The sequence below is a fragment of the Pantoea cypripedii genome (assembly GCF_011395035.1).
GTDB lineage: Bacteria > Pseudomonadota > Gammaproteobacteria > Enterobacterales > Enterobacteriaceae > Pantoea > Pantoea cypripedii_A.
Window position 1 is genome coordinate 230687 of record NZ_CP024770.1, and the last position, 115343, is coordinate 346029.

93 protein-coding genes and 1 pseudogene (2 of these 94 running past the window's edge) are annotated in these 115343 nt (G+C 45.7%); 33 read left to right on the forward strand and 61 right to left on the reverse strand.

Annotated features, from left to right (window positions below; translation table 11 throughout):
* The 17 genes from CUN67_RS24350 to sctR all read right to left on the reverse strand — a co-directional run.
* Positions 1–440: the beginning of a hypothetical protein gene (locus CUN67_RS24350; RefSeq protein WP_208718058.1), read on the reverse strand. The gene continues 8035 nt to the left of window position 1, outside the view; the window shows 440 of its 8475 coding nt (coding positions 1–440); its start codon is at positions 438–440; its stop codon lies off the left edge, out of view.
* A 272-nt stretch (positions 441–712) separates the two neighbouring features.
* The gene (locus CUN67_RS24355; protein WP_208718059.1) at positions 713–1084 is read right to left on the reverse strand and encodes a hypothetical protein; all 372 of its coding nucleotides are present in this window, start codon (positions 1082–1084) and stop codon (positions 713–715) included.
* A gap of 198 nt (positions 1085–1282) precedes the next feature.
* On the reverse strand, positions 1283–1894 hold the full coding sequence (locus CUN67_RS24360) for a hypothetical protein (protein ID WP_208718060.1): 612 nt from the start codon (positions 1892–1894) through the stop codon (positions 1283–1285).
* 349 nt (positions 1895–2243) lie between these two features.
* On the reverse strand, positions 2244–2960 hold the full coding sequence (locus tag CUN67_RS24365; RefSeq protein WP_208718061.1) for a hypothetical protein: 717 nt from the start codon (positions 2958–2960) through the stop codon (positions 2244–2246).
* A gap of 258 nt (positions 2961–3218) precedes the next feature.
* A complete protein-coding gene (locus CUN67_RS24370; protein ID WP_208718062.1) occupies positions 3219–3935 on the reverse strand; it encodes a hypothetical protein in 717 nt (238 codons plus the stop codon).
* A gap of 373 nt (positions 3936–4308) precedes the next feature.
* Complete coding sequence (locus CUN67_RS24375; RefSeq protein WP_208718063.1) at positions 4309–4908, reverse strand: hypothetical protein; 600 nt, start codon at positions 4906–4908, stop codon at positions 4309–4311.
* Between the two features lie 60 nt (positions 4909–4968).
* Positions 4969–6117, reverse strand: coding sequence for a hypothetical protein (locus CUN67_RS24380; RefSeq protein WP_208718064.1), 1149 nt, complete (start codon positions 6115–6117; stop codon positions 4969–4971).
* A gap of 27 nt (positions 6118–6144) precedes the next feature.
* On the reverse strand, positions 6145–7251 hold the full coding sequence (gene sctE / locus CUN67_RS24385; RefSeq protein WP_208718065.1) for a type III secretion system translocon subunit SctE: 1107 nt from the start codon (positions 7249–7251) through the stop codon (positions 6145–6147).
* Positions 7235–7729 carry a CesD/SycD/LcrH family type III secretion system chaperone gene (locus CUN67_RS24390; protein ID WP_208718066.1) on the reverse strand — a complete coding sequence of 165 codons (495 nt, stop codon included), beginning with the start codon at positions 7727–7729 and terminating at the stop codon, positions 7235–7237. The genes sctE and CUN67_RS24390 overlap by 17 nt, the downstream gene beginning before the upstream one ends.
* Before the next feature lie 28 nt (positions 7730–7757).
* Positions 7758–8141, reverse strand: a complete 384-nt coding sequence (locus CUN67_RS24395) for a hypothetical protein (protein WP_208718067.1) — start codon at positions 8139–8141, stop codon at positions 7758–7760.
* 128 nt (positions 8142–8269) lie between these two features.
* On the reverse strand, positions 8270–8839 hold the full coding sequence (locus CUN67_RS24400) for a hypothetical protein (protein ID WP_208718068.1): 570 nt from the start codon (positions 8837–8839) through the stop codon (positions 8270–8272).
* A gap of 354 nt (positions 8840–9193) precedes the next feature.
* Positions 9194–9595: a secretion protein gene (locus CUN67_RS24405; protein ID WP_208718069.1), complete on the reverse strand. Its 402-nt coding sequence runs from the start codon at positions 9593–9595 to the stop codon at positions 9194–9196.
* A 24-nt stretch (positions 9596–9619) separates the two neighbouring features.
* Entirely contained in the window at positions 9620–10549 is a 930-nt protein-coding gene (locus CUN67_RS24410) for a lytic transglycosylase domain-containing protein (protein WP_254711477.1), read from the reverse strand.
* The gene (locus CUN67_RS24415; RefSeq protein WP_208718070.1) at positions 10539–11603 is read right to left on the reverse strand and encodes an EscU/YscU/HrcU family type III secretion system export apparatus switch protein; all 1065 of its coding nucleotides are present in this window, start codon (positions 11601–11603) and stop codon (positions 10539–10541) included. Before CUN67_RS24415 ends, CUN67_RS24410 begins: the two co-directional genes overlap by 11 nt.
* A complete protein-coding gene (gene sctT / locus CUN67_RS24420) occupies positions 11596–12372 on the reverse strand; it encodes a type III secretion system export apparatus subunit SctT (protein ID WP_208718071.1) in 777 nt (258 codons plus the stop codon). Before sctT (CUN67_RS24420) ends, CUN67_RS24415 begins: the two co-directional genes overlap by 8 nt.
* A gap of 1 nt (position 12373) precedes the next feature.
* Positions 12374–12643 (reverse strand): type III secretion system export apparatus subunit SctS, encoded by a 270-nt coding sequence (gene sctS, locus CUN67_RS24425; protein ID WP_208719465.1) that lies wholly within the window; start codon positions 12641–12643, stop codon positions 12374–12376.
* Positions 12644–12657: 14 nt separating this feature from the next.
* Positions 12658–13308 (reverse strand): type III secretion system export apparatus subunit SctR, encoded by a 651-nt coding sequence (sctR, locus tag CUN67_RS24430; RefSeq protein ID WP_208718072.1) that lies wholly within the window; start codon positions 13306–13308, stop codon positions 12658–12660.
* A gap of 254 nt (positions 13309–13562) precedes the next feature.
* Here sctR and CUN67_RS24435 point away from each other — a divergent pair, with 254 nt between their 5' ends.
* Positions 13563–14405, forward strand: a complete 843-nt coding sequence (locus tag CUN67_RS24435; RefSeq protein WP_208718073.1) for a hypothetical protein — start codon at positions 13563–13565, stop codon at positions 14403–14405.
* A 355-nt stretch (positions 14406–14760) separates the two neighbouring features.
* Positions 14761–16347: a hypothetical protein gene (locus CUN67_RS24440; RefSeq protein ID WP_208718074.1), complete on the forward strand. Its 1587-nt coding sequence runs from the start codon at positions 14761–14763 to the stop codon at positions 16345–16347.
* Positions 16348–16425: 78 nt separating this feature from the next.
* Here CUN67_RS24440 and CUN67_RS24445 read toward each other — a convergent pair whose 3' ends face one another.
* A complete protein-coding gene (locus CUN67_RS24445) occupies positions 16426–21903 on the reverse strand; it encodes a hypothetical protein (RefSeq protein ID WP_208718075.1) in 5478 nt (1825 codons plus the stop codon).
* Between the two features lie 292 nt (positions 21904–22195).
* On the opposite strand from CUN67_RS24445, the gene CUN67_RS24450 reads away from it, so the two are divergent.
* Entirely contained in the window at positions 22196–22822 is a 627-nt protein-coding gene (locus tag CUN67_RS24450) for a hypothetical protein (RefSeq protein ID WP_208718076.1), read from the forward strand.
* A 33-nt stretch (positions 22823–22855) separates the two neighbouring features.
* Here CUN67_RS24450 and CUN67_RS24455 read toward each other — a convergent pair whose 3' ends face one another.
* The 19 genes from CUN67_RS24455 to CUN67_RS24545 all read right to left on the reverse strand — a co-directional run bounded on the left by CUN67_RS24455 (position 22856) and on the right by CUN67_RS24545 (position 43589).
* On the reverse strand, positions 22856–23140 hold the full coding sequence (locus CUN67_RS24455; RefSeq protein ID WP_208718077.1) for a hypothetical protein: 285 nt from the start codon (positions 23138–23140) through the stop codon (positions 22856–22858).
* A 237-nt stretch (positions 23141–23377) separates the two neighbouring features.
* The gene (locus CUN67_RS24460; RefSeq protein ID WP_208718078.1) at positions 23378–24337 is read right to left on the reverse strand and encodes a hypothetical protein; all 960 of its coding nucleotides are present in this window, start codon (positions 24335–24337) and stop codon (positions 23378–23380) included.
* A 27-nt stretch (positions 24338–24364) separates the two neighbouring features.
* Positions 24365–26353: a hypothetical protein gene (locus CUN67_RS24465; protein ID WP_208718079.1), complete on the reverse strand. Its 1989-nt coding sequence runs from the start codon at positions 26351–26353 to the stop codon at positions 24365–24367.
* 113 nt (positions 26354–26466) lie between these two features.
* Positions 26467–26940 (reverse strand): hypothetical protein, encoded by a 474-nt coding sequence (locus tag CUN67_RS24470; RefSeq protein WP_208718080.1) that lies wholly within the window; start codon positions 26938–26940, stop codon positions 26467–26469.
* Between the two features lie 110 nt (positions 26941–27050).
* Positions 27051–29411, reverse strand: coding sequence for a hypothetical protein (locus CUN67_RS24475; RefSeq protein ID WP_208718081.1), 2361 nt, complete (start codon positions 29409–29411; stop codon positions 27051–27053).
* Between the two features lie 15 nt (positions 29412–29426).
* A complete protein-coding gene (locus tag CUN67_RS24480; RefSeq protein ID WP_208718082.1) occupies positions 29427–31064 on the reverse strand; it encodes a hypothetical protein in 1638 nt (545 codons plus the stop codon).
* A 14-nt stretch (positions 31065–31078) separates the two neighbouring features.
* The gene (locus CUN67_RS24485) at positions 31079–31531 is read right to left on the reverse strand and encodes a tetratricopeptide repeat protein (RefSeq protein WP_208718083.1); all 453 of its coding nucleotides are present in this window, start codon (positions 31529–31531) and stop codon (positions 31079–31081) included.
* A gap of 10 nt (positions 31532–31541) precedes the next feature.
* A complete protein-coding gene (locus CUN67_RS24490; RefSeq protein WP_208718084.1) occupies positions 31542–33338 on the reverse strand; it encodes a hypothetical protein in 1797 nt (598 codons plus the stop codon).
* Positions 33339–33391: 53 nt separating this feature from the next.
* A complete protein-coding gene (locus tag CUN67_RS24495; protein ID WP_208718085.1) occupies positions 33392–34462 on the reverse strand; it encodes an EscU/YscU/HrcU family type III secretion system export apparatus switch protein in 1071 nt (356 codons plus the stop codon).
* Positions 34459–35226: a type III secretion system export apparatus subunit SctT gene (gene sctT, locus CUN67_RS24500; RefSeq protein ID WP_208718086.1), complete on the reverse strand. Its 768-nt coding sequence runs from the start codon at positions 35224–35226 to the stop codon at positions 34459–34461. The genes CUN67_RS24495 and sctT (CUN67_RS24500) overlap by 4 nt, the downstream gene beginning before the upstream one ends.
* Positions 35227–35238: 12 nt before the next feature.
* On the reverse strand, positions 35239–35496 hold the full coding sequence (gene sctS / locus CUN67_RS24505; protein ID WP_208718087.1) for a type III secretion system export apparatus subunit SctS: 258 nt from the start codon (positions 35494–35496) through the stop codon (positions 35239–35241).
* Positions 35493–36155 carry an EscR/YscR/HrcR family type III secretion system export apparatus protein gene (locus tag CUN67_RS24510; RefSeq protein ID WP_208718088.1) on the reverse strand — a complete coding sequence of 221 codons (663 nt, stop codon included), beginning with the start codon at positions 36153–36155 and terminating at the stop codon, positions 35493–35495. Before CUN67_RS24510 ends, sctS (CUN67_RS24505) begins: the two co-directional genes overlap by 4 nt.
* A gap of 4 nt (positions 36156–36159) precedes the next feature.
* Positions 36160–37131: a FliM/FliN family flagellar motor switch protein gene (locus CUN67_RS24515; RefSeq protein ID WP_208718089.1), complete on the reverse strand. Its 972-nt coding sequence runs from the start codon at positions 37129–37131 to the stop codon at positions 36160–36162.
* On the reverse strand, positions 37121–38116 hold the full coding sequence (locus CUN67_RS24520; RefSeq protein ID WP_208718090.1) for a hypothetical protein: 996 nt from the start codon (positions 38114–38116) through the stop codon (positions 37121–37123). The genes CUN67_RS24515 and CUN67_RS24520 overlap by 11 nt, the downstream gene beginning before the upstream one ends.
* Positions 38117–38162: 46 nt before the next feature.
* Positions 38163–40235, reverse strand: a complete 2073-nt coding sequence (locus CUN67_RS24525) for an EscV/YscV/HrcV family type III secretion system export apparatus protein (RefSeq protein ID WP_208718091.1) — start codon at positions 40233–40235, stop codon at positions 38163–38165.
* Positions 40225–40548, reverse strand: a complete 324-nt coding sequence (locus CUN67_RS24530; protein ID WP_208718092.1) for a hypothetical protein — start codon at positions 40546–40548, stop codon at positions 40225–40227. The genes CUN67_RS24525 and CUN67_RS24530 overlap by 11 nt, the downstream gene beginning before the upstream one ends.
* Positions 40532–41611 (reverse strand): HrpJ domain-containing protein, encoded by a 1080-nt coding sequence (locus tag CUN67_RS24535; RefSeq protein ID WP_208718093.1) that lies wholly within the window; start codon positions 41609–41611, stop codon positions 40532–40534. Before CUN67_RS24535 ends, CUN67_RS24530 begins: the two co-directional genes overlap by 17 nt.
* Complete coding sequence (gene sctC / locus CUN67_RS24540) at positions 41608–43152, reverse strand: type III secretion system outer membrane ring subunit SctC (protein WP_208718094.1); 1545 nt, start codon at positions 43150–43152, stop codon at positions 41608–41610. Before sctC ends, CUN67_RS24535 begins: the two co-directional genes overlap by 4 nt.
* Before the next feature lie 122 nt (positions 43153–43274).
* Positions 43275–43589, reverse strand: coding sequence for a hypothetical protein (locus tag CUN67_RS24545; protein WP_208718095.1), 315 nt, complete (start codon positions 43587–43589; stop codon positions 43275–43277).
* 251 nt (positions 43590–43840) lie between these two features.
* Here CUN67_RS24545 and CUN67_RS24550 point away from each other — a divergent pair, with 251 nt between their 5' ends.
* From CUN67_RS24550 to CUN67_RS24585, 8 genes are all read left to right on the forward strand, one after another.
* A complete protein-coding gene (locus CUN67_RS24550; protein ID WP_208718096.1) occupies positions 43841–44884 on the forward strand; it encodes a PrgH/EprH family type III secretion apparatus protein in 1044 nt (347 codons plus the stop codon).
* Positions 44885–44896: 12 nt separating this feature from the next.
* Positions 44897–45169, forward strand: a complete 273-nt coding sequence (locus CUN67_RS24555; RefSeq protein WP_208718097.1) for a hypothetical protein — start codon at positions 44897–44899, stop codon at positions 45167–45169.
* A gap of 123 nt (positions 45170–45292) precedes the next feature.
* Entirely contained in the window at positions 45293–45565 is a 273-nt protein-coding gene (locus tag CUN67_RS24560; protein WP_208718098.1) for a hypothetical protein, read from the forward strand.
* A gap of 1 nt (position 45566) precedes the next feature.
* Entirely contained in the window at positions 45567–45854 is a 288-nt protein-coding gene (locus CUN67_RS24565) for a hypothetical protein (RefSeq protein ID WP_208718099.1), read from the forward strand.
* Positions 45854–46597, forward strand: coding sequence for a type III secretion system inner membrane ring lipoprotein SctJ (gene sctJ / locus CUN67_RS24570; RefSeq protein ID WP_208718100.1), 744 nt, complete (start codon positions 45854–45856; stop codon positions 46595–46597). Before CUN67_RS24565 ends, sctJ begins: the two co-directional genes overlap by 1 nt.
* Entirely contained in the window at positions 46578–47144 is a 567-nt protein-coding gene (locus CUN67_RS24575; protein WP_208718101.1) for a hypothetical protein, read from the forward strand. Before sctJ ends, CUN67_RS24575 begins: the two co-directional genes overlap by 20 nt.
* Entirely contained in the window at positions 47137–47751 is a 615-nt protein-coding gene (locus CUN67_RS24580) for a hypothetical protein (protein ID WP_208718102.1), read from the forward strand. The genes CUN67_RS24575 and CUN67_RS24580 overlap by 8 nt, the downstream gene beginning before the upstream one ends.
* A 171-nt stretch (positions 47752–47922) precedes the next feature.
* On the forward strand, positions 47923–49167 hold the full coding sequence (locus tag CUN67_RS24585; protein WP_208718103.1) for an MASE1 domain-containing protein: 1245 nt from the start codon (positions 47923–47925) through the stop codon (positions 49165–49167).
* Here CUN67_RS24585 and CUN67_RS24590 read toward each other — a convergent pair.
* Positions 49164–52091, reverse strand: a complete 2928-nt coding sequence (locus CUN67_RS24590) for a hypothetical protein (protein WP_208718104.1) — start codon at positions 52089–52091, stop codon at positions 49164–49166. The genes CUN67_RS24585 and CUN67_RS24590 overlap by 4 nt on opposite strands.
* Before the next feature lie 373 nt (positions 52092–52464).
* Here CUN67_RS24590 and CUN67_RS24595 point away from each other — a divergent pair, with 373 nt between their 5' ends.
* Entirely contained in the window at positions 52465–53025 is a 561-nt protein-coding gene (locus tag CUN67_RS24595; RefSeq protein ID WP_254711478.1) for a chorismate mutase, read from the forward strand.
* 61 nt (positions 53026–53086) lie between these two features.
* On the opposite strand, the gene CUN67_RS24600 is transcribed toward CUN67_RS24595, so the two are convergent.
* Positions 53087–54199: a lytic polysaccharide monooxygenase gene (locus CUN67_RS24600; protein ID WP_208718105.1), complete on the reverse strand. Its 1113-nt coding sequence runs from the start codon at positions 54197–54199 to the stop codon at positions 53087–53089.
* Positions 54200–54577: 378 nt separating this feature from the next.
* Here CUN67_RS24600 and CUN67_RS24605 point away from each other — a divergent pair, with 378 nt between their 5' ends.
* The 4 genes and pseudogenes from CUN67_RS24605 to CUN67_RS24615 all read left to right on the forward strand — a co-directional run bounded on the left by CUN67_RS24605 (position 54578) and on the right by CUN67_RS24615 (position 57761).
* Positions 54578–55519 (forward strand): lytic polysaccharide monooxygenase, encoded by a 942-nt coding sequence (locus CUN67_RS24605; protein ID WP_208718106.1) that lies wholly within the window; start codon positions 54578–54580, stop codon positions 55517–55519.
* Between the two features lie 17 nt (positions 55520–55536).
* Positions 55537–57039 carry a lytic polysaccharide monooxygenase gene (locus CUN67_RS24610; RefSeq protein WP_208718107.1) on the forward strand — a complete coding sequence of 501 codons (1503 nt, stop codon included), beginning with the start codon at positions 55537–55539 and terminating at the stop codon, positions 57037–57039.
* Positions 57040–57110: 71 nt separating this feature from the next.
* Positions 57111–57242, forward strand: a pseudogene (locus CUN67_RS30605) (shikimate dehydrogenase); the annotation flags it as partial.
* Positions 57243–57251: 9 nt separating this feature from the next.
* Positions 57252–57761: a shikimate dehydrogenase gene (locus CUN67_RS24615; RefSeq protein WP_368389671.1), complete on the forward strand. Its 510-nt coding sequence runs from the start codon at positions 57252–57254 to the stop codon at positions 57759–57761.
* A 52-nt stretch (positions 57762–57813) separates the two neighbouring features.
* Here the strand turns inward: CUN67_RS24615 and CUN67_RS24620 are convergent, their stop codons facing one another.
* The 7 genes from CUN67_RS24620 to CUN67_RS24650 all read right to left on the reverse strand — a co-directional run bounded on the left by CUN67_RS24620 (position 57814) and on the right by CUN67_RS24650 (position 70632).
* Positions 57814–58338 (reverse strand): hypothetical protein, encoded by a 525-nt coding sequence (locus CUN67_RS24620; protein ID WP_208718108.1) that lies wholly within the window; start codon positions 58336–58338, stop codon positions 57814–57816.
* Between the two features lie 149 nt (positions 58339–58487).
* Entirely contained in the window at positions 58488–59462 is a 975-nt protein-coding gene (gene hcr / locus CUN67_RS24625) for an NADH oxidoreductase (RefSeq protein WP_208718109.1), read from the reverse strand.
* A 10-nt stretch (positions 59463–59472) separates the two neighbouring features.
* Complete coding sequence (hcp, locus tag CUN67_RS24630; RefSeq protein ID WP_208718110.1) at positions 59473–61125, reverse strand: hydroxylamine reductase; 1653 nt, start codon at positions 61123–61125, stop codon at positions 59473–59475.
* A 223-nt stretch (positions 61126–61348) separates the two neighbouring features.
* Positions 61349–62800, reverse strand: a complete 1452-nt coding sequence (locus CUN67_RS24635; protein WP_208718111.1) for a hypothetical protein — start codon at positions 62798–62800, stop codon at positions 61349–61351.
* 207 nt (positions 62801–63007) lie between these two features.
* Positions 63008–63556, reverse strand: a complete 549-nt coding sequence (locus CUN67_RS24640) for a hypothetical protein (RefSeq protein WP_208718112.1) — start codon at positions 63554–63556, stop codon at positions 63008–63010.
* Between the two features lie 239 nt (positions 63557–63795).
* The gene (locus CUN67_RS24645; protein ID WP_208718113.1) at positions 63796–69759 is read right to left on the reverse strand and encodes an inverse autotransporter beta domain-containing protein; all 5964 of its coding nucleotides are present in this window, start codon (positions 69757–69759) and stop codon (positions 63796–63798) included.
* Positions 69760–69984: 225 nt separating this feature from the next.
* The gene (locus tag CUN67_RS24650) at positions 69985–70632 is read right to left on the reverse strand and encodes a hypothetical protein (protein ID WP_208718114.1); all 648 of its coding nucleotides are present in this window, start codon (positions 70630–70632) and stop codon (positions 69985–69987) included.
* A gap of 118 nt (positions 70633–70750) precedes the next feature.
* Here CUN67_RS24650 and CUN67_RS24655 point away from each other — a divergent pair, with 118 nt between their 5' ends.
* The 4 genes from CUN67_RS24655 to CUN67_RS24670 all read left to right on the forward strand — a co-directional run bounded on the left by CUN67_RS24655 (position 70751) and on the right by CUN67_RS24670 (position 73251).
* On the forward strand, positions 70751–71098 hold the full coding sequence (locus CUN67_RS24655; protein WP_208718115.1) for a hypothetical protein: 348 nt from the start codon (positions 70751–70753) through the stop codon (positions 71096–71098).
* 41 nt (positions 71099–71139) lie between these two features.
* Positions 71140–71547, forward strand: coding sequence for a type III secretion apparatus InvB (locus tag CUN67_RS24660; protein ID WP_208718116.1), 408 nt, complete (start codon positions 71140–71142; stop codon positions 71545–71547).
* A 62-nt stretch (positions 71548–71609) separates the two neighbouring features.
* Positions 71610–72863: a FliI/YscN family ATPase gene (locus CUN67_RS24665; protein WP_254711480.1), complete on the forward strand. Its 1254-nt coding sequence runs from the start codon at positions 71610–71612 to the stop codon at positions 72861–72863.
* Positions 72799–73251, forward strand: coding sequence for a hypothetical protein (locus CUN67_RS24670; RefSeq protein ID WP_208718118.1), 453 nt, complete (start codon positions 72799–72801; stop codon positions 73249–73251). The genes CUN67_RS24665 and CUN67_RS24670 overlap by 65 nt, the downstream gene beginning before the upstream one ends.
* A gap of 7 nt (positions 73252–73258) precedes the next feature.
* On the opposite strand, the gene CUN67_RS24675 is transcribed toward CUN67_RS24670, so the two are convergent.
* Both CUN67_RS24675 and CUN67_RS24680 read right to left on the reverse strand, forming a co-directional pair.
* Positions 73259–74809, reverse strand: coding sequence for a hypothetical protein (locus CUN67_RS24675; RefSeq protein WP_208718119.1), 1551 nt, complete (start codon positions 74807–74809; stop codon positions 73259–73261).
* Positions 74810–74973: 164 nt separating this feature from the next.
* The gene (locus CUN67_RS24680) at positions 74974–75732 is read right to left on the reverse strand and encodes a hypothetical protein (protein WP_208718120.1); all 759 of its coding nucleotides are present in this window, start codon (positions 75730–75732) and stop codon (positions 74974–74976) included.
* A gap of 442 nt (positions 75733–76174) precedes the next feature.
* Between CUN67_RS24680 and CUN67_RS24685 the strand changes: the two genes are divergently transcribed.
* Entirely contained in the window at positions 76175–76717 is a 543-nt protein-coding gene (locus tag CUN67_RS24685) for a hypothetical protein (RefSeq protein WP_208718121.1), read from the forward strand.
* Between the two features lie 66 nt (positions 76718–76783).
* Positions 76784–77581 carry a hypothetical protein gene (locus CUN67_RS24690; RefSeq protein WP_208718122.1) on the forward strand — a complete coding sequence of 266 codons (798 nt, stop codon included), beginning with the start codon at positions 76784–76786 and terminating at the stop codon, positions 77579–77581.
* A 68-nt stretch (positions 77582–77649) separates the two neighbouring features.
* On the opposite strand, the gene CUN67_RS24695 is transcribed toward CUN67_RS24690, so the two are convergent.
* The 6 genes from CUN67_RS24695 to CUN67_RS24720 form a co-directional block, all read right to left on the reverse strand.
* The gene (locus CUN67_RS24695) at positions 77650–78942 is read right to left on the reverse strand and encodes an ABC transporter ATP-binding protein (protein WP_439332298.1); all 1293 of its coding nucleotides are present in this window, start codon (positions 78940–78942) and stop codon (positions 77650–77652) included.
* Between the two features lie 15 nt (positions 78943–78957).
* On the reverse strand, positions 78958–80679 hold the full coding sequence (locus CUN67_RS24700; protein ID WP_208718123.1) for an ABC transporter permease: 1722 nt from the start codon (positions 80677–80679) through the stop codon (positions 78958–78960).
* Positions 80680–81372: 693 nt separating this feature from the next.
* Complete coding sequence (locus CUN67_RS24705) at positions 81373–81654, reverse strand: hypothetical protein (RefSeq protein ID WP_208718124.1); 282 nt, start codon at positions 81652–81654, stop codon at positions 81373–81375.
* A gap of 317 nt (positions 81655–81971) precedes the next feature.
* The gene (locus CUN67_RS24710; protein WP_208718125.1) at positions 81972–82616 is read right to left on the reverse strand and encodes a glycoside hydrolase family 25 protein; all 645 of its coding nucleotides are present in this window, start codon (positions 82614–82616) and stop codon (positions 81972–81974) included.
* 156 nt (positions 82617–82772) lie between these two features.
* Positions 82773–83255, reverse strand: coding sequence for a hypothetical protein (locus CUN67_RS24715; RefSeq protein WP_208718126.1), 483 nt, complete (start codon positions 83253–83255; stop codon positions 82773–82775).
* Positions 83225–84004, reverse strand: a complete 780-nt coding sequence (locus CUN67_RS24720) for a winged helix-turn-helix domain-containing protein (RefSeq protein WP_208718127.1) — start codon at positions 84002–84004, stop codon at positions 83225–83227. Before CUN67_RS24720 ends, CUN67_RS24715 begins: the two co-directional genes overlap by 31 nt.
* 936 nt (positions 84005–84940) lie before the next feature.
* Between CUN67_RS24720 and CUN67_RS30705 the strand changes: the two genes are divergently transcribed.
* The 5 genes from CUN67_RS30705 (at position 84941) to CUN67_RS24745 (ending at position 95314) form a co-directional block, all read left to right on the forward strand.
* Positions 84941–85150, forward strand: a complete 210-nt coding sequence (locus tag CUN67_RS30705) for a helix-turn-helix transcriptional regulator (protein ID WP_368389672.1) — start codon at positions 84941–84943, stop codon at positions 85148–85150.
* Between the two features lie 674 nt (positions 85151–85824).
* A complete protein-coding gene (locus CUN67_RS24730; RefSeq protein WP_208718129.1) occupies positions 85825–86412 on the forward strand; it encodes a helix-turn-helix domain-containing protein in 588 nt (195 codons plus the stop codon).
* Between the two features lie 4339 nt (positions 86413–90751).
* Entirely contained in the window at positions 90752–91660 is a 909-nt protein-coding gene (locus tag CUN67_RS24735; protein WP_208718130.1) for a RepB family plasmid replication initiator protein, read from the forward strand.
* A 1465-nt stretch (positions 91661–93125) separates the two neighbouring features.
* Positions 93126–94328 carry an AAA family ATPase gene (locus tag CUN67_RS24740; protein ID WP_084878693.1) on the forward strand — a complete coding sequence of 401 codons (1203 nt, stop codon included), beginning with the start codon at positions 93126–93128 and terminating at the stop codon, positions 94326–94328.
* 35 nt (positions 94329–94363) lie between these two features.
* A complete protein-coding gene (locus CUN67_RS24745) occupies positions 94364–95314 on the forward strand; it encodes a ParB/RepB/Spo0J family partition protein (protein ID WP_208719471.1) in 951 nt (316 codons plus the stop codon).
* Positions 95315–95460: 146 nt separating this feature from the next.
* On the opposite strand, the gene CUN67_RS24750 is transcribed toward CUN67_RS24745, so the two are convergent.
* Positions 95461–96624 carry a hypothetical protein gene (locus CUN67_RS24750; protein ID WP_208718131.1) on the reverse strand — a complete coding sequence of 388 codons (1164 nt, stop codon included), beginning with the start codon at positions 96622–96624 and terminating at the stop codon, positions 95461–95463.
* A gap of 191 nt (positions 96625–96815) precedes the next feature.
* On the opposite strand from CUN67_RS24750, the gene CUN67_RS24755 reads away from it, so the two are divergent.
* Complete coding sequence (locus tag CUN67_RS24755) at positions 96816–99014, forward strand: glycoside hydrolase (RefSeq protein ID WP_208718132.1); 2199 nt, start codon at positions 96816–96818, stop codon at positions 99012–99014.
* A 39-nt stretch (positions 99015–99053) separates the two neighbouring features.
* Here CUN67_RS24755 and CUN67_RS24760 read toward each other — a convergent pair whose 3' ends face one another.
* Entirely contained in the window at positions 99054–100196 is a 1143-nt protein-coding gene (locus CUN67_RS24760; protein WP_208718133.1) for a hypothetical protein, read from the reverse strand.
* Between the two features lie 404 nt (positions 100197–100600).
* Between CUN67_RS24760 and copM the strand changes: the two genes are divergently transcribed.
* Positions 100601–100939, forward strand: a complete 339-nt coding sequence (gene copM, locus CUN67_RS24765; protein ID WP_208719473.1) for a CopM family metallochaperone — start codon at positions 100601–100603, stop codon at positions 100937–100939.
* Positions 100940–101004: 65 nt separating this feature from the next.
* On the opposite strand, the gene CUN67_RS24770 is transcribed toward copM, so the two are convergent.
* Both CUN67_RS24770 and CUN67_RS24775 read right to left on the reverse strand, forming a co-directional pair.
* Positions 101005–103044: a hypothetical protein gene (locus tag CUN67_RS24770; protein ID WP_208718134.1), complete on the reverse strand. Its 2040-nt coding sequence runs from the start codon at positions 103042–103044 to the stop codon at positions 101005–101007.
* Complete coding sequence (locus tag CUN67_RS24775) at positions 102965–105238, reverse strand: hypothetical protein (protein ID WP_208718135.1); 2274 nt, start codon at positions 105236–105238, stop codon at positions 102965–102967. The genes CUN67_RS24770 and CUN67_RS24775 overlap by 80 nt, the downstream gene beginning before the upstream one ends.
* Positions 105239–105496: 258 nt before the next feature.
* On the opposite strand from CUN67_RS24775, the gene CUN67_RS24780 reads away from it, so the two are divergent.
* The 3 genes from CUN67_RS24780 to CUN67_RS24790 all read left to right on the forward strand — a co-directional run bounded on the left by CUN67_RS24780 (position 105497) and on the right by CUN67_RS24790 (position 110130).
* The gene (locus tag CUN67_RS24780) at positions 105497–107533 is read left to right on the forward strand and encodes a hypothetical protein (protein WP_208718136.1); all 2037 of its coding nucleotides are present in this window, start codon (positions 105497–105499) and stop codon (positions 107531–107533) included.
* A gap of 31 nt (positions 107534–107564) precedes the next feature.
* The gene (locus tag CUN67_RS24785; protein ID WP_208718137.1) at positions 107565–109046 is read left to right on the forward strand and encodes a PhoPQ-activated pathogenicity-related family protein; all 1482 of its coding nucleotides are present in this window, start codon (positions 107565–107567) and stop codon (positions 109044–109046) included.
* Positions 109047–109131: 85 nt separating this feature from the next.
* Positions 109132–110130, forward strand: coding sequence for a hypothetical protein (locus CUN67_RS24790; protein ID WP_208718138.1), 999 nt, complete (start codon positions 109132–109134; stop codon positions 110128–110130).
* A gap of 55 nt (positions 110131–110185) precedes the next feature.
* On the opposite strand, the gene CUN67_RS24795 is transcribed toward CUN67_RS24790, so the two are convergent.
* A complete protein-coding gene (locus CUN67_RS24795) occupies positions 110186–113548 on the reverse strand; it encodes an ATP-binding protein (protein ID WP_208718139.1) in 3363 nt (1120 codons plus the stop codon).
* Positions 113505–114101, reverse strand: a complete 597-nt coding sequence (locus tag CUN67_RS24800) for a response regulator transcription factor (protein ID WP_208718140.1) — start codon at positions 114099–114101, stop codon at positions 113505–113507. Before CUN67_RS24800 ends, CUN67_RS24795 begins: the two co-directional genes overlap by 44 nt.
* Before the next feature lie 177 nt (positions 114102–114278).
* Here CUN67_RS24800 and CUN67_RS24805 point away from each other — a divergent pair, with 177 nt between their 5' ends.
* On the forward strand, positions 114279–115085 hold the full coding sequence (locus tag CUN67_RS24805) for a hypothetical protein (protein ID WP_208718141.1): 807 nt from the start codon (positions 114279–114281) through the stop codon (positions 115083–115085).
* An 80-nt stretch (positions 115086–115165) separates the two neighbouring features.
* On the opposite strand, the gene CUN67_RS24810 is transcribed toward CUN67_RS24805, so the two are convergent.
* Positions 115166–115343: the end of a trypsin-like serine protease gene (locus CUN67_RS24810; RefSeq protein WP_217621316.1), read on the reverse strand. The gene runs 1070 nt beyond the window's last position; 178 of the gene's 1248 nt are visible here — the last part of the coding sequence; its start codon lies off the right edge, out of view — the gene reads right to left on this strand; the stop codon is at positions 115166–115168.

The following is a 115343-nucleotide window of genomic DNA, read 5'->3' on the forward strand; positions in this document are numbered from 1 at the left end:
GCATCGGATACTTTATCGCCTGACGGCACGTCAATGCCGGCAGCCTTCATTTCAAGGCAGAGGGAATCAAGCGCCATATGCAGCGCATTCTTTTGTACTTCTGTCAGGTGCAGGGACTCCATCGGGACAGGTTCACCGCTCTTCGGGTTAACCAGCGGCACACCGGACCGGTGCGCCAGCAATTTACCCAGCGCCGGTTCACTTTTTATGGCATCGACCAGGGAGGAGCTGATGTACTCATTCCCGGCCCAGTCATGGCCGTGGTTAATGGATTCCGCCACAGATCGGTACAGCATCTTAATCTGTCCGGCACTTTTCTTCAGAACATCAAGTACAGAATTTTCGCTGGTTGATGCAACCGGGGTTTTTAACGTGGTTGACTGGATATCAGTGGAAGATGCTGCCGATGTGTTGTTATTACCAAGAGTATTAAGAGTCATATATTAGCCTGATGTAAATTAAAATAACTAAAGTAATTTTTCAGGCTTCAGGATAAACAGGTTGTCGCAGGAGGATTTTCGAAAAATAAAAAAAACTATCGGTTTTGGTGTCATTTAACGTAAATGACGCCTCAGATTTTATCCGGGTAAAATTAAGAAAGTTCGCTGTTAACAATGAAACTTCATAAAAAACAATTATAAAAAAATATAAATATGGCGCGGGCATAACTACCCGCGCCATACATTTTAGATTACCGCTGCACTCTATGTAGTTACGCGCCAGCCGCTGATGCCACACTGCCAGAGACACCACCAACAAGCGGAACGCCGTTTTCCGTTACCTGCACCGGATCCGCAGTTTCCCCTTCAGGATCATCCATGGCTTCTTTAAACCTGTCCTCATACTGCTGCAACAGGCGTAAAAAAAACTGTAAATCCTTCATGATGTCCTCGAACTGCTGACGGGCGGCGGCAAGCTTCTCCTTAAGATCGACCGCGTCAGAGGGTTGTGCCGTATCCTGAGGCTGGACAAATTCGCGGGTAGAAAGTTCTGTATTATTAATGGCGTGAGTCTTTAAATCCTTACTTAATGGTTCAGTCGTTCCGACGGTATATACCGGGTGATGATTATTGATGATTGTCATACTATTTTACCTCTGTGCTATTCAGTGTTGGTAGGGTGTACCTTTCATTTGCGGAAAATAATCCAGTTATCTATTCCGTCAGAACAATAATAACCATGAGGAAAATATACATTTCTGTATTTCAACTGCGATTTATGAGTTCTGGCGCAGATAAAAAAAGGGACCGATATGATCCCCTGAGAATATCACGATGTGAAATCAGCGAATTGAATGTTCAATGGATTTCACCGTTGCGACATTCATGTTCTGAACGTTATTGGTCACAGTCAGCGCTGTGTTGAAGTCTTTCATCAGCTGCATTAACTTCTGCTGACTGCACTGCACGCTATCAGAAGCCTGAGTCTCGGTGGATTTGAGCGCTGTGTTGATGGATACCATCGCAGATGCTGAGATGCCGATAAACAAGTGAAACTGCCCCTCTTGCCCACATCGCCCTATCCTGGCGTTATCATGGAGAAATTGGTCGATGGTTTGTTCATCCACCAGAATGTTATTGTCACGCAGATAGTGAGTCACCTCTGCTGGCAGTACCCCCACCTCACCCGACTCTCCCAGCTGTGAAATAATGATGTTTACATGGTTGGCCATTTTCTGCGCGTCGCGCGCCACATTCATTTGGCCCGACATCTGACAGAATTTCCTGTACGCCATTTCGACAAACGTCTGCATCATATCAGCCATGGTCATCATGGATTTACCCACTTGCGAGTAGTCTTTCATGACATCAGGTTGGCAGGGATCTGACAGAGTATCGCTATCGATAAGGGTACCAGGGGGCGGAGGCGGTTCATGGATTGTTGCATAGCACATTACTTATATCCTTATTTTTCCTGTTTTTATGATCGAACGGGGTTGAGATCAATTTCCACGTTTCGATGAGCAGATAGTAACTTTGACTTAAATCAAAAATTTTCGAATTCCGCCGTTTTTTTATGTTTTTTGACAATTCGGAGAGATACAGGAATTTCCTTCGCAACCCGGTATTCGCACCCTGTTGTAGCGGCGCAATTTATTGCGCGTTGTGTGCCCATTCCGTTAGAGATAATAGCGCGATAAATCGCGCCGCTACGTTATTCAGCAAAATGATCAGAGAGCATCAGGTTAAAATCATGCAAAATAAAGGGGCCATTGCGGCCCCGGAGATTTTTATTATCAGAATTTAGCGGATGGACTGGGCGATAGATTTGGTGGATTCGGCGTTCATGCTCTGGATGCTGTTCGCCATGGTGACTGCAGTGTTGAAGTTCTGCATCAGCTGCTGCAGTTTCAGCTGGCTCTGCTGCACGAAGTCTGAGGCTTTGCCACCGGCAGATTCGAGTGCCACTTTGATGGATTCCAAATCTTTTTTGGAGACTTTCGCCGGTGCCTGATCGAGACGTTTTTGGATCAGACGCTCCAGATCTGCTCTGACCTGATCCTGTACATGTTGTGGACGATCGGCATATTCTCCGTTATCAATTTTAGCAATCTGACGCTGCAGATCCAGGATATAGGCTTGGTCTTTTTCAGACAGGCTACCGAACAGTAATTCATCAATGGTACTATCACCAATCAGAATATTATTCTCACGCATATATTTAATAATATCGGCTGGCAGCTCAGCGGTATCGCTGTCTTTTTCCAGTTTTGACATGATGATTTCCAGACGGTTTGCCATATCCTGCACATCACGTGCCACGTCCATTTTCTTCGACATCTGGGTAAATTTATCATTCGCCAGCTGGCTGAACATCAGCATCATATCCGCCATGGTGACCATGGCATTACCTACCATGGAGGTTTCTTTCAGTGCGCAGCCATAGCGAATGTCAGTTGGGGCATCGCTGTTAACGTAGCCGGTTCCGGTGGTTTGTTCAGTGTTTGAAATGGTGGTCATTTTTATTTCCCTAATATTTTCTGTAAGTGGTGATGGTTTATCGTTGTGGGTTTTAATTATGTTCCCGCGTTTCGATGGAGTAATAATATCCGGCTCACCAGTATCACTTTTCTGTTTTTCAACCGTTTCTTATGTTTTCCGCCATCATTTATCAGCAGGGGCGAATTGCGCGATAAATCGCGCCGCTACGGTAATCGGCCATAATTTTAAATAACAAAAAGGGGCCATTGCGGCCCCGGATATTTTTATTATCAGAATTTAGCGGATGGACTGGGCAATAGATTTGGTGGATTCTGCGTTCATGCTCTGGATGCTGTTCGCCATGGTGACCGCGGTGTTGAAGTTCTGCATCAGCTGCTGCAGTTTCAGCTGGCTCTGCTGCACGAAGTCGGAGGCTTTGCCACCGGCGGATTCGAGCGCCACTTTAATGGACTCCATATCTTTTTTGGAGACTTTCGCCGGTGCCTGATCGAGGCGTTTTTGGATCAAACGTTCCAGATCCGCTCTGACCTCATCCTGTACATGTTGTGGACGATCGGCAAAGTCACCGTTATCAATTCTGGCAAGTTGACGTTGCAGATCCACGATATAGAGTTGGTCTTTTTCAGACAGGCTACCGAACAGCAATTCGTCAATGGTACTATCACCAATCAGAATATTATTCTCACGCATATATTTAATAATATCAGCTGGCAGCTCAGCGGTATCGCTGTCTTTTTCCAGTTTTGACATGATGATTTCCAGACGGTTTGCCATATCCTGCACATCACGCGCCACGTCCATTTTCTTCGACATCTGGGTAAATTTGTCATTCGCCAGCTGGCTGAACATCAGCATCATGTCGGCCATGGTGACCATGGCATTACCTACCATGGAAGTTTCTTTCAATGCGCAGCCATAGCGAATGTCAGTTGGAGCATCGCTGTTAACGTAGCCGGTTCCGGTGGTTTGTTCAGTGTTTGAAATGGTGGTCATTTTTTATTTCCCTAATATTTTCTGTAAGTGGTGGTTGTTTATCGTTTTGGGTTTTAATTTTTCCCGCGTTTCGATGGAGTAATAATATCCGGTTCACCAGTATCGCTTTTCTGTTTTTCAACCGTTTCTTATGCTTTCTGCCATCATTTATCACCAGGGTTGCGAATTACGCGATAAATCGCGCCGCTACGGTAATCGACCATAATTTTAAACAATAAAAAAGGGGCCATCGCGGCCCCGGAGATTTTTATTATTAGATTTTAGTGGATAGACTTTATCATTGCCTGGAAGGCATTAAACAGCAGAACAGCAAATGCACGGTCATAAATGAAAAAATGGCGTGGGTACTGAGTAGCCGCGCCATTCAAGCCGTTTAGCGGAGTTGCACTGCGCCAAACAGCGCCTGCTGCAACTTACCGAATTCATTTAACATGTCTTTCACACCACCAGAAGCATTTTTTGCTTCCTCTACGGCTTTAGTTAGAATTTTATTAAAATCTTCCGACAGTGTGGTTTGATAATCACCCAACAACTCTTTTTCTCCGGCCTCTTTGGTGTAACGCGCGCTGTTCTTACCAGTTAAACCTTCCGCTATTTTACCGAAGCCGCCGAAGCCACTCGTGATAGCATTACTTTTACCTTCTTTGAAACCACCACCGATACCAATCACACTTCCCGCCACGGACAATGCACCAGACCACATTTTACCATTGGCATTGGCCATATTTGCTTTGTAATTTAACTCAATCGCATCCTGTTTGGTTTTCATGGCGGTGGCCATTTTTTCATATTTAATGCCAACACCTTGTTCGGCGAACTGGCGATGGACATCACGCATGTCATTGCCCATTTTTTGCAGGCCTTCCATAACATGGTCCATCAAGCCAATAAGACCTTCGCCGCTGATGCCGCTACCGAAATCGGCAGAGCGTTGATAAGAGGCTGTGCTATTTACGCTATTTACTTCACTCATGATTTTTACCTATTAATAATTTAAATTTAAGATTATATTTCAACTAACATTAAGGGAAGGCTATGCTTTCATCCCGCCCTGGTATATTTCTTTACATGTGCCGATGATAGAAAATATCTTGAATAAATCCTGACTCATCAGCTGACGTATCAAGTGATCAAGCTGGAGTTTGTCTTCTTTCTGACGCCCTTTATCCTGATAATTTTGCCGGTCTACGGCCTTACATACCTTTTTGAAAATATCTAAAGAATCATGTAAGAGCTGGGCATAGAAATCAGCAACCGCACTCTTCGTCCCCAGAATTCCAGCGATATTCTGCTGATGTTTCGATATTGCTTTTTTAATATCTTTAATCTCATCAGCCTTCTCCTTCTCTGTACGATTGTCAACGGCCTCCTCTTTGGCTGCCTTTTCAGCAGGTTCCGGCAAGGTTGGCTTGCTGGTGGCTGAGTTATCAGTCTTGACAGCAGGTTTACTCATCGGATTTGAATCAGACGTTTTATCGTCCTTCAGGCCCTGAGACTTAAATTTGCTGTTCGAATCCAATATAAAAATAGGATTATTTCGAGCCTGGCTCTGCAGTTGTTTATCCGCTTTATCTAAGGCGTCACGGTAAAATACCAGATTGTCATCACGCTGCTTCACCTGCTCATTATTAAAAACAGGGTTCCCAGGTTCCTTAGCCACTAACATGCAATTCGCAAAATCCATGAGCCCGGAAAGTATCGTACTGTTAGCCTGCAAATTTGCGGATTTAAAAGCCAGATCAAGTTTCTGAGCATTAAGCGTGAATTGCCACAGGATCATTTCAGCTCGCATATCTATATGATTTGCGTCATCCTTAAAGTCTCCTTCACGCTTCCTCTTTTGGTGATCATTGATCAAAAGGAGCAATTGACTGGGAGAAAGAAATGCCTGAGGATGCCTTTCTAAATAATCAATTAAATCTCTCGTATCCTGCACAAGGGCAGCAATATACTCTTCATCGTCTGAGATGATATAAGATTTAGGAATCTCCACAATTTCTTTCAAAATACTAATAACTTTATCAGTATTTAGATTGGTGGTGCCATAATATCCCATTACTGTATCAATATCATCGACAGAGTCATTCTCTATCGCATTATCAGTTTTTGTGACAGAGGCACTCCCTTTCACATTTTCGGTATCCATTGAAGGATAATGGCGATTTGTTCCTATAGCAGTCATTATATTTCCCTCAGACGATGTTTTTTACTACACCATCGCTGCAGCCATTTTGGCCTGGTTAGCGGAGATGGCACTTAATAGCTGCATACCATTTTCCATTACTCGTCCCTGGTCCGTATGGAGATCTTTAATCTGATCGATGACTTCTTTATTGCGCTCATCAACCTCTTCCATCAGTCGGGCATAGAATTGAATTTGTAAAATCAGCAAATCAATATCTTTGCGAATTTCAGCCATTTTCTTTTCCACTGCGCCTATCGCAATCTGGCACGCGCCTTGTGTTGCTTCGCGCGCAATAGTGCGACAAATATTTACTGCTTTGGCCATTTTGGCGAAGGTTGCTGCTTTACCCACCAGTTTAACGCCAGCCTTTTTAATTGCGGTGACAATGCTGCAAGCGGCACCTGCCACTTCCAGGGCCATCTGCATATACCCGAGATTTTTAGCAGCTTTATTATATTTTTCGGCATCTTCAGGATGTAATCGCGCCAGCGTATGGCAGGCGGCAATCCCAATTCCAGTTACACCAGCCATGGTATTGGCGACACCACCAGCGATCAGCATTGGGTTGCAGGAGACAATACCGATAGCGATCTCAGCGATGCCCATCACCACATCCACCACTGCCGTTACCCAGGCCATGATCTCACCGATCAGTCCGCCCTTCTTTGCTTGCTCCTGCATCTCGGCTTGTTGCGCCATCTGAGCTTTACGCTCTTCAAGCTGCGCAGCACGGAGCCTTTCGCGCTGTTCGGTCAATGCCGCCAGTACCGGTCCCTTGGAAGACGCGGCTTCACCCAGCGACTTATTGGTCATCAGGGTTGCTGCCAGAAACATCTGCTCTACGGACATATGTTCAACCGTAGACAGCGTGGTACCCGCGAAGGGATTGCTTTGTCCCGCCGGCACTTGTTCCATTACCCGGCTATAACTTTCAGCGGCGATGGCACGGGAGGCCGGCTTTGCCAGCTGGCGGGGAGCAGCCAGCGAGCTGTGGGCTTCACTGGCATAAAATGCCACGTCGCCGGTTTGTCGGGTGTTTTTCGCATCGGTTTTTTGCGGCGCGAGAATTTCACTTAAATATTCGGTAGCACTGGTGCTTAACACCGGTTGCCGATTAATGATGGTCGTCATGTTGTTTCACCTTAATTGTATTCAGCATTTGCTGAGCATTATTTTTAATTTCCTGAAACTGTTGCTGTTCACCACTACAAAGAATGGCAGCCTTAAAAGACTTCTGTGCGGCATCATCAGCCCCCATCAGGCGCAGGCTGAGTCCGCTAAAAAAGGCCGCTCTCGGGTCGTCAATATTGTGTATTCCTACACGGGTGAAACAATGCAGTGCATCCCGATGATCCCCCAGACGCTGATGGCAAAGACCCAAGCCCAGCATATATTCTATATTCCAGTGATCCAGTGTGCTTAATATCAGATAAATATTGCGTGAAGCGCTGAATTCACTTGATGAGAATAACTGGCTGGCATAACTTTCCATCTCGTCCAGGTCATCCTGTGCGATACCTGATAACAAATGCAATGAGCCGCCGCTTTGTAAAAATTCTTCCAGCTGAACTGATTTATCTTCGGCTGGTGATGCTGTTTGACTGTCCATGTTAATTCCTGTGTGCATGTTTGAGTCGTTATGCAAATGAACGACGATGTTTTTTGGCAATTGGCGCGCGAACCGGCACCTTTGCCTCTGTGGCTTTTTCTTTCACAACGTTTTCCGGGGCCTTGACGTCATCCGGCATCAGCTGTTTTAACTGACGCCCCAGGCGGTCAAAGGTTTTACTTACCACCGGCGCCTTTGCCACGACCGACTCAAACATCGCTTTGCCATCACCCTGCATCACTGCATCGAGTTTTTGTACTTTCTTCATGGCATCAGGATCGGTATCCGCACGGGCATAAAGTTCAGCAATTTCACCTTGTAGTTTTTTAAAGTCAGCGATTTGCTTTTCCACACTCATACGACGTAGCTGCATGACATCAAGCATATTTTTCAGCTGGTCCATTTCATTCATTGTGAGTTACCTGCGTAAGTATTAATAAGTGAAGTGAACCGCTGGTACACTTCTCGCTTGCAAAAAATTCGCGTAGTGGTTTCTGAAACTGGCCAACTTTTTACTGGCCAGTTTCAGGGCAACGTTAATTAGCGAATAGACTGTGCGATGGCTTTAGTGGATTCCGCATTCATACTCTGAATGCTGTTCGCCATGGTGACCGCGGTGTTGAAGTTCTGCATCAGTTGCTGCAATTTCAGCTGGCTCTGCTGCACAAAGTCAGAAGCCTTGCCACCGGCAGATTCCAGGGCGACTTTCACCGATTCCAGAGTCTTTTTGGTCCACTGACCGCCGTTCTCTGCGAGGAATTCATCCACGGTTTTATCACCGATCAGGATGTTGTTCTCTTTCATATATTTAACGATATCAGCTGGCATTTCAGCTTTGTCACTGTCTTTCTCCAGCTTCGACATAATAATTTCCAGGCGGTTTGCCATATCCTGCACATCACGCGCCACGTCCATCTTCTTCGACATCTGGGTAAATTTGTCATTCGCCAGCTGGCTGAACATCAGCATCATGTCGGCCATAGTGACCATGGCATTACCCACCATGGAGGTTTCCTTCAGTGCACAGCCATAGCGGATGTCAGCTGGCGCATCGCTGTTTACATAAGCGGAAATTGAAGAGGTCTGTTCAACATTTGATACGGTAGTCATTTTTTGTTTCCTTGATATTTGGTTTAAAGTTTTTTCGTTTATCGCTATGGGTTTTAAATTTGTTCCCGTGTTTCGATGGAGTAATAGTACCCGGGTAACCCACAGCACTTTTTTGGTTTTCGACGGATATTTATGTTTTTCGACGGGATAGTGAAACCGTATAAAGATTAATTCTGAAAAAGAGGTTGCTTAAGCCTTGAGAGCAAGAAACCGCCCTGACAAAATTCAGGTAATTGATTGATTTAAAAGTATTTTAAAAGAATTATCGCTAACCTGACAAAAACAACCTGGTCCGGCCCCGAAAACAAAAAAACCGACTTATCGTCGGTTTTTTCATCGGCAGTCCAAAGAACATTAGCGCGCACGCTGTGACATTGGGTAAATCAGCCAGGGATCCTCATCAATTTCCTCTATTCTGGCCCCCTGGTAGATAAGTGCATCAGACAACCGCTGGCGGACAGGATTGGTCTCGGTGTCCAGAATGCGTCCACGCACCTGTTTTATTTGTGGCAGCGCATTTTCCAGCTGATGAATAAATTTGATAAATCCGGCTACCGCGCGCTGATCATTGTTGTCCTGGGATGCAACAAAATTGCAAATAATCAGCACCTCATTCTCGATCCGATAGATTAAATCATAGCCATTCATATTCACCCTCTGGCCGAGAATATAGTTACTCTTCCCCAGATAGGCCGTTTCCGTCGTTTTACCCTGGTTGAACAGGAACTCCGTCAAAATATCTTTTTTATCGTTCATGTACTTCTCCTGCATGTAGTGGTATCAGAGCAACGCTTGCGGCTCTTCGCTATTTTTAAATAAGGTTTCTGGTGTATGTTGTGGCGTGGATAGCAGCAGTCCCAGCAATTTACTGATCGCCGGTTTGCCTTCAGCGGGTTTTTCTTTGCTCTTATCCGTTGCTGGTTTTTCAGGTGCAGGCTTTGGTTTGGCAGCGGGTTCAGAACGGCGTGTCGTAACCGGCTGGTAATAAGACATCACTTTAGCCACATACTGTTGTGTTTCTCTGTAAGGCGGGATCTGGCGACCATATTTTTTTACTGCGCCTTCGCCCGCGTTATAACCGGCCAGCACCAGATGGAGGTCATCATTAAAATGCTCCATCAACCATTTGAGATAAGTCGCGCCAGCACGCACGTTATGCTCAGGGTTACTTAAATTGGTATAACCAAAACGTTTGCCCGTCGCCGGCATCACCTGCATCAGACCGCGTGCACCTTTGGGTGAAACCGCATGCGCCTGATAGTTCGATTCCACCTTGATGATGGCATGGAGCAGATTCGGGTCTACATCCACTTCTTCTGACACTTTACTGATCAAGCCATGGTAGCGGGAGCCAGCTCCCGTTGATGCCAGCTCAGAAACCAGCTTTGTCTCTACCTTCGCAGCAGGTGTGTCTTCCAAATGCTTGTGCGCGGTTTGTGCATGACCAGCAGCGGCAACCGTCATTTTCTCTCCGGCCACCGTCCAGTTAAGCGGCATCACCGGGAAATGATTTTCCGACTTCACGCCATCAGGCATATGCGGAAAGCTGTTTACTGCCGTGGCTGCCGCAGCGGCCGCATCAGTAAGTTCCCAGGCCACCGGTGCAACAGAAGCCGCCACAGGTTGATTAGCCGTCGACCATGGGAAGGAACATCCTGATAACACCAGGCACAAGGGCAGCAATACCATCCCGGATTGTTTAATCTTCATCGTCGTCTTCTTCTTCTTCATAATCTAAATTCATAGCTAAACGCAAAATATGTGCGACAGGCTCAAACAGTTCGGAGGGAATATACCCACCCACTTCAGTGCCATTCGCCAGGCCACGCGCTACCGGGATATTTTCTATAACGGGCACTCCCGCCTTCTCTGCCAGTCGCACGATATGTAATGCGCGTTTATCGCGGCCCATTTCAATGACCTGTGGCAACGGTGTAATTCCAGGTTCGTAGTAAAGACACACAGCAATATGTGTAGGGTTGCGCACCACAGCGGTTGATTTTTTTACATTGGCGTCAAGGCTGCCACTCTGAATTTCCCGGTGGATCTCTTTACGTTTTTGCTTGATTTCCGGGTTGCCTTCACTGTTTTTATTTTCCTGTTTGATCTCCTCAAGGGACATCATCATTTTTTTGGTGTTGTCGTATTTCTGGAACGCCAAATCAACAATGCCAATCACCACATAAAAACCGATAACGGATATAAGCATCCAGAAAAAAAGGTGTAAGCATACTTCCAGCCCGGTCGTAATGGGATGAAGTGGTAAAAACTGCAGTGAAGGCGTGTGTTTGCTTAATAAAAGAAAAAAGATTAACGACAGCACTAACACCTTGGCCAGGGATTTCACGAATTCGAACAGGTTCTTTTTAGAAACCATATTTTTCGCATTCGACACCACATTTAATTTTTTGAATGAGGGTTTAATCGCCTCATTGGCTATCAATGGGCCAATTTGGCCCATGATGGTAAAGATCGCAGTGACGACCAGTAATACACCCAGCCCGCCCATAAAGCGCAGCATCACCGAGACAAATGCACCCGTGATTTGCCCGAGGCCAAAATTAATACTTTGATTAGCTGCACTGATGGCGACTTCATGCATATTTTGCAGTGCACGCCATAATGCTGGGCCTTCAAGGCTAAAATAGCCAAGGATCATCACCAGCAACATGCCGCTGGTAACCTCCTTACTGACCGCAACCTGGCCCTTCTTACGCGAATCCCGGATCTTTTTATGTGTGGGTTTTTCCGTTTTTTCAGCCACTGAACACCCCCAGTAGCTGCTGCGTCAGATGGGTGAAATTCTGGCTATACTCGCGCACACTGCCAAAGGCAAAATTAAAGCTGATGATCAGCATTAATATGGCGAAACCACTTTTGATCGGCATCGCCAAAAAGAACACATTCAATTGCTGTGCCGAACGGTTAATCAGACCCATCGACATATCGACCAGCATAATGATAACGATCGCCGGCATCGCGAACCGTAAACAAAGTTCGTACATCAACTGCCATTGTCTCGCCATAAATGCCAGGCCACCCACGCCATAGGTGAAAGTTCCACCAGGCGGCAGAGTGACATAGGACTGATAAATTGCGGTGATCAGCTCGTTAAAACAGCCACTCATCAGAAATAACACATTAAAAACCTGGGTAAACAACAACCCCAGGATGGAAGATTGTTCGCCCAGCATCGGGTTAAAGATGGCAGCCATGGATGAACCACGCATGGTATCAATCACAAATCCCGCCATATCCATTGCCCAGAACGGAATAGCCGCGCAAAAACCAATCACCAGGCCGATACAAAGTTCGCCCGCTGCCAGCAATAAATAACCCAAAACGCCATTGGCTGGCATATGCCATTCCGTATAAACCGGCAACATAGGCAAGGCAATAACCATTAACAACGCATTACGCGCTAACATCCCGCCCAGGTTGGCGCTGCTAAATAATGGCATCAACAGAAAGACACCTAATGGTCGCAGCATACACAGGCCAAGAATGGGTAACCATTGTGTCAGAAGCGGCATATCAACCCCGCATCTGGGTTATTTGGTCAAACGCCAGGCCTGCATAATTAAGCAGTACATCGCCCATCCAGCGATAAGCGATCGCGAGGGTAATTGAAACAGCAACAAGTTTTACCAGGAACTGAATGGTTTGTTCTTGTATTTGCGTCAGCGCCTGGATCAGGCTGACAATAATCCCTACGGTTGACGCCACCACAATTACCGGTAAAGAAAGCAACAGAATTAGCCACATCATCTGGGTCGCTAACTGTACAATCATTGCTTCACTCATCATCACCTCAGGTATCAGGAAAAGGACAGCACCAGCTGGCCAAGTAATTTCTCCCAGCCACCCATCAGAACAAATATCAACAGCTTAAGCGGCATGGATATGGTCATTGGCGAGACCATCATCATCCCCATGGCTAGCAATACGTTGGAGACAATCAGGTCGATAGCAATAAATGGCAGGAACAGTAACAAGCCAATTTTAAATGCCTCGATCAGCTGGCTCACCGTAAATGCAGGCATCATCACCAGCAGTGAATTATCCGGAATACGTTTCTGGTATTTTTCCGGCCAGACTTTATGACCAATATCAACAAAAAACTGCACCTGTTCCGGGGCAGTATTTCGCTCCAGGAACTCTTTATAAGGTGCAAATACGCTCGACTCCATTTGCTGAACGAATGCCGGTGATTCAAGACTTACCGGATGGGTCTCAAGATTATCCTGTATTGCCAGTCCTACCGGTGCCATGATAAATAGCGACAACACCATGGCTAACCCATACAGCGCCATATTAGGCGGTACCTGCTGGATACCTAGCGCATTGCGTAATAAAGCAAACACGATGGAAAGCTTGAGGAATGAAGTACCAAGTACAATTAACAACGGCAAGATCGAGAGTGCGAATAGCACAATGACCAGTTGCAAAGGTTGTTCAAAGATTGTCATCGTTCAGGTCCGGGAAGCGTCTACAGCCAGCATTATCCCGGCAGCCATCTTTCCTGACTATCAGGTGCAGACCTTAATTTTTCCTGGGGATGGGAATTCAGGCATACCACCTATGAATGTTTACTGAGAATTCCTGTAAGCAAACAAGATTTTTCTGTATTACCCTAATTATCATTAATCTTTATCAATAAAATCTCATCGCTGATCGCGTGTAATTAGTAGTGCCCATAATAATATATAAGGCAGTGAAAATTATGACTTTGTTAACCACCACTATCCCTCTTATACCGCACGCCTCAGCGACTGATTACAAACCCATTGAAAAACCGGAGGTCCCGTTACTCATTGAAGAAGCAGGGCAAATCAGGAATGTATCAACCGAGATATCGACTTCAACAGCAAAATTCAAAACCGGTTTGATTGTCTTTGGCATTACGGCCATCACCTTGACAACCGTTGGCATTATTTCCCTCCTTAAGCCCTTTTCTGGACCAGGGACAGTCGTGAAAAGTCTTTGGCAGCAGGCCGAATCAGACATGGCCTTTTTAAATCATCACCCCTCCCACGATGGCTCACCACTGACGACACCTTTAGATAGGTTTGCCGACGGTTATTCCGTGGAAATCAGAACCAGCAAACCTGGTGAAGTCGCCAATCTGGCGATCGATCTCTGGCCTTTCAAACTACAACGTTCGCTGGTTGAGCTGAGAAAGGCGCAACTGGCATTACAACAAAATACATTGATTGCTACGGCGGGGCCCGGCGGTCTCAGACGTTATATCTTTCATACCACACAATCTCTGATCACTAAGACAAAGGGAGATATCATGATATGGAGGAATTTTATCGGCAATAATCATCTTGAGAAAAAGATCAGTATGGGAAAAGCCCATAAAATAGAAAGAATCTATCATCGTGCTGAAGATGACATTCTGGATTTAGAAAAATTAGTGAAGATGGTTGATAAAAATAACCAGAAAGGCTTCAGTGTGCCAAAAGAGAAACTGCTGGAATGGTATGCCATTTACGACACGCTCAATAAATCACTGGAAAAAGTTATGCGACAACTGGATGAATTCAGAGATCTACTGGCATGACCGCAATTAAGGCTACGGCCAGGTGAGAATTATCTGAAGATCTGGCGTTCACTGACAAAGTCGCGGGGAACGCATATGATAATTACATCTTTGCAACCTGTTTCATAAGATTATTTAACTCTGTCTATTTCGCAGTGCAGGATAGCTCACAATATTCTCGTGATTTATTGATATAATATGCCGGTGAATATTTCCTCTTATAAGTATTCACCCTTATCAAATTTCACTACTCACAGGTTTTATTTTTAACTGACTAAGATTACATCATTTAATCTCAGCGTCGTCATTTAATTGTATCAACGTAATCTTATTAACGTCATATCGTTATGTTTTACCCCTATAGGAGAATTAATTTATGTATGGAATACACAATACCGGCATAACAACGCAAAATCTGCAGCAGCCAGACGCCGACAATCATGCCGCCCCCATAGGGGAAATCAACACGGGCAACATCCCCGCGCAAATGAGCAGCCAGAGTGCGTCAGCAGGTGCACCCGTAAAACCAGAGGAAAAAAGGGCGTTGATATTGGAAACTCCTGCCGACATCCGGGCAGCGGGAATCAATGAAACCGACAAACAAAATATGATTAATGATCATCTCTTCAGAGATCTGAGCTGGGTATTCGATCATGCCGGTACGACCGGGAACGCTGTTGTTCCGCCAAAAAGTGTTTTTCCGCAGATGTTGATTAAATCCTTACTGGCTAAACATCTTGGGGAAGACGTGTTCTCGCATTTTTTACAGGGAGTGAAAGCAGACTCGGGGTTACCCCATGTTTCAGACGAGGATTTTATGCATGTTCTGGCAGAACTCAGCCAGAGGGAGAAAGGCAGCAGGACTGACGGCGGCACTTTTTTGGTGATGTCAGACCGACCAGAGCCAGCAGATGATGAAACCCTTGAGATTATCAGGGACAGACTGGAAGCGCAGGGAATCTATGTTGAGCGGTTTGATAATAACGCCCGTCCTGCCATCGAGCATTGTCAGGCTTTTAGCGCAATCCTTAATGACCTGGATATCAGGATAAGAGGTGGAGTGGATATTGCTTCATTACTTGAGCATTGTGAACTGACGCTGACTTCACAACCTGTGACGGAAGACTATCTGCCAGAACTAAACCTTTTGCAACCTGCCGGGCGCACGATTGAGCGGCAGATTCCGCCAGATGCTGATACCCGAGTCCTCATCGCAGATAACCCAACAGCGGCCAGGAAAGTCGTCGATGATTGTTTTAAACAAATATCACCCGATCTCCATGAATCACCCGAGATTAGTTTTTTTCCTTTCATTGCTTCTGCCCATACTTACCACAACGAATGGATGAATCCATTCACACCATTGACTGATAAAAAACATGACTTTACTCTCGCTAATAATGAAAAAATTGCCTGCGACTTTATGGGCGGAGAGCAGACTGTCTCTGACTATGATTTCCCTCGTGATTACCTGAATGGGAAGCTGAGTGATGACATCAGGATATTCTCCATTCCAATTAAATCCGAAAAGCAGGAGAATGTTCGAGCTATTTTTGTCAGCAACCTGAATACTAAACTTGACGAAGAAGCTGTCAAACATTTGAATAAAGTACTCGCTTCTATTCTCGACGGTAAATGCCGACAGAAACAAAATAACGTCGAGATTTATTTACCACAAGTCAATATTAATACGGAACTGGATGGCCACGAACGTGAAAGAGTTCATGGCTTCAGTGAACGTATGTTGATCTGTGAAACATCTAATGAATATAACAGACTAAAAATTGACAAAGAAGGTACGCGAGCAGCGACTTCTAAGTTTACCTACCCATCACTCAGCAGTAAATTACCCCCGGCGCCCCGCTGGCTGGATAAACCCTTTGGCATTTTCTACGCCAATGGAAATACGGTGGAGCTTATCACAATGGTGTCTGATCCAGCAGCCGTGCAACCAACTGAATAGTCACCTTCTGTGTCGGCCCAGGTATATTTCGGGCCGACACATACTACGATACCTCGCCTGAAAGAATGCATTTCATGCTTACTCTTGTTGGCTAGCGTTATCAACTAATGAACTCTCAGACGGTGCCTCAACTCTGTGGATAACAGGCCGTGCCTTTTCCGCCAACCAACGCAGGATCGCCACGGTAAAATCGGGAAAGTAAACAGCCAGATCCAATTTAAGTTGTGGATTCGCAAACATAATCTTTATCAGTTTATCAACCTTGCCCAGCATGACCTGCGTTAGAGGTTCACGCCACGCTGCACGTAACTCTTTTGCTAACGTCACCTGTTCCTGGTTGGAAGAGTAGCGGCAGGCATGGACAAATGCCCTTAAATACTCTGGTTCATCCTTAATGTAAGCCCTGAATACATTAGGGGAAGACATTATTTTGTGCAATAACGCGGCCTGTTCCTGCTGTGACAGCGGTTTTACTCTATCTGTATAATTGACATATATTTCATCTTCAATATCCAGTTCTTCCCGAACAATGCCAGGAATAGCATAGTGAAATAATTCGTGAAGGTAGGTTGACAACACCGTTTTAAAACTGCCATCTGCAGTGCATGAAATCCCTACGAGCGGTTCCACTTCAACATCACTCGGTGAAGATTGCCCAAGAACGCCCGAGTAGGGCAACATTATTCTTTCCAGATAGGTATTCAAAACCAGTAGCTTTCGTTCATGAGTAGAAGGATTATATTTACTATAATCCTTAAAGATTCTTATTTCTTCTTCACTGTGATTGACAAGTAGTGTATTTAACGCCACTAGTATCCTCTCAAACACCGTAGTATTAAAGGCATATCCGCTCTGTACATGAAACATCTTCCCCAGCTCACGACTAATAAAAGCACGGTCGAGCCGCATAGTTTCATGAATTTTTTCTATTTGTTTTTCGCCATATTCACGCGACATCCGAAGATCTCTGGATAACCGGGGAAACTTTTCTTCAATGCTCTCCCCCATGGCAATATATTTTATATTATTTACTGTTTCAGACCTCGTCAGGCCGGAACCTGAACCATACAAGAACATACCGATGATGCTTTCACGTTTAAAAATATATCTACTATATTTATTGCTATATTGACCACGGTGCTGACTATAGTTTTTCTTCGCCTTATTAAAGGCGGCTAATTTGCTGGCAAAAATGCTGGCTAAATTAATCAGGAAGTTAGCTTTTGTTTTAAAACTATCAATATTATTTCTGGTCAGGGCATGATCGCTACCAGGAAGTTCGAAAACCTGAAGAATATTAGCAAGACCTTTCCTGACGTTGATGTCCCTTTGTAAAAAATCAACATAAGATTTTATTGCCGGATCCAGAGGGGGATTAATGAAATTCGTTGCGCCAGAGGCTATGTCATCGATAAATCCTATCAGTGATTGATAGTTCTCACGTCCTGCTTCGTTTACTGGCAGCGTGTCGAGATAATTTTTTAACGCCTGAAAACAGGCTTCTTTTTTGGTTTCATTCGCCTGCCAGATAATGTCTATCTTTAACTCCTTTTCGGTTGTTAACTGCATCAGGCTCTTACGATGCTGATAAAGTGCGATCAACTGTTCTCTTCGTTTTCTGTCCGAAATGCGTTGCAGGCCATAACGCCCGTATACATCAACGGAGCTGCTGCTGGAAGGTTCATTATCGATACTACGCTTGATTCTTTCTGCCATGGCAGGAAATAACGTTGGCTCCCAGGGTACAAACTCTCCTGCCTCATTGACTTCCCGCAAATAAATATTGCCATCCTGATCTTTTACCTCAATGACAAGCCGGTTATCATTGAAGACCGACACATAGAGATTCTCTCCCGGTGTCATGTTTACCGGCATCACCAGCTGGCAACTTCCATCCTCATCTGTTACGGTGTGATTAGCTTGTCGCTTGCCTACTTTTATATAATTATTAGCAACTACGTTCAGATTACCTGACTCATCTCTGGTTACACTTACAATCCGGTCAGAAGGTGCGCCAGCAGGAATACGATAATAAATCTCTCCCGAACTGGCTACGGACTCACTTTCCACTTCATAATAAATTTCTTCTTCACCATATTTGTAGGTTAAATAATCTTTTCCCTCAGCACGCTGGGTTATCTCCGTTGCGTAGCCCGCCAGATTATCTAACTCAATTTTACTGTTTTGTTGCGGTCTGAATTCAGCAGTAGATAATGAGGACCAACAGGGTTTAACTGGCCGCCTGAGATAGGGTAATAATCCTGCATGTGCATAAACTTTGTTTAATGTTGCGAAAAGATTGAATTTAGCAACCTCTCTGTCTTCCCACTTGAAGATCTCCTCATCATTCAGATCCTGGGGATTATCTGTCTGAGTCCCTGTTTTGCCCTGTTTAATATACGTCAAAACTTTACCGACAACCGTTTCGCCAACAGTCATCAACAGGTGTTCCTCTTCTTCTCCGGGGAGCAACGTTTCCAGACACATCGCCCCTGTTCCAGCCAGCTCCAGGAAACGATAGTGCTTATCTGGTGAAAAAATATCATCCAGTAATTCCTCACAATGACGATAGTTGGTCCAGCCAATAATCGAGTCAACAATGCGCCATAATTTATAGAGTGCTTGTCCCTCTGAGGTTGTTGGAACACTTGAGGTTGCCGTGGTGGTTAAAGCAGCTTCGTTTTCCCCTATCCGCAACACAATCTCTTCAGCCATAAGTTGATTCCACAATCCCCCATGATGATCACGGTAGGAAAGCAGCTTTTCCGTAAGAGTTAACTGATGATCGGGTACTGAATTAACGTTACTAAACAGAATATTGGTTAGTGCGCGCTTTAGTTCAGCTGGGTTGCGAGTGATATCAATAACGTCCCGTTCTGTAGCATCACTTATCCTGAGAAAGGGCGAAACCAGGTAGGTCTGTTCACCAACCTTAACAATAATACCGAGACAGGGTTTATGAGCAGGATGATCTCCCGGTCTCGATATCTCGATCAATTTAATCATTAACGACTGAGGAAAGTGTTGCGCCAGTTGTTCCTGGGCTGGCTGTGGCAGGGACAGCAAAGCACTGGCATAAAATTGCCGACTTGCTTCATCAAAAGCCTCTTTTGCACTGCTCAACGTAACAGGCTCCACATCCTGCGGCTGTCTCAGAAGTTTATCCAGTGCCCGTCGTGACCGGGTAAACTCCAGCAGCACGAATAAACGGCGTGCTTCCTGTCGCAACGTGCTTTTGATGCGGTCTTCTCCCGCAGCATTACCAAGATAGAGAGTCTGACCTAACATCTCGCGCAGCGTAGCAAAAGGCTGCGATAACAACAGGTGTTGGGCAATTTGCAGCACACTCGATAATCGGATGGTTTTGCATTGACTTTCTGCGACAACCGCAGCCGCCAGAGATAATCTGATACCCTGACCATCAAAACAACGTTTATCCTGTAACGAGGAATTGGATGCCAATTTCAGGATGGGGTAATCCTTCTGCAACCGTGCCGTTAATAACGCACGAAGACGCGCAATATCGCCCGCAGAAATTTCTGCATGCTGCTGACCTAACTGGCGGAAAAAAAGGTCTTTTTGCTGTTCAACCAACGTGAAAAATTCATGTACCGAAATATCAGGAACGCCGGTAGCTGAAACTTGCAGCTGAGAATTTATTTTGGTGTTAATCGCGGCAAAACCGGCAAAGTCCTCTGGCTTTTGCCAGAACAGGCTATCAAGAGTAGGTAATACCATTTCAGCCAGTAGTGCCATGCGGGTCAACAACTCGCCACCACTGAGTATGGGTAATCCCTCATAGAAACCGCTGCGGAAATCATTCTGGAGAATAGCAAACTCAGTTTGGTCCAGCGCAGAAGGGGGAATAAGTACCTTATCCAGCACCTGCAACACCATTTTTATTCGGTCTGACAGACTTGAATCGTTTTTATCCCTTAACAACGGATCCAGGCCGATTTCACGTAACGATTGCTTGCTGCTACGTAAGGCATAAAAACGTTCAAATGCCGCTTCAATCTGTTCTGCAGGTGCTTCTGTGATGACTTTGAACCAATGATCAACGGCTTTTGCCGCGCTGCGTGCATCTGTGAGTAAAGCTGGAACCGTAGTCAGAGGCTGATTTTCTATGGAAAGTAGATCGTACTGATTCGCTCGGGGAATAACCAGGGCAGGATGACGCTGCACCGAAACATCACGCTTATACCAGTTATGCCCAAAGCGATTGAAGTTTATTCCATTGGGTAGACCTTCCACACCTAACCAACGCTGTGGCAAGGAAACCAGTTGATCGAGCCAGGTCAACCAATGCATTGGTGAAGGATCGGAGAGTAAACCAGCAGATACGTGAGATTCAGCAGTGATGGCTGTAGAGGGCTGCAACCGGGACAGAGGTGCAGCCGGAGCAGAAGTGGAAGTTAATGCAGGCCTATTACCCGGATGAAATAACGAGGAAAATGAAGTAGCCTGACCGGCACTACGTAGATTTAATGACAGGAAGTTTGTCCCGGAATTAACCACATGCAGTAAGGTATTATTATTTTCCGCAGTGCCATATCCTCTGCCAATGCCCCTGGTCAGACCGGCAGTGACATTCATCATCCCGGATATTTCCATTCCTGCAGGGCATTGAGGAAGGAACAACAACGTTTCGCTTTCAGGAGCCAGGCGCAATAACGTGCTGGATTGCGGCAAGGTACTCAGCACCGCAGCGTATGGCAGGTTGATGTCTGCTGAATGTGGTGCTGTGGGAGCTGTAGCTACTGGATCCGGGATCGTTGCAGTTGGTTCACAGCCGAACTTAATGAGCAGACGCGACATCAGTTCGCTGCTGAAAAAATGCTGAGCAAAATGGCTGGTAAGATACTTCAGCAGGATTTCTTTCGTATATGCGCCAGGATTTATGACGTTGGCTTGTATGAACCAGGTTTCCAGCTGATCAAATGCCCGCGTATTCAACTGTAATGGCTCTGCCCCTCCCCCAGACAACAGCGTAAGGAAACGCAGAAATTCCGCTGAGAGCTGTGATTCCTCAGTCTTCGCAGCGATATACAGCTGTGAAAGCTGTGCGCGTACTCCTGGTTGAGACAACACAAGCTGCGCCCCGACCACATCAATGGCTGGCAGGTATTGTTCGTTTGATGTCGCTTGCTGGTGATCTTTCTGTCGAAAATCGCTCTCACCAAGCAGCTTTAGAATCGGCCTTTCCAGCAGCTCCTCCGCTAACACGCTCATTAGCGGCTCAACATGTTGCTGAAGTACTTCTGCTAATCTCTGGTCTGGCTCACGGAACCATGATTGCAATAGTACAATTTGTTCTGGAGTGATCAGTATCTTATTCGCTCGCTGGTTGAGAATATTTGCAGCTCTGGGAATGAAATCCATTAACAACGAAGCCAGCCATGAAGCGGAATACCTGACGGCACACGTCAGTGGATAATGGCATGCATACTCAATTTTTCGTATTGCTGAAATAAAATCATTGGCAACCGTAATAATGGAGAGTACTGGCTTGTTATACAGAGATGGATTTGAAGCAACAGGCACATTATCAATCATTATATCACCTCCCTAAAAGAGCCTGTCAAAAGCGTAGACTAAGCTTTTTTAGCGGCCGAAAGTTGAAGTGTGATTAATTAATGAAAATTACCCGAAGTGGCGTTGATAACTGATTTCAATCCAGGCCGAGCTAAAATGAATAACAGCAATGAACCTATCAGATGATGCATGTAAACTTATTTAATTTCCGCCCCGACCTGATTTTTTTATGAAACTGTTCTGAGTCAAGCAAGAAGTCACAATTATGTGCAGCTAATAGACTAACATCAATCAGACACTAACAGGAGACAAAATGGACATATCATTAGGGTACGCGTGCAGAAGCAATTGCAACTTCGAGATATCAGACCAAAAGGAGATTTCACAGGATCCTTTTTTAAAGGACCATTTCATTGTGGGAAATGCCAACCTTTCAATATCATCTAATACTACCGATACAAAAGCCAGCATACATCACCATTTAACTGTCAGAAATGGAAATACACTCATAACCAATGCAGTAATCGCGGAGGGATGCCGCCTGTTCTTAAATGGCGAGAGAACAATGATACGAAATACCATTGTATTTGGTACCATCTTCATGGCTAACGGAGGGACAGTCGAAGAGACCAGCCAACAGGGGAATGGTCATATATTTATGGCAGGAACGGCGAATTTGAAAGGGGCACAAATAGAGACGTTATTGCTGAAAAGCATAAAGCACGCTCGCTTTGAAGATATCAGCAAAGTAAAATATCTGTGTATCTATAGAGATCCGTTGAAAACAAACTTTTACTTGCAGGCAGAGTTAAAAAGTGGCAACCAGGTGCATTTAACTGATCATTCCCACGGTAAGCAAAAAGATCCGGGTTATTCCCCCCTCATAATGATTGAAACCAGCCATCAGCAGGACCGCCATTCCTGGCACGAGACAACCTGACGGAAATATTGCAACGCATAGTCGATATTGATATTAATCCATATACATGGCTCCATATAATTCCTGTTTGCGTTGGAAGTTGGAATCAAGTTGTTTTGCATATTCAAGAGCTTCATGCAATTTTATTAGCTGCTTAAACCCGGTAATGAAGCTCTCAATATGATTTTCTGTCGCTGGTGTCACGGGTTCCAGTGTTGGCATATCATCACTATTCAAAACAGATAAGATATCATTAGTAAGGGTAACAAGTTCATTTGTATCATTATTCGACGTTAACATATCACACTGCATCATTGCTACGGCATTGTTTGATATCATTTACATACTCATCTTGCGATTACTTGTAATTTCATAGAGCCTGGGGGTGTTATTATTATAAACATTTCACGCTGGGTTCATGGATGAAATCAAAACAGTTTATTCTATTTATAAAAATATACCCGATGAAGATGTTTTATCTGTTTTTATAAATCTCAGGAGAATTTATGATGAAGAAAAAAGAAATCATTTTATCATCGGGTAGATATAAAATTCTGACCAGGCAAATGGTGTATTTTATTGTGGGTCACCTAAAGTACCATATATGTCATTTTTTACCATGTAACTGTCAACAGATTCGCTTAAGATCGTTGCAATACAATTGAAATTGTCAAGTTTTTCCTGAAAACTTTTGATGGCGAAGTCACAATTTTCAATTGCTAGCCTGGCGGATTTACATTGACTATCAAAATGGTTCCTGTCTATTTCCACTGATGATTTTTGTTTCTCAATAAGTGATAAGAATCCAGTCAAATCGCGGTTAATGTCATCCAGCCTCATTAAGTTTCTGCTAAGGTCACTCATGGCATGAGTTAATGATAATCCATTTTCACTCATCTGATTAAATTTTTCCATTGCCAGTACATATTTCTGTCTCGCCCGGAATTTAAGAAGTTTATTGCGGACTTCGTTTACATACTCACTGGCCATCTTACATCTGTTTTTAAAAAGTCTACGGTCCACCCTCATTTCTACCTTAAGTGTCTTAATTCCCTTTTGAATGGTTTCATTGAACTCTGTGCTGTTGTTTCCTTCAGCGAAGACAGCAATCCTGGATAGAACGCTGAGAGCGGGCATCTTATTCGTATCCATGATCAATAATAGATCATGGTTACAGTTATAAAGCTCATTAATGAAATTTTTTATATCATCATTTTTCAATTCCCCAGAACGCGATTTCTCTCTCAGGTTAAATGGAAGTTTTTCTATCTCTAGTAACGTAGCAGAACACATATCCCTGATTGCGTTCCGACCGAACTCTGATAATCTGGTGGGAACCCCGTTTTCTGCCTCATTAAACAATCTTGAAAATGCGATACTATTGACATTATGGCTGCGATTGAAATTAGTTGTCAGACTAAATCTACCCGTATTGAATATTTGCCTTATGCCTTTGGCCATCGCAGAGAATGGTCTGTTGATATTATTTACTACAGGTTGTATCACTCCTGTCATTGCCCTGGATATGGTAGTCATAACAGCGTTCCTTTTATTAAAGTTGCTTTAAGGACAGCGACCTTGCTGGTAGCTGAAACCAAAATATTTATTCTGATCATTCCCATCAATTTTGTGATATAACCACAATCGATTACGAAATTTGCTAAAGAGAGGAACAGGATTATTATTAATAATCTCCCCTGCTGCTATCTCTTTGTTGGCTGAACTTTGGTTAATCGCATTGGCGAGGTCATAAGACCAGCGATATATATTATCAGTATTGAGGTGTGACAACGTGATGTATTCACTTCCCCCCTTACGTCTGTCAAGTTTCAGACAAACGTGGTCAATCAGATATCCTCCTTCTGGCTGATTTATTATCATAAAATCAGCCACCGGATTAATAAGCCATTTCGTTGTTTGTAGCGGTGTACTTTTATCCACTTCAGGCACTGACAGAGATACCGTCCAACCTTGTTTCTTCAGATTGTTTGGAAGCCACAATAGGTTATCGTCAGGCCCGACGACCGGATGAATATGTCCGTCTTTACTTCTCCCTCCAGCCTGCACAAATCCCTGTTGAGCGTTGATTTTTGCTGCCACAGCCATCGGCCACGATCCTGAACTGAGCATCTTTTGATCCGCACTGCCAGGTAACATATCGCCCTGCTGTCTGAGCCGCTTACGCTCGTCTCTTACTTGCCAGCTTATTTTATAGTAATCCTCACCAGGCATGAGTGAGTTGCCTTCAATGATACCTGCTGCCAGTTCTCTGTGATTCTCCAACTGCATCACTGGTTCTGCAAGGTGGAACAGATTCAGCTCACCACTTACCAAAGTATAAAGACGACCATGTTGTAAGATCATTGACTGTAATTTTCCAGCACTGGCTTTGCGGAAAATGATGTCACTCTTTTGACTGGCCGGATCAAATCGCCATATACCCCATTCTCGCCCGTTGTCGATAGTATTAATCGCGGCCAGAGTGTGAAAAAAGCTGTATCCAAACCCAGTAACCGGGTCAAATACTGGTTTCGAGACTTCCACACTTGTTGAATGGTTATTAAGCCTCCTTAGCGGAAATTCAATAAACCCTTCTGTCTCGCCATTATCAGCGCGCAGGACATGCAGTCCCGGCAAAGGTAAGCGTTGTTCTGGTACTGCTTTGGCGGCAGCATACAGTAAGCCCGTAGGGGATAGTGCTACCTCATATGGCAACGCTGTGCCCCCTTTTTGCGAAGGACTCATTTCCCAGTCATCAGAGTTGCTATCGACTGTAAAGGGGTTAAATCGGTGTATAAATGCAGCCTTTGGCTGGCCCGAAAGTCTAACGCTATAGATATCACCGTTGTTGTCGATGACCGAAGAAAGGTAGCTGTGATAATTTTCAATTTTATCAGTGCGGATAATACTAAAATCAACTAATGAAATAATCCGATTGCTACTCTCCCCCATTAAATAAAGCTGTGTTTTGTCTGGGCTGATAAAACTTCCTCTGTAATTACTATCGATAAGTTTAGATATTTTCTTACCTGATGAATCCAGAGCAATCTTCTCCAGCACAGTATTACCGCGAACATGATTATTTCTGCGGGATAGGATATAGAGAGCATCTCTGCTATCACTGAGAAATGCCTTTTCAGGATCAATTCGACTGTTACTTTTATAGATTATCCTGGGAGATAAATGATCACCCTCAGGTGATAAAGAAAAAACCAGACCACTATTCTGGCTACTTAATGGAAGATAAAATACCCCATTATATCCTGAAACAACATCAGCCGGACAATCCAGTACTTCACCTGGTTCTCTTAGATCACCCTGAGATTCAGACATAAGGTTCGCATTAATCACACGGTACGCCAACATGCCATTCATTCGTGGTTCAATTGTTAGAACATCACCATTTGCCGACAGTGTCAGATAACAGATATTCTCACCAATAATTGAACGTTGAACCATAATATTTGCGGCATAAGTTAGTTTACTCATTGCAGACAGGAAAAAGAACAAAAAGACGATAAAAATTAAGCGTAGAAACATAACAGGAACCATGCCCACTCCACATTAGTTAAAGCAGCCGGATCAATTAAGGACTACGGGAAATCTGTTACATTCCCCGCAGTCGGTACGATTATACGTTTTATAGATCGCAGTGATTAATATTTTTACCACGTTGGCGGATATGAGAGACAGATGGGTACCGGTGTCGTCGTATGATCTTTGCCATATTCCGCAACAAAATAGTCAATAACCGGGTTTTCGTTTGCCGAATAAATGAAAAAGCACATCACCACGTTATCGTCAACGATATCATAGGCCTTAAGCTCGGCATGGTCTCCATAGTGGTGAGCAAAACCCACTTTGTCTCCTTTGATGTCAGTATAACATGGTCTTCGTTTCGCCATTTCACGATTACCTTTCCAGATTAATCGTGTTCCTGATCGCGTGCGGAAACGAATGGTCTCTTTTAAATGTGAATAGCGAGGGAATACGGCATCCCCTTTCTTATCTTTGAATTTCATTTTCACCAGTACGGGCCCCTGGTGCAAACCATCTGGAATAATAAACTTTATTGCTGCATCGCGTTTATCAGCCAGCTCCATAGAAAACTCCGTCAGATGATATTTTTCATCATTCATAACACTTCCTCCACGTCATTATTTTGATCAATGAACATTCAGGGTCATAAAAAGAAGACATGCGCCACAGAAAGTGGCGCATAAATATAATAAAAGGACAAAGAAACTGACTACAAATTACGAATTGCTGCCTGGTTGATCCTCTGATCACTCTTCAGGAAGTTATTTACGGCTTCATTAAGTATATTTTCAATATTAATCACTTGCTCCTGTGCCTTAGCGGAGTTTGTAACATCATCACTGTTCAGGTCTCGATCCGCTTCTTTCATTTTCTTCTGAACCTGGGCCTGGGTAATAGCAAACTGCAAGGCTGATCGTGTCGTTTCTGCGCTAAAAGTACTGAACGCCATGCCCATCATATTGCTGATCATGTTTGAATACTGGAAAAGCCGTTGTGCTTTATCAGAATGGAAGCGTTGCTTATCCGTATAGAACTGTTCACGTTCTTTCAACCAACCTCCAAGTTTATCTTTTGCTACTGCCAAGCCTTTATTGTAAACGCTGACAAATTCAATTTTCGCCTCCACATATTGCTTGAGGGTATCCTTAAGTGCCTCGTGAGATGTTACATCACCTTTTTTAGCCAGCACCAATTGATCCTGATATTGCTTCCTGAGCAGTTCAGTTTTATCGCGTTGGATTTTGATATCTAAAGCTGCCTGATTTATGTCATTTTTAAGTTGCTCGGGGACGGGTTCATTAGCACGTTTGAGTTTCTTCATACCAAGTAAAATATCATCAAAACTCTGTTCGCCTGCATCAATATGCGACTTTATTTCATCAACGCGTATCCCCGAGGCATCAAGTTTACTTTGATACTCTGCATGTTCACGGAAATTATTCGGAACAATAATATTGCTTAGCACAAGGTTTCCAGCTTTATATAACGCCCTGCTATCTATGGCTTTATTATCCAGCGCCCTGGCAAAAGTCGCCTTTTTGCTACCATCATCTCTGATATGCAGACCACTGAACTCTTTGTACTCCCTGTCCATGCCACCCGGATATAATTTATTAAGTTCGCTGAATTTTTGTACTTCAGCCTGATACGCTTTGGCAACTTTCGACTGCTCAGGTAAAGCTGGGGCAGCAGGTACATTACCCGGTTCAATATCTGTCTGGGTACCAACAGAGTTAACCTTTTTATCAGACTGATATAGCCTCGCCCTTTTGGCTGGAATTGTTTCGGTATCGGAGGTTTCAGCCAGTGGTCTTCGTCGCGAATTACCCGGAACGCTTAGTGCTTCATTATGATCATGAGAGCTTGTGCCAGGCCTATTTTCCGTAGCATCTGTGGTACCTGATTTCTTAGTTCCAGAGTTTTTACCTTGTCGCTTGAGGGCAAACCCTGACGCTTTCATCTCTTCAATTGCTTTTCCACGTACAATGAGTAAATCTCTAAAACCTTTCAGATCGAAATTACCATCAATTTGAACTGTTCCAGTACCTTCACAATTAGCACTCCCACCCGTTGCGTTGATAAGCCGCTTAGGTTGACCCGCATTAATCACCTCATTAGCGGGTTCAGGCGTTGGTAATGTTTCGGGGGCAGGAGTTGGTTTTACTATCGGAGCCACAGTTGGCGCGGGTAAAGGTTCCAGTGAAGGTTCTGCTATTGGAGCCGGTGGCGTTTTTGGTGTCAGGGACGCTGATGTTGGCTTCAATAAACTATCCTGGATATTCTTCAATGGCCCAGGGTTTTTATTTTTTGGTGGTGTAGTCATATAGTTGCATTTTGTCGTATCGCCAACTTGTTTCATCAGGTCTGTTTTGTCCTGAAATTCGTTGGCCTTTTTACTATTTGCGCTTGCCCTGCATGACAAGTACAGACTCACCCCTACGGCTGTCGTTACCGTCAAAAGTGCAGCCATGGGAGCTAAGCGCATCTGTCTTGCAAGGCTATCCCCTTCTTTAATAATTTGTGCCTGTTCCATCTCGTTAATCTGGCGCTTAAGTTGAAGGAACGTTGATCTGAACTTGAGGAATACAATTCGCAGGTTGCCCTCCTCATTAAAGAGTTCCATCAGTAATTTAATGAGGTCAGAAACTGTATTATATAAGCGTGTCAAAGGCTGACCGGAAGTCAGTTTGTCATCTGCTAATTTCTCCTCATCAAAAAAAAGGCGGGTAAGTGCATCAGCATCCTGGCAACCTGCGATAGCTTTTACACTGTCCTCACCTAATTTGTTTTGAAGAGTAAGTTGAGCCTGAAACAGATTTACCGTTTTCAATGCAGAAACTAACGGTGCTAATTCTGTCATATCCTGTTGAGTGAACTGTAATTTGTCCGGCGTTTTCAACCAGGGTATCGCCAAATCAAGTTTATTATCAGATAAGGTTTCATTCACCTCAATACTACTGATCGTCCTGAGATCTAACCATTCTGTTTTTTTGGTGATGGGTTGTGTTGCTGAAAAGAGTTGAGGTGCAACAAATGAGAACCGTGCATGGTTCAATAATTCCGTAGCCATATATCAGATTCCTTATTAGTGAGCAGCATTATTTAGCATCATTGCTCTGTCACGCTTAATAACTTTATTCAACATGTCACTGACCAGCTCGACGAGTTGTCCTGATGTTTCCGTAACGCGTTGTAATGCGTTAGGCGTGTCCTTCATCATATCGTCAATCAACTCTTTCAAAATATCAGCAGCTTTCAATTCCTTTTTGTTATCAGAGAGGTCTTCCTGCGTCTGCGCCATTGGGAAGGAATAACCAAACGCAGTACTCTTATCTGCAATTGGCATTAGAGTCGTTGCTCCTTGCATCAAGGTCTTATTCTTATCAAGGAATTTCATGAAACCGGACATCTTATCAGGGCTCATTTTTAAGATCAGATTCTTCAGCCAGGGCAGCTTATCTTTTATAGTATTTATCATGCTCTGACATCCCTGTGTATTAGTCAGTTTTCCGAGTCCTTTTGTCACCAGAATTGAGGCAACGATAACGACAATCGCCGCCAGGGCATTAGCCACGTATTCTACCCACTCTCCATCCGCCCCCATCGCCTTCATGGCTTCAGAAAATCCTTTGCCAATATATTCAGTCAGCTTACCCATCAGGCTAAAACCAACCGTTTCTTCAAGCACAATTTCCACCACAGTAAACGCCAGTGTTACCAGCATCGCACCCAACCCGAGCGTCAACACAGAGAATATGGCCCCCACAACTGCCATCAAGGCACGCATAACCCATTTGAAGATTGTGCCTCTGCTTTCCGCCGCTGCCTGCTGCTGCCGCGCTTTATCTACCAGAGCGCGGTTTTCCTGCAACCTGCGGGTCATAACTTCCGTCCAGTAGTCTCGGGTTATGCTGATGTGCTTGCTATCGTTCTCGGTGGTTATCGCTCCTCCCTCTTGCTGAACTCGCCGCAAGGCAAAAAACAATTCCGCGAAAACACGGTCACTATTGCTGGGAGGTGCAGCCAGTTGCGGCTTTTCAGTCGTATCTGTAAACGCAGCAGGTGGCGTGGTGCGTGTAAGGCTCGTCGGATTATTTAGAAGAGTGGTAATGGCTGCATCCTGGGCCTGAGCATGTTTTGCCTGCCAGGCACTATCTAATCCTGAAACTAAGGTTTCCAACTCTTCAACAAACTGCTGCAAAGCGACACTGTCAGTGGGCTGTTCGGTGGGTGTTCCCGCTGCCGGATTTTGCACTGACTGAGGCACAGCAGTAGTCTGCCGTAACAACGCTTTTTTCATAAAGGGCATCAGAACTGGTGACATACTGGTATCAACCGCTCTGCCGTCAGTTTCATCCAGCAGTTGCTCCACGGTAAGTAGCTGTGAAAGCTGTTGTTGTAATGACACACCGAGGCGTGAAGTGGCGCCGCCAGATTGGGAAAGGGTGAACAAAGCATTCTTTATCCGAAGTTTGATATCATCTAACTGCTCTGAAAGCATTTCTCGCTCTGCTGGCCGTTCATTGAACTTTACTCCCTGTACCTGTACCCGGGTGATAAAGGTTGCTACCTCCTGGCTAAGCATGTCGAGGTCGTTAGCCTGAGGCACGTTCTCGGTGCGTGTCTCTGTGTTTGGCTGCTGCGACTTTTTAGGCTTATCCACTGGTGAGTCATAATATTGAAATAGAAAAGGGCTGCGTTGCCCCACGACATTTGTCGTCATATTGGATCTCCTGTTTAATGACTTTCTTCTGGGGGATTGTCCATCGCGTTGAGATAACCCTGCGCGATGAGTTTTAACTGGGGATCACCATGCGCATTGCAGACTATGTCAAAACATTCTCGCGCCCTGGACTTTTTCTTAATCATTAAATAACAATATCCGGCTTGCAATATAGGGCGGGAATCATTTTCAACCAGCACGGATGCCGCCATATAAAACTCAATAGCGCGTCGATATTTTTTCTTTAGTTGATAAATTGCAGCCACACCAATCAGATAATCTTTATTCAGTGGTCTTAGCATGCATAGATAGTTAAACAAGGAAAGCGATTCATCTAATTTAGATTGCTGATATAGATTCCAGGCACAAGTGTACAGACTATCAAGCATATTCTGGCCGACATTTATCCCGGACAGGCCATTATTATCCGCTTTCCCATCCGCTGGATGGGCCGAAGTATCTTCCATCTTTATTCCTTTACCTGATCATTTTAACCAAATCAGCAAGCAGACTTTCTGCTGTCTTGATTAAATTACTTAATGCCTCTTTCGTATCGTTGAAGAGTGTTTTCGCGGAGTCGGTTTTAGTGTTGACTTTTTTAACTACAGTATCAAATTGAGTTTGAGCCTGAGATAAAGCATTATTAAATTGCGTTAACTGCTCAGGGGTAACCACATATTTATCCCCCATATTATCAAATTTATTAAAGCAGCTACTTATCGCATCCTTAAGCATCTTTACAATGTCGTCGCCCAGATTAAGCAGCGTTACAGTACCCACCATCTCAGTATAGCTTATTCCGGTACCTTCCAGCAGATTAGCCAGGTCGGTTTCACTTATGCCACCTAATATTATGGCCATCTGATTTTTCATGGCCGAAATATCATCCAGCACAGCTAACATCTCTTTAACTTTAGTTACTTCGAATTGATGTTTGCTATCACTTTGATTGACACCATCTGAACTTTTCAGGACCTCAGCATATTTCTTATTAAATTCATTAATCTTGCTCTGCCATGCTGTAATTAATGCAATCACAGATTTATAAAAGGTAACGTTACCTTTATCTATCGTATCAAAACCCGGCAACATACTTTGCAGCCAACCGCTCAGCGTACTGTCATCTTTAACGGGCTTGTCTGCCAAAGGATATTTATTATTTAGAAAATCAATGTATTTTTTATAATCGCCATTCTTTACAAAGTAATTTATCCAGGTTAAAGCCTCTTTTGCTTCTCTCAACATATCGGTTACAAACGGACCGTCAATAGCACGTTTTAATCTTGCCAATGTTGTTTGTATGTTTAAGAGACTAAAATTTTTTATTGCAATCTGACCATTTCCAAGCATCTCATATGAGATTCCAGAATTGGATAATAGTTTATCCATCTGTTCTTTACTCAATCCATCTGGGATTTTCAATATAATGCCATCAGATGTAAAATTAGTATCTTTTAAGTAGTTCTCAACTTTCTTACAAAGCATATTGAGTCGATCTAATAACTCCTGGAGGGATGTGGTAGAATCAAGCTTTGATATCTCTTCCAGTTCTTTCCTGACATTCTCCAAAGCAGCAATTTCTGCCATCATCATCGATAACTCATGCCAGAATTGCTCCTCTGGCGTCATCTTGTCCTGCCCGATTGTGGTGATATCATCTGCAGATGACTCAGTGTTATAAGTTTCAACATCATTCTGTTTGGTCGGCGTAGCGCGTGACATTACATTATTTTCAGTTTTATCTGTCGCATTGCTATCATCAAGATCACTATTCGATAGTGATTTTTCCTGCGTCAGGTATGCCGTTGCAATATTTTTTTGTTTCAGCGGAAAATTTTTCACTGCCGCGGTAAGTGAAAGCATATTACCAGGTTGAATAATATCCCCCTCAGCATGCATCAGAAAATTTTCCGCCTTAAGCAATGATACTGACAACATGTTTACATCTTTCTGCTGCTGAAGGACTAAAGCATCTGCTGATTGATAATAATCCAGTTTATTATTCAACAACAAACTATTTAATTTAAACTTCAGCCCCGTACATTGTTCAAGCATTATCTCGCAAAGTGAGGGTTGTTCATTTATTTTTTTCCTTTGCTGCTGCAATTTCCCTATAAATGAAGTAATTTCCTCACCGATCGCTTTAAGCTTTTTTTGGAATAAAATTTCTGCCCCATCGTTCTGCTGACTATCCGAACGTTCTTTTCGCTCTTCCTCTTCATGTAAAGATATATGTTGAGGGAAGAAAATATATTGCCTACTGATATCTGTCATAGCACCGTCTCATTTGTCACATTGATATTCACTGCCATTACTCCTGCAGCGGTCTATTTTTTCTCATGAACCTCGTCATCGATAGAAATATATTGATTTTCAACTTCCTCTAACCATCGTAATGCCGTTAGTAATGCATCAAACCATTTCCAGTGCAGGAACGTATAAGGTTTTACCGTTTTATACATCTCTCTGACTAACTTCTTATCCCGGTATATCGGTTTCCCAATTTCACTGGCATACTTCAAAACAGCCTGTGCTGCGGCTCCACTTTGAACCAGTGAAACAAATGGATAGGGCGATAAAGATAGGTTAAAATAAATGCCAATTGCTATATGAGTAGGGTTAGCCAGCAGAACCTGCGAATCACGGACATTCTTCTTAATATCTTCATTTAATATTTCCTGATGCAGTTCACGGCGTTTGCTTTTTATTTCCGGCTTACCATTTTGTTCAGTATGTTCCTTTTTGACCTCCTGGCGGGTCATCATCAGCTCTTTGATGTAATGGAAATACTCCAGCAGGAAGTCAAGAATAGCAATCAGACCGCAGGTAATTAAAACCGCTAACAACGTTGAAAGGAAAACTCTTTCACATAAAGCAATGACGGACTTCAGACTTGTGGCGTTAACCCCAGTCAGTAAAGAGTGGATTACCTCGTGATAACCCAGCCAACTCACGCATCCTACTGCAGCCACATACAGCAAAGACTTCAGCGTATTAAGTAACGTGCGCACTGAAAAAATTCGTTTAAAACCCGCAACAGGATCCATACGTTTGAAGTCGATCTTCAGCGCCTGTGTAGCGATGACGAAGCGACTCTGCAACAATGATGGAACGATTGATGACACCAGAGTCACCACGAGCAACACCAGCGTTGGTTGCACCAATACCATCATTAAGGTACGGAGCCATGCATGACTGTTAATACTATTAACGGTGGGTAATGTGGTAAGCAGGAAGTGCAGGGTTTCATCTAACCCATTAAAGAAATAAAATAAATAACTCATCACTACAACCAAATTGATGGTGGTGGTGATATCTTTACTTTTCAGTACCTGCCCACGCTTTGCCGCATCACGCTTTTTTTTCAGTGTGGGGAGTTCAGTTTTGCTTTGGTTCATGGGAGAAGGAAATAATATTCAAGTGGCATAATGCCATCAATAATCTGCTGAAAGGTCGTTGCAAAAACCGGGTTATAAAACAGTAACAAAACGGAAAAAGCGATAAGGCTTTTTAATGATAAGGCCAACATAAATGGGTTGAGCTGTGGAGTATAGCGATACAATACGGCCAGCAGAATGTCGGTAAGAAATAAAGTAATCAATACGGGTGAAACCAGGATAATTCCCTTAACGATAGCGAGGTCCAGTAACGCAATGAAACTTGCAATCCTGATCATCGAGAAATCAACAGGTTCACCCGGAGGGAATAGCGCATAACTTTCCAGCAGTAAATTGCAAAGATGAATGAAACCATTCCCCGCGACAAACACCACGCAACAATAGAAATTAAACCAGCTGGACAATGTGGACGAATCGACGCCACTATTCGGATCAAAAGTACTACTGATGGTTGCACCACGCTGATTGTCAACAAACTGACCGGCCACATTAGCAACCCAAAAGGGGAGTCCCACAGGGAAAGCAATCAGCAGGCCAAGCGCCACCTCCGTTACCGCCGTACGTATCAAATGATGGGCAATGTCCGGTAATGCAGGTTGGATATGAGGAATAAACGCCAGACCCAGCATAACAATCAGGCAGTTTTTTATCATGCTATGCGTCAACCAGTGGCCCTGAAACAACGGAATGACTAAAAACATGGGCAGTACACGCAGATAAAATACGGCCAATGCGTAGAGCCATTCCAGCGGCATAACAGACATCAGGGGCTCCCGCTAACGCTGACTAATTAATGTAAATAACTCATTGGCATAATTCATTATTACCTGCGACATCCAGCCGGAAAGCTGAAACAGACACACGGAAACGGCAATCAACTTAATGCCGAATGACAACGTTTGCTCCTGAATCTGTGTAACGGTCTGGATAACAGCAACGATAAGCCCTACCATTGTTGCGACAATAACTGGCCATGCTGAAAGCACCAGTATCAGCCAGATGGCTTTATTACTGACGTAACTGATTTCCGTCATGACATCTCCAGGTATTTGGTCAATGTGCCTTTCACAACTTTCGCCCAGCCATCGACTGCCACGAATAGCACTAGTTTGATCGGTAGAGAAATCGTGACTGGACTCATCATCATCATGCCAAGTGCCAGCAAAATGTTGGACACTAAAATGTCGATTACGATAAAAGGAAGGTAAATGTAGAAACCGATTTCAAAAGCATCTTTAATTTCCGTTAAAGCATACGCTGGCAATAACGCGAATATTGAAGGTTCCGGTTGTTCATAAGCAGAACCCGTCGCAGGGGCTGCTTCTTTATCCCGCTTTTGCCAGATGTTAGTGAAATACGTCGTCAGGGCTGGATCAGCAAACCGGGTCAGATAATCGCGATAACTTTTCGTCCCCTCATTCATCAATCCCTGTAATGAGGCAGCATCACTGTAACTAACAGGGTTGTTATCTACCCATGTTATGACCGGCTTCACCACCGGTACCATGACAAACAGGGTCAGGATCAGTGCCAGACCATTAAGCGTCAGGTTACTGGGAATCTGCTGAATCCCCAAAGCATTGCGCACCAGCGCGAATACGATGCTGAATTTAATAAAGCAGGTACCCCCAGCGATCAGAAAAGGCAGCGTAGCGGCCAGTGAAAGCGTTAATATGAGCGCCGCATCGTTCATAGTTTTACTGCGATTCCTCTGGACGGAAAAAGATGTGATCCAGAATGACGCCAAGCTGCCCGTCAATTTCGACCAACTCACCTTTCGCCACAGTCTGATTACCCAGCAAAAGTCTTGTCCCTTTCAGACCTCCGCTAGCGAGAGGAACAAAATCACCTGCCTGTAACTCCACCGCCTGAGCCAATGGCATCGCAGCTTTACCCAGCGAGACCTCCAGCATCAATTCCACATCCTTCAAGGCAAACTCAGCCAGCGTGTCTTGCGGTTTTTCTTCCGCATGGTGCTGTTGTTCATCAGCAAACATCCATTCATCATCATTATCCAGACGTTCCAAAATGATCCCTCTTTTATCAAACTGCCATTGCCCAATTTTGTTTCCCGACAACGTCAGATACTGTTGTTGCCGGGTAATCATCACCAAATCACCTTTTCCTAGTCCGCGCAGCTGGCTGAGCGTCAGAGATGACCATCCCACCCGGCATTGCAGTGGTAGCCACCACCAGGGATATCCGCCCCTGGCCTGTCGTGTTGTCGGGCCGGGAAGAGCGATTTCCGGATTGTCATCCATACATAAAGCAGCCGGGCCGAGACTGGTGGGTAGGCCATAGCACCAGTTAACCAGCGTTTCTGGTGCCCCCTCTGCTTTGGTTGCCAGGGTTATTTGTGCCAGCGACCAGGTACAGCCGGACAGTTCAAATTCCGCTTTTTCGAGATGCTGCTTAACCAACGCCTGTCTAAGATGGCAGTCCATCAATAACGTGTCTGGCGGCGATGCAGGAGAAAAAATGTGCTGAGCCATGGTGTGGGCGGACAGAAAAAGACGCAGTGGCCTCACTTCCTCAGATCTATGTAACAACAAGATGTCTCCGTCACCTTGTGGCCAGCTTCCCCGGGAACATTTTTGTTTATACATCAGATGCCAGTGGGTGAGGCTCATGACTGGCACGCGGGGAGGTAATCGCTGCTTATTCTTCACGATCTTTCCACAGGTTGTTTTCCGTTTTCCCTTTCTGATCGTTTCCTGAGAGGGACAGATAATAAGGTCGGGATTGCTTCGCACCGTGCAGTAACCAGCCTGGATCATAATTAGATAATGCCGCTTGCCCCACCAGCATTTCACTCACACGTACGTTACTGCTGGCAGGGGCTATCGCCTGTTCTGTCAGTTGCAGTTTCACCACAGCCTGGTCAGTGATGGGATAGTGCAGTTCAATCTTGTCTGCCTGGAGGTCAATATTGATGCTTTTGGTCATTATCGCTGGAGAAAAATCGGATTCAGCATGACGTTGCAGCACTGTGTGAATTGGCTTCGTTTCTGTAGTAAAGGTGGCCTGTTTCTGATTTTCGATGACAGGCAGCGTCTGGTTATGTTCTGCTAAAATGACCCGCGGTGTTGGCGTTATAATTTCAGGAAATTTTTCTGATTTTTCATTCTGAGATTTGCGTTCAGTGTGAGACGTTATATTTGCAGTGATGGATGCTGGCGACTGGACTGACGTTGCTGTCATGGGCGGCACTGACGACATCAACCATCCATTATTGACATGCTTTGTTTGTGGGGCAGAATAACCTGAAGTTGAATCGTCGGCAGTGGAAACACCCTGCGTAGCCATTTTGATCACTTCAGTCTTGTTTTCCGCCTTTGCACCTGCTTTGTTCACGACAACAGCTGAGTCAGACGCGCCGTCGATAGCCTGCTTAAAAGCGACACCTTCCCTTACGGTTAATTGCATCAACACACGGGATAAAGGAATATTTTCCTGTTGTTGTTTCGCCTGCAATGGCTGAGCCAAACCGATAATTTCATCTCGTGCTTTATAGCGTTTTTTTAATCTGCCCACTTCGTCTTCATTTTTTTGGGTCAATCGTTCAGCAAGGCATTGTGCTAAGTCATCAGTTTCACTGGCGCAGGCTACCGCACCCGAATTATTCATCAGGTCAGAGACAGAATTATTTGACACATATTTCTCCTTTCACCCTGGGCATCACACCATTAACAATTCACATTTAAACCGTGGCTAAGATTTGCAACTGGCTGTGATCAGAAATCTCCTGCCACGACAGTACATCGAGATCGGTAAACTTATTTTCCAACAGCTTCTTCACAAAACGACGTATATCCATGCTGCACATAATGACCAACTCATCAGCGGCAAAAGCGGTCTCAGCAATGGCACTTGAAAACAGCGAAAAAATCTCCTCCATTTGTCCCGGTTCCATGTTGAATGAAGTGCCCGAACCACTGGTTTTGATGTTTCGTCGGATTTCTTCTTCCACTCCCTGAGTCATCATTACGCAACGAATGAGACCCCGATGCTGATATTTGTTTGAGATGTAACGGGCGAGACGGCCACGTACCAACTCAGTCAGAGCCAGGTTGTCTTTTTCCTTTCCCGCATGCTGTGCAATGGTTTCGAGAATTATCTTATTATTCCTGAGTGAGATTCCTTCACTGATTAAACGTTGAAAAATTTCTGAAATTCTCTGAACAGTGGCATTTCTATAGACTTCTTTCATGAGTTCAGGAGCTTTGCTGTCTATTTTGTCCAGCATTTCTTTGGTGTCCTGAATGCCGAAATACTCGTTCACTAACCGACTCAATCCACGCGACATTAAGCGATATATCTCTTCCCGGGAGTTTCGCGTCTGGATATTCAGTTGTGCTAACTGACTGGCGTGTTCTTCGTGGCACCAGAATTGCGGGGGAGTACGCTCCAGACGAGTGGCTGGAATTTCCAGCGACTCCAGTAACGGAAGCTGTTCGATAGATAAAATACGGTGCTGACCCTGCAGTACCTGTACATGATCGACATCGATCTCGTGAATCAATAACTTTACAGTTCCTTCAACCACACCCTCTTTCGCCAGCAATTCGGTGCGCGGTAATGGAATGCCAAATTCAAGGAAAAATGCCTGACGGAACCATGCCATATGTTCCGGTTGATTTAGCCACTGGTAAGTTTGTTGTGCCATCACCAGCATGACGGGAATGGTTTCCGGAAACAGCTGCCCTTCGGCCTGTTCTTCAGTTTTTTCCTGGGCTTCTTTTTCTGCCTTTATCTCCTCATCGGTGCGCATCAGTCCGGCCCGTTGCAGACCGGTGACCAGCTGTGATTTGAATTTACCGTCACGCTTTATCAGCATGATCAGGCCCAGCATCGCAGCCAGTGACCCAAAAACAACCAATGGGAAGCCGGGAAGCAAACCGACGATAAAAATCATCACGCAGGCTCCACCCATGACAAAAGTGTTGCTGAACAATTGCAGGACAATGCTCGCACCGAGGTTTTTGTTATCGTCATTGACACGAGTAACGACAAAACCCGCTCCGATAGAGATCAATAACGCTGGGATTTGCGCAACCAGGCCATCACCGATGGTCAGCATGGTGTAAATATCCAGCGCCTCGGAAAAACTTAAACCATACGAGTGCTGGGCAATCAAAATTCCACCGACGAAGTTAACCAGGATAATCAATAAACCAGCAATAGCGTCTCCTTTAACGAAACGCATCGCGCCATCCATAGAACCAAACAGCTGGCTTTCCTGCTCCAGACGCTTACGCTTGGCGGTCGCTTGCTCGGAAGTCAGCGTGTTAGCTTTAAGATCACCATCAATACTCATCTGCTTACCGGGCATACCATCCAGTGAGAAACGCGCACAAACCTCTGCCACACGCTCCGAACCTTTGGTAATAACGATAAATTGCACGATAGTAACGATAAAAAAGATCACCACGCCGACGGCTAAACTCCCGCCAATGACGAACTGCCCAAAGGTTGAAACCACTTCTCCAGCGTAACCATCCAGCAGGATCAATCGGCTGGTACTGATAGAAAGCGCCAGACGAAATAAGGTGCTGATTAATAAAACTGCCGGAAAAGTAGAAAACTGAATGAGGTCATTGACATACAGTGAACTCAGGAAGATGAGTAACGCCAGCGCAATATTCAGGCCTATCAGGAAATCAATAAGCCGCGGCGGTAAAGGAATGATCAACATTGCAATGACCATACCAATCAACGTGACAATGGCGAGTTCTGGTTTGATGAACGTAGAGAAGCCGAGTTTATTCAGCACGGGGCCACTCCTTGAGCCGTGTAGTGACCTCATGGAGGTCATTGAGAATGTGGCTTGTCAGTTCCACATAATAGCGATGCAAATAGCATTGCTCGCGCAGAAGCAGCAGTAAGTAATTGGGGAAATCACGCTCAACCAGGCCCAGTAAAGAGAATGAAAAAGGAACGTCTGTCAGCTTTACCAACACCTCCCAGCCGAGATTCCGCCTGTGGATATCAACGGTAATGCCGCCAATATCCAGCCGCATCGCGGCACCAGGGTCCAGCTCGTGCCATGACCCAATCAATCCATTTTCATCAGCATCCCACATCATGTTGCCCTGTATCCTGTCCCTGCCAACGTTCACTCAGTTCCTGAACCACCTTTGCGTCAAGCCGTGCACGATCACTCTGTTCTTTGAAGAACAGGTCCGGGAGTTCCACCAGCACCTTGCGCAACTCACGCAGAAAACGCACCTGATGCGCAAAATCAGCCAGTGATTCGTGGTCACGTAACTTAATCCATTGAGGTAAAAAGACGACCGGCTCCACCAGGATGGTACGGAGAAAGTGAGCAACCGAGCCAGCCAGAGGGGAATCAGGCTGTTCTGCGCCCGGTTGCCCAATCGGGCACAACCCACAGATACGCTGAACCAGGGTCGTAAATCTTGTCATCGCCGAGATTTTATTCAATAACATGCTCAGGCGGTCCGGCTGGGTGCTGGGGCGCAACGCATTAATATCGTGGCGTAATGCGCGAGTTATGTAGTGGAAAAGCGTCCCCAGGCTGTCTGGTTCGACTTCCTCCGTCATCGCCCAGAAAAATCCATCCTCATCTTCGATATCCCAGGCTAACCACACCCGATACCAGCGCCTCAACTGACGTGAGGTGAAATTCGTCATGCGGGCATACTGTTGCGTCAGGGCATTTGTATTCACCCCTGCCCACATCGCCTGCCGCTCAGCTTCATCGGACTCAGCTTCCAGTAAATCCATGGTTTCCTGTAGCAACAAGCGATCCAGCTTCCAGTAGCTGTAGTTTTTGATCATCGCCTGTAAAACTAACCAGATATCCGTTATGTCGCTAAAGCGTTGGCGTAGCATGAGTAAGAGATCACTGGCGCGCGTCACCGGAAGTACTTCCTGGACCAGTGAAGAAGCATTTCCTTCAATATCCAGCTCCACCTTAGAATTCATTTCCTGTGGTGCTGTTTTATGCGCTGCCAGCAATTTCAATAGCGGCATTTGCATGCTCAAATCATCGCTCATACCTACCAGTTCGAAATAATTCGGATAGATGGACTCCACGACAATTTTATCCCGGGCGATCTCACGGCCTTCGGGACGCTCATTGGTAACCGGATTGGGTCCGGGCATATTTTGAATCGGAGTACTCATGGCAGACTCCGTGAAGTTTCCTGACGTGTACGCTTCAACCATTCATCCAGACGGGTAACGGAGCTGTCAGGTTCATTCAGCACGCGGGGTTCAATAAGGAATAGCCTGACCACATTGGTACGGCGGGGTATTTCATAGCGAAACAGGCTGCCTAGCAGCGGAATGCGGCTCAACAACGGGATACTATTTTGATCTTCGGTGCGCTCACTACGGGTATAACCCCCAATTAGCAGGCTGTCTCCCGAGGGCACTCGTGCTACGGTCTCAATGCGTGTCTGGCTGGTGATCTGATTTGTCGAGTTAGCAGGCGCATCACTGCTGCCATCTTCAACCGTTAACTGCATCTCTACCTTAGGTGGCTGACCTGCCGACGTGATAATTCGGGGTGTCACGGAAATCAACGTGCCGTAAGTGATGGTTTTCAGATCAACAAATCGTTCCGCTTCCAGCTTGATATAAAAGGAATGATTATTATCAAAATACGCCGTGACGTTATCCTGCGTCAGCACCATCGGTCGCGAAATGATGCGCGCTTTGGATTGTTCAGTTAACGCATGTATCCGCGCGAGGATCGAGGTGGTTTGCACCAGGGTTTGTGCACTTTCGACTGGATTGATCTGGCCGATGAGGCCACCACGTGTGAAGCTCCCGGACCAGTCAATCCCCAGCTGTTGCACTTCACTCTCTTTGACATCAATGATTTGCAGGCTGAGCTGAACTTGCTGGCGCGGATTGTCCAGTTGCTGAATCAGAAAGCGGGCATCGCGTATTTGTGCCGGGTCACCACGTAAAATGATGCTGTTGGTGTCGCTATCGCCCAGAACCCAGAGTTGCTGGCCTGTAGATTGCGGAGAATCCAGCGCCAGCGATTCCCCTTCTGTCGCGGGAGGAAGCGTGTCGTCAACCACTGGCGGGGGCAATACTGCCCTATCCCCTTGTCTGGCATCACGTGGAATGGCCAGAGTTAACCTGTCAGCACCCTGCCATAGCGCGCGCAAGGTATCAATCAAACCGGGCTCGGTGATTTTTTCACCTCGGAGGGTCAGCTGACGGGCAAAAATGGGTCGATAACGAACGCTGACTACGGCGACTGAAGCATTCGCACCCGTATGCTCCACCTGTGCCAGTTGCTGTTGCTTATCCAGTAGTGCGGCGGTCTGGGTCACTAATTGTACGTACTTAGGTGGTCCGGATAGATAAAAAGAGTGCGCATCCGGACGGGCTTTTAAAGGATACTGTTCATCATAAAGCCCTGCCTCACGCAGCGCGCGCACGAGCGCGTCGACGCTGAGTTGCTCAAGTCGTATCAGCGAACTGGCCAATTCATCCTGGCGATAAACATAGATAGCCTGGCCATCAAAATACCAAATCAACCCCATATCACGACTGAAGTCCTTCAATGCCTCTTTGGGATCTGTCAGATCAAACTGACCGGAAATTTCCAGTTTTTTACTGGCAGGACTGAGTATGATCGGGCGTTCCATTAATGCCGACAGCGCCTGGAAATAGACTGTGGCAGGTTGTTTTTGCAACGTCAGCACTGCCGGTTCCTTTGCAGACACGGCGAAACAAGTAAATAAAAGGCATAAACTGACGGAGTAAATAAAAATCCTCGTCAGAGAGAGACTGATAACTCCAGTCATTTGTTGTCGCGACACGTTTATCACCCGGCGTCCTCTTCTTCAATTATGAATTGCCCTTCTGTTTCCTGTACCAACCATTGCAATAACGTCAGACATTCATCGCCCGATTCATCAGGGTCTGGAATATCGAACGTTACACGACAAGTGTTTTCATCCGGGAGAATATTAACCCTAATAGTAACGCGTTCACGTAATATCAAAATCACGGCAGACAACAAACTATAGTGATAAGGAAAAAAAACATCCGCAGTCAATCTGGCATATAATTGCATCCAGCCCTTCCAGACTATTTCATAACTCGCCACCGAATAGCGCTTAATATTACCGATTAGCATCCAATAAAACCATGCCACAATGATTGATAATCTTCTGAAAAGAATGATTTAAATCTGATAAATTCTCTCACCAACATATGAACGAAAGAGTGCATTCAATTAAAATACAATGACTTGAAAGAAAAACGATGGCGAGAAGAGACTTTATCTCCCTTTTTTATGGTTTTCTTAATCTGCATATCCCAATAAAATAAGAAAATTCCTCTTACACTTCCACGTTGTGGGTACGTATTGCTAACTTTGGGTTTATCATGTTTTCACTAAAAATCTTAAATGGTCCATTGAGTGGTTTTGACATGATGTTAAACAGTGGATTATGGCATCTGTACATTTACAACCAAAATAATGAACCAGAGCAAATTCGAGTTGCCAATAACGTAAAGGTCGCGAGCGATAATGTTATTTTCATCCCTGTTTATGGGGATGAGAATACAAGACATATGCAATTGCAACTGGGTGAAAGCGTACAGGAATGTCGTTATGGCTGGCAGGACGAGCCAGCATCATTTCAAACTCTCACACCACAACAAAAAACTGACTTTGGCGGGTTAAGTTTTGCACTGAAAACCCAGCATGAACACTGGGAGATAATGAATGACAGCATAGCACTTCCTGTCCTACAACCAGCAGAACCGTCAGACGCTCCCCTTATACGTCCTTGCAGAAGGTTCCCATGGCGAGTTGCTTTTCTGCTGTGCGGGCTGATGATACTGGTTGTTACCACCGCATATCATTATTTCGTCGCTCCCACATCTGAGGCTGCACCCCAGGTTGCCACAAGCTTTCGATTAACTCAGGAGGTGCGGGGGCAGATGGAAAAACGCCTGTCTGAGGCGGGTATTCTGTGGCTCTCCCTGAGCCAAAATGAGCAACACAAACTGGTGCTACGCCTGCTGACCGATGGACAGCAGGATGGTGTAAAGCGCGCAACCCAGTTGTTTCAGCACAATTTTCCCGAGGCTGGCACAGTAGTCATCCACTCACATACGTTGCAGGAAATGCAGCGGGAGCTCCAGTTGCTGTTTGCCCAGACCGGAATTCAGTATTACCAGGAAACCACTGCGGAAGGGATTTATGTGGCCGTGCGACAAGCGCTCACCCCAGAAGCACTCGACTTTCTTAATCAGCGATTAATGGGTTTCTATCAACGCTGGGGACAGCAGCGTGTTCATGTTTCCATCCAGTTACCTGATACCAGCACCGCACCACGGGCCGTCTTGCAACGTGGTCAGGACGACCTGATCTGGGATCGGAAAAATCACATCTTCCGTCCTGTAATGAAGCAAACCCTGTAAGGATTATTGCTAATGGCAGAAATTACTAATAGCGAAGTGACAAAAGATAACCCGCTAAGTGGTTCTTTTACCGACCTTTATAAGGCATTTGAACAAAAGATTGCGGATTATCACGATGCGCTGGAAACAGCAACTTCCGCCTGGGAAGGTGCCGCCACTGACCCTAAACTCACGCTGGCCATGCAGGCTGCACAGGGTGATCTGGGCAACATGACCCGTGGGCTGGGCAGCCTGATCAGTGCCCTGGTTGCACTACAAAGCGAAGCAACCCAGAAAATTAAATAATATTACGCAAATTCAACGAGTTTCCCCACCACAGGTAAAACAAGGCTGGGGTAATCAGGTTCGGTGTCGGAAAAGTTTTCTCTTCCCTCCCAAACTGAGTAGTCCATGAAAGGAGCAATATTGATGGCAAATATTATTACGAAAGCTGCAACAACTGACGAACCGCTAAGTGGCTCTTTTACCGACCTTTATGATGTATTTAAAGACAAAGTCGAGAAATATCATAAAGCATTAGAAAAAGCGACTTCCGACTGGGAAGGCGCCGCCACTGACCCCAAACTCACCCTAGCCATGCAGGCCGCACAGGGTGACCTTGGCAACCTTACGCGTGGCCTGGGTAGTCTGATCAGTGCCCTGGTTGCACTGCAAAGCGAAGCAACGCAGAAGATTAAATAATATGGCGCAAATTCAACTTCTCACCCTGCCAGAGGTGGCAGGGCAATTTAATGATATCGCGGTCTCACTGGATGAAAGAATGATGGCCGCCATGAGCCAGCTGATCACTGATAACCAACATTTACGCGCATCCGGCATCGAGGCAATGAATAAAGCAGTAGTCACCAATTCCCCCGGTGAGATGCTGAAATCGCTCTCTTTGCTGGGCGACCACAAAATCCATACAGAGACGTTACTGGCCTTCGCGCGTGAAGTGAACCGAGGGATTGAGACGCTGGTTAAAGCCTGATGAAATTGTTAACTACGGGAAAGAAATGCCTGTTCATACTGCTTATGCTGCTGCTTACTGCCTGCCAGGATGAGGTATTAACCGGGCTAAGTGAACGGCAGGCGAACGAAGTGATCGCCCTGCTGGAGCGTTACCACATCCCTGCCACCAAAAGCCATGGTGAAAAAAAGCAGTTCAATGTGCGGGTAGACCAGAAGAACATGAAGCAGGCAATTTCGCTGATTGCCGACTATCGTCTCCCTTCACAGGATGATGTTGAAATCGATCGTTTTTTCCCGACAGATGCCCTGGTTGCTTCGCCCAGGGCAGAAAAAGCGCGCTTGATCTCAGCTATCGAACAAAAACTACAACAATCACTGCTCCGGCTGGACGAAGCGGTAGAGGTACGAGTACACATCAGTTATCCGCTGGAAGATGAGAGCCGTCTGGCCAATCCTCCGGATAAGCGTATCTCCGTACTGATGCTGCATCGTCCACTGGATGATGCCACTATTTTTGCTAATAAAATCCGCCTGTTTATTCTCAACAGCTTTCCTGATGTAAAGCTGGAAAACATTACCGTAGTGTTATTTGCGAAACAGGAACCGCAGCCCTATTCGGCCACCATTCAGCCTGCTGATCCGTCCGTCAGAGGTCCCTTGATTATGGCAAGTAGTGGCTTACTGCTGGCGACTCTATTGCTGATTTTCATTGGCGTGCGGCTTTACAAACGGAGAACGTCAGATGCAAGCCGAAAATCATAAACGCTTATGCCAGCTTGGAGATATCAGCAGTTGGCTGCATCCGTTACGACGGATGGTGGATTATGACTCTCTGAATAAAGCGCAGCAAAACAGGCTACTGTGCGTGCAATACCACATCTTGTTGCCGTCGCTGGAAGAAATAGCCGCCCCCCCCACCAGCGAATTTGTGAATTGCTGGTCGAAACTACCCCGGCTATGTCTGATGGCCGGGAGCCTCGGCTTGATGGGTTCGATACATGCTCAGCGTTTGCAGCCGTTGTATCATCCTGCAGATCTTGCTTTTGTCACCACCCTGTCACAACAGTGTTTTCCGGTTGCCTCCTGTAATGCAGAAAACGACCTTAATGAAGGCCTACTGTGTGACCGTGGCTGGCTGGCAATATGTCAGGCATTCAATCTTTCGTCTGCACTGCAGCGAGCTGGACGGCTGGCATTACCACCATCCCCCACTTGTTGCTCAATACCATTGGCAACTTCATTGCGTGTTTGCCTTGCCCTGAACAAGATCCGCCACTATCTGCAGGAGGCTCCCGGACAACATGAATAATATCAATCCATTTAACAACTATGCCGTTACTGCAGCGACTGACCCCTCTACCCACTCTCTGGATGCCATGATGCAGCAACGCTTGCAATCACAACCCAGTGCCAGTGTATTTGCGGATTCTGAAGATACAGCCGCACAGGAAGCGATGGCGAAGAAAAAGTTCTTACAACGCTATATTCAGGCAATTGAAGGTGGCAAATTTATCCTGATATATGACAACGATGAAGAGAAAAAAAATAAACAGTTTGCCGCAGACCTTGAACTTCTCTATTCGCTGATGCTACCCGCTAAAGAAGATGAACTTGATGCACCCACAATGGCAGAGATGGAGAACTGGTTGATCGCATTATTCGACCCTGATGATGATAAGGCCGGAGATAAGCAAGCCATCGACCACACACCCACCAATGACGAAAAGAATTTTTTAATGCTGGCATATAATAATTTCAGAATGATATATAAAAAACACTATGAGAATATGATCGATAAGATCAAAGAAGAAATGATTAAACCTTTAAGTGTCAGTTGGGATCAACCTTACTCTGAACCAGAGTGGCCATCAGGCACCGGAGAATATACGCCTACAGCACATCTCAGCAGTTCCTGATACGCTCAACGGGATAGTGATCTTCCTTAGCAGGAAGCGGTCACATCGCTATCCTGTTCCAGGTAGGTAGAATGCCGCACCTTTCCTGCAAAATTTAATGGTCGATGGAGAAAAAATTTACTGGGATGATATATCCTGAAAGGATTCGGACGATAGCCACGACCATACAGGATGGAGGACATTTCAATTAAAAAGACGCTCCTCTACTGGGCAGGCTTTGCAACACTTTACACCCTGCTTGCTCTGTTTAGTTTTCAAAACCGTGACCCCTGGAGTTTTTCCTCAACAGTATGGTTCCCGGCTGGATTACTGCTGGCTGCGCTGTGGCTGTCTGCACGAAGGGACTGGCCATTATGGCTGATCACTGCGGGCCTGTTACATGCGTTGTGCGGGGTCTACACCGGACGTCCGCCATTACTGGCAGGGATCTTTGCCGCCTTTGATGTCGTGGTGTTCCCACTCTGCGTCATGCTGTTACGGATGTTGCCGCCGTTAACGCGGACATCCACCAGCTTTCAGCCGGTTGTAACAACGCTGTACCAGGTAGCGATCATTGCTTTATGCCTGACTCTCGGCAGCATCTTACTAAGCTGTTGTTTATTGCTGGCTGGCTATGCCGTGGCCCCCCAGCATTTCATCTCCTGGACACTTGCCGCACTGACCGCCGCGTTGTCTATTCTGCATTATCTGCAAAGTGAAAGCGGCAATATGCCTGCAACCCGCAGTCGTGGGTACAGCTATATGGTTATCGCCATCAATCTGGGAATGATGTTCACATTTTCAGTAACCGATACGGGCCCCTGGATGGGACTGAATCCGCTGTGGGTACAACTTAGCGTTCTGTTGTTAAGTGTTTTTGTTCTTTCCGCCCGTCAGGCAGGGCTATTGCTGATACTGCAATACATCATTATGACCACTGCCATTTCGTTCGCTCTTTCTCCGCAGGCCACCATTCTGGCCGCCTGGCAGACCCAGTGGTATTTGATTTTTTCGGCAATCCTCACTGGCTGTCTGAGCCAGTTCGTGACCAGTCACCACCGATTGCTTTGCACCACGCAGAGCGAGCAGGAAGTGATTGTGCAACTCGCCGGTAGTGCCACCTGTCTGATGTTCTACCTCAACCTGCCGGAAGGAGAGATAGAGTGGCGCGGATCACCCTCGGTATTTTTTCCCAACGAGGCACTTTCAGTCAGTACGCTGGTGTTGCTAAACGCCCATTGTTCCCCCCCTTTTATTGCTGACGTTCAGCGGTGGTATCAACGCGCCGAAAGTGCACAATTTCGCCAGCAAATAACGGTGCAGCGACTCACCGGTGAGCAAATTCACTGCCTGCTTTTTCTGCAACGTATTTCCGGACAGACTCATCTGGCTGGTGGCATCATATTGCTGTCCGCCGACACAGCACAGATTAGTTAATCGCGTATATTTCTTAGCACGGTGTTGACAACACTTTCGCCGCTGCGAATACATTTGATGCCGCCCAGGGAAAACAATGAGGTTTCTGCTTCGCGAAGCTTGATAAAATAGATCGTTTTCGCCGTGCGGACACTGCTGGCAGGCGGGGTGAGACGGGTAATCGCTTCAATTCTGAAAATTGTCGCAGGTCGGAACAAATATTCACTCTCAATGTTAGCCTGCGTGGTATAGCGTTTTAAAAAGGGTTTAGCACTACTGGAGGTGATGTGGTAAATCACGATCCCTCCCTCCCTGTGAGCATCAAATAAGTATCCTCTGGCCAGAATAACATTCGCCAATCGTCCCTGCGCTGATGCAGACATAAAAGTTGGGGCATTGGTGACCAGATCGCCGGGTTGAAATTTGTGCAAATTGATATCCGGCAGCTCGACTACCCGCAGCAGGGATTGCTCCTCCATGACGGGTAATTTCCTGAGAGCCTGATCCAGTATTTTTGCCGCCGTTTTCATTTCTTCTGTCGGCTGAAGGCTATAAAGCGCATCGTTGAGTTTGAAATTCAGCCCAGGCCTGCCGCTTATTTGCCGGGATAAATAATAATCAGGCTGCGTATCTATCCAGCTCCAGCGCCTTAAGGCGTTCATTTCCTCTTCCGATAACGCGCTGCAGGCTTGCTTGTACGATTTTTTATAGTTGCCGGACATCACCACACCTTGCCACGCCGAGGGGTGGTGATAAATGCTGAGCACCAAATCCTGCCACTCCCTGCCGTCAAGATGCGGCATGATACCTAAAGCAGCAAAGCAGGCCTTATGGGGCGAGCGAATGCAGCGGGATAACTTTTTAAGCCGCTGTATTTTACGCATCCCTTTCAGGAACAAAAAAAGATCAACCGGTGGCAGGAGAAAACCCGCAATCTCACGGCCGGTAACGGCAGCGATTTTGCGTAATGCCGGTTGTAACGCTTTTAACACCGCCTGCTGTAGCAACTTACCGGTGAGGCCCGCAGCACGCCCGAGTCGCAGTGCAAGCATGCCGGCACGGATGCCGCTGACACTCAGTTTCACCAATGGGATCCCCAGCGAGATCAATGTCAGAAACAGGTCAAAGCAGTCCAGCGCCAGCTCACCGAAGGAAGGCCGATATTCAGGATCGTGCCAGGAACGGATGATGGGTTTCAGAAAGGGAATAAAGGAGAGACCTTTTTCCAGCCAGGATTCATCAAGATAAGCCTCACGTAACGCATCGACCATTTGCCCGATTGCCCGGCGTTGCAGCTTAATCAGTGCGTCCACCAACGTTTCACCTGCCATCGTCAAATCATAACGCGCCAGCATCATGTCTTTGTCGGGAATAAAATCTGCACCCGCTGGCCACAATGCCGTCAACAAACTTTGCGTATCAAGCGACAGGATATATTGATCATTGCGCAGCCGAAGAATCGCCGGGAGATCTTCGCCCGCGATCAGCTGGCTGATATCCGCAATGACAAACACCCCTCCCCAGGTACTGGCTGCGTAATATTTCCCTGAATCACCCTGCGCGATATAGATTATGCCACCACGGTAAAACCTTTCTGTTCTCGCACCGGTCTGCGGCAATGACTCGGGTTGCGAATATACCGGCCGAACCGCAAACAACGACGCGAAGCGGCACTCCAGATCAAGCTGGCTGATACCGTTATAAACCGCCTGCTGGGCCACCATCGCCGTGGCATCGTCGCCAGCATGATGCGCCAGATAATGATTAAACTGCGCATAATAGGCATGCAGATCATTTAACTTATCCCGGCGTATCAATGGTGGAGCTGGCTTGCGCAGCGTGGTGCGAAACTGATTTTGATAAAAGCGAATCACTCTGGCAGGGTTAAAAATCTGATTACGCTTAACATGCAAAAATAAAAACTGCTGTTCGCTGTCAGCCGCGGTGATATCCAGGTCCAGTTGCAAAACCTGTGCGACGAAATAACAGAGAATCGCTTCATAACGGGTAAACGCAGCCGCTTGCCTGGCGACATAATCCGGCGCTTCAGGATCCAGCAATCGGGTAGCCAGCGCGAAACATTGCGCATCGGTTAATGAAGAATCGTTGTCTGTCGCCGGGTATAGCCTGGCAGCCTGCAAACGCATCTGCGTTAACGTCAGGTATCTGGTGGGCGGATGTGCCTGCAGATGCGCAAACAGGGTTTGTATCACTGGCAGCCAAAGCTGGTAATCCACCAGCTGCGCTCTGATCCAGTCACGTTTCAGCGCATCGATTGTGTCGTCGGCCCAACGGCTATAAAGGGATTTGATCTGGACAAAACCGGGGGGGTGTCGCGCTGCGGTGAAAAATGCCTGCCATTGCTGTTGTTCAAGCTGGAGCATCTCCTCAATTTGCCCGGCAGATAAGACGGGCTGCACAGCAGGCGTATGATTGCCATGATGATTGAAAGATATTTTCGACGTCGACTGCCAGCCCGGAGGGACAATCTGTCGTTCCAGCAGCACTTTTTCCCGCAGCGATAGCGTTTTGGGCGGTGCGGGAGTGGTCTCATTAGCGGTGGGCAAATCCTCATCCCACAATTTTCTGTGGTTATGTTTTTCATCCCGCGCTTTGCTGCGTGCTCTGGCCCCAGACGGTTCAAACTGGCGATTTTTGCCGGGTTTGCCCCCTGCGCGGTCAGTCACAGTCACGGTGTCGCCAGGTGATGACAGGGTGGTTTTTTTATGTACCTGCACGCGCTGAGTTATCTGCGGTGATAACCATTTGAACTTTGCGCTTTGCAGCACACGCGGGCGAGAACGCTGCAGACGATGAATGACCATTGGGTGCGGGATGCTTCGGAGCTGGCTTTTCATTACCGGCTGAATAAAACGGGTTGAGTGGTTTCCTGCCCGCATTGCCAGACTGGTACCCGGCGTAAAGGGTGCCAGTTGTGACCTCATGCTGGTGACGCCCGGCAGGATTAGCGTGATTAATCCGCTACTGGCAAGAAATAGCGGCCTGATGGCAGCGTAGCGCCTGCGCCGTAACTTATTAGAAAACAATGAATTGCAGTTATTATTTAACGCCGTCAGGGGGATGTTGCAGTGTCTGATCGTCACCTGCATTTTCTTACTTACCCTGTCTCGCTTCTGCAAACTAAAATGAGAAACCCGCTGATAAAAATCAATAGACATACGCTGCTCATTTCCCCCTTCAATCCGGTACGGTAGATACACGGTTAATTGAATGCCAGACCGCCATCATTTAGGATCTCTGTTCCTTCGGGTAATGGCGCAAACGTCACTCCGAAAATATCAGGGAAAGGAGAGGAACATGAACATCAAAGGTATGGTGCAGCAAAAATATCAACGCGGATTGCTCTGGGGTTTGATGGGGCTGGTTGGGATCTGGTCATGGCAGGCTAGCGCCAGCTCCGTCGGTGAACTGATCAATCAGCGTTTATCATGGATGAAAGAGGTCGCAGCCTGGAAAGCCGTCAATCATTTGCCGGTTGAAGATTTAGCTCAGGAAAAGCGTGTGCTGGACAGCACGCTGGCAGAAGCACAGCAGCTTGGATTAGCCCCTGACACCGTCAGCCCGTTTATCCGTGCACAGATGGATGTCGCCAAGGCTATCCAATATCGTTACCGCGCAGACTGGTTATCACAACCCGGTCAGGTAACCCCGCCACGATCTCTTGATGAGGCCAGGACGCAAATCAACCGTATCAGCAATGCCACTTTGCAGCAGCTGTCCAGTGATTTACGTACTGATCCTCAGGCAGCGGTAAAAATATGCAGCTCAGTGCAGAACATCCAGCTGCAACACCTGACAACGGATGATAAAAATTATCTGTGCCGCACCCTGCAGCAGATTAAAAGACAAAATCGATAAACATGAAAAAAGCGTAAACGGCAATGCCGTTTACGCTTAACAAGCTTGTATTTAAGGGTAATTACTTAACCATTATCCACAAGGTGGGCGCATTCCCCGGGAACCAGTCCAGTTGTGAGGTGTGGACGTTCAGACAGCGATAAGTACTGCCCTGGTAAGTCACCAGGTCATTCACCTGATAATGTTTACCCACTGCCCAGGCACCGCTGGCAGGCGTTTCATGGCTATCCTTCACCACCACCTGAATATCTTTCTGCACGCTGCCAAAGGCATTAGATGCCGTCAGACGATAGGTGCCGGTACCAACGTGGTCGGCAGCAACCCAGGCGCCCGGTGCTGACATCTCTGCACCTTCCAGTTGATGAACAGGTGACGTTCCCTGTTTATCCTGCAGCTGGAAATGGCTGTAGCCGTCAATCACTTCCCATGAATAATGGGTGACATTCTGAGATTTAGAAGCATCCAGGGTGTAACTCATGTTGACCGGGCTTTTTTCGACAACCAGCTTGTCCTGCGCCAGCTGGATTACCGGCTTATGTTGTGCTTCCAGTCCATCATCACCGATATTGTTGCCACTGAATTCGACGTCCGCGGTGTTGTAGAAGGCATTGCTGGTATCATCAACGGTCCAGATGGCCAGAATAATCTGGTAGCCCTGACGATCCGGCACATCACAGGTGTGACTGTCGGTTTGACCCGGACGCTCACCACCACGGGATACGGTACAGAATGGTTTGCCTTCAAAGGAAGCACGGCTTAATACCTGATTCGGATTCCAGTCGTTTTTGGTGATGAAATATTCGTATTTGGTGGTGTTGTGAGGAGCTGTGAATTTCCAGGTAAACTGATGTGGGCCGGCGGACATCGGTGTTTTATTCCAGCGGGTAGCGCTCTGGGCATCCATTTCATAACCATCTTTCCATTGTGCGCTGCCGATGCGACCATCTGCCGGACCCAGATTTGGATAGCCCTTATTTGCTTCCATACTCTGCGGCTCATACTGAACGCTGCCACAGCCGGTATTCATTTGTTCGACGGGATAGCTGCGGTCATTATTCTTGATGTGGTTACACAGCAAAGCACGCGAAGGTGGATCCATCAGGTAGCCGTGTGACCAGGCGGCACCACTTACCAGCAACGTTGTTATAGCAAACGCCAGTTTATTAAACTTCATTTTTTCTCTCATCAGTTTATTATTTAACGAATTAAATCATCCAAACGTGGCTGTAATACCCTCACAGAATCGACGTTCGTTTTTCATCCAAATCCGGGCGGGAATATTGCGGTCAAAACATCAGCATCGGAACAGGAAATATCTCTTTATTACCAGGAAATCATTTACAGACTTCAGGAACAATCGAAGCAACAATAGAAAAATCAACCACCTTCAATATCTGGTGATAATTTAAAGTTCTTTCTCAGGAAACGTAAGAAGGGTCTTATTTTGGGATCTGATTATGTTTGCAAAAATCGAGACGGAATAAATCTTATTCTAATTCAATTAGACAAATTCGATTTCTTATTGTTTGCCGAATAACTGACGAGAGATTTCATGGAAAAAAATAAAGTTGCCATTGCCCTGGCCACATTACTGGCAAGTAGCATGGCATGGTCACAGGGATATGTGATAGACCCACCATCACGTGCCGCATTGTGTCAGCAAGGTGAAAATCATTGCGGATATGGTGAGCGCTACCATGCTGATGAGGTCATCACCATCGCCGGAAGTCATGATTTTGCCGCACCGGGAAAAATTGCCTCCGCGGGCAATGATGAATTCGATGGGCTGAATACCGAGGGTTCTCACTGGCAAAAAACCGTGATTGGCGAGGTTCCCTTAGACATCAGCTGGCAGTTAACCCGTCCAACCCAGGTTTCCAGCTGGAAATACTATCTGACCGAACCCAACTGGCAAAACGCTATCGGCACGGGCCAGCGCCTGAGCGCTGAGAATTTTATTCAGACGCCCTTTTGTACCTTTGCCGGTGATGGCAAATTCCACCAGGGCATGATTACCCACCAATGCACCCTGCCCGAAACACAAGGCTATCAGCTGATTTATGCGGTTGCCGAGCTGGCTCAGGTTGATGGGCACCCCAGCGAAAAAATCACCAACATCATTGATGTCGATGTCATTAAAGGAGAGCAGCACAGCGATGCGGCAATCCACACCCACTGGCAAAAAGAGATTGGCACCCTGGACCATTTGATCAGGGGAAAACCCCTGAAGATCAATGCCGGAGACACCATCCGGGTACGCTTCTTTGACCACATCTCGGAAGTACCCTCTCGCGAGATCAGCGTCAGCGTATTGCCTGGTGAAGAAGCCAGCTGGTCCGAAACGGTAGCGAACGCCATTAATCAGAAATATCAGGATGTCCGCGCGGGCGTATTCCAGCCCGATGGCGACGTTCAGCCAGAAAAAGGCGAGATCAATAGCGTTTATGTCCCTCAGGAAAACCCGCTTCAGGGCGTCGAAATTACCATCAATTAAATACAGACATGAAAATAATGATGAATACAAAACATATTAAAACTCTGGCTTACGCCATCGCTGTACTGTCGGGTGGCATTTATTCTGCGCAGGTTCTGGCACACGGTGCGCTTGTCACTCCGTCCAGCCGTGCAGTGCAATACTATGGGAAACAATGGCCGGCAACAGAAATTGAGGGGCTCAAACTTCCCGCCGGGGGATTGATGGAAGCCGATACCCCGTATGAAAATCAATTTACTTTTCCGCCTGATGGCAAGATCGCCAGTGGTAATAAAGCCGAACGGGCGGCGCTGGATAATGAAAGCTATCCGTGGGTGTCACAGCCAATGCATTCCGGTGTGCAGAACTTCGAATGGTTTTTTGGTCAGTTTCACCGCACCACCTACTTCACCTATTACATCACTAAGCAAGACTGGAAAACGAAGCCCGGTTACGGCCAGAAGCTAACGGCGGAAATGTTTGAGAACCAGCCATTTTGTCATCACATATGGCCGATGAGCCAGCCCATTCCATCCCCCAGACCCACTAGCCTTACCCACGTCTGTAACGTTCCTGAACGCACTGGAGAGCAAAAGATTTATGCTGCCTGGCGCATTCGCGATACCGATAAAGCGTTTTATCAGCTGGTCGATGTGAAATTCGATGGCAACAGCACGCCGGGAGATGACACCGGGCAGCAGAAACCGATCATTCATGTGGCAAATGAGAAGGTCGTGGTTGACCAGTCTGACGCCAGCGCCGCTTACCCCCTTGATGTATCTGGCAGCCAGTACGCCACCCAATATGTCTGGGAAGTCATTAGCGGCTACAGCAACTTCCAGGTACAGGAAAAATATGGAGCCACAACCGGCCAACGACGGGAAGGCCCGACTCTGACCTCCCCACTTGCATGGGTAGCGGCTAATCATACCGGTACTGGGGTCTATCGCGTCACTGCCAGCAACCAGTATGGCTCCGTCACTAAAGATATTACCGTCGAAGTGAAAGCCAAACAGGCAGAACAGAAGCCGGTTATCCATGTGGCAAATGAGCGGATCGTGGTTAATCAATCCGCGGCTAACGCCGGTTATGCCATGGACGCCTCGGGAACCCAATATGCCACGGATTTCACCTGGGAGGTGATTCAGGGTTTCAGCAACTTCCAGCTCCAGGAAAAACAGGGGGCAATAACCAGTCAGCGCCTGACAGGCCCGACGCTGACCTCCCCACGCGCATGGGTGGCGGCTAATCATACCGGCACCGGCGTTTATCGCGTGACAGCCAGCAACCAGTATGGCTCCGTCAGCAAAGACATTACTGTGGAGGTGAAGGCCAGTGACAGTGACAATGGCGAGGATACCGGAGCTGTCCCGGCCTACGATAGCCATGCAAAATATGATGTGCCCTGCACCAAAGTCTCGCACAACGGCAAAATCTGGCAAAACCAGTGGTATTTGAATGCTGGCCAGGAAGAACCCGGCACCAATGGCCAATGGGGCGGCTGGCGTGAGCTCGGTGCCAGCAATAACAGCTGTAAGTAAAACGAATGTTGCCCTGCGCTGTCTGGCAGGGCATATCTCATCATGACAGTTAAAAGCCTGTTACCCGCGAAGGTTTGAATGCGTTTTTGACGGGGTTGAAATCGTGGCATAACTTCCATGGCACCATTGTCACCATGCCGCACAAACAGGCCGTCATGGCCAGTCTGGATCATGTATCTGAACAGGCAAAAGCTATTGGGGCCTGTAATGTTATCAGGAGAGAAACCGATGGTAGCCTGACCGGAACCATGCTGGATGGGGAAGGATTTGTCAGTAGCCTGCTGGTGGCGGGGTATCAGGTTGCGGGAAAAACTATCTATCTGGCCGGAGCCGGCGGCGCTGCCTGCGCCATTGCCCATGCACTGGCAAGCCATGGCGTGGCCAGCATAACGCTTTACAATCGCACCCGAGCCAAAGCGGAAGAACTGCGCCAGGCGCTGCAAAGCCAGTATCACGGGTTAAAGGTTAATATGGGCACTGAGACGCCAGAACCTCATGATATTGCGATTAATGCAACATCTGCCGGGATGGGAGACTCTGATCTGCTGCCCTTCTCACTGGAGAAACTGACGCCGCCGACGTTAATCTGCGACATCATCATCTACCCTGAGCGAACCTTGTTACTGCAACAGGCGGAGCAACAGGGGTTTCCCACCCATTACGGCAGAGCAATGTTGCAGCAGCAAATCAGCCTGATGCTGAAGTATATGCTGTATCAATAAGATGCGTTTCCATAGTGGCCACTTTCTGGCCACTATCACGCAAAGCCACGGTTTATTTATTTTTCTGGCAATCGATATTCTCATTCCGGCAGAACATGGAATCGGAGCCGTTATCAGCTTCACATTTCGCTCTGACTGCCTGGCGTGTTTCCAGTTCTGTTCGGCCAAAGGCTGAATGCTCTGTCCCAAATACTTTTATTTTGCAGAAATAATTACGGCCGGTGTTTGCAGGCCGCCAGTTCCCGCGCCCCGGACGATCATTACCGATGTTGATATTGACGTCGGGTGATACCGGCATGGTTGAAATCTGCGCATCCTGTCGTTTCATTTCGCGCCCTTTCATATAACCATCGCGATAGCCTTGCTGCATGGCATTCTGCGTATTCTCCGGGCAAAATTGAATGTAATTACTGTCCATCGGACCACCCGCCATGCCGTCATTCATACCACGGGTAAAACTCGTGCTGGCATTACAGGATTGCGGTGGCACCAGATCGGCAGCTGAGAGAGTACAGCCGGACAACATATAAATAGCCGCGGCCAGGATACCGATGCGATGAACAGCACTCAATTTCATAGAAGTAATCTCAGGATGAATTTAAAAAAGGCACATCGCCTGAAAGGGAAATAAGATGCGAACACCTTCAGTAGAAATGCCGGATTGATAACAATATCCTCCTGTTACAACCCGGTTTTCTATCAGTCAGGTTCGAAATGCGTTCAGGATTAAGCCAGCACTAAATCACCCTGTGGATGGCAGGAACAGGCCAGCACATACCCTTGTGAAATTTCCTCACTGGTCAGGGTCATGGTGCTGTTGACGCTATATTCCCCTGCAAGAATCTGCGTTTTGCAGCAGCCGCAAACACCTTCACGGCAGGCGGCATTAATCGGAACCTGATTACTTTCCATCGCTTCCAGTAAGGAATAGCCCTGAACTGCGTAAAAAGTTTTAGCGGGCGACAACTTACTGAATTTCAGCTTCTTCCCGGAGCCGGACATCTCTGATGGCGGGGTAAAGAACTGCTCTTTAAAAAATTGCGTCACGCCAAGCGTTCGTACGGCCTGCTCAGCCCATGCCATATAGGCTGCCGGGCCGCAGCACATCACGGTACGTGCCGTAAGATCAGGCACGCTATGCAGCAATTGCTGGCTTAACCGACCTGATGCAAAATTTCCCCTGGCATGCTCCTCTGCAACCAGCGTGACCGGATAATCGCGCCATTCACGGGCAAAGATGACATCCTCTGGTGTTCGCACATTAAAGATGACCTGCACATCTTTTTCCGGATGGTTGTTCGCCAGCCAGCGGCGCATCGACATGATTGGGGTGATACCGCAGCCTGCGGCCAGTAATAACAGCTTATCGTTCGGCTGGTCGTCGCAGGTGAACTGCCCCTGCGCATCGGACAACCACAAATAATCACCGCGTTTCACGTCCTGCGTCAGCCATTGCGATCCCACGCCCCCCTCAATATGACGTACCGTCAGGGTGATATATTCACTCACTCCCGGCGTTGATGAGAGCGTGTAAGCACGCAGGGTATCGCCTGTGTTGCGGATACTTACCAGCGCATACTGCCCCGCGCGGTAGGGATAATAATCGTGACACAGCAGCGACAGCGTCCAGACATTTGGCGTTTCCTGCTCAATATGGTGAACCTGCATGCGCCACGGGCACTGTGGGGTTGGCATTGTCATGGTTGGCTCCTCAGGCGCTCAGCAACTGCTGCATATCCTGTTCCACGGTGGTTATCTGCCGCAGACCGAATTTCTCGTTCAGGATGGCCAGCAAGTCTGGAGTTAAAAAGCCTGGCGCGGTCGGACCGGTAACAATATTTGTGACTCCAAGTGACAGCAGCGTAAGCAAAATAACTATCGCTTTTTGTTCAAACCAGGACAGCACCAGCGATAGCGGCAGATCGTTAACCCCACAACCCAGTTTCTCCGCCAGGGTTACGGCGAGAATGATGGCTGAATAAGCATCATTGCACTGGCCAGCATCCACCAGACGTGGCAGACCTTCAATGTTGCCGAAGTCGAGTTTGTTAAAGCGGTATTTACCACATGCCAGCGTCAGGATCAGACAGTCATCCGGCACCTGAGTAGCAAAGTCCGTAAAGTAGTTACGTTCTCCGCGCGAGCCGTCACAACCACCCAGCAGAAAAACGTGGCGCAATTTTTCCCGACTCACCAAATCGAGCAGCGTGTCCACCGCCCCCAGTAATGTCTGACGACCAAATCCAACGGTAATCAGATGTTCGATTTCGTCGTAAATAAATCCGTTGAGTTGCTGCGCCTGCTGAATCACTGGAGTGAAGTCATCCCCTTCCAGATGATTAACACCAGGCCAGCCAACAATGCTACGCGTCCAGATTCTGTCGTCATAAGCGCCAGGGGCGGGATCGATGATGCAGTTTGAAGTCATCACAATCGGGCCAGGAAAACGGGCAAATTCCACCTGTTGATTCTGCCAGCCAGAACCGTAGTTCCCGACTAAATGTTTAAACTTACGCAGCTCCGGATAACCGTGTGCGGGCAGCATTTCACCGTGGGTATAGACGTTCACGCCTGTTCCTTCAGTTTGCTGTAACAGGTTAAATAAATCTTTGAGGTCGTGTCCGGAAATCAGAATGCATTTTCCGGCTACTGTTTTGACGTTGACCTGTGTGGGAGTAGGATGTCCATAAGCGCTGGTTTCTCCCGTGTCGAGAATACTCATGACACTGAAATTCATCTGGCCAATTTCCATCGCACATTCAAGCAATGCGTTGACATCAGCAGGCCAGGTACCCAGCCAGGCCATGGTGTGATGGTAGCGGGCATAAATATTGTTGTCGTACTGGCCCAGCACATGGGCGTGTTCCATGTACGCGGCTGCGCCTTTCAGGCCGTACAGACATAACAAACGCAAACCCAGAATATTTTCGCCGATCGCCGCTTTATCCTTGTTTGGTGTATAGCTGCCAGCTTGCTGTTGCAATTCGCCTAAATCGTCGCTCACCAGCTGCAAATCGGCCATTGGGTGTTCTACGCTGGCGCGAGGATCAATCGACAGACACAGCGCCTTAAGCGCTTCACGTTTTGCAATGGCTTCCCGCGCGTAACCCACGATACGGAAGGAGTCAAAATTGACATTGGTTAACGTGGAGAAAAACGCTCGTGGTGCGAAGCTATCAATATTATGGTCGATAATGTCGTATTTCCGGGCTTCGCTGGCCCAGGCTGAAAGCCCCTGCAGCGTAGCAATTAACAAATCCTGAAGATCAGATGTTTCGGCGGTTTTGCCACACATACCCTGGGCATAAGAACAGCCTGTAGCTACCGGAGTTCGAATAGTTTGCTCACATTGCACACAGAACATAGTCGTACCTTTATAAGGTGTATTTAAAATGCATCTTTAAGCTATGCCTGATTGAAAAGCCTTGCCAGCATTTTCACCACTACTCATCGGGAACTTGATTTTGCTCAATATTCAACAGTGGGACCGCTGCGTGAACAGGGCATGAATTGATCTGTGCAGGATGCGGATGCTTTTATCCGAATAAGGCCTCATATGAGGCCATTAACTGACTCTCGCTATGTGTCTAATCCAGCTTCACTTTTCCTAATAATCGGGCGCTGGCAGCATAACCCAAACCTGCAGAGGCAAATTTACCGACAGCAAGGCCAGGGCAATTAACCTCAATGGCAGCCGGAACCGATTCACTGGCAGGAAAAAGGCGATTTGCCACCAGTGCCCCTGTGAAATCACCCAGTGCCATAGATGCAGCAAGCCTTGCAGGGTCAGGAAGCAGTAAGAAAAAATTCATCATGCCAGCTACGGTAGCGGCACTTCCACTCAGCAGGAGATTCAGCAGCAGGCTCAGCTTATCTTTATTAAGTGAATAGATTTCCTTGCCGCAACTTAACCCATAGTTTGTTGAAAATTGGATACCATGTTGATGGGAACTTAAAGAGCATAACGGTGTGTATCTGAAGAGTTGTTCACGCGTTACTGTGCAACCCTTATCTATATTCAATTCATAGCCATCGGCTTTTCGTTCAAACGTAAAACTGATGATAATCCTGTCAGTTGCACTGAGTTTGCAACTAACAGAAAAATTTGCATCTTCCTTTTGAATACCCACATCTTCGAGTGCCCCCCATCCTATTCTTGGCCCTGCTCCCACCGAAAAACAGACGTCAGTAGACAACACAGGAGGTTTATCATTCAATACAAGGTCAAAGAAAACATAATTCTTAAAGACAAGACGAGCCTGCAGCGCCAGCGTAGTCTGGATACCGCTTATTCCAGAGGTGAGTGTTGACCATGAAGTACCGGCTAAAACGACACTGCTGTTAATTTCAGCGATCTTTTTCAGGAAAAAAACAAGTATCTCACTTATTTTATCTGATAATTCCGAACCTATCTTTTCGATGTGAAAATTGAGTTCCTTACTGTATTTTTCACATTTTCCCTCTGACTCATCCAGCTGAATTTCCAGATCGCTGATTTTCAATTCATCATCGTGATTCTGCCGATTCCTCATCTTACGATCTGTGATCTCGCCTTTCAAAAACTGCGAGTAACATCTCTCTCTTTCTCGCCGCAGAAACGCTTCAACAATTTCTTCAACACAATCATGCCCTACCCCCTTTGGACCTAACAAACTGCCGATCTTTAACACCAGCTTCGCCTTTGCATCACCTAAACAACCCTCAAGTTTCTTGATTTCTGCATCAGCGCTTTCCTTCAGCATTTCAATAGTACTATTTTTTATAGCCACTCTGGTTTCGTGCCATAATTTTCTCGTTGTAGACACAATACTTTTAGGTAACCATAAAAAATCATTAAAAAAATGACGCCAGACACCCTTATTTGATGACAACTTGTTGTTGGTGTTATTTATGTTTATTACGAATTCCGGGATACTGCTGATTTCAGTTGCATTCACTTCTTTCTTATGTCCGATATTAGAAAAAGGGAATACTGCAGACAAGCTCATCAAAACATATGCCTCATAATGATTAAGTGTAGTGATAACTGTATAGACCATTGCATCCAGCATTGTTAAATGGCCAAATGATTTAAAACAAAAATTAAAATGATAAAGGCAGGCTTATTCTGAGGAATGAAGTGAAAGGATATAGTCTATCTCAAAAAGATATGATGACTTAAAATTGAAACAATTGAAGAGGCTGGGTGGGAAGTTCTTCCGCGAACCGGCCAGGCAGGAACGCGGAAGCTATAGTGTCAATTATAGTCAGCGATCGGATCCAATAGCCTCTCCAGCAAGGGGAGAGCTGTTAGTGTTTCTAAGCTGGTTTGTAAATTCAATAAGCCGATGTTGCGCACAACTCAGTTTATTTAAATTCTCATTCAGATAGTCCGAAGTAAAGGCTATTTTTATAATATCCCTCTCCAGTTTTGATGCCATCTGATTAAGTTCGACCGTTATTTTATCAATACTTCGCTGCTTCTCTGATATCTTTTTCTGATAATGCCCAAGGTGCTCAGCATCGGTAAAGGCCAGAACCCGATACATGTTATCCCTGTTCATAGCAAAGATAAGCTTATCATAAGTCCGCTCAATACTTTTTAACCTGCCATGCATGGTACTGGAGTTGTAATTTTCAACTTTCACTCCTGAAAGTTTTGCCTGCTTGAATTCATCGCAGGTATTTAATATATCCTTTATGTTACCAATAAATTCCTGAACATTATTATTGGCGTACGATATTTCTTTAACACCATTTAACGAATTATTAGCAGGTACTGAAATCGCGTAACTTCCGAAACTTAATTCTGACATCACAACCTCCTGTTGAAAATGGCAAGGATGAACATCTGGTTACAAATTCAGATAACCATCACCCTTTTAACCCATTGTTATATCCGGGATTCACACCCCAAAGTGCGGGCACGCCAGACGTAGAGGAGACTTCATTAATTTAGCGAAAAGCCCTGTTTCTCAATATCTATCCCTGCCCTTTCTCCCCATTGCGGGGAGATTTATCTCATCACTTCAAACCTGAAAGATAGATGTCTCCATTATAGATTATACATTCGCACCCAGCGACTTCTGCTGAAATCAGCGATACTGGCATTACCATCTTTACAATATGCAAAACGTACCTGCATGCTAATATAAAAACCTACAGCGTCTGGCTCGAACATTATAACTATCGGTACCGTGCCATTTGTACCGGTTCTGGACTGGTAAACGCGAGGAAAAATATCATCTTTAAACTGCAAACATATCGGGATATCAGCGAGCAATTGCCCTTGCTGCCTGGCAGTAACCACATAATCTGACCTGAATTGGTTGCCAACCACTGTGGTGACACCGTCTGTGTAGGTGACTTCAATTAACCCAGGATCTGGAACGATAGTGTTATTGATCTTCACCGGATCGCTATACTTCTGCTCGCCAGTTACCGATTGGGAACTCCCTTTGGGTGTCACACCCACACGCACTTCAAAACCAACGTATCTGTCATCCGGTGTGAATATCTTCTGTTTTGCATCGGACTTATCAGCTTCAACCCAGGCACTATCGCCTTGTTTTCTCTTGTACCACTGAAAAAGAGAACTGTCATTTCCGGTCCCCTGGGCATCAAAACTACTGTAGGTAGCTGTCAGTTTTACATTCGGTGTTACCGTTCCATTCGGCGAAGTGCCGACAGAACCGATTGATGGCGTGCCATAGACAGTTATCACGTCACTGAACAGCCTGTTACCTAACGACGGCTGCTCGCTACCTTTCGCTGTCACACGTACCTGCACTTCATACCCGCCATATGATTGATTTGGCGTGAACGTCTTCTGTATCCCTGCAGGGTACCCAACCTCAGTCCATACGCTTTCACCCAGCTTTCTGTATAACCACTGATACATGGAATCATCACTACCCGTGCCTTTGCCATCAAACCCTCCGTGAGTGGCTGTTATTTTAACACCGGTCGCGATGGTACCTTTCGGTGAAACATTGACAGAAGTAATAGAGGGCACACCGTAAACCTTCACGATACTGCTGAATTTCTCCTCACCCAGGGTGCTCTGCATACTGCCTTTAGGCGTGACACCAACCTGAACCTCAAAACCGGCAAGCGTGGCATCCGTCCGAAAGAGCTTTTCTTTAGCATCAGATTTGTCAATTGCTATCCAGTTACTGGTGCCCAGTTTTCTCTTGTACCATTGGTATCGTGAATTATCACTACCGGTTCCCTGTGAGTCGAAACCACTATAACTGCCGAGCAATGCGTCTCCGGCTGCGATGGGACCACCTGGTTTGACGAAAACGCTTGTAATGGATGGCGTTCCCAGGAACCAGACTGTGACCTCTTTTGCCGTCGTATTACCTACGCGCGCGGCGGGTTTATATTCTCCCCTGTTCTGCTGGCTGTAACTGTAATCCGCCACTCCCTCGCCATTAGTTGCTATAGGCTCGCCTGGTAACGCGGCACCCGATTTGCTGGTCAGAAAGATCACTCGCGCCTGGCCGTTTCTCACCAGGTTACCGTACTTATCCTGCACCGTTGCCAGCAGTTTAACGCTCTTACCAGCAGATACTGATGCCGGGTCTGCTTTAAGCTCGGTTACCTGCGCCCCTGCAACATCAACGGTAAAAGTCACTTTTGTCTCCTTTGCAGTGTTACCAACCACACGCGCCGCTGGATAGTATTCACCCGCTTGCGTCAGCGTATAATCAGGATAAGTTGCCATCCCATGATCATTGGTTGATAACGTGGCCATCACCGCACCATTCGCCATCGAACTCAGGAATTCAACCTCAACATTCTGTATCGGGTTGCCATAGTTATCCTGCACCGTAGCAGATAACGCGACTTTCTTACCGACCTCAGTTGTGGCTGGTGCGGCTTTAAACTCTTTGATTTGCACACCCGCCATGTTGACTTGCCAGCTTATCGCCTTCGTCTGCTTCTCTGATGGTTTGTCCTTCAGTGCCGCTGTCACCACATAATTACCCGGTGCACCCAGCTCTTTTCCCGGGACTATCCTGAGTATCGTTCTGGCTATTCCTTCTGCGTCAGTTTGAACATCTGCTGCTTCCGTCATCCATTCTTTACGGTCATTAGTAAAATCCACAACGACATCCTTCTGTGGATCACCTGCCAGATTTGTCACCAGCGCCGTCATTGTGAGATCTTTACCTACTAACGGAGAATCACTGCTTGCTGCCAGAGAGACCAGCTTCAGCACCGGCAACAAAATCGTGCTGTCGTTAGCTTTGACACTGCCTTGCTGCACCACCACGTCCAGAGAACCGTCCTTTGTTGGCAACGTAACCGTAAGCAATCCCTCACCTTTTTCATTAGTCGCATCATCTTTGCTAAAGATGACGTTACTAATCGGCCCCTTGACCTGCCACGACAGTGCTGCGGCAGGTACCAGGTTTTGATGCACGTCCCGCGCCGTTACTTTCCAGCTAGCCTTAGTGTTTCCATCCGCCAGCAGATCTCCGGTGAAAGCACGCTTCAGCTCCAGATTCACTACTGCACCAGGCGTGAACGTTACCTCAGTCGCTTTCGCCGTGCCGCCGCTCACCCGCGCCGCCGGGTGATAGATCTTCGCTTCCGTCTGCGTGTACTCCGGGAACGCCACCTCGCCCCTCCCGTCCGTCGCCAGCGTGGTCAGCAGCGTGCCGCCCGTCGCCGCGCTCAGGAACTCCACCTGTGCGTTTTCCACCGCGTTACCGTGCCGGTCCTTCACCACCGCGCTCAGCGTCACCGCGCTGCCCGCCGCCGCGCTCGCCGGAGTCGCTTTCAGCTCCATCACCTGCGCGTCAGTGCCGTCCGCCGTGAACGTCACCGCCGTCGCCTTCGCCGTGCCGCTGCTCACCCGCGCCGCCGGATGATAGATCTTCGCTTCCGTCTGTGTGTACTCCGGGAATGACACTTCGCCCCTCCCGTCCGTCGCCAGCGTGGTCAGCAGCGTGCCGCCCGTCGCCGCGCTCAGGAACTCCACCTGTGCGTTTTCCACCGCGTTACCGTGCCGGTCCTTCACCACCGCGCTCAGCGTCACCGCGCTGCCCGCCGCCGCGCTTGCCGGAGTCGCTCTCAGCTCCGTCACCTGCGCGTCAGTGCCGTCCGCCGTGAACGTCACCGCCGTCGCCTTCGCCGTGCCACCGCTCACCCGCGCCGCCGGATGATAGATCTTCGCCTCCGTCTGCGTGTAATCCGGGAACGACACCTCACCCCTCCCGTCCGTGGCCAGCGTGGTCAGCAGCGTGCCGCCCGTCGCCGCGCTCAGGAACTCCACCTGCGCGTTTTCCACCGCGTTACCGTGCCGGTCCTTCACCACCGCGCTCAGCGTCACTGCGCTGCCCGCCGCCGCGCTCGCCGGAGTCGCTTTCAGCTCCGTCACCTGCGCGTCAGTGCCGTCCGCCGTGAACGTCACCGCCGTCGCCTTCGCCGTGCCGCCGCTCACCCGCGCCGCCGGATGATAGATCTTCGCTTCCGTCTGTGTGTACTCCGGGAATGACACCTCACCCTTTCCGTCCGTGGCCAGCGTGGTCAGCAGCGTGCCGCCCGTCGCCGCGCTCAGGAACTCCACCTGCGCGTTTTTCACCGCGTTACCGTGCCGGTCCTTCACCACCGCGCTCAGCGTCACTGCGCTGCCCGCCGCCGCGCTCGCCGGAGTCGCTTTCAGCTCCGTCACCTGCGCGTGGGTGCCGTCCGCCATCAGAGCAATAATCGCTTCGTCACCTGATTCTGTGTTCCCGGACATTTTAGCCTCCACTTGCCACTTGGCAGGCTCAGTGCTAAGTGGCGCTGTCAGCGAAAACGATGCCTTGCCCTCTTTTCCTGTTACATACGAACTTGTTTTTCCCTGGCTGGTGATTTGCAGTGCGACATTTTCCATCGCTGAATTTTCCTGATCTGTCACCTGCACGGTGAAGTCAGCTTTGCTACCCACTGTGACTTCCTGGGGAGGATTAACAAACCTGATATTCGTTGCGGCGCTAAATGTGACAGTGAAAGGTAACTTCTTCATATTCACCGTATCACTCATCACCCGAAGTTTTTCCACGTCAGGCTGAAGGGAGGCTATGATGGTATCCTCGCCCCCTGATGTCACATTGTTGAATTTAACCAGGGACTTACCATTGCTGTTTGTCATCTGCCTGGTGTGCTCAAGCTGCCCAAGGTCCGGATTGCCATGTGACCAGTACACTGGCTGATCCTGCGCTGGTTTACCGTCTTTATCCTCTACTTTGGCTTCAAAAAACAACGTACCAGAATCGCCAGCTTTAAATTTAATCCGACCGTCTTCCAGCAGCTCTCCACCGCCAGTCACACCAGATATAATCAGGCTATTGACGGATAACAGAGGCCCTATTTGTTGGGCACTGGCAGGCACACCCTGTAATCCGGCTTTATTTACCGGAGTGACTTCATAAATCAGCATCGCTCCGGCATCAGCGGCAGTCAGTTGATATTGACTGGTCACGGATAACACTTCCCCCGGCGCATTCGCCCGATACCAGCGCTGTGTTGATTTCTGTTCTGCCTCATCCTCGCCTTCATTAGTCATGAAGGTGTAACTACCTGTTAGCGTGTTGCCTATAGTTGACTCACCTGAGATACGCACGTTGGTAACCGCTGGTGCATAATCCCCAGGTTGCACGGTCAAACGATACTCGGCTCTGTCATAGAGTTTTGTCTTGCTGGCATCCTGATATTCTTCGGCAGAAATGATCACTTCACCCCGTTTTAGGGGCGCAACTAACCCGGCTTGCTCATTCACCAACTGCACTACATCTGGCTGGCTTGAGTGATAAACAATAAATCCACTCCGCCCACCTTTCACGGCATGAATAAACGGTTCGCTACCCGCTCTGGTAGAAAGTGATTGAGGTTCGAAGTACAGGCGCAACTTTTTATCACGCTGTTGATAGGCCAAAATAATATTGTTGTTACGCATGACAAAATCATGGCGCGCCTCTTTTAACAAAGGAAGCGCTGTCGATTCCGCAGGATTTAACATCTGGGATAAGGTGCGACCAAACTGCCAATTGAGTGCGAGACCAAGCCTCGCATCATTATCCTGACCACTGATAGCACTGTATTCTGCATTCATACTCAGTAGCGGCACAGGTTGCCAGCGAGCGCCAAAAGTCGCCCCGCGAGGATCACGACTTGCCTGGGAACGTGTCCCGTTCACATCAACTTTGTCGCCATACCACTGAAAGTAAGTTCCTTTAATGGCCACATGCTTGCTTGCCGCCGTTTCAATATTGAAATCCCAGCCGCGTGCTGGCCGCTCATATAGACTGTACCTGAGCAGATCATCATTCAGGCTATTATCCTTAGAGAGATGCCAGTTGCTCAATGGCTGATAGTAGTTAATGGAACTGCGTACTCTTTCCCCCCAAACTTCGCCTCCCACTCCCATACGATTATGTCTGCGGCTAATATCACGGTCATAAAAGACGTTACCACCTACTAACCAATGGTCATTAATATCGTGGCGTAGTCCGAGACCAATGTTGAGCTGGTTACGATCATTCCAGCGATGAAAGCTGAGTTGGGTAAAAAGCGTATTATCTTGCCACTCCATTAACGGATAGAAATAATCCAGCCCAACATCCCGATAGTGGCTACCGGTAAGCCCGGCATCCAGGGTGAATCGCGCTTTGGCGCCAGGCATGTTAAGCCATTTTTCCACTTCTGAAGTTAGCAGACCGCTCAGGTAACTATTAGTGGTGCTCCGAGCCGCTTCTGTTGTGCTGGCGTTCTGAGCCGTTCCCCAGAATTGCACCATACGATCGCGAAACGGCTGGTTGTCATCGCCAGCAGATTGATCCTGAGTAGCCAGGGTTGATATTTGAACTGTTTGTTCACCCGGGTTTGAAATCGGTAAACGAGGATCCCTCCCCTTATCGGCATTAACCGGTACCGGTAAAGAAAATACCAGCAGGGTAAACAAATAATGAAACAAGATAACCAGGGTTTGCCAGCGAAAGCCGCGGGTCTTAGTCCTTTCAGTCATTACTCAATACTCAAGCCAGGGGGCATTAGGTCAACCGCCAGAACAATCAGCAGCGCAGGAATTTCGTATCCGAATTGTTCCTGCAGGATGAGTATTGAGCTATATATAGAGGGTGATAATCACCTAAGTTAATTGTGACAATATAGGATTAGTCTTGAAAAACAATAATGATTTTATGCATTAAAATCATACAACTAAATAATATCAGGAGGAAACATCCCAGATTCAGAAGTGTGTCTCCACGCGTTGGGATACGATATCTGGTTTCCCTAGCTGCCATACGACCTGCTGAATTACCTGTTTTTGCGCATCAAAAACCCATACCATTGGCCCGGCCTCAAGACGAAAGGTATAATCCTCATCATGAGTTTTTAATGCAAATGAGGTAATACCAAGCGCTCTACAACGCCGCTCAATATGTCCCGCTTCCTCGATCACCTTTCTGGGTAACCAAAGTGTGACTTCACTAATTGAGAACTCACGGGTCAGCGTCCTGATAAAGCTATCCAAAGCCACAGAGGTCATCAGATATTCTGGCAAACGTTGTTCAAGTTCTTTTCTGACCCAATCCAGCCAAACTTCCATCAGTTGCTGTTGTTGAGCGACGACATCGGGTACCTGGCCCAGGACGCGTTGAAAACCATCGTTTACACCCTGTTCAAAGGCTTTTTGATAGCGTATTTCCGCGTCCTTTTCTATGTTGCGTAATTGACCAGAAACATAACGCCTGAGTTGCCCCAATGCATCTTCAATGGACGGACGCGGCGCAAACGTGGATTTGATCACAGGTCCATTCAGGACCGTGAGGCCTGTTAACTTTCTCGGTTCCATAGTGTTTTCTGGTTTCATTTCAAGGGGAAGATAGCGCGCCATAGTAGATTTTCAGGCAGCAGCCACAAGCACCACGCAGCAATTATCAGGAAAAAATCAGATCTCTGGAAACAGAGTCATCTATAATTGTTCCGCGTCGAAGACTCTGAAGATATATCTGATGAAAAAAAAGAATTTCTACGCTCCATTATTTTTTGTTTATGTAATACTGCTTTCATCTTGTTCAACAAATGAATCGAGATTATCTAAGAGAGATAATCTCCCCGGTGATCAACAGGCAATTGAAAAAATCCAGCACCTGATCCTTAACTGTGTATTACCAGAAGCTTATTACCGTTGGTCTGATGATAAATCCGTTCATCTGGATTGGTTCACAACTGAAATGTCTATTGAAGTAAATACTTCATGGGACGAAAACATTAAAAAATGCGTTGAACAAAATTACGCGGCCCAGCCATTTACTTTTCGGTCTGGCTTGTTCGGCAAACTGGATATAAGCAACAGATAAATTCCTACAGGATTCAGAATAAAACCAATTAAGGACACACAATGCAATTTGACCTCGCAGAGATGCTACGCCGCTCATTAGATAAAATGGGGTATAAAGGCGAAGATTTTCAATTTGATTCTCATTCGACTATAGAAATCGGGCTCGAAAATATTCCCAGCATGTTTTTATCTCTGATTGATGAACGAGTGTGGCTTTGGAGCCGACTAAGCTGGATGAACCGTGACACTCTTGACACATGGGGCACCGAATTGTGGCTTGAGCTGCAGGAGGCACTACCCTCTGTCGTAACGGGACAACCTGTCCTTGGACATGGTGATGAAGGATATGAACTCAAAGCATTGGTTGATGAAAACTGTTTTCAGCAGGAAGAGGGATTCGAAGCATTACTTGAAAGCTTCTTCCTGCTCTGCTCGCGCTTACAAGACCGTTTTAGCCGCCTGGGGTAATCGGTTGCATGCTCAACTTCATTGAACACTACGCCCACCCATTTAAGGTTCAGGGGGGGATCATGGAAGCCCCCCTGACACGTGCAAAGTTGGGTGAAATTTGTCTGATTCAGACTGATACTGTTAGCGACACCTGGCGGCGGGGCCAGGTTATTGGCTTCAAGCCCGGGTGCGCGATTCTTAGTTTATTCGATGATGGGCAGGGCCTGAATGGCCAGTCACGAGTCTATCCTACCGGCCAGCCATTGTGTATTGAGATTGGAGAACACAGTCTTGGTAGTATTTACAATGGAGCCGGTGAATTATGTGCCCGGATGGTACCGGAGAGCCCTCCTGGCCAGGCGAGATTTATTACGCAATGGCGTGCCGTTGATAATCCAGTTGTAGACCCCTTACGACGCCAACCCATCACCCAACCTTTTTATTCCGGCGTGCGAACGATTGATGGTTTGATGACCTGCAGCAAAGGTCAGCGCGTCGGGATTTTTGCAGCAGCTGGCGCGGGTAAATCATCACTACTCCATTCATTGCTACTAAGAGATAGTGCAGAGGTCATCGTTATTGCACTCATTGGTGAGCGCGGCAGAGAGGTGCAGGACTTTATTCAGCATGGGCTTAATCCGGCACAGAGGATGAAAACGGTTGTTGTTTTCGCCACGTCTGACGCGCCCCCAATTGAAAGAAAGAATGCAGCATTAGTCGCGATGACAATTGCCGAATATTTTCGCGATGCGGGTTGTGAAGTCTTGTTGTTAATGGATTCAATTACACGCTACGCACGCGCCATACGTGAAGTGGGATTTGCCGCTGGCGAGCCGGTTGCAACATCGGGATTTCCTGCATCAGTTTTTGCTGAACTGCCACGTTTACTTGAACGAGCCGGTCCGGGAACAGAGAATGGTGTGATTACCGCATTCTTTACCATCCTGCTTGAGTCCCAGCAAGGCCATGATGCTATTGGTGAAGAAGTGCGTTCTATTCTTGACGGCCATATTTACCTCTCAACAAAACTCGCAGCCGCAAACCACTACCCCGCTATCGATGTACTTAATAGTTTGAGCCGTTTATTTTCCCGTATCACTTCACCACAACAGCAACAGACGGCAGGGATCCTGCGACGAGCGTTGCAGCGGCTGGACGAAGTGCAGTTACTGCTGGAATTGGGTGAATATCAGACCGGGAATGATCGTTTTACCGATAAAGTCATTGAGCATAAAGCTACATTACTGGCATTTCTCCAGCAGACATCTGATGAATGTGAAGAACCCGCAATTACTTTGGAGAAAATGCAACATGTCGCCAAATCTTTTTCATAAACTTGGTGAACTCAACCGCCGACGTAAGCTGCAATGCCTGGCTAAGCTGGATGAAATGCAAAGGACCATTGCACGGCTGGATGCCAGGATAGCGGATAATGAACAAGCCAGAAAGCAGGCTCTGCTCAGCATTAAACAGGCAATGCTACATCTCACGCTACTGCAGTCAGTGGGAACACAAGAAGTTTATGATGTACGTCTGCTGGAAGCGGCCATGAGGCGAAATATTCTGCAACTGGAAACTGAAGCGGAACAATATCAGAAGGATAAAATCCGTCACGAATCAGAAGCGCAGGACTTACGTAAAATCGCGCGTTATTTTGGCGTAAAAGAAGAAAAAATGGTGCGAGCCGGGGCACGTAGTCAAAAAGATACATGTCAGCACTGAAACAATATCATCGATCCCCTGCGGGCATCCGCTGTAGAGAAATATTTCCCAATTCCACTATTAATCCTGCTACTGAATCTGGATTTGCCAGTAAGACTTTGATACGTTTTTTCATATTAGATGAGAATTTCATCCAGGCCTCGGATAAACTATTTGATTTCATTTTTTTCATAAATACCCTGCCATCATCCTCATAACCAACCCTACGACTCTCACCTCTGCCAATCTCGGCATAATGCATTGTGTTTGATTCATCCTTTATGTAAAAGTAATCAGGTGTAGACATTCCGGGTTGCTTAGCATCGAGGATGCGGGCATGACTAAGCTCGTGAAGGAGAATATGCAAGCGCTTCGACCTGTTGAGAGTAAAAAATACCTCAAATAACGTGATCTTATTAATCTCAGGATAATAGGCACCGTCATACTTCCCAACCTGATTGGGAACACTTTTTAATGTCATAATGCTGTAATCCTCTTTCCTGAGCCACATCAGCCCTGCCTGAAGAGCCTGCACATTTCGTTTCACCTCTTCAATTAAATTTTGCGTAACTTCAACCGTCGAAATACCAAAATGCCTTGCCAGAGTTTCTTTCACTCCGAAATATAAAGGTTCTCCCAACAGATGTTGCACTGAGATTAAATAATTCTGTACGTCCTGTACCGTTCGCTGGATTCTGATAAATTTGTTAAAATCCGCCAGCTTCAACTGAGTGAAGCCATCAGCCTCGAAGAAATATTTCACATTATTTATCTCGATAGTTTCCCCAGGCGTAACACGATAGTCCAACAAAGGACTCACTTCCCTTCGTGTGATTTCCCGAGCCAAAACACCCTGCTTAATTGCGTTGTCCATCTTACTTACCTTACCCGAATCGTAGCGATGTTGCGGCGTATTAAATATTTTTGTTCTCCAGCAAAAATCCTCTTTTTTATATTCAACTGGATAATCTAATCCATCACCGGTTCTGATAACATAAGAACCAATTTCATTATTATACTCGATCTTATATAATCCATAATTCCCTTTAATATATTTTTTACCATCAATAGTAACAATCCCCGTTTCAACATCAGGATCAGCAACGTCCAGCCCCGAGTTTTCACTGGCGGATATAAGTCTATGCTCCCATTCTATTGCCGGCACAGATGAGATATGCTCTTTACCCGGTCTGCCCTGCACCACACGCCATTTATGCGACTGGTTATCCATTCGTTCAACGGGAATAGTTGCAGGTTTATTTTTATGGATGATAAAACCGTGATCCTGGTTTCCTTTTGCAAACTCAACTGGATAATACTCATCCCTTATTTTAATAAAGTTTCGGTCATCAAGTGAGTTATAAATATTATTACCCTGATCAATCAACATCTCTTTTGAACTGGCTTTATAACCACCAAGCGGTATCTGCCATTCCCCTCCAGCTGGATGGCCTGCCTTCTTATACCAGCGGATAGGTAAATTATGTAATTTACCCTGAGAGTCAGTAATGGGCACGGTGATGCCTTTTTTACCCTGCCGATGTTCAGAATATCTTACCGAAAAACCATCCTGCTTCATATATGCTTTCAAAGCATTCAAATCATTCAGCAGCCCAATCAGATCTTCAGCATTGGGGGTCGCATTGGGCCTTGCTACCAGTGCCGTAAATTTAAATGGAATCCGGGTTAAGTTAACCTTAGGGATTAAGGCAGTTATACCATCAAGGGTTTCTCCAATCCGGCTCAGGACTTCTTTGTTTCAGTATCAACGACTTTACCAGTAAAAGTGCTATACAGTTCATTGCTTATTTCGACCAGAGATGCAAACGGTTTTGATCCTCCTTTGCCGATACTGACGAAAACATCACTCCACGATTTGTATTGCTTAATAACGAAGCGTGGTAACTCAGTGATTTTTAGATCATCTTTAATTGTTCCAGATTCGGTCGTCAATGTAACATCATGCATTCGCTCAGGAAGCGATCTCCGTTTTTTTCCTTTAGAATACATCCCCATCTGGAAGAATTTTGGAACATTATCCTCCAGCTGGCTTAACATGCTCTGATGTGGGGTTGGCCCTGGTTGCGTAACGAGAGTAGCTGCTGTCGATGATGTTATCGCTTGAAAGGCTGGAGCCTGGCTGGATTCCGAACCTGATGTGGTAGTTCGTCTGACTTCCCGTTTTATCGCATGATCAATGAAACATGAACGATATCGCGTCTCCGCTTGTTGGATTTTATTCTGAAGAATCAGTGCACCTGCACGCCTGCCGGAAATCGCCGGAGTCGCATTGATATTTTGTATAGTACTCAGTCTTAGCAGCAGCTGGATCATCGACTCTGCTGTAATATGTTTTGCAATGTTTCCGGTATGCACCCCGGGCTGCTGGGCCATTTTTTTGAGATGATTATCATGACTCGTCTGACTACCCTGTCTCTTATCCTGCCTGCCAATATACAGGCCGATCATTCTTCTACGATCCTGTTCCCATATTCCTGACATGTATAGGTTTCCTCCTGAGGTTGAATGTTTCAGCCTGTCATCATAAGCGTAGTCACATTCGCGAGACTGTTGATTAAAAATTCAACTGTTTGGGGTAATGTTATTCTGCTTAATTCTGTACTCGTGGTTTGGGTGGCAATAGAGATGCAATTAATACTCCAAACGGTACAGACATAACGTCAACTTTTACATTTTCAGATAACTCATGTACCAAATTGCTTCGGCACCAACTGAATTGTATAAAGCACAGCAAACCTGGCTCAACAATCCGGCTTCGGGCAGTTACTAACTGTCGATGCTGCCACTGGTAGTACATCACTGTCATTTTCTGATAACGTACTTTCGCTGGCATCCGGTAAGTTTCATGAAAAAATCAGGAGCACTGACAGCTCAGTACTATAGGATTTAATGAAACAATACTGAGCTGAAGGTAAATATGAGCATGATGAATATCAACACGACCATTCCAAAAACTCTGCATGTTTCCCACCCCCCCATTACCCAAAACCAGGAAAATAAAAAGCAAACATTTAATTTTTTAAGATGCATCAGAAACATAGCATGCACACTGAAAAGCATTTTTTCGTTCCGTAAGGACAAACAGTTCCAACAAGCCAGTTTCCAGATGCATCTCGTTAATTTTAATAAAGAAGGTTGCCATTACTCACTTCAACTGGCTCCAGTGACAAGCATCTGCGGCATCAAAAAAATCCATTTAATTATGAAGAATTTTGAAACAAATGATCTCAGACCTACTACGGACACAGCACCTAACCTCACCGTGTTCCATGATTTAATTTCACGAAACACATTTGGCGTTGAGACTCTTTCCGAAATAAGAAAAAAGCTTCCAACGCTGAATATTCACCTAAAGATAAAGGGAAATGAGGCTGCATTAATCACTTCAAAACCAGAACAAAAAAAATATCTTATTATTGATGGTTCTGACTCATGGATTAGTAGCTCAAGAGAGTCAGAATCATGAAGAACTCAGGGATAGTCGATTAAAAACACTGACCTGCCATAAAGTTTTCTTTAACGGGAAAAAATCATGCTTGACTCATCTGCCATCATTAAATCGCCAGAGGTTGCTTCACTTTATTCAACATCATCTACTCCCCAACTGCTTATCAAGGAAATTTCACTAAGAAACGTCATCGACCTACCTTTTATTACGAAGACAAAAACCCCATTCCCTCTTCCTTCTTTTATAAAAAATCACAATGACTTAACAGGAAGAGCCTTCCGCCATGAGTTGAAGAAAATAAAGAAGTTAGATAAAAAAAGAGAACTATGTAAAAGTGGTCTCGAAAACGAATTGCAACAAGTAAAAGTTGTCCGAAGAGCAGAGAAAAACGAAGCATCTCCAGTAAGTATTGCACAACAGTTAAAAGTACTTAAAAAGAAACACTTAAAGGTGAGAAAAATTTGCGAGAAGTCTTATGACATTACTCTGTCAGATAAAAACTTCAAACATGTAACAGCTTTCCGTCGTCAAATCATTGCGGACATCAGGAATATTGAAATGATTGAAAAAAAGGAAAAACTACTTGAGGAAAGGCATGGAATCGTTAAAACCTTAAACGCAAGAATAGATGACATCGGCGCTTCAGGTATCAACAATGGAGTTAAAAGATTTAATAATATCTCAGACAATATTGAAGGAGAGGATATAATTCGAAAGCTACATAATGATAAGGCATTATGTACAAAAAACACATCTCTGGCTGAAGAGTTTATCAGAAAGTCGCCATACTATTTCAGGGAGTCTTTCAGACTGGTTATAAACTATTGCGAAAAGCTAGGATTAATAAATGAACGTCTATTGACGTTATATAAGGAAGTCTGAATCAGGTAAGGAAAAATGTAGAATCTGTGTTGCTACAACAACCTCATTTTTCTTCTCGTCTTCTCAGTTCAAAATTCCACATCTTCAAGACTGAATGAAGACGTTTGATCATTATACGAAAAGATCTCCCCAAAACGGCCCCACTGGATGGCTGTGTCCAGAGTTTGCCTGGCGGCGTTGTCAGATAAATCCTTATCCAGTACCTGCTCAAACCAGGCCCGGGCTAACCGGTGGTCCTGGCGTTCATCAAGTTCAGCTTTAATCAATGCAATAAGTGGGATATAGCGCAACGCATGGTCAGCAAACAACATTTTTCGCCGCTGTGTATCTGATTCCGCGAAAATCCGCCCCTGTGGGGTCAGGAAAATATCCCCCTCCTGAATTTCAGCAAACCCCAGCGCCTGTAAAGCTTCCGCTACCGGAAATAACTCATCAACTTCAAGATGCTGAACGCGTGCAATATCCGGCATATCAGCCCGGCCATGATAAGGTGCCAGCACCAGAGTCTCGAGTAATCCCGCCATCAGGTTAGTTGATACTCGTGGCAACCGACTCCCAAGTGTTAGCCCTTTGCGATCCAACCCCTGAGCCAGTCGGGCAGTCATCTTGCCATACACATTATCAACCAAACGACGAAATTGCGGATCGAGACGGTCACGAGGGTGGCTAAAGGGTATGGACACTTCGGCGATGACCTTACCTGGATTGGAGGACAAGATCAAAATGCGATCGCACATAAACACAGCTTCTTCAATATTATGGGTGACCAGCAACACCGATTTTATTGGCATTTTTCCACTACGCCAGAGAGCAATCAAATCGCTGCGCAGATTTTCTGCTGTTAAGACATCTAATGCCGAGAAAGGCTCATCCATCAATAACAGCACCGGGTTAACCACGATCGCCCTCGCGATGCCCACACGTTGACGCATACCACCAGAAAGCTCGCGCGGATATGCGTTTTCGAAACCATCCAGGCCAATCAGGTCTATTGCTTCCAGTGCACGCCGTCTACGCTCAGCAGCCGCAATACCTTGTGCTTCCAGTCCGGCTTCAACATTTTGCATTACTGTTAACCACGGGAATAACGCAAACGTCTGAAATACCATGGCGATCCCCCTGGCGGGTTCCCGGAGTGGCACTCCCTGATACTTAACTTCTCCACCGGAGGGATTTATGAGCCCGGCAATAATACGTAACAAGGTGGATTTGCCAGACCCCGATCGCCCGAGCAAACCTACCACTTCGTTTTCACGCAGTGTAAGGGTGACCTGGTCGAGAATTAGCACCTGTCCCTGGGCCTTTGAAAAGCCGTGTCTGACATCAGTTACCGTTAGCAAATCGTTGGGTTTCATTTTCATTACATCACCCCCACACTAATCCACCCGACTTTGAGCAACGATCCGATCATAGATCGGACGCCATATCAGCCGATTACATAACGTCACAAACAATGCCATCACAGCGATACCCAGTGTGATACGGGGGAAATCTCCGGCTGCCGTAGTTTTTGCAATGTAAGAACCGAGACCCTGTGCGGTCAGTTGGATATTTCCCCATTGCACAAATTCCGCCACGATGCTGGCGTTCCAGGCTCCACCAAAAGCAGTAATCGCACCAGTAACATAGAAAGGTAAAATTCCAGGCAAAATCACCCTTAGCCACCATTGCCAACCACGGATGTGAAAGTTTCTGGCGGCCTCCAGATAATCATGTGGGAATGCTGTGCAACCAGCGACAACATTGAACAGGATGTACCATTGTGTTCCCAGCACGATGAGCGGAGAAAGCCAGATATCCGGATTGAGGTGAAAATGCACTATGGCAATCACGAAGAATGGAAACAACAGATTGGCAGGAAAAGCAGCCAGGAACTGAGCTACCGGTTGTACCTTCTCAGCCAGTGCTGGGCGCAGGCCAATGATCACACCAAGAGGCACCCAGATTAGAGAGGAAAGCAGGATCATCAGAATAACACGCAACATTGTTATCATTCCCATCAATGCTACTTGCCCGACTTCCCGTAGAGTCAGGTCATCGTGAATGTCATATACCACCCTCCAGGTTACCATCAGAGTGATACCAATAATGACCAGGTTCCAGAGAATATCACCCCATGCTTTTCCCTGTCGCTGGCTCCTTCCTGAGAATGAAACCGGAAAACGCCACGGGACACGCGCTGCGGCCGAAAAGAACCCTCCCCAATGCTGTAGCAACCGATGGACCAACCGGGTTCGGCGTAACAAATTTAATATCCATGAAGAGGGCATCTCAACAGCGCGCATATTTCCCATCTGAAATTTATCTGCCCAGGCCACGAGTGGACGAAACAACAGTTGGTCATAAGTAAAGATCACCACAATCATTGTCAGTAAGACCCAGCCCACGGCTTTGAGGTTCTGATGTTCGATTGCTAGTGCCAGAAACGATCCTAACCCAGGCAGACTCACCGAGGTGCTGCCAACGATAATCACTTCAGAGGCTACGATGAAAAACCATCCACCCGACATTGATACCATCATGTTCCAAATCAAACCGGGCATGGCGTAAGGCACCTCCAGTTTCCAGAACCGTTGCCACGCTGTGAGGTGAAAACCGCGGGAAACTTCGAGCAGGTCTCGCGGGATCGTCCGTAACGATTGATAAAAGCTGAAGGTCATATTCCATGCCTGACTGGTAAAGATGGCAAAAATAGCCGCCAGTTCCATTCCCAAAATCCGTCCAGGAAACAAGGCAACAAAAAAAGCAACGGTAAATGAGACATAACCCAGCACTGGCACAGACTGGAGGATGTCCAGTGCTGGTATCAGGATTTTCTCTGCCCGCCGACTCTTTGCAGCCAGGGTTCCATAAATCAGGGTAAAAATTAGAGAAGCAGCCATCGCCACCAACATTCGTAACGAGGTACGCATCGCATACTCGGGGAGATTAGCCAGGGACAGGGTAATGGGCCGGGTTGCCAGAGTACTGACGGGTTGCAGAGTTTGATGGAAATCAAGTGCGAACAGAGCGATAAGACAAAGAATAAGCGGGAAAGCCACAGCATCCCAGCCGTTAGGACGCCGCCATTCGTTGTTTTTGTTAACGCGCAGATTCATCGTTCCACCCACTTTGCGGTCAAAGAAATAAAACCACACCTGAGAATAGATTTACTTTAGAACACCGCAGAAGATTACGACCGGGTATGATGCGCTTTATTTGACGCTTAACGCCGATTTATCACCTATGCCAAGGGGGACCGATGATTTGTCGGCTTCCCTTTTCTATGAAGTTCTCAGGCAGGTTACTGAGTGAATTTCGACATGAATGCTTTGTAACGAAGTACTTAAGGGTTGAGGGCACGGATAAAATGAGCAAATCAGCCCCCATATAGCTAAAAATATAATTGATAAAAAAAACCCTCTCCACTTCCACATAGAGAGGGTGCCTTATCGGCCAACACCAGGGAAATTGCTCCCACTATGCCTAAGTATCACTACTATACCAAAGCATAGTCATAGTGACATAGTTTTCCTTACTGCACAATTATAATTTCCAGTTTAATAACCAAAAAGTAAGTGTAATGTAATAACAATATGATTTTTCGAATGATTTTCACCAACTCTTTAACACGCAGGAACCGGGATGTTGCAATGGATATTTACCAATGACGGTTGGTTGAATCTGATGCACCCTTCTTACTGTTATTCTCTGAGGAATGTTGATGCATTACTGTAAGCAGTAGAAGCGCATGTTATACAGTGAAGAGACGATCTGAATGAGAAGAACGATAATTTCTTCCGGATACCAGATCAATCCAGCTTATTACTGAGTTGCAGTAATAACTTTATGGCTCTGGGCCATGCTAAAGCCATTAATCCAGCATAGGTAATCGTATGATGAATTGAAGCATTTCTTGTCAAATCATATGCCAGAATAATCATCGCTACAATTACTCCCTGAATCAGATTTCCACTTATTTTTCTTATAGAGAAAGATTCTCTTGAATTCAACACGCTAGCCATAACACCAAATTCGAGTATTACGAGAACCAGTACTAATTCACTAAGCGGAAATACATTAAAAAAAGTCATCTTATTTTCCATTTAGATTTCGATGAATTGGATATACCCAAATCAATCTCCTGGCAAGCAATTCGACTGCAAGTTCAGGATTTAAAGGTATGTTAAGACCCATAGAATCAGGAGTTATGCCCCTGAAACCCTAAGGACCAAACAACTATACCTTGGTACAAACCACTAAAGAATTAGGACTATCTTCCAGACATTAAGGACTTTCTTGCTCTTGGTGTGCGCATCTTCGAGTGCGATTTTCATTTGAAAAATTAGAGTGTTGAAAAATAAAAACGGAAACCGATTGCACGGTATCCGTTAGGTACTGTCATGAAGAATCAATAGGAGGGACGGTCTCGGTAGACATAATTGAGCGCAACAGGTGCCTCAATTCCTGCAATCTGACAAGTTTGACGGTACTGTCTGATTGTCCACATTTTGTTATTCACTTTCCAGGGTATCGGTAAGGTTAGTCGAGTCTCATTTTGATCTATAAGCCACAAAGGGAAATCATGAAAATCATAATCCTGCCAACCTCTTAATCCTTCCCATACATCCGTAGAACAGCAGATATAGGGTTTTTTGCCATGTAATCCGTTCAAACATACCCATTCAAGCAAAGTATGGAATGCTTCTAACACATCAGATGAACGGATACCTTCAGTACCCGTGATATTTAGCCTCAACGCAAGTTTATCAAGACCAGGATTGAACTTAGTTGCCTTCAATGCCGCAATAATATTTCTTAGCTGTGTACGAATATCACCAGCTGAAAAAGTGAAGTCATGCCATGCCCCCAGCTCAAAGCCTGCGTTTCTGGCATCTGCCCAATGTTTTACAAACAAAGAATCCTGGCTCTTAACCCCCTCGCTAATTTTAAAAAATACGTGATTCACGCATGCATCTCTAATGCTCTGCCACGAAATATCCTCATTACCATCGCAATAAGAAATTTCAATGCCTTTATCATAACAAGTATTCATAATGATAATTATCTCATGTTAGAAATTAAAAACCAGATTAGAAATTGAAAACCAGTTAAACAAAATAACGAACATGGATTAGGAAAAGATAAAAGACATAGAAGAAATCAAAAATTCGTGACAGAGCAATAGTGTCTTCAATAATGCATATTATAACTACTTATTTTCGCACATCATAATCCAGTTATCGTTTATTAACATCAACCAGCTATTACGATCAATAGGCTTAAACAGCAATGTCAGATCTTTTCCTTTCTCTCCTAAAATGACATATCCTGGTGGGAGTTTGTCATCATTGTAGATTTTAAGGTCGCTAATTTTAGCTTGAATGACACCCTTTTTAGCCGTAACAGTCTGCAATTGCAATGCTCTGTCAAAAACAATACCATTATTGTCCTTATCACTCTTCACACCGAAAAGAGTAAGTTTATTAGCTTGAGGCCACCAGGTAATGACTCCATTGAACTGGTAAGGACTTTGATACTGATCGATTAAGTTCGCACCCTGTATAATGCTGGAGCAAGGTTGTTCGGGACGTTTCGCGCTTTCAAAATAATTCCAAAGCGACCAAGACATCAATGCCCCTCCCAAAACGCAAACAATAGCCATCAATACGAGGAATAGAGTTCGTATCGACATTTATTCTCCTTAGAAAGTTCCCCTTCGCACTCCGCAACCCAGAATTTAGGACCATTGGAGGCAATGTAAACATTTGTGATTGATTTAGGTAATTTAGAGCGTCGCTGTTCCAGAACTTCGCTACTGATGCCTCGCAATGAACTCAAGTGGAAGGTGACCTCCCCTATATTACTCTCAAATGGAAAAGCTTGTGGCTCCGGATTCACAAGTTTATACACACATGTTAGCAATGTGGGTAACATAAATATAACCAATCCGAATAATACTAGTTTTTTTTCATGAATGAACCGTCCTGAATTCAGTTTTTCTCTGCCCAACTGAGACAGCGTTAACTCTGGTAATGCAGTCAGTTCAGCGTTTCCAGCATCTGCAACAACTTCAGCTGCTATCTCCTCATGCGCAGGGCTGTTCAATACACGCTCTTCTGGCTCAGGGCATTTGGTGAGATTTAAAGTGATCCCATGGCGAGGAATAGTCTTGATCACAGAATAAGGCAAACCCGCAATTTGCAGTTTCCGGCGTAACATTTTGATAAGTTGGTGATAACTGGATTCGCCTACAATGGTCCCTCGGCTATGCCAGATTTCCTCAATGATCGTTTCTTTCTTCCCTTTGCCACTGATAATCAGTTCAAGCAATCGACGTTCATTAGGCGTCAAATGTATATCTTCCTGCCCTGGGGAAGATAGACATGAACGTTCTTGAATAAACGTTATTTCTGGCGAGAGCGAGATTTCATTCTGGTTCACAGATGGTTCCTAAATGTAAAATATTCCGATTAAATTACATAACTCACTGAATTCAATAGGTATCATGCAGGTAAACGCCAAAGGGCTCTCATATCTACCGTGGGATGTCTTATTTGGTAGGGAAAAATAACAAATTAATCAATGGAATTACAGCATCCTCCCAATAGCGGGCATGATTTTTTCTGAGATCATGCATCACCGCGAACATAACTCAGAGTTTAATATGAATTTAAAATAATAAAAACATGATTTTTCATCACAGCCCCAAGACGTTTCCCACACCATATAAGAACAATCTCACTTTTCCTTTCGTTCTTTTTATTTATCAGGAAGATGTCAAGGTAATGAATGGGAAGAATAAGGAGTGAAGCAAAGCTAACATCACATAAAATCAGTAAGTAATTCGGTAAATTCCTGGGATAAGTTTCTAATGGTTGATATTTTGTTGTAATACTATGTGTTGACGTCAACGTGAAAGCGTTGCCATAATGCCTTTGTTTTTTACCAGTCATGTATACAGAAAATGTTTTATTGTCATAGTCGACATCGGTTGACGGATTTAATAAAACCTCATCAAATTTTTTGCACCCTGCACTGAGATTAACCATGAATATTTATCTGGTTTCAGATGATTACTACTTTTCTTACGGTATGAAATCAAAATTTCTTGCTGATAATCAGAAATTTTTTATACAAAAATGGAAAAATTATACACCTGAGTTTACTCAAACGCATCTTAGACATGGAGACATTATACTACTTGACTCAAGTACACAAAGTTTTATAGAGAAAAGCATCAGCCATCCTATCATCTCCTGTAAGGTGAATGTGCTCATTCTCTATACGCCCTATAAACACTTATCTCCGATATTCAAAGCATATGCGAAAGCTCCAAGGAACTTGTCTTTTACAAACCTGGGAATGCTGATTCACTCAATGAAGTCTTCACCACGAACTTTAAAGTATTGCCCAGGGCATCTGACAGCAACGGAGTGTATTATTATCCGTCGGCTTTATGAACAAGCATCACACGCCCAAATATCGGAGGAGTTAGCAATATCGATTAAGACAGTCAGCACTCATAAAATCAACGCTCTACGAAAACTAGGCGTCAGAAATTTTAACCAACTTTATTTTCATAACTAGAAAGTTAAGGAAATAATTATTACGCGCTTAATATTATAAAAGACGGGGTCCTATAATTAGTATTGTTGATGTATTCACTCGTGCATATTTTTAGTTGCCATGAGTGGCACACATGCTGTCAGATTTCCAGGGAAAATCCTAATAAATATATTTAATAATAAACATACTAAATTTATCCATACCGCAAATATTAATTTCATCAACTTTTTTCACACTCAATAAAATGAATATTTTCAATGAGTTAGGAACAATGGCGTCTACACAGAAGGGCTATATTTTTTACACACCATCAGCAAAAACAAGAGTATTCATATATAAGATTTTTCTCTCAGTAAACTGCGAAATAATATACGAGCAATCATCGCCTCATGATCTGGATACTCTACATAATTGTATTTGCGATCTTACACATGGTGACACATTAATATTATGGCGCATGGATAAAAGCATTCCAAAATATCATAATAAATTAAAGTGGATCACAAATATTCTGAAAAAGAAGGTAAGGATAATTAGTCTGGCCGACAGACTCACCATTGAATTTTCTCCGGAGCATCCTTCATCTCGCTTTTTGTACTATTTAAAAAACAAAAGTATCAATGTTCGTCTTTAAAATATATTACATATGTAATTTTAAAGTATAAATATAATCTCTATAAAAATCACTTAACAATATGATTAATAACTTATATTTTCTACAAACTATCAAATCCGATAATTATTTCGTAATGGGTTATAGTCGGGGAGCATTCGATGAAAGAAATAAACAAAATAATTTATTATTACAAGAATGTTGTCATTCGCTAATTGAAGATCCAGACCAAAGTAATGCCCTTTGCCCTGCTCTACAATTTTTTCCAGAGGTCAGAGTTATTCTACTCATGACAACTTTGAACTCGTTACGTGGTTCTACATCAGGTCTGCTTGGTTGGCTTAAGAAATGGCTCCTTCGAGGACATCACATAATCACTCTTGATGGGGTTATGAACAGTATTCAGTGGCCAGAATCCACTGCGCTCATCGCTGTGCTCTCCGGACATAATCCCCGGGCTCTTCACGCACCATCAGGTCGACCTTCGGGCCTATCAAATGATGCGATTCAGCTTAAAGGGCAGGCGATTGAAATGTACGAACATAAAACACTCAGTTCAAGTCAGTGTGCCCGTAGATTAGGTATTGCTCGTAGTACTTACTATCGCTATCTGAATTCGAATAAGCCACTTTGTGCCCCATCAGAATCAGAGGACTTCTTATCTGAGTAGAAAACATCAAATGTTATAGGGTGAGGATGTTGATGTAATATCGTTAATAAGCCATTGATTTTTCGGCTAATTTTAAGTTATTCTGGTGATTGTTTTTTGTTCGTTAGTTTTTATGATGCTATAGAAGTTCGGCATTCAGATTTTTTAATGCATTATCTCAAGGCTGGGTATTATTTGATTTATCACCATTCTTTTTTATCCGGCAATTTTTATCTTTTTCCTGTGTAATGAAATTCAAAATTATGGAATTAAAACATACATATAGAACAATTTTCTAAAATATCAAAGTTACGTATGCGACCCCCTACTCGCAATTCCTGATCATTTTTCCCTGGAAAACCATTCACATCTCATAAGAATCCATCAAATTAACTTTTTTGTATTTCCTTTTTCCCTTCTCGCTTTATTTGTTATCCATATTAGGTCTCACTAATATTTGTTAATTTTTTACGAATAATAAGTTCTTAATATCAATACTATTCAAAGTTAATTTTATTTTTATCTGTTCTAATTGCTTCGGTAATCAAATTACTCGATCTTGTAGTTAGTTGATATAATTCGTAATTTTTCAACTAACTATTACATGTCTGTTTGAATGATCAGAAAATGCTCATACACGCTATGTCTTTCACATTAGTAATTTTTAAATTCATGGTTAAATCAGAGATCTATTTTCAAAGCAGTTGTTTACATGTGATTTGATAAGTTTGCACTATCCTTCATGGCTTATTAGTAGTATCAACTCGATTTTGTCTCTATTCTCATATTATCCGTTTATTTCTCGTGCAGGTTTACTGTGTACCTTTTAGATTATCTGATACTCATGTCCCCTCAGTCTTTCAAAAATATTCGCACAGGAACGCATTGTTGTTAAGTGTACATATTATTCTATCTGCAACAAGTGCGTTCTCCTCTCGATAATTTGCTCTTCTTATGCATATTTTTGCATATCCAGCAGTTAATCATTCGGATCACTTTTCATTAATTCGTTTTTTGTTTTGGTTGATATGACGTGTTTCAAATGGTTAATAATGGAGAAAATTACTATCCATGTTTTCACATGGTTAAAAAATAATATTCCTCCAATTTTTTCGTTTTGCCCATAGTTATGCCTTTCCCCTAATTCAATACAGACTTAGGTTTAATCAGCTCTTGCTATTAAATCCTTTCTGAATCCCCCTCCCCCACCTTTAATGCCTTGGTGACCATATTTTTTAAAAAAGTACATTCTGTTGGAAAACGCATAGGTATTTTCACCTTGCTCATATCACGCTAACTCATTGAAAATTCAGATCAAACGTTCATTTTTTCAGCCTGAAAACTCCAATATATGACGTCATCTCTTGAGAATCGCAATCCTTACACCATTTCTTTTTTCATTATTTTATACCTATTCCGTGGCTTTTCTTTCTGATACCTACGCATTGGTTAATTGAGCTATCTCAAATTAATTATTTTCTAATTTCTTTTTGGACCATTTACTTAGAGTGCCAATATTATTGTTTGTTGAGTTTATGAATGTTGATTTGATGATTATGCTAATGTCCTCGATTTCTACTATTGGGCGATAAAGATAAAATCATTATAAAATTTTAAAATAAAATGCTCTCCCTTTGAGTGGGTTAAATTTATTCAGTTCTACTGTGCCATTAATATATTCCAGAACTAATACCTTAAATTTTTGTTGTCAATGCCATCATGTGAGATTCAATTTTTGTTTATGAATAATTAAAACTCGAAAAATTTCAAAAAATATTATTGATTGCCCAAACTGCTTGCATTATCCTCCCTGCTATTTCATGTCCCTTTATATTTTATAACATACCCACAGTGGTCTTCAGAATCTATACTCCTTTATTCTTTGAACAAATACAATTCTTTAGTTCCAGCCTTCTTGCCAAGGATCATTCTTTGATGTCTAAGCATCCGAAATGCTCTGCCGAAAATATTTTTCACCAAGCAAATCATCCATAACATACTGAAAAAAAAGAGAAAAGTTGTAATTTTCAGCCTGAAAACTCCCATATTACTTCTCATAGGTATGTGAGATGTATAATCACAATTGCACACTTTATTCAAGCCATCAGGATTCAGTTTTGGTTTTTTGGCTTCCGTAGAAATTAATGTTTTGCCATTTATATATGCCGGAAGTGTTCTTATGACTATAACATCAATATCTTATGTTTTCTTTAATCCACGGATTATATAAATTTAGTCGCGATTATTTTAATGATAAAACAGGGAGTCAAAGGATAAGGTTGTTGCATCATGTGAAATAATATTGGTTAAATTCAATGTTTCTCTGCGAGTATTGGTTGGGCAGAGTTCCGAATTTTTTGTCGAAAATATTCACATTGACTGTCAAATACCTGGAGTTTCTCCACCTTTATTAATCTATTTTTGTTTAGCTCTGTTCTTCTTTGCTGACCTGCACTATGTTGAGATGAAATTTTCATATGGAATACTATGTTTATAGTGCGTTTTTTTATTGCATCAGATAGGAATTACTTATTAATAGCCAATCATTTTCCTACATGATGTGGTTATTAAAATCTTTAATATATGTATGTTTATATTAAGGTTAAAAAATTAATACTAAAATAGCCCAATACTTTATTAAAAGTCATGCTTTTGGTTGACTCTTCACACTTTTAAAAGAAAGTCGTTTGCTACGTTTCCATAGAAATTCAATCGTATTGAAATTAATAATATTTTTATTCCATAACATCACAATGATTTAAATGGAGTAGATAGAAGGCTGTCTTATAAGTAAATACATCTTTATAGTATGTAATTAACCAATCTACTTTTAGACTAGTGGCTACATTCTTTAAACATATTATTCAATGGCTAATTAAGAACTCTGTTTAATTAAATATTCTGTTATTTCCATCCTACAATCACATCATACAATTCAGTCTCATGGAAACATTCATTTCTTGAATCAATTGAATCCAAAACACTATTTCATAATAAAAACTGCAGGCTGAACTTCTCGGGATATGAAATTTCTCCATTAGTAATCCCCATATCTTATTGATTTATAATTAATTATTAAAAATTTTCAGACTGAAAACACCATCAATAACTAATCCAAATGAATAAAAAAGACATTCCTGGAATGAGAATGCACACAAATTAGTTTTAACTCCTGAACACTTAACTTAAAAGTGAACATACTTATAACTAATCTAAACAACAACCATAAGCGTATGACTTAGAAATGCATTTCTATTAGATTCAAAGCGAAAAATTATCATGACGTGGGGCAGGTGGAAGACATCATGCTTCCTCTCAAGAGGAAAAGTTTTCACGTTATAGTGAATTGCAATTTAATTGTCCGAGTTTCATTGCAAAAAAATGCATATTAGTTATGAGTCTTTAATGATGGCACTTAGCCATAAATCCAGACAGTGATCATTGAAGTTGCTTATTTTTCTTCAGACTCAAGCTTAGTCATTAATAGTTTTCTTTAAATCGAATGATTCAATTTTAACCGCAAATAATGTATCTAAAGCAGACTCATTATCCTAATCGAAACTGTATATTTATTTTATGATTAGACAAAATTTTCTATTAGGATCTTGAGTGTAGTAATAAATGATAGGAAGACACTAACGAATGTATAATTTTGGAATAAAATTATATTCTAAATTAACGCAGAGGGTAGGGGATAAATTGATAAGAGTATTGTGATATTTATTGCAGACGGTTTAAATCAGTTTGAGAAACTATTGTGCAAATGAGAATTATTATTTCTCTATATATTTTTATTAGCTTCTCTGAAATAAGAAGGTTAAATTAAATGTTACAGTGTAACCTAATAAAGTTATTTATAATCATATAGTTAAGAGCTTTCAAATCACTATCATGCCTTATATTTCAATATATGGAGTTCGGATTTACTTATCTATGCTGGTTGTTTTTTAAACAGATAAAAATGTTCTGAATAATTTCAAGAGGAACAGGTTAGCGTCGAGATGTAGCTGAATATTGATAGTATTTATACTCGTTATCCACAGGATAGATCTAATAAAGTGGATCTTATATTGATCTAATAGGGATCTTATATATGATCTTTATAAAGATCTTAAGGATCTAAGCATCGGAAAGTTTATATTTATCATACTCTTAAAGAGGTTTTTGTTCCTCTAAACATGCAGTTTGTTCTTCTAAACATGTGATCTGTTCCGCTAAATATGTAATTTGTTCCTCTAAAAATGCTATGCGTTCCTCTGGATATGCTGTAGTGTTCCTCTGAATATGCAGAAAGCGTTCCTCTGAACATGCAGTGCGACGTTTACCTGTGGATAACTATGGCAGGGGGAGGTTAAAGGAAATGTCCAAGGATATAAATGACTTAGGTCTAACTGTCGAGTATGAAAATAAAACCACAGGTGAACTAGAGTACATCTCATCCACAAGCAACAAATCGATCCAGCCGTTATCGCTGCTACGTTTGAGTGTATTCAGCCCTGTGGGTTTGATCGAGAAAAAGAGCGTCGGCAATCGCTCGATGGATGCCTCAGAAGAGTTCCGTAACCTCGAAATTGTCAACAAAGAAGGGTACAACAAAGTCACCATAAATGGTCCTAAATTGGATATGGACACAGATTTTCGCACCTGGGTGGCCATCATTTCTGCATTAACTCACACGGAGATGAAAGAGGGTAAGGTGACGTTGCCGTTCACCGAATTTGCGCGTCTGTGTGAATTCAATTCGCGGCAGGTCAATAAGAATCTGAAAGAAAGGATTGCGAAATCGCTTCGTAAAATTACACAAACGTCGATCCATGTGTACAAGGAAGATGGTGAAGATATCGTGAGCGCCACCACGCACCTTATCAACTTTTCTAAGGTGGATACCGCCAAGAATCAGGTAATCATTGAGTACAATCCAGGGCTCCGGGATCTTTATAACATCGATCTTAAGCGCGTGTTAAAGCTCAAGGTATTTCCTGCCATTAAGCGCAATGAGGTGGCTAAGGCCATTTATACCTTCCTGGAAGGGCTTCCAAACGTTCCAAACAAAGTTCAGATTGTTACCTTCGAGCGAATCCAGGAACGCCTTAACATGCGTTCTGAGCCTCGTAAGCAGCTAATGATAGTGAGGAAAGCTATGAAGCTCCTGGAGGAGGTGAAATACCTGACTTACACCGAGGGCTACAAGGTCGTTCAGGGTAAGAAAAGGATCTACTTTACGATCACTTCCCGTGATCCGGATCTTTCTGAGAACAATGAAGTATAGGTCCCGAGACGGCATTGTTATACATTGGTGCTCTGATATTAACTAAGCGTAATTTATTGTTTCTTCGATATAAAACCGTTTTGTTCCTCTAAATATGCAAGCGAAAGCTTGCCATATTATTCAACTCGCCCCTTGGTGTTCCTCTAAACATGCATTCAAAAATATCGCAGTAGTCATCCATGAGAGGGCTGGGCGTTCCTCTGAATATGCATTATAAGTCTCTGTGCACTTTATAGCGTTCCTCTAAACATGCTGAAAGCATGTTATGAATCCCGGAAACAGGGAGGGGTTATCCTCATGCATATGGCTTGAGATACTATGTTCCTCTAAACATGTTGGCGATGAGTTGCACGGTGTTCCTCTAAACATGCACCTCAAACTGTTCCCGTAAATATGCATCTGTGGTTTTTGATACTTGTGCTGTCGAGTTGAGAGAATCGTCGTTCCTGTAAACATGCAAATCTGTTTGTGAATTGATCGTTTATGGAGTGCAAAATGATCAGGCGTTATTCTAATGATGCTGATGCCGCAAGCCGTTCCTCTAAACATGCTAAGTCATATCCCGGGTGTTCCTCTAAAGATGCAGCGATTCTTCAACAGATGTTCTTCTAAACATGCAGCAGTGAGTTCCAGCAGTGGTGTTCCTCTAAACATGTAGGTCCCTTGTCTTTTGCAAGTTGTAACGGAGGTGGGGGGGCTTCAAGTTGATTAGTGTGAGATGAGTTTTCATCAACAAAATCAGATATGTTCCTCTAAATATGCATTCATCTGATAATGATGTTCCTCTGAGTATGCAGCCTCATGAGAGGCGTGTTCCTCTGAATATGATACGAAAATCGTTAACGTGTTCCTCTAAATATGCTGTTTGTGAGATGTTCCCGTTCCTCTAAAAATGCGTCAAAAGGGATATGTTCCTCTGAATATGCAGAGACGAGGCCATGAGTTGTTCCTGTAAACATGCAGCTTAAGCAGTTTATCGGACTATCAATCCGGATCGTTCCTCTGAACATGCACAAACGAGAGATGAGGGGGGTTGCCTGACCCGATTTTTGTTCCTCTGAACATGCAGTGTGACAGGGAGGCGTTGATGTGATGATCATAAAGTAATCATTGTGTTCCTCTTCGCATGCGACTTAGAGATAAAACTCAAAAAGGTATGATTTTGAAATGTTGATAATTTGTCCGTAGCGTTCCTTTAAATATGCGACTTTAGCAATTGAACTGGACATCCATGCGGCTGAAATAAACCTGAAATCCGGTATTTATCCCGATTAATCAATGTGATGTCAGTATGATAAGAAACTTCGTGATACAGACATGTCTGCAGTCTTATTGGGATAATCTCAGTTTTATGAAATAAATCCATCCGCGAAGAAAAAATCCAGTTTTTAGGTTTTTTACTGAAAAATTGGCAGATTACGGTTTTTTGTGTACTATTCGAAAAGACATTATTACTGAGGTGCTTATGAAGCGTGATTACGGCGATGTGCTGGAGACAGCGAAGCGAGCGAACAGTATGTTGCAGGGACTCAGCAACCATATTGAACAGCAACGAGTTGAATTTAATCAGACTGGTTATTATCAAACGTATTCGCGCAACGCTGTTGCCAATTTTCCACTGCTTAGTAAGCACGCCGTGGTCGCTGCGATCAGTGATATGGAGGAAGCTGGCTATGAGTTTGGGAAAAAGCAAACAGGCAGTACCTCACAATATGCACTCAGCCTGCAGAACGTGATCGATATTTATCATCACCGCAAGGTGCCCAAATATCGTGATAAACACAAAGGTCCCTTTGTTGTGTTCGTGGTTAACCTGAAGGGCGGCGTATCTAAAACTGTCAGCACCGTTACACTTGCACACGGTATGCGTGCTCATCCTGCCATGTTACACAATGATCTGCGGATCCTTGTCATCGATCTTGATCCTCAGGCTTCAAGCACCATGTTCTTAAGCCATAAAAACAGCATTGGTTCTAAAGCGGAAACAGCCGCCCAGGCGATGCTGAACGATCTTGGCCGTGAGCAGTTGCATAGTGAATTTATTCAGCCAACTGTCATGCCTGGCGTTGATGTCATGCCCGCCTCAATTGACGATGGTTTTGTCGCAAGTGACTGGGAAGCTCTGGTACAGGAGTATCTACCGGGGGTCGCACCATCGGAAGTGTTACGCAGAAACGTCATCGATCGACTCGCAGACGACTATGATTTTATCTTCGTCGATACTGGCCCACATCTCGATTCGTTTATGCTTAACGCCATTGCTGCCAGCGATATCCTGCTGACGCCGACGCCACCAGCGCAGGTCGATTTTCATTCCACAATGAAGTATCTGACCCGTTTGCCTGAGATGCTGGAGCGTATTGAAAAAGAAGGTGTCGAACCACGATTAAAAGCCAATATTGGTTTTATGTCGAAGATGACGACGAAACATGATCATTTAACTTCTCAGAGCTACGCGCGAGAAGTGTTTACTAAATCTATGCTTGATGCCTCTCTACCGCGGCTTGATGGTTTTGAGCGATGCGGTGAATCATTTGATACGGTTATCAGCGCCAATCCTATTTCATACCCCGGCAGCGCGGATGCCCTCAGAAAAGCCAAGTATGAAGCAGAGCAATTTTCTCGTGCAGTTTTCGACCGCATTGAATACATCAGGAGCACACTGTGAGTACTCATAAGACGGTACAACGTATCGGCCGCACCATGGGCCAGACTGCAATTGCCAGCTTTATTGATAGCAGCAATACTTCACGAACTTTCACATTAAAATCGGGCAAAACAGCCACCTTTGCTCGTCAGCTCATTCCGCATGGCGATATTGAGCAGAGAACCTATGTTGACCCACAGGTCAATGGCCGCGATCAGGCTACGTTGACGGAAGAATCTGTTAAAGACATCACGCGTACCATTGGTTTGCAGCAGTTCTTTCCCGCAATTGGGCGGGTTAAAGATGGGCGCATCGAGATTATGGACGGTTCACGTCGCCGTGCAGCTTGTCTGTTTGCTGAAGCAAGTCTTGAAGTGCTGGTCACTACAGACGAACTGGATATCAGTGATGCTCGCCAGTTAGCCGCCGACATTCAGACTGCCAGAGAGCACAACCTGAGGGAACTCGGATTACGTTTTGCCATCATGAATGAAAATGGCATGAGCAAAAGCGACATCGCAAAAGCGGAAGGGATCTCAAACGCTAAAGTTACCCGTGCGTTTCAGGCGGCTTCTGTCCCGGCGGAGCTGATTGCATTATTTCCGGTGGTCTCCGAACTGACTCTGCCTGACTATCAACTGTTGCTTGATGTGACAGATAACGCCAAAGCAGAAAGCGTTGAGATCAGCGACCTGGCTGAGCAGGTTCGCACCATGATGAGTGTAAACCGCAATGATGGGATGACTACGGATGAGCAAAAAACAGAGATCCTCAGTTATTTTCGTTCAGCCAAACGTAACCTGGTACCCAAAAAGCCGAAGCCTCTGACCACAGAAAAACTGGCTGACTTCGAAGATCGTAACCTGCTGGCGCGCCGCAAAGTGAATGCAGAAAAGCGTTCGGTCAGCTATGAATTTGTCCGGTTACCCAAGGATGCGGTGGATAAAATCGAAGAGGCGATTAAGCAGGTGCTTGAGAGTGTCAAAGGGGCGAAAGTCAGAAGTTAAGCCCAATGCTGATTGGCTCCTCCGGGAGCCATTATCCCATGCAGTAAAATCCTCACCACGAAGTCAGGCCATCAATTCAGCGGAGCTCGGACTTCAGGGTTCCGCGACTCAGAACTTTCTCCGGCAGGATGAGACACAATGTTTAATTACTCATCGCCAAAATAGCGAACCTGCAAATGACGGTCGATTGCTGTAATTGCTGAGTTTATTTTTGGATCAAGTATTGTTGATGATGACTTTACATCAAACAAAAAGATTTTATCTTCGATAATTCTCGGGACAGAGATTCTTTCAATATTGCCTTCAAATTTATAATCATGTAAGTAATAAAAACCTTTTTCAGCGTCGTTACTTGTTGCCTTGCTTTCAATTATGCTGTCAATCTTATGATAAGATGAATGAAGTGTTTTTAACAACGTTTTAATGCAATCAACATATTCAAAAAACACCGAAAGTCCTTCTCTCTGCTGCGAAGACTGGGTGATTTTATCGCTTACTTCTGCTATGGCTATGTTGATGATATTCAGATGGTCAGCTATATCTTCCGCACTCAGGCGGGAATAATTTTCTCCTGCAACTTCATGTCTGATTTCTGTGCATACGGCGGAAAAACCATGATCAGACATGCAGCTGGATTTCGGTGGAGAAGAACGAGCTGCAGCTGAGTATGACTCAACAAGGGAGCGATATTTGTTCTTCATACGAAGAGTATCCTGAAAAGACTCGGCTATTTTTACCAGGGGTTTTTCCATTGTTGTCCTGTCAGACAATAAACAGAACATCTCCTTAGAAAGGAATGACTTATTGCTTACTATTTCACCTTTCTCAGTGCTATTGTATAGTTTATTAATAATATTATTAAAAAGGAAAACCACTTCTTTGTCGGATGTTAAGAGACCGAGCATTTTCTCGCCCGTTGCTGCAACAAGTAACTTCATTGCTTCAGTATTACTATCAATAAATTTTTTTGGCATAATTTCTTCAAAGGTAAACCCGGCTCGCAGGGCATCACAAAGATAGTGCAGTAGCTCGTTTCCGGGTGCTTTTTTTCTTATTAATGTCTCAACTCCTTTCTTTATATCATCAATATGTTCTGCTCGGTTTTTTTCCTGAGAATTAAGGGCTGGTTGTGTTTTCTTTCCTGAGAACAGAAAACTGGCGATTCTGTGCCCGAAACCTGATTTCAGGTTATCATTGCTGTTTTTTGTAACCGTTATCTTGTCTGGAAGAACAAAAGGTGTTGTGCCTGGTTGTGACGAACTGGGTGCTAAGACCGTCTGAGATGTAATACCTGGTGTTATTGCTGGCATGATATATTTTCTCCATATAGATTGCCGAGTAAATTACGTCTTAATAGCGGAGATATAAATATTTAATGATGATAATGAACTGATGTTTATGTAAATTCATACACACTGTCTGATTATTTATCTGATAATGAGATTGAGCTAACCCGTTCTCCCATACACTGAGCTAACTGTTTTATATTCCTGGTGTTCTTATGAAGAATTGGTTTTGCATTACCTCATTAACCTGCATCGTCTTATTTTTCACTCAACCGGTAAGTGCCTTACGTCTGCAACAGGGGGGTGAGGTTTTTGATATTGATCCGGTAACATTGCAGATCGAAGTTGGTAATACAGTAGTTAATGCACCACAAAGTAAGCAAAAAGTCAGCGAGTTGCAGACGTCTGCCAGTGAGGCAAGCTGGTACTGGCCTTTGCGGGGTATCCGTATCATCGCTCAGGCGCGCAATGATGAGCTACGTCTGGTGTTTCGCAGTACTCAATTACAGCAACTGAACTGGTTCGGTTTACCACCAGCGGCAAGCGAATTGTTGTTACCAATCGGGGAGGGTAGCCGCATCCCACTGGATAATCCCGAATGGCAAAGATACCTTCTCCGTGAACAGGCTGAGATTGATACGAATTTTGACATGAAACTGCCGCTGTGGAGCCAGCAGCAGCAAGGTAAAACTTACAGCTGGCTGCTGCTCACCCCCTTTAATAATAAAGTCAGTTTCAGCCTGGCGGACGGTCAGTTAAAGATGCATAGCCTGCATGAATTTAATCGTTTCAATCAGCAGCAGATATTTGAGGTTCTGCTGTATGTGGGCAAGTCACCTTTATCCGGTGCGCTACGCTATCGTGACTATCTGCAAGAGAGTGGCCGGTTCAGTACGCTGCGCGAAAAAATAGCCATTGCCCCGGAGGGGCATAAGCTGATTGGCGCAACGCACATTTATCTGTGGGGGAGTCAGCTGCTGGCACCGCAGGACGTAAATGACTGGCGGGGTCTGGTGCGTTACCTGCACACACCACGCGCCGCAGCGTTAAGACAAGGCATTGGTGCTGATGCGGAGAGTGTTATGCAACAGCTCAAAGGGCAGGAGCCTGGTGGCTGGCAGCAGGCGTTGTTGATGGCAGGCATCAACCGCGCGTTAACGTCTCAGGTCCCACTGAACGCGACACCCGATGAGGGGAATTATCTGCAGGTTCAGGCGCAGCAGGCATGCCTGGTACGGGAACTGGCACAGCGTCAACTCGGCTCTTATCTGGTGACGTCGGATCGTTGGGGCCAGGGGTTGTCAGAACCGGTAATTGATAAATTACAGCAGGCGGGTCTTTCCCGCATATGGCTTGGCGTCGATAACTGGACAGCTGCATTTCTGCATCCCGAGGCGGTCGCACGTGCAAAGTCTCTCGGCTATCTCATTGCCAGCTATGATTCTTATGACACCGCTATCCCGCGTGGTCTCAATGATAACTGGCTGACAGCCCAGCTACCCACGGTAATACGTAACACTTGTGCGATTGTCCGAGCTGATGGGAGTAAAAAACCCGGATTTTCTGGCGCGGGTTATTACCTTAACCCTGCCTGCGTCATGGCGTACTCGCTGCAGCGAATGCGGACACTAACACAGCTGGCAGGGCTGAATAGTCTGTTCCTTGATGTGGATGGTACTGCTATGGCAGCAGATGATTATCAACCTTCCCATCCGACGGGAGCAGCGGATATGGTGGCGGCGCGAAACTCCAGGATGGCCAGGTTCAGCCATCAGCTCAGGCTACCTTTAGGTTCTGAAGATGGTAATGCGCTGGCGAATCGGTATATTTTGTTTGCCCATGGCATGGAAACTTGGGGTTTTGGCTGGCAGGATGGGGATATGCGCCATAACAGGTCCTCTCCTTACTATCTGGGAGCCTGGTGGCCAGATACACAACCAGCAGTGTTCTTTCACCCTGCGCAACTTAAGCCACTTTACCTTACGGTAATCTTCGATCCCCGATACCGCCTGCCGCTCTATCAGGCGGTATTTCATGATGCGGTGATCACGACCCACCACTGGACATTAGACAATCTTAAATTTCCCGAAGTCAAAACCACGCGAGATTTGTTGAGCTTGCTCTACAACACCCCAGCTTTGTTCAATCTCAGCCGTGACACACTTACAGCACGTCTTCCAGACATCATTAAAGCCGATGCACGCTTTCGGCCACTGCATCAGGTTCTGTGGGATAAAGCATTGACGGATTTCAAATGGCTGGATAGCGATGGCTGGGTGCAACAAACCACCTTCAGTGATGGTTCTGTGCTGATAGCAAATTTCTCCGAACAGGCATTCGGAGAGATACCCGCAAAAAATCTCGAAGCCAGGCTGTCTGATGGACAGCTTCTAAGGTTCAGCGTGACGCAATAGAGCGAAAGCCGGGACTCAGTAATGAGTCCCGGAATTCAGTCACAATACTGAAATTTCATCGATATTGTGGTTATTTTTTTCCGTAAAGTTGTTGTTATTTTCGGGAGTAATCACACAGACCTCCAGATCCCTGGCGAGTTTATTCAGTGCCTTCAGGCTATTTTCCTCTTGCTGTGCGGTGAGTTTCCCCTCTCTTGCCTGGTTTACTATTTTAGACCTGGTATTTAAAAAGTCAGAAGAGAGTAATTTTTTACATCCTTTATAAACAAGTTTAACAACTTCGATAAAACCAGCAGGATATGAAAATTCTTTTGTTCTGAAATCATAGGTCATTGCCTGCCCATTCCGGATATAGCAATTGCCCTGTAAATTTACGCTGCCGTGTTCTAAATCAGCTGATGTAGGGAGGGATTGTAGAATATTGCCGTTGTAATCGATCCCCAGAGAGAGACCGAACCACAGAGTACGTTCTCTTCCTGCATGAGGTTCGAAAAACCTTGCAAGAGATTCCCCGACCACGACTATGCCAATGAATATATTGATCAGATTTTTATTTTCAGAAAAATCAGCGAGGATCAGTGCTGAGAACTCTCCGCAAATCTTTGTAAAGTCAGGCACCCCATGTTGCCTGAAATCGTTGATACCTTTACAGGTATCGGTAATACCCAGTTCAAGTCCCAGCGTATTTTGAATACCTGTTTTGCCGAATGGGATATCAATTTCAACTCTTGCCAGTTGTTGGCTGACATAGTTAAGTTCTGACTTTTGCCAGTTAAAATCGGCACCTATCTGATTTACGGCTAACATATAAGCCTTTACTTTATTGCTACCTGTCTCAATGACAGAACCAGTCTCTGCATGGAAGGGGAAAAGCATCAGATTATAGAGTGAGCCAACGGCGGTCATAGTGAATTTTAAATCCCAGCCCGTCAGTGCATTATGTAGCTGTGGGCCAATCTGCAGGATGATGTGATTGGGTAAAATGTTTCTTATAAATGAGACGAATTTTGCTGTTGTCCAGGGTGTATTCCTGAGAGAAGATTCGTTATCAGAACCGCTGCTGCTGATAACATCACTGGAATTATCCACGGTAATGATGTCAATGGAATCCTGATAGCTACAGGATGTATGGGCGATAGAAGGTTGTGAAGGAATTGAGGGTATTGTAGAGATTAAAGTCATAAAATATCCTTGTGTAATTTTTAATTACATCTGTCATTATGAGCAGGTGATAGTGTAATTACGGATTAATGATGAAATAACGATATTGATCACACTTGATGGCTTTATAAGATATGCATGAGGATAAATCATAAATGAGGTAGTCATTTCATTAGATGAAATGGTCAGGTTAATATAATAGCATCAGATTTTACGATGTCCTATTTACCGATGTCACATCCCGTGAATTTTCTTTTTTTCACCAGGTCAGGAGGAAACTTGATTTGGGAATTGTCTTGCGAAATATCATTGCAGGTTAAATCTTGTTTTACATCAAAATTGAGCATCTTGTGTTATGAAACGATACCGCATGAAATCATTACTTATGTTATCGCTTTAACTGGAGAGAGAAGTTGAATAAAACAATGCTGGCGATGGCTGCTCTGTTGTTTATCGCCCCGGCGGCTGTAATGGCCCATCAGCACGATCATGAAATGACGGAAGAATTAAATTCCTCTCCTGCTGCGCAGGAATTTACGCAGGGTATGCGGGGTATGCATGACGATATGGCCCGTGCTTTGAATGAAACCGATGCCGATAAAGCCTTTGCTAAAGGTATGATCGCACATCATAAAGGGGCGATTGCCATGGCAGAGACTGAGCTGAAATATGGTAAAGATCCGGTGATGCGAGATCTGGCAGAAGAGGTTATCAAAGCGCAGACAGCAGAAATCGCCCATATGGAAGGGTGGCTGTCAAAATAATCGCCAGTATTGCCGGGAAACAATGCTCTTTTCGGTTATCAGGGCCTTGAAGACCCGGCTGTTTGTCATTCAGGCAATTTTATCAGTGCCTTTTCCAGTTTGGTGAGCACCTCATCGACACGGTCCTTTGCTGATAATGAGCCGAGCAGATAGGTCGCCAGTGAGAAAGAGTCAGCATTGCGATACCCGGCGCTGGTATTTTGATAACCGGCCATATTGGCCTTTCTGAACATCTCATCTTTTCCCCGAAACCGTACCGGGACGTTATAGTCTTTATTATTGATATTGATCACGCCATCCAGGTCCAGAACGCCTTTGCTACCGCTCACATGCCCGACATAGACATAATCGAGTGTACTTGCTGAGAGGTGGGACATTTCATGCAGTAACAAGATTGAGAGGCAATCCAGCAGGTTTACTCCGCAGGCACGCAGATAAGCAACCAGGTTATCCCTGGATACGTACATTACGGAACCCTGGTAGCGTTCAAGGGTATTCTCCCCAGGATTGTTGCGATTTCTTTTTATGGCCTCATAGTTTCTACGGAAGATCTCGTAATTGCTTAATTCAGCGGTCATCACTGTGTTCTGGTCGTCGCTATGACGATGGGTCAGGGTTATATGTTTTCTGACATTGATCTCATTAAGATCCCGTTTCATCATTTTCAGATCCCTCAGATAGTTTTTGATGAAAAGGTCATCACTTCTGGCAAAAAACAACCGCAGAATTCGTTCAACCAGCGGCCTGCTGTCCATTTTCACCAGAGCATCCGTAGCTTTCAGGATCAGGTGCCGGGCATTACGCCGTCCATTGCCCAGAAACATCATCAACATACTGGTCGGTAGAATCGCAGGAATATTGACCATACCGTAACGCAGGTTATTGCTGAGATTATTAAAGGGGATCCTGACCTGTGTTTCAGTCAACGCGCGTCCCCATTTGCCACGCTCAAGAAACCGGATGCTTCTCTGGGTTTGCGCACCGTTATTCAGGCTTGCCAGATAGGTTTTAAAACCACGTAACCGCGTTATTTTCTTCCGAAGGACATCATGGAAGCTGTGGGACAGAGTGAGCAGATCAATACTGCCGAACAGCAGAGCTACAATAAAATCGCGGTGCAGTTGGTGGTTTTTCTCTTCTTCTGCGGTGAGCTTTGCCAGTGAATAAGATATTCCCAGTTGTACACTGTTTGACGCCAGTCCTGCGATGGCGGTGACCAGCCTTGCGGTTAAGCCTAATGATTTACCTGCAACAAGATCGAGTGCATAAGACATACCGGTGAACAGATCATCCGAGAAATCGAGTGCAAACTGTAACCATACTTCGGATGAAGTATGAAAAAGTGCATCAATATCGGAAAGGTTATTGTTAAAAATATTCTCGGTAATTTGCTGCTGGAGGGAGGACGCGGTGGGGGTAATAAAGCGATATTTTCCCATGCTGTTGTCATGGTCATAAGACACATCTTTGGCAGAGGGAATATTTAACCTTGCCTTATCTCTGGTGTATCTCATGCTGTAGGACAACGGCAGTGAACGGAAAATATCCCCGGCTTGTGTATCCGAAAGTTGGGTGGGTTGTCCCTCCGGTAAAATGATGACCTCATCGCTCAGGGTATTAAATAACAACATCTGGCCGGCACCGCGAATCGCAAAGAACGTAGCCATCACCTCACCGTCAAACTCCACTAACTTGAGTAAATTGTACGAATCAGGATGCTGCAGCAGGGTGCTAAGCAGGTTTCTTTCAATATGGTCCCGCCAGCTGAGGGGGGTTCTTTCACTGATAATGGCCAGATAGCTGGCTATGCGATAGTTTATTAACAGGCGCTGAATTTCAGCGATTGCGGTAAAACAGGCGTCATCATGCTGGCATTGCAGCGTGCTGCTGCGTAACTCAACATAAAGCGCATCGGTGACCGGAAAGGCCGTACTGTAAATCCGGCTCTCCTGGGCAAACAGGGGACTGAGTACGCTGGGAACATCGATTTTAAAACTGTAATTGATACCATAACTGCGCTGTAATTCACCGTAGGCCAGTCTTTCCATGGAAACTGATCGGGTTGCGGATTTTTTTAATCCCCCCCAATCCGCTGTCAAATTCATAAATCTCAACCCATACCTGGCTGGCGTTATTTAACCGATAAGCGGGTGCAATCTTCAGCTGGCTGGTTCTTTCATATTCATCATAAAGGGCATTGATTTTATTATTCAGTAAGGCCGCAGCTGATGTCCGTATCTCAAGGCCCGAGAGAGGTGCTGCCTGGCTGATGCGACGTATATCCCGAAGCATGTCGCTAAGGGAAAACTCTCCTGAATCGCCCGCATCCGATAATTTATTCAGGGCTATTTCGAGCAACAAATCTTTCCGTTCAAAGAAGACGGTGCTTCGGCGGTAACGCTCCAGCAGGTTTGCGGCAACAGGGGGGATTGATTGTGGCCAGTAAATGATCTGAATGATGTCTGGCACGAGGGTGAGAATTTTGCTTAACGGGACATGGCGGGCGGTGAAGCCGTCTTTATAAATGACCAGGGCAGTTTCTCTGGGTGAGAAGCCGAAGGCCCCGGCTAAGGTCTTGATGAAATCAAGTGGGTTGACGTCCTCTTTCGCGGGCCAGAGGTTGTTCCTTTTCACCCGCTGGTTGTCGGCTTGTTTAAAACGCTCAGCAAATGGGGTGGCAGTCAGGCGATTGTAGCCGCGGTAGTCTTCGATTTCTTTAATGGCACCGGGGTGCTGTTGATACCAGGCATCCGGGTAGATCACCACATAGTCATTTCCCCTGAACCATGCCAGAACGGTGGTTAGCGGCAGGCTTTTTTCTCCCGGACTGCCGTCGGCGTACTGAAATTTAACCCGGATATGACTGCTACTAATGTCGGGGTTCAGTTCATATTTACGCTGCAGGGTGCTGATAAAATCTTCAATCAACGGGATTCCCCGACTCGTAACGGGCAATGGTGTGGAAGGGGTAGGAAATCGCCCCTGATAATTTGACCGTTGCTGTTCGAACGCCTTCCCCTTTACCAGCGGTGGGAAATTCAAGTTCAGGGTGGATGTTAAGGTGTCGGACATGACTTGCCATGTTCGGGTCAATAATGATCGCCGGGGCTTAGTGGGGCCGGGAAAATTCAGTTCGGTTGATGGCAAAAACTCTGTCTGGTGCCGCCGGGAAAGTGCGTTTTGATGCTGCGGTAACGAGGGAATCACGCGCAAGTCGTCACCTGATGCCTGTATCTGCAGCAGGCTGGGGAGGCCTGATGTTTGTATTGTGCCAATCTGTCCGACGCGAAGTGCTGCATTTCCGACATGTACCTGAGTCATCAGGTGATGGTTTCCGGCGCTGTCTGTAGCGGTAAAACGATGAATGCGGGTATCGGCAGGCAGAAAGTTATTCGTGCCATTTTGCACTGAAGAAAATGTACATTGCGGGGCTTCATTGCGCAGGAGTAGCCGGGAAAATTCAAAGCATTGGCCGGGAGGCAGATCGGCGATGGGCAAAGACTGCGCTGGCGTATTCAGCGTGCGGGCGGTATGGCCGGCAAGAAAATTAACCGGTGGGCGTTGCAGCCATTTTTGCGCCACGGTCTGATCCCAGGTAGTCAGTGCTCCAGATAATTCCGGTAGCGGAGCAGGGTCAGGTGCAATCGTTTCTGGGGGTTCCAGTGGCAAAAGGGTGAACATCAACGCCAGCGGGTTCTGGAACAATAAGCGCTGTAGCAGAGGGGGGAATCCGCCGCTGATTAATGTCAGCACCAGCGGAAGGCTGATAAATGTCTGGAGATCAGGATTTATCGCCAGATAGCGGTTAGCCAGGTAATGAAGAATGCGTCGGTCATATTCATGCTGTGAGATATGTGCACGCCTGGCAGGCAGCAAAGCATCAGATAAGGATTGCCGGGCCTCGGGGTTCATCGCGAGAGGCTCGGCGAGACATCCCTTCAGGAAATAATAAAGCAACTGAAACAATGCCTGAGTGGTGGTTTGATCGGGTGTATCCGCCACATCGTTGCCGTTGTAAAGCTGGCATAGCGCCTGCCGATAAACCGGAGCCTGCAGTAGCAGATCCGCGCTTTCCACATCGAGAAAATCATCGAAATGTTCCGGGGTGTCCAGGTAACGCAGCACAGGGTCTGACAGGCATCTGAGAGGGCGCATTGCCGCATTGAAATACCGACTCATCATGATGACTGGCGTGTTTCTGATTTCTTCTATGCGCTGAGCCAGATGGCGGATGCGTGTCAAAGGGTGGAGCGAAATCGGCGCGTTTATCTGCTTATTGACAGGAGCCATCTCAGGCATGCCGTGCTTCCTCATAATTGACGGGGGACGAGAAAGGATAGCATCTGGCGAAAGGTGTCTCAGGGCAAGGAGGCAAAGTGATAATTTGCTGATATTAGGCCCCGGTCAAGGAATGGCTGGCGTTGAGGTGATAAAATAATATGAATAATTCTGGGTAATAAATTTTTCATGCCGGGAGAGGATTTGCGGGCGCCACCGTTCTCCCTTTGTTGTCCGCAGCTAAAAATCCGGTGACTGAATAAACTTAGGTGAATGGATATGGATATAACTGTCGCACGCGCTCATCCATGGGCTTCTCAGTATATTGATAGGAATCTGGATAAACACGCCACTCCCAAACAATTAGTTAACTTCGTAAATAGAACGACTAATAGCAACAGAACGCTGACGAGTTTTTTCAAAAAGCAACCAGAACACCTCAGTCTGAAAGCAAAAAGACTGGTATTAGAAACATTACATGACATGCTCTTCGAAAGAAAAATCAATTTTAGCGCTCAGTCTGGAAGTGCAAAGCTGTCAACCTTGATAGCCAATAAGATAGGGGGGATTACTGATAAGATAAACCGGATAAGTTTGCTTCCCGTCAATCAGGATAAAAAAAACAGTAAAGTCCTGGTAGAGATGAATGGCACCAATGATCCTCAGACCGAGTTTATCATTAACATTCATGAGGGGGCATTCCCCTACCATATATTGAAGCTATTAAACATCAAAGCGTTCGACCCAACGCTAATGGAGTTATATAAATACTGCTGCGAACAAAAAATGGACACCGGTGAAACATTGAAATATTTGTGTGATAACTGGACTGACTCTGACCACTTTAGTGAAATAAGCAGTTTTCCTGATAGCCATATCAACGTACTCACCAATGGAACGGAAGAAACGTTGGCTAAAGTATGGGAATCAATTCATTTTGCAAAAGAATGTAATTTGAATATCATCGAAACGCGTGAACAGATCATGCAACAATTACCAGATTATGATGTCGCTTTTAATTACGGCGACCCGACTAATTTGCCTCATCATGATTTCAGCCATGCTGGATATGGTGAAATTGACAGAAACTATTGTTTTTTTGATATAACCAAAAAAAACCAGCTAATCAACTCAGATAAATTGCATGACGCGGAAACACGTTCATATGACTCCGCTGATACTTCGGTGGAGAGACCTACTGCAAGCACTTCAGCCGCATCGGCCACAGGAGTGAACCTGCCTCAGTCAGCGCCGTTACCCAGTCAGGCGACATTACTGGGTCATTTAGGCCCGGGTTCATTTTATTCCGGGAGCGATGAAGTGATAAAAGGCAACATCAATGTGATGCTGAATGGCCCTCAATTCAGCGGCAGTGATATGCTCGGCATGTTGATGATGTATGAAAGACGTCCCGGCGGTCTTGACCATAAGCGAGTATTACCCGCAAAAATTGAGAAGGAGCATATACCTCAGCTGGCAAAATTGCTGCGAGAGATAACAGATATGTTTTTCTCAGAAAGCATCACTACCAGGGAGAAGGAAACGGCCTTTATGGTTTTTTGTGAGTTCTCTCAACTAAGAAGCGATAAAGCCACAGCGGGAACATTTCGGTATATTTCTGACGAAATGACGCGGATCACGGGGATACCATTCAATCCGGATAATGCCGGGAGGAATACCATTCCATTCCATGCCACCCGTAAGCGATTTTTTCTCGCACTTACCGAGCAAATTGATAAAAAGAATGGCTTTGATTACTCCGCAATACCCGAAGAGAAGTTATCCCCATCATCATCAGCTCAATGGAAGAAATCCGCCAGCGTTCAAAGCCTGCACTCAGGAGGTATTGTTGAATTATCGGGTCGTGGTGGAGCGACAAGCGATGACATCAGTCTGCGAACAGGCAACCCAAGTGGCAAGGTTAAGAAACTGAAGTATCAGATAGAAAAATTTGAAAAAGATTTGGACAGATTATGGGAGATGCATCCTCAGCTGGCCTTCGAGTACCGACACAGTTTGAACTCAGCACTGGGAGAAGCAAAACGCAGGCTCAAAAAAGTTAAGTCAGAGAACAACGCGTTCATAAAACAGGTGGATATTAAGGGGTTAATTGCTTTCCTGCATATAAAAACAATAAAACTGGCTAAGGAGATCGATGCAATAGAGACGCAGAAACATGCATCATCTGTTGAAAAATCGGACCTGGCAAAAATGTATAACCGTCGTTTACATGATGAGCAGGCAGCTAAAATGGCGTTGTCTGACGTGATAACCAGGAAAGCCAATGTGTTGAGGGAAATGATCGGCAGCGCATGATTTTATATGGATTAATTTTTAAGGACGAAAGATGAAAGCAAAATACATTATATTAATGTTGTTTTTTATTGTTGCAGATAGCCAGGCGCTACTCAGAGAGAACAAGAGAACGTGTAATAAAAACCAGGGCTGCGATTTCTCTCATGTCTTACCTGATTACAGAAAGAAGCTTTCTCAGGCACCGGTTGATTACCTGATGACGGGAAGGGAAACTCTGCCTCAGATTGAATTGAAACGCTATCGGATGACCTCACAATCATGGTCTCCGGACCTGAGGGTTTCCCCGGATAGCTGGCAGCATGATGTTAATATTTTTATTCCGGACAAAGCAAAATCAGAACGTGCGATTTTAGTTATCAACAACGGTGTAAATTATGGTGTTAGCGTACAAAACACGGGTGCATCGACAGATTTTAGCGAGGAAGCACTGGCAAATATTGCCCGGAAAAGCCATACGATCGTTATTTCCGTCAGCAATGTGCCAAATCAGTTTCTCACCTATCAGAACGATAATACGCCACTTAAAGAAGATGACAGCGTTGCGCGCAGCTGGATACTCTTTCTGGCTGCGCCTGAACAGAGAGAACTGATGCCATTGCATATTCCGATGGCCGCATCGGTTTCCCAGGCGATGCGCGTGGCAAGAAAAGAACTGATATCCTGGAATATTCATAAATTTATTGTCACTGGTGTGTCTAAACGCGGGTGGGTCAGCTGGCTGACGGCGATCTCGGATCCGGATGTCGAGGCCATCATTCCTTTTGCATTTGATTTGCTCGATACCAGAACCAGCCTGACACATATGTATCGTTCTTATGGTGGAAACTGGCCCATTGCGTTTTACCCCTATTATAAACAGGGTATTGATAGCTTAATTGACACCGATGATTTTGCAAAGTTGCTGGGTATCGAAGATCCGTTAAGCTATTTGAAGACAACCTATCGCTCTCGTTTGTCCATTCCCAAGTATATTATCAATTCAAGTGGCGATGATTTTTATGTCCCTGATAATACCCGATTTTATTTTGATGAGTTGCCAGGGGTAAAATCCTTGCGTGTCGTTCCCAACTCCGACCATTACGGGATTAAAAACTTCACTGAGGAGTCAATTATTCCTTTTGTGAATCGGCTACAAAATAACAGAAGACCCCCGGAGATACACGGAAAGCTTCAGGGCAACGAACTTGTGGTGGAATTATCAGAAAAGCCACTGAGTATTGTGCGCTGGACGGCTTCTAATCCACTGGCCAGGGATTTTCGTTACGCCTGCGGCATACGCTATCAGCCCTCTACACCGGTAGTCGTGTTAAATAAGAAAATTAAAATCCCATTAGTTTCTGGCCAACCAGGCTGGCAGGCGACTTATATTGAGGCTACCTTTAAAGATGGATATATAGCCACTACGCAAGCTTATATTACCCCTGAAGATAAATACGCTCAGGTTGCTCCGCCTGCGTCTGGCGCTGCATGTCAGACATTACCTGGCCGTGGTTTAGGGGATGATTCCCGATAAGTGAAGGATCGTTGTGACTCGCGGCTATTTTTATACGATTGATGCATACCATTACTCAATAAATTTACCCAGAGAGGCAGGAAGCATGGAAACCAACCTGAATGCTGCAGGCACTTCAGCTTTGTCGATCAGTGCGGAGCACCCGCAAATGCAGGCGATGCGATTGATGAGCCTGAATGAGGTGAAGAATACGCTGACAGCGATGTTGTCTGCGGGACGTTACGAAAGAAATGAGAGGATAGATTTCGGGAGTTTCGTTGAAGGTTTACAACAACGGTCGCGCGAGATGTTCCGTAACGCTACGTTAAAAAGGCCCTGGCTTCAGCCTATCTGGCTCACTTCGTACCAGTCGCTGTCTGATAAAGCTAAAGATCAGGTGATACCTGATCTTTACAGCAAGTATGGCAATTATGGCCATACAACCACGCAGGGGTATCGCACAAAAAAAAATTATCCATCGGGGAACGATTGCCGCCCGGCGGCGTTCGATCCGATGAGTAATAATAACGTTGCACATGCGACAACATTTGAAGCGGTTATTCGCGCCATCATCCACTGTAACCTGCAGATTGTTCCTGTGCTGAAGCAGTTCAAACTGGAAGGTATACCGCCCGGATACATTTCTATCACCAATCGCGGTGCGACACATTTCAATTGCACGCATGTGCGTGGGGTTAAACTCAGCACGTTGACCAGCAATTTCTTCGAGCTTGATATTCTGGCAAAGGATATGGTGACGCTCTCGGCGCAGGGTGACAATAACCTTTTCAGGTCGGTACCCGTTCTCGTGATGGGTAACGGAGTAGCAGGAAAAGATGTGCATTCCGAAGTCAGTAACGAAACAGGATTGAAAAGAATCAATATCTGGTGGATTGCTTTTGAGACGGAAGAGGACAAACGAAAAGGGATTGAATGCCTGAAGATCATTGGTGAGAAGCTGAAAATCCCTGAAGTCGCTGACTTAAGGATCTGTACCATCCCTGAACTTCACGATAGCCTGAGATGGCATGGTCTACGTGATGGACGTACCGAAAGACCAGATATTGCTTCGCTTTACGAGAAAAGTGAAAGAGTAGGGCATTGATACCGGTTTTTCTCTCACACTCCTTTTGGCGTCCTGGTGCCTGAACCAGGACGCGTTACCTTACCTCTGCGGCCAGAGCTGCATCCAGCTGCCCCAGACTTTCCTGCATCACCCGCGTAAAGCCTGAGACTAAAGCAACGATGTCCCGCTGCGTGATCATCCCGTTCGCCAGTAATTCGTTCAGGGACTCCAAAACCAGGCACGCGCGAAAAGCCGCAGGCACACCCAGCAGGCTCCATGAGGCTTTCAGGCGATGGGCAATGCGGCTCAGGTCATCATGAGAAGGCTGCGTATCGGCGAGTAATGCCAGGTCACTGCTGATTGCGTCGTGCATCTGCTGATGCATCCGGGTAATCACTTCAGGTTGCTGATTGGCAAGTTCAGATAACGCGCGCAGATCCGGGATCTGGCGCGTCAGCGGATTATGCTGGGTTAACGCCTGCAGTAACCGGGCGGCAGTTAACGGTTTGCGTAACAGATCATCCATTCCGGCATGGCGCGCCCGTTCTTCCTCGCGTGGTAACGCATTGGCAGTGCAACCTAAAATCGTCGCAGGGGCTTTGGTCTGGCCCAGTAACTCGCGGATCAGCAGCGTTTGTACCAGGGCATAACCATCCATCAGCGGCATCTGACAGTCGGTGATGAGAAGGTCGACCGACTGGCTGGCAAGAAAGTCGAGCGCTTCACGGGCGCTCTCACAGCATGTTACCTGCATGCCGAATTTTTCCAGCTGCAGACGGAGTACGGTGAGATTGGGGGCAAAATCATCCACCACCATGACCTGCAGCTGCGGAAGTGGGGCGGCAAGGGAAACCGCCTCGTTATCAACGTCTTCGGCCTGTTCAAGTGGCAGCCGGACCTCAACACGTGTGCCCTGACCCGGGGTGCTGGTGATATCCAGTGTACCCGCCATTAAGGCCACCAGCTGATAGCAGATAGCCAGGCCCAGACCGCTGCTTTGCGGGGTCGACTGATCAAGCTGGAACCAGGCTTCTCCCAGCTGTGAAAGTGCTTCAGCAGGAATGCCTATGCCGCTGTCGCTGATGATGAGGATCAAGTGCTCATCCTCGCCATGGGCGGTAAAACTCACCTCGCCATGATGGGTGTATTTAATCGCGTTACTCAGCAAATTAGCGACGACCTGGCTCAGGCGGGTTTTATCGAACAGATAATGATGGGTGGTGGGGATCGCCAGTTCGCTATGCCAGTTTAAGCCTTTGGCTTTGGCATTGCGTGCAAACATCTCATCGCTGACGGTTAATGCCTGGTACAGGTTGTGCGGTGCCAGATCCAGCTGCAATTCACCCGCTTCGATACGCGACAGATCAAGGATATCGCCAATCAGATCGCGCAGGGTGACTGCGGCCTGCCAGGCGATCTCCAGGCTCTGGTTTTTATCCCGCTCCAGTTCCAGCAGTCCCAGCACCGCATTGAGAGGGGTGCGGATATCATGGCTCATACGGGCGAGGAAGGCAGATTTCTCCTCACTGGCATGCTCTGATTGTGAAAGAGCCTGGTTCAGCGCCTGCGTCAGGGCGGCTTTCTCACTGATATCCACCCATCCACCGACGATGCCATGAGGCCTGCCACGGTTATCCGTATAGCTGCATAACCACCAAAACAGGGTGGTTTCCCCATTTGCCAGAGTGGTTTCGCCCGTGGTGGGCTGAGTGGAGTTGAGCAGCGTGATTCGTTGTGGCAGCGATAACTGGCGGGCTATCTCACCAAGCGGGAGGCCAGGTAAGGGTATCCCATCCGGTAATACTTGTGGCAAAAAGGGCGAGCTGCGAAATGCGGCATTAAAACGTGTCAGGGAGCCGGAGGGATCGCAGACAAAGAGCGGGACGGGCGCGTTATTCATCAGGGTTTGCCATAACGTTAACGCATTGTGTAACGCGGCAGTATCCCGTTCGCGCTGGCGGCGTTGGGTTTGAGCGAGGCTGAACGCCACCAAAGCCAGCAGCACCGCACTGAGCGTGACGATCCCAAGGGCTATCAGCCACAGGTTATTGCCTGACAAATGGGTGTTCTGCAACGTCAGCAGGCTTCTGGCGCGGCTTGATTCCACTTCGGCCCGGGTAAAGGAGGCCAGCACCTGTCGCACGCGCTGAGTTTCAGGCGTATCGGCGGCGCTGATGTTGAACCACAGGGGTGTTTCGGGCAAATCCAGCGGTGCCAGCCGTAGTTGCTGCTCATTTTGTTGTTTTAGCACATAGCTCAGGCTGAAGATTTCCCCCATCACACCGTCTGCGCCGCCTGCGTGCAGCAGCGTCAGACCCTGCTCCAGGGAATCCACTAATACCAGGTTTTCCGCAGGTAAACGATTTCCCAGCTGTTGCAACAAAGGTGAGTAACGCAGTACAGCAATGCGTTTATCTTTCAGGGCGGCGATTGCGCCTGGCAAAGGGGTATTCTGGGCGCTGACAATGCCCCAGTTGAGCGCATCAAAAGGCACGGCTAAGGGATCGGGCGATGCATCATCAGCAATAATTTGCAGGTTAATGGGGGCATCAGGATTGCCCTGGGCTGGCGTTTGCAACGCAAAGGTCAGGGTAAATCTGCTCGGCGGGAACATCTCCGACAGCAGGTTGTACCAGATGCCACGAATTTCTCCCACTTCGTTGATTTGTACCCAGGGAGGCGGGGCATCCGGTAAGACGACCTGTAATTCAATTTGCGGGGCCAGTTCTGCCGTCGGCGGGTAACGGGCGCTGAATACGCTGCCTGCAGGCAACAGCCATTTTCTTTCCAGTCGGCTGGCATCCTCCTGGTTCAATGACGAAATACGCTGATTGACCTCGGCAATTAACGTTTGGCGTGCAGGCAAAGCCCAGGCAAAGAAATGTAGCGTTGGCAGATTGGTGGCAGGCTCCACCTCAAGCGTCGTGACCGGTGCATTGAAAAAATATTGATTCAGGAGGAACGTGGGAGCAACTAATTGCCGGGCTTCGCCACGCATCAGCCGCTGGATATTTTCATTTAAGGTCGCGGCACCGGGCTGGGTGTCAGACAGTGCGGCGTTTTCGGGGATGGCAGGAAAACGCAGCGTAACGCCCCCCGCCTGGCTGCTGGCCTGCAATCTGCTCAGGGGAAAGGTCAGCAGCGGGTCGCTGGCACGTAACGTTGTCGCCGGTGGTGCGGCAGAAATCAGCAGATCGATCTGCTTTTGATTCAACGCCGCGAGAGCGTCCTGTGGGGTATTCAGCCGTATCAGTTTTGGTGCTTCGGCACCCTTAAACAAGATATTGGCCTCATCAGCCAGAATACCGGCCGTTGTGTTTTGCTGAATAAATGGCGGGGCTTCGCTGAGTAAACCAATACGCAGCGCGGCGGCCTGGCTGGTCAGCGAACACAGTAGCAGCAGCCAGCAAAAGTTAGCTGCCCAGTCCCAGGCTTTGTGCGCACTGAAAAAGTTCATAATCGTTAGTGGCCCCGAGCTTGCGCATGGCACTGTTTTTTTGTGTGCTGATGGTTTGTTTGGTGCGGTTAAGTTGCTCACCGATTTGGTTCACGGTGAGGCCGCGCAACAACAGGCGCAGCACTTCAATTTCACGCTGGGTTAAGTGGGCTTCGGGTTTGACAGCCTCGGTCTGCTGCTGGCGTGGACGGCGTAATGTTTTAATCAGCTCCGTGGACAGGCTGTTTTTACTCAGCACGGCATGGACACCCTGGCGTCGCAGCGCCGACAGCAGTTCCGGATTGCTGATCATCGTGATGACCACCACCATACTTTGCGGATAGCGTCGCATCAGGGCCTGAATCATCGCCAGACCATCAGGAGAGTCCACACCGGGCATGCTGAGGTCAGTGATAATGATATCGACCGGTTGTTGTGCCAGCTGCGCCATCAGTTCATCAGCGCTGGTGGCTTCATGCACGATCTGGTACAGGTCGTGACGCGTTTGCAGCAGAGTGCGCAACCCCAGCAGATAAACCGGGTGATCATCCGCAATCAGGACAGTTTTTTTCATTCGATCAATCATCCAATGGCGTACTTCATATTATATAGCAGAGTTCACAGCTTCACGGTCGTGATATTACGCGATATCAGGCCGCTGCCATGGTGCTCAGGTCAAAGCAATGCGATATTTTCCGGGGATAGCACGTCCTCTCTGAATGAATCTTCAACCAGCCTAAAGGGACTTGAAATGATCAATGGTGTACAGGCATCAATGCATTCAACAATAATTACGCCGGAAGAGAAAAAAGAATGGCCACCTGGAAGTTGTAAGGAAGGGAATGTTTACGATTTTCAATATTACCCCCGGAATGATGGATATTATCCCTGCAGGATATATGGCCAGCCAGAGCCAGTCTTCCCTTACAGGGGATCTTGTTTTTCTTATAACGTTCCACGAGAAAGAAAAGGTTTACAGCTGGATTTTCAGAGTGCTGAAAAATTCTACTCCCCGGAGTATACGCCTGAACAACGTTGTCATTTTTATAACAGTCTTATGGAGGTCAGAACCTTTACGGAAGGGGATATATCTGCGGGGATATCAGAGGCGCGCAGGTATGCAGAATTACGGCTTGTTGGGCAGCATTCAGTGTTTGCTAATGAGGATATTCTGGCGGGGCAAGCCATTGGGATTTATGCCGGTGAGGGTGTTGTCAGTGACAATCATCACCGTTTTTCGCAAAAAGATCGGGAAGTGTATGGTGTTGAACTGCACGTTCGTACACACCATAAGTTTATTACAGGTAAGTTAGTCGGTGATGGCACCTTATCCCGGGTGAATAGCATTTTTGAATACGAAGAGACAAGGGGATGGTATGAAGCTAAGTCTGGCTATAACGTTATTCTGGCCAGTGTTTCTGTTATCTCGGAAGAGGGAGAACATATTCTCTGGCCCTGTTTTTTTGCTATCGTCAATATTAAAGCTGGTGAAGAAATGCGGGTAGAGTATGGTTATCCTGACGAAGTCGTTAACAGAATGATGACGCGTGAGGATTGAAGTATATAAATCCGTTGCTTTCCTCTGGATCTGGATACAGGCGCAGATAATCATTCTTTCCGCGCCTGTTTTATCTTTTATTAGCGGTTATCAATATCCGCCATTAACGTCAGCCGATTAGTATAGCTTTTATCATGCCAGCCCTGGGCCTGCACATAAAATACGCCTTTATAATGTCCTGGAGGCAGTTGCTGATTATCCTCCGGATAATATTTCATCACCAGGTTGCTCTGCTTATCCCCGCAGCTGACAGCGGTG

Coding starts and splice junctions, on each gene's coding strand:
- CUN67_RS24355 (WP_208718059.1), bottom strand. CDS start 1,084: ATGACAATCATCAATAATCATCACCCGGTATATACCGTCGGAACGACT.
- CUN67_RS24360 (WP_208718060.1), bottom strand. CDS start 1,894: ATGTGCTATGCAACAATCCATGAACCGCCTCCGCCCCCTGGTACCCTT.
- CUN67_RS24365 (WP_208718061.1), bottom strand. CDS start 2,960: ATGACCACCATTTCAAACACTGAACAAACCACCGGAACCGGCTACGTT.
- CUN67_RS24370 (WP_208718062.1), bottom strand. CDS start 3,935: ATGACCACCATTTCAAACACTGAACAAACCACCGGAACCGGCTACGTT.
- CUN67_RS24375 (WP_208718063.1), bottom strand. CDS start 4,908: ATGAGTGAAGTAAATAGCGTAAATAGCACAGCCTCTTATCAACGCTCT.
- CUN67_RS24380 (WP_208718064.1), bottom strand. CDS start 6,117: ATGACTGCTATAGGAACAAATCGCCATTATCCTTCAATGGATACCGAA.
- sctE (WP_208718065.1), bottom strand. CDS start 7,251: ATGACGACCATCATTAATCGGCAACCGGTGTTAAGCACCAGTGCTACC.
- CUN67_RS24390 (WP_208718066.1), bottom strand. CDS start 7,729: ATGGACAGTCAAACAGCATCACCAGCCGAAGATAAATCAGTTCAGCTG.
- CUN67_RS24395 (WP_208718067.1), bottom strand. CDS start 8,141: ATGAATGAAATGGACCAGCTGAAAAATATGCTTGATGTCATGCAGCTA.
- CUN67_RS24400 (WP_208718068.1), bottom strand. CDS start 8,839: ATGACTACCGTATCAAATGTTGAACAGACCTCTTCAATTTCCGCTTAT.
- CUN67_RS24405 (WP_208718069.1), bottom strand. CDS start 9,595: ATGAACGATAAAAAAGATATTTTGACGGAGTTCCTGTTCAACCAGGGT.
- CUN67_RS24410 (WP_254711477.1), bottom strand. CDS start 10,549: ATGAAGATTAAACAATCCGGGATGGTATTGCTGCCCTTGTGCCTGGTG.
- sctT (WP_208718071.1), bottom strand. CDS start 12,372: ATGCCGCTTCTGACACAATGGTTACCCATTCTTGGCCTGTGTATGCTG.
- sctS (WP_208719465.1), bottom strand. CDS start 12,643: ATGAGTGAAGCAATGATTGTACAGTTAGCGACCCAGATGATGTGGCTA.
- sctR (WP_208718072.1), bottom strand. CDS start 13,308: ATGACAATCTTTGAACAACCTTTGCAACTGGTCATTGTGCTATTCGCA.
- CUN67_RS24435 (WP_208718073.1), top strand. CDS start 13,563: ATGACTTTGTTAACCACCACTATCCCTCTTATACCGCACGCCTCAGCG.
- CUN67_RS24440 (WP_208718074.1), top strand. CDS start 14,761: ATGTATGGAATACACAATACCGGCATAACAACGCAAAATCTGCAGCAG.
- CUN67_RS24445 (WP_208718075.1), bottom strand. CDS start 21,903: ATGATTGATAATGTGCCTGTTGCTTCAAATCCATCTCTGTATAACAAG.
- CUN67_RS24450 (WP_208718076.1), top strand. CDS start 22,196: ATGGACATATCATTAGGGTACGCGTGCAGAAGCAATTGCAACTTCGAG.
- CUN67_RS24455 (WP_208718077.1), bottom strand. CDS start 23,140: ATGATATCAAACAATGCCGTAGCAATGATGCAGTGTGATATGTTAACG.
- CUN67_RS24460 (WP_208718078.1), bottom strand. CDS start 24,337: ATGACTACCATATCCAGGGCAATGACAGGAGTGATACAACCTGTAGTA.
- CUN67_RS24465 (WP_208718079.1), bottom strand. CDS start 26,353: ATGGTTCCTGTTATGTTTCTACGCTTAATTTTTATCGTCTTTTTGTTC.
- CUN67_RS24470 (WP_208718080.1), bottom strand. CDS start 26,940: ATGAATGATGAAAAATATCATCTGACGGAGTTTTCTATGGAGCTGGCT.
- CUN67_RS24475 (WP_208718081.1), bottom strand. CDS start 29,411: ATGGCTACGGAATTATTGAACCATGCACGGTTCTCATTTGTTGCACCT.
- CUN67_RS24480 (WP_208718082.1), bottom strand. CDS start 31,064: ATGACGACAAATGTCGTGGGGCAACGCAGCCCTTTTCTATTTCAATAT.
- CUN67_RS24485 (WP_208718083.1), bottom strand. CDS start 31,531: ATGGAAGATACTTCGGCCCATCCAGCGGATGGGAAAGCGGATAATAAT.
- CUN67_RS24490 (WP_208718084.1), bottom strand. CDS start 33,338: ATGACAGATATCAGTAGGCAATATATTTTCTTCCCTCAACATATATCT.
- CUN67_RS24495 (WP_208718085.1), bottom strand. CDS start 34,462: ATGAACCAAAGCAAAACTGAACTCCCCACACTGAAAAAAAAGCGTGAT.
- sctT (WP_208718086.1), bottom strand. CDS start 35,226: ATGTCTGTTATGCCGCTGGAATGGCTCTACGCATTGGCCGTATTTTAT.
- sctS (WP_208718087.1), bottom strand. CDS start 35,496: ATGACGGAAATCAGTTACGTCAGTAATAAAGCCATCTGGCTGATACTG.
- CUN67_RS24510 (WP_208718088.1), bottom strand. CDS start 36,155: ATGAACGATGCGGCGCTCATATTAACGCTTTCACTGGCCGCTACGCTG.
- CUN67_RS24530 (WP_208718092.1), bottom strand. CDS start 40,548: ATGATGTGGGATGCTGATGAAAATGGATTGATTGGGTCATGGCACGAG.
- CUN67_RS24535 (WP_208718093.1), bottom strand. CDS start 41,611: ATGAGTACTCCGATTCAAAATATGCCCGGACCCAATCCGGTTACCAAT.
- CUN67_RS24545 (WP_208718095.1), bottom strand. CDS start 43,589: ATGCTAATCGGTAATATTAAGCGCTATTCGGTGGCGAGTTATGAAATA.
- CUN67_RS24550 (WP_208718096.1), top strand. CDS start 43,841: ATGTTTTCACTAAAAATCTTAAATGGTCCATTGAGTGGTTTTGACATG.
- CUN67_RS24555 (WP_208718097.1), top strand. CDS start 44,897: ATGGCAGAAATTACTAATAGCGAAGTGACAAAAGATAACCCGCTAAGT.
- CUN67_RS24560 (WP_208718098.1), top strand. CDS start 45,293: ATGGCAAATATTATTACGAAAGCTGCAACAACTGACGAACCGCTAAGT.
- CUN67_RS24565 (WP_208718099.1), top strand. CDS start 45,567: ATGGCGCAAATTCAACTTCTCACCCTGCCAGAGGTGGCAGGGCAATTT.
- sctJ (WP_208718100.1), top strand. CDS start 45,854: ATGAAATTGTTAACTACGGGAAAGAAATGCCTGTTCATACTGCTTATG.
- CUN67_RS24575 (WP_208718101.1), top strand. CDS start 46,578: ATGCAAGCCGAAAATCATAAACGCTTATGCCAGCTTGGAGATATCAGC.
- CUN67_RS24580 (WP_208718102.1), top strand. CDS start 47,137: ATGAATAATATCAATCCATTTAACAACTATGCCGTTACTGCAGCGACT.
- CUN67_RS24585 (WP_208718103.1), top strand. CDS start 47,923: ATGGAGGACATTTCAATTAAAAAGACGCTCCTCTACTGGGCAGGCTTT.
- CUN67_RS24590 (WP_208718104.1), bottom strand. CDS start 52,091: ATGAGGTCACAACTGGCACCCTTTACGCCGGGTACCAGTCTGGCAATG.
- CUN67_RS24595 (WP_254711478.1), top strand. CDS start 52,465: ATGAACATCAAAGGTATGGTGCAGCAAAAATATCAACGCGGATTGCTC.
- CUN67_RS24600 (WP_208718105.1), bottom strand. CDS start 54,199: ATGAAGTTTAATAAACTGGCGTTTGCTATAACAACGTTGCTGGTAAGT.
- CUN67_RS24605 (WP_208718106.1), top strand. CDS start 54,578: ATGGAAAAAAATAAAGTTGCCATTGCCCTGGCCACATTACTGGCAAGT.
- CUN67_RS24610 (WP_208718107.1), top strand. CDS start 55,537: ATGATGAATACAAAACATATTAAAACTCTGGCTTACGCCATCGCTGTA.
- CUN67_RS24620 (WP_208718108.1), bottom strand. CDS start 58,338: ATGAAATTGAGTGCTGTTCATCGCATCGGTATCCTGGCCGCGGCTATT.
- hcr (WP_208718109.1), bottom strand. CDS start 59,462: ATGACAATGCCAACCCCACAGTGCCCGTGGCGCATGCAGGTTCACCAT.
- hcp (WP_208718110.1), bottom strand. CDS start 61,125: ATGTTCTGTGTGCAATGTGAGCAAACTATTCGAACTCCGGTAGCTACA.
- CUN67_RS24635 (WP_208718111.1), bottom strand. CDS start 62,800: ATGGTCTATACAGTTATCACTACACTTAATCATTATGAGGCATATGTT.
- CUN67_RS24640 (WP_208718112.1), bottom strand. CDS start 63,556: ATGTCAGAATTAAGTTTCGGAAGTTACGCGATTTCAGTACCTGCTAAT.
- CUN67_RS24645 (WP_208718113.1), bottom strand. CDS start 69,759: ATGACTGAAAGGACTAAGACCCGCGGCTTTCGCTGGCAAACCCTGGTT.
- CUN67_RS24650 (WP_208718114.1), bottom strand. CDS start 70,632: ATGGCGCGCTATCTTCCCCTTGAAATGAAACCAGAAAACACTATGGAA.
- CUN67_RS24655 (WP_208718115.1), top strand. CDS start 70,751: ATGAAAAAAAAGAATTTCTACGCTCCATTATTTTTTGTTTATGTAATA.
- CUN67_RS24660 (WP_208718116.1), top strand. CDS start 71,140: ATGCAATTTGACCTCGCAGAGATGCTACGCCGCTCATTAGATAAAATG.
- CUN67_RS24665 (WP_254711480.1), top strand. CDS start 71,610: ATGGAAGCCCCCCTGACACGTGCAAAGTTGGGTGAAATTTGTCTGATT.
- CUN67_RS24670 (WP_208718118.1), top strand. CDS start 72,799: ATGAATGTGAAGAACCCGCAATTACTTTGGAGAAAATGCAACATGTCG.
- CUN67_RS24675 (WP_208718119.1), bottom strand. CDS start 74,809: ATGAAGCAGGATGGTTTTTCGGTAAGATATTCTGAACATCGGCAGGGT.
- CUN67_RS24680 (WP_208718120.1), bottom strand. CDS start 75,732: ATGTCAGGAATATGGGAACAGGATCGTAGAAGAATGATCGGCCTGTAT.
- CUN67_RS24685 (WP_208718121.1), top strand. CDS start 76,175: ATGATGAATATCAACACGACCATTCCAAAAACTCTGCATGTTTCCCAC.
- CUN67_RS24690 (WP_208718122.1), top strand. CDS start 76,784: ATGCTTGACTCATCTGCCATCATTAAATCGCCAGAGGTTGCTTCACTT.
- CUN67_RS24695 (WP_439332298.1), bottom strand. CDS start 78,942: ATGAAAATGAAACCCAACGATTTGCTAACGGTAACTGATGTCAGACAC.
- CUN67_RS24700 (WP_208718123.1), bottom strand. CDS start 80,679: ATGAATCTGCGCGTTAACAAAAACAACGAATGGCGGCGTCCTAACGGC.
- CUN67_RS24705 (WP_208718124.1), bottom strand. CDS start 81,654: ATGACTTTTTTTAATGTATTTCCGCTTAGTGAATTAGTACTGGTTCTC.
- CUN67_RS24710 (WP_208718125.1), bottom strand. CDS start 82,616: ATGAATACTTGTTATGATAAAGGCATTGAAATTTCTTATTGCGATGGT.
- CUN67_RS24715 (WP_208718126.1), bottom strand. CDS start 83,255: ATGTCGATACGAACTCTATTCCTCGTATTGATGGCTATTGTTTGCGTT.
- CUN67_RS30705 (WP_368389672.1), top strand. CDS start 84,941: ATGAAGTCTTCACCACGAACTTTAAAGTATTGCCCAGGGCATCTGACA.
- CUN67_RS24730 (WP_208718129.1), top strand. CDS start 85,825: ATGATTAATAACTTATATTTTCTACAAACTATCAAATCCGATAATTAT.
- CUN67_RS24735 (WP_208718130.1), top strand. CDS start 90,752: ATGTCCAAGGATATAAATGACTTAGGTCTAACTGTCGAGTATGAAAAT.
- CUN67_RS24740 (WP_084878693.1), top strand. CDS start 93,126: ATGAAGCGTGATTACGGCGATGTGCTGGAGACAGCGAAGCGAGCGAAC.
- CUN67_RS24745 (WP_208719471.1), top strand. CDS start 94,364: ATGGGCCAGACTGCAATTGCCAGCTTTATTGATAGCAGCAATACTTCA.
- CUN67_RS24750 (WP_208718131.1), bottom strand. CDS start 96,624: ATGCCAGCAATAACACCAGGTATTACATCTCAGACGGTCTTAGCACCC.
- CUN67_RS24755 (WP_208718132.1), top strand. CDS start 96,816: ATGAAGAATTGGTTTTGCATTACCTCATTAACCTGCATCGTCTTATTT.
- CUN67_RS24760 (WP_208718133.1), bottom strand. CDS start 100,196: ATGACTTTAATCTCTACAATACCCTCAATTCCTTCACAACCTTCTATC.
- copM (WP_208719473.1), top strand. CDS start 100,601: ATGCTGGCGATGGCTGCTCTGTTGTTTATCGCCCCGGCGGCTGTAATG.
- CUN67_RS24770 (WP_208718134.1), bottom strand. CDS start 103,044: ATGAATTTGACAGCGGATTGGGGGGGATTAAAAAAATCCGCAACCCGA.
- CUN67_RS24775 (WP_208718135.1), bottom strand. CDS start 105,238: ATGCCTGAGATGGCTCCTGTCAATAAGCAGATAAACGCGCCGATTTCG.
- CUN67_RS24780 (WP_208718136.1), top strand. CDS start 105,497: ATGGATATAACTGTCGCACGCGCTCATCCATGGGCTTCTCAGTATATT.
- CUN67_RS24785 (WP_208718137.1), top strand. CDS start 107,565: ATGAAAGCAAAATACATTATATTAATGTTGTTTTTTATTGTTGCAGAT.
- CUN67_RS24790 (WP_208718138.1), top strand. CDS start 109,132: ATGGAAACCAACCTGAATGCTGCAGGCACTTCAGCTTTGTCGATCAGT.
- CUN67_RS24795 (WP_208718139.1), bottom strand. CDS start 113,548: ATGAACTTTTTCAGTGCGCACAAAGCCTGGGACTGGGCAGCTAACTTT.
- CUN67_RS24800 (WP_208718140.1), bottom strand. CDS start 114,101: ATGAAAAAAACTGTCCTGATTGCGGATGATCACCCGGTTTATCTGCTG.
- CUN67_RS24805 (WP_208718141.1), top strand. CDS start 114,279: ATGATCAATGGTGTACAGGCATCAATGCATTCAACAATAATTACGCCG.